The sequence below is a fragment of the Candidatus Binatia bacterium genome (assembly GCA_036563615.1).
In the GTDB taxonomy this organism is placed as follows: Bacteria; Desulfobacterota; Binatia; order UBA12015; family UBA12015; genus DATCMB01.
Map to the genome: position 1 here is coordinate 572,014 of DATCMB010000006.1, position 115,343 is coordinate 687,356.

Consider the following 115,343-nt stretch of genomic DNA (forward strand, 5'->3'; position numbering starts at 1 on the left):
CGAAGGGCACGTACCTGCGCTCGATCGCGGTGTCGACGACGATGGGGCCCGGGATCAAGGTCGACCCGCTGAGCACCAAGGTAGCCGCCTGAACACGAGGGCCACGAAGCCGTGATCTCGCAAAGCAAACCAGAAATCGTAAAGAGCCTGAAGGAGCGCCTCGAGCGCGCTTCGGTCGCGGTCCTCACCGAGCCGCGCGGTCTGACGGTCTCGCAGGTCACCAAGCTGCGGACCAAGATCCGCGAGCTCTCGGGCGAGTACAAGGTCGCGAAGAACACCCTCGCGATCCGCGCGGTGCAGGGCACCTCGTTCGAGGGGCTCGCGCCGCTGCTCGAAGGCCCGACCGCGCTCGTGTTCGGCTACGGCGACCCGATCGCCGTCATCAAGGAGATCGTCGAATACTCCGGGCAGAACGCGGAGAAGCTGTCGGTCAAGGGCGCCGTCCTCGACGGACAGCTCTTCGCGCGCGACGACGTGGCCGCGCTGGCGAAGCTCGCCGGCAAGGACCAGCTCCGGGCGCAGCTGCTCGGCGTCCTCCTGGCGCCGGCGAGCAAGCTCGTCCGGACGCTCAATGAGCCCGGTGCGGCGCTCGCCCGTTTGCTGGCGGCCCGCGCAGAGAAGGGAGCGCCCGCGGAGTGACCGCGTAGGCTTGGCGACACGACGGCGGGGCGGCGGACGCTCCCGCTCAGTTTCGAGGAGAAGGTATGGCCATCACGGCAGAAAAGATGAACGAGCTCATTGACACCCTCTCGGGGTTGACCATCCTGGAGGTATCCCAGCTGGTCAAGTCGCTCGAGGAGAAGTGGGGCGTGTCGGCGGCGGCCCCGGTCGCCGTCGCTGCGGTCGGCGGCGCTGCTGCCGCGCCGGGCGCTGCGGCCCCTGCCGCGGAGAAGGAGGAGTTCAACGTCATCCTCAAGTCCGCGGGTGACAAGAAGATCCAGGTCATCAAGGTCGTCCGCGAGCTCACGGGCCTGGGCCTGAAGGAGGCCAAGGACCTCGTCGACGGCGCGCCGAAGACCGTGAAGGAAGGCGTGGCGAAGGCCGAGGCCGAGGACATGAAGAAGAAGCTCGAGGAGGCGGGCGGCACTGTCGAGCTGCAGTAGCCTCCGCGCGCCGTCAGGTGCGCAACACAGATTTCGTTCAAATGAAGCCACGAGGCCCGACGGGCCTCGTGTGCCTTTTTGCCAACAGCGTGACCCCTCGATCAGCAGTGCATCGATCGACCTGGTCACGAAGTGACGAGTCAGGGAATGGCGAGGGACGCGGGCTCGACCCGCGGCCCGAGGTCCACCGGGGGAGCCGGGACGCGGCGGCGTAGCGGCCGCGGCGGGCGCCCGACGGGGACAAAAGGGGCATAAATGGCGCAGGTTGCGGACAATTTCCGTCCACGGCGCAACTTCGGAAAGATCAAGAAGGTCGTCGAGATCCCGAACCTCATCGAGATCCAGCGGCGTTCCTACGAGGAGTTTCTGCAGAAGGACGTTCCGCCCGATCAGCGGAAGGACGTCGGTCTGCAGGCCGTGTTCAAGTCCGTCTTCCCGATCAAGGATTTCAACGACACCGCCGAGCTCGACTTCGTCAGCTACTCGATCGGCGAGCCCAAGTTCGACATCGAGGAGTGCCATCAACGCGGCAACAACTACGCTGCGCCGCTGAAGGTCACCGTCCACCTGGTCATCTACGACGTCGATCCGACGACCGGGACGCGCTCGATCAAGAACGTCAAGGAGCAGGAGGTCTACTTCGGCGAGATCCCGCTCATGACGCCGAACGGTACCTTCATGATCAACGGTACCGAGCGCGTCATCGTCTCCCAGCTCCATCGCTCGCCGGGCGTCTTCTTCGACGACGACAAGGGCAAGACGCACGCCTCGGGCAAGCTGCTCTACAAGGCGCGCATCATCCCGTACCGCGGCTCGTGGATCGACTTCGAGTTCGACCCGCGTGACATCATCTACGTCCGCATCGACCGCCGCCGGAAGTTCCACGCGACGGTGCTGCTGCGCGCCCTCGGCATGACGACCGAGGACCTGCTCAACTACTTCTACAAGAAGGACACCATCGTCCTCGACGGCAAGAAGGCGTTCCGCGTCTTCCGTCCGGACCTGCACCTCGGCACCAAGGTCACGCGCGACGTCCGCCATCCCGAGACCAACGAGATCATCGTCAAGGAAGGCCGCAAGCTCACCAAGGGCTCGATCCGGCAGCTCGAGGCGGCCGGCGTCGAGATGCTGCCGATCAACTTCGAGGACATCGTCGGCAAGGTCTCGGCGTACGACATCGCCGATCCCGCGACCGGCGAGGTGCTCGTCGAGTGCAACCAGGAGATCTCGCCCGAGATCCTCGAGAAGCTGCGCGAGCGCGGCATCGAGCGCTTCGACGTCCTGTTCCTCGACCACACCGGCCCGTCGCTGCGCAACACGATGCTGCAGGACAAGATCTCCTCGCCCGACGAGGCGATCATGGAGATCTACAAGCGGCTTCGTCCGGGTGACCCGCCGACCCGCGAGACCGCGCGGACCTTCTTCGACAACCTGTTCTTCAACAAGGACCGCTACGACCTGTCGCGCGTCGGGCGCTTGAAGCTCAACCACAAGCTGCGCCTCAACGCGCCGCTCGAGCAGGGCACGCTGCGCGCCCAGGACATTCTCGAGGTCGTCCGCTACCTGATCGATCTCCGCAACGGCAACGGCACGGTCGACGACATCGACCACCTCGGCAACCGTCGCGTGCGCGCGGTCGGCGAGCTGGTCGAGAACCAGTACCGCATCGGCCTCGTCCGCATGGAGCGCGCCATCAAGGAGCGCATGAGCCTGCAGGACATCGAGACGCTGATGCCGCAGGAGCTCATCAACTACAAGCCGGTCGCCGCGGTCATCAAGGAGTTCTTCGGCTCGTCGCAGCTCTCGCAGTTCATGGATCAGACCAACCCGCTCAGCGAGGTGACGCACAAGCGTCGTCTCTCGGCGCTGGGCCCGGGCGGTCTGACGCGCGAGCGCGCGGGCTTCGAGGTGCGCGACGTCCACCCGACGCACTACGGCCGCGTGTGTCCGATCGAGACGCCGGAAGGTCCGAACATCGGTCTGATCGCGTCGCTGTCGACCTACGCGCGGGTGAACGAGTACGGCTTCGTCGAGACGCCCTACCGCAAGGTCGAGAACGGCCGCGCGACCGACGAGATCCACTATCTCTCGGCGCTCGAGGAAGAGGACCACGTCATCGCGCAGGCGAACGCGCCGCTCGACGCGCAGGGCCGGTTCACCGCGGACATCGTCTCCGCGCGCACCGGCGGCGAGTTCCAGCAGGTCTCGCCGGACCAGGTCGAGTTCATGGACGTGTCGCCGAACCAGCTGGTGTCGGTGGCGGCGTCGCTGATCCCGTTCCTCGAGAACGACGACGCGAACCGCGCGCTCATGGGCTCGAACATGCAGCGTCAGGCGGTGCCGCTGCTGCGCACCGACGCGCCGCTCGTCGGCACCGGGATGGAGAGCACCGTCGCGCGCGACTCGGGCGTCACGGTGCTCGCGAAGCGCGACGGCATCGTGGAGAGCGTCGACGCGACCCGCATCGTCGTGCGCGCGCTCAACCCGCGCAACGACGGCGTCGACACCGGCATCGACATCTTCCCGCTGATCAAGTACCAGCGCTCGAACCAGAGCACCTGCGTCAACCAAAAGCCGATCGTCAAGGTCGGAGATCGGGTCTCCGCGGGTGACGTGCTCGCCGACGGCCCGGCGACCGAGATGGGCGAGCTGGCGCTCGGCCGCAACGTCCTCGTCGCCTTCATGCCGTGGGGCGGCTACAACTTCGAGGACTCGATCCTGATCAGCGAGCGCGTGGTGAAGGAGGACCTCTTCACCTCGGTGCACATCGAGGAGTTCGAGTGCGTCGCGCGCGACACCAAGCTCGGCCCCGAGGACATCACGCGCGACATCCCGAACGTCGGCGAGGAGGCGCTCGCCAACCTCGACGAGTCGGGCATCATTCGCATCGGCGCCGAGGTTCGGCCGGGCGACATCCTGGTCGGCAAGATCACGCCGAAGGGCGAGACCCAGCTCTCGCCCGAGGAGAAGCTGCTCCGCGCGATCTTCGGCGAGAAGGCGGGTGAGGTGCGCGACACCTCGCTGCGCGTTCCGCCGGGCGTCGAGGGCACGGTGATCGAGGCGCGGGTCTTCTCGCGCAAGGGCGTCACCAAGGACGAGCGCTCGCGTCAGATCGAGGAGGCCGAGATCGCGCGGCTCCGCAAGGACGAGGAGGACCAGGTCCGCATCGTCCGCGAGAGCACGGCGCGCAAGGTCAAGAAGCTCGTCGTCGGCAAGACCACGACCAACCGGGTCGCGGACGACCAGCGCCGCCAGCTCCTGCCGAAGGGCCACGAGCTGACGGCCGAGGACATCGACCGCATCCCGCCGACCTACTGGGCCGACATCCGCATCGGCGACGAGAAGGCCGAGGGCGAGCTCGAGCGTGCGTGCCGCGCCATGCGCGACCAGATCGAGCGCCTGCAGCGCGTGACCCAGGAGAAGATCGCGCGCCTGCAGGCGGGCGACGAGCTGGCGCCGGGCGTCATCAAGATGGTGAAGATCTTCGTCGCCATCAAGCGCAAGCTTCAGGTCGGCGACAAGATGGCAGGCCGCCACGGCAACAAGGGCGTCCTGTCGCGCATCCTGCCGGAAGAGGACATGCCGTACCTGGCGGACGGAACGCCGGTCGACATCGTGCTCAACCCGCTCGGCGTGCCGTCGCGCATGAACGTCGGTCAGATCCTCGAGACCCACCTCGGCTGGGCGGCGCGCGAGCTCGGCGCGCAGCTCGCGCGCGAGGTGCGCGAGAACGGCAAGGACGGCGTCGAGAACGTCCGCAAGAAGCTCAAGGAGCTCTACGGCAAGGAGTACCACGAGCTGTTCGACAACTGCCGGGACGAGGACCTGATCAAGATCGCGGAGAAGGCCGCCAACGGCATTCACGTCGCGTCGCCGGTCTTCGACGGCGCCAGCGAGAGCGAGATCTTCCAGCTGCTCGCCAAGGCCGGGCTCCCCGAGACCGGCCAGACCACTCTCTACGACGGGCGCACCGGCGAGCCGTTCGACCAGCCGGTGACGGTGGGCATCATCTACATGATGAAGCTGCACCACCTGGTCGACGACAAGATCCACGCGCGCTCGACCGGCCCGTACTCGCTCGTCACCCAGCAGCCGCTCGGCGGCAAGGCGCAGTTCGGTGGTCAGCGCCTCGGTGAGATGGAGGTGTGGGCGCTCGAGTCCTACGGCGCCGCCTACTCGCTGCAGGAGATGCTGACCGTCAAGTCCGACGACGTCGTCGGTCGTACGCGCATGTACGAGGCGATCGTCAAGGGCGAGAGCGTGCTCGAGCCGGGTCTGCCGGAGTCCTTCAACGTCATGCTGAAGGAGCTGCAGAGCCTCGCGCTCGACGTCGAGCTGCTCGAAGAGGCGCCACCTGCTCTGCCGGCCGCAGTCGGCGAGGAGTGACGCGAACGCGGTCTAACGGCGACACATTGACGTCGACGGCGTGCGGTCACGCCGCACGCCGTCGGCGAGGATGAGAAGAAATGGAAGACCTTTTTAGCTTGTTCGAGAAGCCGAAGAACCCGGTGTCGTTCGGGGCGCTGCGGATCTCGATCGCTTCGCCGGAGAAGATCCGTTCGTGGTCGCACGGCGAGGTCAAGAAGCCGGAGACCATCAACTACCGGACGTTCAAGCCGGAGCGTGACGGTCTGTTCTGCGCGAAGATCTTCGGCCCGACCAAGGACTACGAGTGCAACTGCGGCAAGTACAAGCGCATGCGGCACCGTGGTGTGGTCTGCGAGAAGTGCGGCGTCGAGGTGATTCAGTCGAAGGTCCGCCGCGAGCGCATGGGCCACATCGACCTCGCGACGCCGGTCGCGCACATCTGGTTCCTGAAGAGCCTGCCCTCGCGCATCGGCACCGTGCTCGATCTCACGCTGAAGGAGATCGAGAAGATCCTCTACTTCGAGTCCTACGTCGTCATCGACCCGAAGGACTCGGGCCTGCAGAAGCACGAGCTCCTCACCGAGACCAAGTACCGCAAGGCGATCGAGGAGTACGGACCGGACGGCTTCCGCGCCGAGATGGGCGCCGAGGCCATCCGTGAGATGCTCAAGGAGATCGACGTCGAGCAGCTCGCCGAGGAGCTGCGCGCCGAGATGCGCGCCGCGACCAGCGAGGCGAAGCGCAAGAAGCTCGCGAAGCGCCTCAAGGTCGTCAACGCGCTGCGCAAGTCGGGCAACCGTCCCGAGTGGATGATCCTCGAGGTCATCCCGGTCATCCCGCCCGACCTCCGTCCGCTCGTGCCGCTCGACGGCGGCCGCTTCGCGACGTCGGACCTCAACGACCTCTACCGGCGCGTCATCAACCGCAACAACCGCCTGAAGCGCCTCATGGAGCTGCAGGCGCCGGACATCATCATCCGGAACGAGAAGCGCATGCTGCAGGAGGCCGTCGACGCGCTGTTCGACAACGGTCGCCGCGGGCGTGCGATCACCGGTCCGAACAAGCGGCCGCTGAAGTCGCTGTCCGACATGCTCAAGGGCAAGACGGGCCGCTTCCGCCAGAACCTGCTCGGTAAGCGCGTCGACTACTCGGGCCGCTCGGTCATCGTCGTCGGTCCGGAGCTGCGCCTGCACCAGTGCGGCCTGCCGAAGAAGATGGCGCTCGAGCTGTTCAAGCCGTTCATCTACAACAAGCTCGAGGAGCGCGGCCTCGTCACGACCATCAAGAGCGCGAAGAAGATGGTCGAGAAGGAGCGCCCCGAGGTGTGGGACATCCTCGACGAGGTGATCCGCGAGCACCCGGTGCTGCTCAACCGCGCGCCGACGCTGCACCGCCTCGGCATTCAGGCCTTCGAGCCGGTGCTGATCGAGGGCAAGGCGATCCAGCTCCACCCGCTGGTCTGCGCGGCGTACAACGCGGACTTCGACGGCGACCAGATGGCGGTGCACGTGCCGCTGTCGGTCGAGGCGCAGGTCGAGGCCCGCGCATTGATGATGTCGACGAACAACATCCTGTCGCCGGCGCACGGCAAGCCGATCATCGTGCCGACGCAGGACACGGTTCTCGGCCTCTACTGGATGACGCGCGAGCGCCCGGGCGTGAAGGGCACCGGCAAGGTCTTCGCGAGCCCAGAGGAAGTGCGCATCGCGTTCGACCAGGGCGAGGTCGCGTTGCAGGCGGCGATCGAGGTGCGGATCAACGGCGAGCGCGTCCGCACCACCGTCGGCCGCGTGCTGCTCTACGAGGTGGTGCCGCCCGAGATCCCGTTCGAGAAGGTGAATCGCGTGATGAAGAAGCGCGAGCTCGCCGAGCTGATCGACATCGCCTATCGGCGCTCGGGCAACAAGGCCACGGTGATCTTCGCCGACAAGCTGAAGGACACCGGCTACGCCTACGCGACCAAGGCCGGCATCTCGATCGGCATCAAGGACATGAAGATCCCGGCCGCGAAGCAGCGGCTGATCGAGGAGGCGACCAAGGAGGTCGCCGAGATCGCGGACCAGTACGCGAAGGGCCTCATCACCGACGGCGAGCGCTACAACAAGGTCGTCGACATCTGGGCCGAGAAGACCGACCAGATCGCCGACGAGATGCTCAAGGAGCTCCGCGAGGAGACCTACGTCGAGAACGGCAAGGAAACCAAGATCGACAGCTTCAACCCGATCTGGATGATGGCCGATTCCGGCGCGCGCGGCTCGGCGCAGCAGATCCGTCAGCTCGCCGGCATGCGCGGTCTGATGGCGAAGCCGTCGGGCGAGATCATCGAGACCCCGATCACCGCGAACTTCCGCGAGGGCCTCACCGTTCTCCAGTACTTCATCTCGACGCACGGCGCCCGCAAGGGTCTCGCCGACACGGCGCTCAAGACCGCGAACTCCGGTTACTTGACGCGCCGCCTGGTCGACGTCGCGCAGGACTCCATCATCACCGAAGAGGACTGCAACACGCTCGACGGCATCGAGATGACGCCGCTCGTCGAGGGTGGCGAGATCATCGAGTCGCTCGGTGACCGCGTCCTCGGCCGCGTCGCCCTCGAGGACATCCTCGACCCGTTCGATGGCACGGTGCTCGTGCACGCGAACGAGGAGATCGACGAGGCCAAGGTCGAGGCGATCGAGCGCGCGAGCGTCGACCGCGTCAAGATCCGCTCGGTGCTCACCTGCCAGTCGCGTCACGGCGTCTGCAGCCGCTGCTACGGCCGCGACCTGGCGCGCGGCAAGATGGTGAACCTGGGCGAGGCGATCGGCGTCATCGCGGCGCAGTCGATCGGCGAGCCCGGCACGCAGCTCACGATGCGCACCTTCCACATCGGTGGCACCGCGAGCCGGCACGTCGAGCAGACCGAGCTCGATGCCCGCAACGACGGCATCGTCCGCTTCCACAACCTGAACACCGTCGAGAACAAGGACGGCGACCTCGTGGTCATGTCCCGCAACGGGCAGATCACGCTGGTCGAGGAGTCGGGCGGCCGCGAGCGCGAGCGTGAGCGCTACCCGATCGTCTACGGCGCGAAGCTCAAGGTGCGCGACGGTCAGGCGGTCAAGGCGGGCACCCGCCTCGCCGAGTGGGATCCGTACACCACCCCGATCCTCACCGAGGCGTCGGGTACGGTGAAGTACGGCGACCTGATCGAGGGCGTCACCATCGAGGATCGTCTCGATGAGCGCACCGGCCTGTCGAACACCGTGGTCATCGACTACACGGCCACGGTCGGGCAGGCGGCGGACGCCACCAAGGCGAAGAAGCGCGGCGCCGCGGAGTCGCAGGGCAGCCAGCTCTCGCCGCGCATCTCGATCAAGGGCAAGGACGGCAAGACCGTCAAGCTGCCGAACGGCCAGGAGGCGCGCTACCCGCTCCCGGTCGGCATTCACCTGAGCGTCGTCGACGGCCAGGAGGTCATGGCCGGCGACGTGCTCGCGAAGATGCCGCGCGAGACCACCAAGACGAAGGACATCACCGGCGGTCTGCCGCGCGTCGCCGAGCTCTTCGAGGCCCGCAAGCCCAAGGAGTTCGCGGTCGTCAGCGAGATCGACGGCGTCGTTTCCTACGGCAAGGACACCAAGGGCAAGCGCAAGATCGAGGTCACGCCCGAGGTCGGCGAGCCGCGCGAGTACCTGATCCCGAAGGGCAAGCACATCCGCGTGCACCCGGGCGATCACGTCCGCGCGGGCGATCCGCTGATGGACGGCTCGACCAACCCGCACGACATCCTGACCATCAAGGGTCAGAAGGAGCTCGCCAAGTTCCTGGTCGACGAGATCCAGGAGATCTACCGGCTCCAGGGCGTGCGCATCAACGACAAGCACATCGAGGTCATCGTCCGGCAGATGCTGCGTCGGGTGCGCATCACCCACGCCGGCGACACCGAGTTCCTGGTGGGCGACCACGTCGAGCGCTGGCGCTTCGAGGAGGAGAACCGGCGGGTCGAGGAGGCCGGCGGCGAGCCGGCGAAGGCCGAGGACCTGCTCCTCGGCATCACCAAGGCGAGCCTGTCGACGGAGAGCTTCATCTCCGCGGCGTCCTTCCAGGAGACCACCAAGGTGCTCACCGAGGCCGCGCTCAACGGCAAGGTGGACCGCCTGGTCGGCCTCAAGGAGAACGTCATCATGGGTCGGCTGATTCCGGCCGGCACCGGGATGCAGCGCTACAACAAGATCGAGGTCGAGGTGCACGAGCCCGAGCCGGGGAGCCTGCCCGACGAGGAGTCGGGGCTCATGGGCGAGCCGCAGGTCGGCTCACCGGCAGAGGTAGCTTGACAGCTAATTTCTAATTCCCTACAGTCCTCCGCTTTAGCGAATTTTTTCGGCCCACGTCCGTGGGTCGCCGGTGAATTGTCGGCGGCCCACGGCGTCGGCGCCGAGATGTCGCAAGGCCGCAAGATCCGGCTCGCCGGGTGGTCTGGCGGGGCGGTACGCGGGCACCGGCAAGAGCAGGAAGATCCGCAGAGAGAACGGATGCCGACGATCAATCAATTGGTGAGCAAGGGGCGTGAGAAGGTGCGTCGCAAGGCGGCGACGCCGGCCCTCCAGAAGTCACCGCAGAAGCGCGGCGTTTGCACCCGCGTGTACACCTCGACCCCGAAGAAGCCGAACTCCGCGCTGCGCAAGGTGGCGCGCGTCCGGCTGACCAACGGCATCGAGGTCACCTCCTACATCCCCGGCATCGGTCACAATCTGCAGGAGCACTCCGTGGTGCTCATCCGCGGCGGCCGCGTGAAGGACCTGCCCGGCGTCCGCTACCACATCATCCGCGGCACGCTGGACGCCGTCGGCGTCCAGGACCGCAAGCGCGGCCGGTCGAAGTACGGCGCCAAGCGGCCCAAGTAACCGACGCGCGAGTCGGGCAAATCGGAGTCGATCGCTAGTTCGTTCGAGGGGGAAAGCACCACACAGCAGGGGGAAGCGCAAAGCCGAGGCACCCGGGCGACCCGGTCCGGGTTTCGCCGACTCCCGAAACCGGTTCGCCGCCGATCGAGCGGCGGGCGCATGAAGCTGAATACGTATGCCACGTAAAGGTGAAGTGGGCCGGCGAGACGTTTTGCCGGATCCGAAGTATCACGACCGGTTGGTCACCAAGTTCATGAACACCATGATGCTTGGTGGCAAGAAGAGCCTCACGGAGCGGATCTTCTACGGCGCGCTGGACACCATCGCCGAGAAGACCCAGGAGGACCCGCTCGCGATCTTCAAGCGCGCCCTCGAGAACGTCAAGCCTTCCGTCGAAGTCCGCTCCCGCCGGGTCGGCGGCGCCACCTACCAGGTGCCCGTCGAGGTCCGGCCGCCGCGCCGCGTCGCGCTCGGCATGCGCTGGCTCGTGCAGTCGAGCCGCGCTCGCCACGAGAAGTCGATGGCGGAGCGCCTCGCGAACGAGCTGCTCGACGCGGCGAACATGCGGGGCAACGCGGTGAAGAAGAAGGAAGACACTCATCGCATGGCGGAGGCGAACAACGCCTTCGCCCACTACCGGTGGTGATCGGCGAGAGCTGACCCCCGGGGATCAAGGTCGTTAACTTCCATGCCACGTCAAGCTCCGCTCGAGAGAACGCGCAACATCGGCATCATGGCGCACATCGATGCCGGTAAGACCACCACGACCGAGCGCATCCTCTTCTACACCGGCGTCAACTACAAGATCGGCGAGGTCCACGAAGGGACCGCGACGATGGACTGGATGACCCAGGAGCAAGAGCGGGGCATCACCATCACGTCGGCGGCCACCCAGTGCATGTGGCGGGACCACCGCATCAACATCATCGACACGCCGGGCCACGTCGACTTCACCATGGAGGTCGAGCGGTCGCTGCGCGTCCTCGATGGGGCGGTGGCGCTGTTCGATTCCGTCGCCGGCGTCGAGCCGCAGTCCGAGACGGTGTGGCGGCAGGCCGACAAGTACGGCGTTCCGCGCATCGCGTTCATCAACAAGATGGACCGCGTCGGCGCGAACTTCGACCGCTGCGTGGACATGATCCGCGATCGTCTGCGGTCGAACGCGGTGCCCCTGCACGTGCCGGTCGGCACCGAGGAGAACTTCCGCGGCGTCGTCGACGTCGTGACGATGCAGGCCGTCGTCTGGGACGACGACAGCCTGGGCGCGAAGTTCTCGACCGTCCCGATCCCCGCCGACCTGGTCGACGCCGCGAACGCCGCCCGCGAGAAGGTCGTCGAGGCCGCCGCGGAGGCCGACGAGGAGCTGCTCGAGAAGTACCTCGAGGGCAAGGAGCTCTCGGTGGCCGAGATCAAGGCGGCGCTGCGCAAGGCGACGCTCGAGTCGAAGATCGTTCCGGTGCTCTGCGGCAGCTCGTTCAAGAACAAGGGCGTGCAGCTCTTGCTCGACGCGATCGTCGACTACCTGCCGTCGCCGCTCGACAAGCCGCCCGTCGCCGGCGTCGATCCCGACGGCAAGGAGATGACGCGCAAGCCCGCCGACGACGCGCCGTTCAGCGCGCTCGCGTTCAAGATCATGACCGACCCGTTCGTCGGCGCGCTGACCTTCTTCCGCGTCTACTCCGGGACGATGCAGTCCGGCTCCTACGTCCTGAACTCGACGCGCGGCAAGAAGGAGCGCATCGGCCGTCTCCTCAAGATGCACGCGAACAAGCGTGAGGAGATCACCGAGGTCTACGCCGGCGACATCGCCGCGGCGGTCGGTCTGCGCGACACGCGCACCGGCGACACGCTGTGCGACGAGAAGAGCCCGATCATCCTCGAGTCGATCGACTTCCCCGATCCCGTCATCGACATCGCGATCGAGCCCAAGACCAAGGCGGACCAGGAGAAGCTCGCCACCTCGCTCGCCAAGCTCGCGACCGAGGATCCGTCGTTCCGCGTGCGGACCGACAAGGAGACCGGCCAGACGATCATCGCCGGCATGGGCGAGCTGCACCTCGAGATCATCGTCGACCGCCTCCTGCGCGAGTTCAAGGTCGACGCGAACGTCGGCAAGCCGCAGGTCGCGTACCGTGAGACCATCCGCAAGACGGTCGAGCAGGAGCACAAGTTCGTTCGCCAGACCGGTGGCCGCGGCCAGTACGGCCACGTCCTGATCCGCGTCGAGCCGCTGCCGCCGGGCACCGGCTTCGAGTTCAAGGACGAGGTCAAGGGCGGCACGGTCCCGCGCGAGTACATCCCGGCGGTCGAGAAGGGCGTCCGGGAGGCGTGCGAGTCCGGCGTGCTCGCCGGCTACCCGGTCGTCGACGTCCGCGTCGTGCTCTACGACGGCTCGTACCACGAGGTCGACTCGTCCGAGATGGCGTTCAAGATCGCCGGCTCGATCGCCTTCAAGGAGGCGTGTCAGAAGGCTTCGCCGGTCATCCTCGAGCCGATCATGGCCGTCGAGGTGGTCGTGCCCGAGGAGTTCATGGGCGACGTGATCGGCAACCTGAGCGGTCGGCGCGGCAAGATCCAGGGCATGGAGCCGCGCGGCGGCGCGCAGGCCATCCGCGCCGAGGTGCCGCTCAAGGAGATGTTCGGTTACGCGACCGAGCTACGTTCGATGACGCAGGGTCGCGCGACGTACACGATGCAATTCTCGCATTACGAGCCCGTGCCGCAGGCGATCTCGGAGGAGATCACCGCCAAGGCCGTCGGAGCCTAAGAGCCTAGAAAAGGAAGATCGCCGGAAGTCAGTTCGGCGCAATTGGGAGAGAGCAGCAATGGCGAAGGCAAAGTTCGAGCGCACCAAGCCGCACGTGAACGTGGGCACGATCGGACACATCGATCACGGGAAGACCACGCTCACCGCGGCGATCACCAAGGTCCAGGCCCAAAAGAAGCTCGGACAGTTCGTCGCGTTCGACCAGATCGACAAGGCGCCCGAGGAGCGCGCACGCGGTATCACGATCGCGACGGCGCACGTCGAGTACGAGACCGAGAAGCGCCACTACGCGCACGTCGATTGCCCGGGCCACGCCGACTACATCAAGAACATGATCACCGGCGCCGCCCAGATGGACGGCGCGATCCTCGTGGTCGCCGCGACCGACGGCCCGATGCCGCAGACCCGCGAGCACATCCTGCTCGCCCGGCAGGTCGGCGTGCCTCGTATCGTCGTCTTCATGAACAAGGTCGACGCCGTCGAGGATCCCGAGCTGCTCGACCTGGTCGAGCTCGAGGTCCGCGAGCTGCTCTCGAAGTACGAGTTCCCGGGCGACGAGATTCCGATCATCCGCGGCAGCGCGCTCAAGGCGCTCGAGGGTGACAAGAGCGAGCTCGGCGAGCCGGCGATCGACCGCCTGATGGAGGCGATCGACTCGTACATCCCCGACCCGCAGCGCGCCGTCGACGCGCCGTTCCTGATGCCGATCGAGGACGTGTTCTCGATCTCGGGCCGCGGCACCGTCGCCACGGGTCGTATCGAGAAGGGCAAGGTCAAGGTGGGCGACGAGGTCGAGATCGTCGGCATCCGTCCGACCCAGAAGACCACCGTCACCGGCGTCGAGATGTTCCGCAAGCTGCTCGACGAGGGTGTGGCGGGCGACAACATCGGCGCGCTGCTCCGCGGCATCAAGCGTGAGGAGGTCGAGCGCGGCCAGGTGCTCGCGAAGCCCGGCTCGATCACGCCGCACACGCACTACGAGGCGCAGATCTACGTCCTCACCAAGGAGGAGGGCGGCCGGCACACGCCGTTCTTCAACGGCTACCGTCCGCAGTTCTACTTCCGCACGACCGACGTGACCGGCGTCATGACGCTGCCCGAGGGCACCGAGATGGTCATGCCGGGCGACAACGTGAAGGTGACGGTCAAGCTGATCACCCCGATCGCCATGGACGAGGGTCTCCGCTTCGCGATCCGCGAGGGGGGCCGCACCGTCGGCGCGGGCGTGGTCGGCAAGATCCTGGAGTGATCCTGGCCGAGCGACGAGGCCCATCGGAGGAGCGGAGCCGGAGCGCTCTGCGCTTCGGCGAGCACCGCACGGGGGCGGAATTCAAGTGAACGACAAGATCAGAATCAGGCTGAAGGCGTACGACTATCGGCTCCTGGACCAGTCGGTGCGGGAGATCGTCGAGACCGTGCGCCGGACGGGAGGTCGGCTCGCCGGCCCGATCCCGCTGCCGACGCGCATCGAGCGGTTCACCGTGAACCGCTCGCCGCACGTCGACAAGAAGTCGCGCGAGCACTTCGAGATCCGCACGCACAAGCGGTTGCTCGACATCCTCGATCCGACCCAGCAGACCATCGACGCGCTCGGCAAGCTCGATCTGTCGGCCGGCGTCGATGTCGAGATCAAACTTCAGTAGGACCAGGACGTAACGATGTTCCGTTCAGCCACGAAGGGGCTCGCCGATGGCAACCGCTGAGGCAGCGGCCGTCCCGGCGCGCAAGAAGCTGGGCCTGCTCGGCCGGAAGATCGGCATGACGCAGCTGCTCCTGCCGACGGGCCGCTCCGTCCCGGTGACGGTGATCGAGGCGGGGCCGTGCGTCGTCGTGCAGCGCAAGACGCCGGAGCGCGACGGCTACACCGCCGTGCAGCTCGGCTTCGCGCCGTCGAAGCCGCACCGCGAGACCAAGGCGGCGATCGGCCACGCGGCGAAGGCGGGCAAGGGGACCTTCTCGCTGCTGCGCGAGTTCTGGGGCGGCGAGAACCTCGAGCTCGGCGCGACGCTCACCGTGGCCGACCTGTTCCGCGACGGTGAGAAGGTGCACGTCACCGGCACCACCAAGGGACGCGGCTACAGCGGCGTCATCAAGCGCCACGGCTTCGGCGGCTTCCCGGGCACGCACGGCACCCACGAGTACTTCCGGCACGGCGGCTCGATCGGTAACCGCTCGTTCCCCGGCCGCGTCTTCAAGGGCAAGCGCATGGCAGGCCGCTACGGCAACGAGCGGGTCACGACGCGCAACCTGACCGTGGTCCAGGTGCGCGGCGAGCAGAACCTGCTCCTGGTGCGCGGCTCGGTCGCGGGACCGCGTGGTGGCTACGTCATCGTGCGTCCGGCCGGAGGAGTTGAGAAGTGAGCACGCAGGGCTCTGAGCTGCGCGCTCCCGTGCGCGGCATCGACGGCGGGAACAAGGGCGAGGTCGCTCTGCCGTCGGCGTTCCAGGAGAAGCCGCGTGACCATCTCGTCTACGAGGTGGTGCACATGCAGATGGCGAGCCGGCGCGCGGGCACGCACGCGACCAAGACGCGCGGCTTCGTCTCCGGCGGCGGCGCCAAGCCGTGGCGTCAGAAGGGCACCGGACGCGCGCGCGCGGGCAGCAGCCGCTCGCCGCTGTGGGCCGGCGGTGCGACGGTCTTCGGACCGCAGCCGCGCGACTACGGCTACCGCGTGCCGGCGAAGGCGCGGCGCGTGGCGCTGCGCGCCGCGCTGTCGGACCGCCAGCGCAACGGCGCGCTCACCGTAGTGGACAAGATCGAGCTCCCGGAACCCAAGACCAAGCGCGTCGTCGAGATGCTCAACGCGCTCGGAATCGAGGGCAGCGTGCTGATCGTCAGCAAGGAGCAGAACGAGAGCCTCGAGCGCGCGGCGCGCAACCTCAAGAACGTCAAGGTGCTGCGCAGTGCGGGCGTGAACGTCTACGACGTCCTCAAGCACCGTCACCTGCTGCTCACGCAGGATGCGGTCGAGGCGCTTGCCGAAAGGCTCGAAACGAGGGCCGAGGCATGAGGCATTACTCGCAGATCATCCGCTCGCCGCTGATCACCGAGAAGGGCACGCTGGTCAACGAGCAGGCGAACCAGGTCCTGTTCAAGGTCGCGCGCGACGCCAACAAGGTCGAGATCCAGAAGGCGGTCGAGGAGTTCTTCAACGTGAAGGTGGTCAAGGTCCGCACGGTCAACGTGCTGGGCAAGACCCGCCGCGTCGGCCGCTCGATCGGTCGCCGCCCGGACTGGAAGAAGGCCTACGTGACGCTCGCCGAAGGCCAGCGCATCGACTTCTTCGAGGGTGCGTGATGCGCAGCACCGGATACTTCAAGCCGACGTCTCCCGGCCGTCGCTTCATGTCGGCCCGTGACCTTTCGGGGGTAGCGAAGACCAAGCCGCCGAAGTCGCTCACCGGCCCGCTGCACTCGACGGGCGGCCGCAACAACAACGGGCGCATCACCACGCGCTACCGTGGCGGCGGACACAAGCGTCGCCTGCGCATCGTCGACTTCCGCCGCGACAAGGTCGGCGTGCCGGCCAAGGTCGCGTCGATCGACTACGATCCGAACCGCTCGGCGCGCCTCGCGCTGCTCCACTACGCGGACGGCGAGAAGCGCTACATCCTGGCGCCGGTCGGGCTCGAGGTCGGCGACACGGTGATGGCGGGCGAGGGCGCGGACATCAAGCCGGGCAACTCGCTCGCGCTGCGCGACATCCCGCTCGGCACGACGATCCACAACATCGAGCTCACCGAGGGCCGTGGCGGACAGCTCGTCCGCAGCGCCGGCGCCTCGGCGCAGCTGATGGCGAAGGAAGGCGACTACGCGCTGATCAAGCTGCCGTCCGGCGAGCAGCGCCGCGTGCGTCTCGCGTGCCGCGCCACCATCGGGCAGGTCGGCAACATCGCGCACGAGAACGTCTCGATCGGCAAGGCGGGTCGCGCGCGCTGGCTCGGCCGTCGTCCGCACGTTCGCGGCACCGCGATGAACCCCGTCGACCATCCGCACGGCGGCGGCGAGGGGCGCTCGAAGGGCAACCACCCGCAGTCGCCCTGGGGCATGCCGACCAAGGGCTACAAGACGCGTCGCAACAAGCGCACCACGAAGTTCATCGTGCAGCGCCGGAAGAAGTGAGGAACGTCTAGACCATGCCGCGTTCGGTCAAAAAGGGACCTTTTGTCGACGACCACCTCCTCAAGAAGGTCGAGGCGATGAACGCCAGCGGGGAGAAGCGCGTGATCCGCACCTGGTCACGTCGCTCGACGATCGTTCCCGAGATGCTGGGGCACACGATCGCGGTGCACAACGGGCAGAAGTTCATCCCCATGTTCATCACCGAGAACATGGTGGGTCACAAGCTCGGAGAGTTTGCGCCGACGCGCACCTTCCACGGCCACTCCGGCGACCGGAAGAGCGACGTCAAGGGCGCGGCGGTCAAGCGCTGAGGCAGGACGCGAGTCGGGGAGAAACGGCGGGACACGGCGATGGAAGTCCGAGCGAGAACACGTTACATGCGCATCTCTCCGCGCAAGGCGCGGTTGGTCGTGGATCTGATTCGCGGCCGTGCCGTCGGCGAGGCGCTTTCCGTCCTCGACTTCACCCCGAAGAAGGCAGCGCGGCTGATCGCCAAGACGCTGCGCTCGGCGGTGGCCAACGCGGAGAACACCCAGAACGTCGACGTCGACCAGCTCTACGTGAAGCGGGCCTACGTCGACGAGGGACCGACGCACAAGCGCACGCTGCCGCGCGCGCAGGGTCGGGCGACGCGGATCTTCAAGCGTACCTCGCACGTCACGCTCGTCGTCGACGAGCGCGAGCGGGCGCGGGGCTGAGAGCGCCGAGCAGCGGGTAGGGAGAGATGGGACAGAAAACACACCCGAAGGGATTCCGGGTCGGCGTGATCGAGAACTGGGAGTCGCGCTGGTTCGCCACGCGCGACTACGCGACGCTGCTGCACGAGGACATGCGCGTCCGCAAGTTCTTGAAGAAGCGCCTGTACCACGCCGGAATCTCGAAGATCGAGATCGAGCGCGCTGCGAACAAAGCGAAGGTCAACATCCACACGGCCCGCCCGGGCATCGTGATCGGCAAGAAGGGCGCCGAGATCGAGAAGCTCAAGGCCGAGCTGAACAAGCTCATGGGCAAGGAGACCTACATCAACATCATCGAGGTCCGTCGCCCGGACATCGACGCTCAGCTGGTCGCGGAGAACGTCGCGCTGCAGCTCGAGCGGCGCGTCGCCTTCCGCCGCGCGATGAAGGAAGCGGTGGCGCGCGCGATGCGCATGGGTGCGCAGGGCGTTCGTATCCAGTGCTCGGGCCGGCTCGGCGGCACCGAGATCGCGCGCCGCGAGTGGTACCGCGAGGGACGCGTTCCCCTGCACACGCTGCGTGCGGACATCAGCTACGGCTTCGCCGAGGCGAAGACGACCTACGGCGTCATCGGAATCAAGGCGTGGATCATGCGCGGCGACGTGCTGTCCCGCGAGGAGGAGCAGCGGCAGGCGGTCGGCGCCTGACGCGAGGCTGAATCATGCTAGCGCCCAAGCGCGTCAAGTTTCGCAAGCATCAGAAGGGCCGCCGGGCCGGAACCGCGTACCGCGGTTCCACGCTCGCGTTCGGCGACTACGGTCTGAAGGCACTCGGTCGCGGCTGGCTCACCGCCCGCCAGCTCGAGGCCGCGCGTATCGCGCTCACCCGTCACATCAAGCGTGGCGGGCGCGTGTGGATCCGCGTGTTCCCCGACAAGCCGCTCACCAAGAAGCCGGCCGAGACCCGCATGGGTAAGGGCAAGGGCTCACCCGAGCTGTGGGTCTGCGTGATCAAGCCCGGCCGGATGATCTTCGAGATGGAGGGCGTCGATCGAGACGTTGCGAAGGAGGCCTTCCGCCTCGCGTCGCACAAGATCGCGATCCCGACCCAGTTCATCGAGAGAGCGCATCATGCGGCCTAAGGAAATCCGAGAGCTCGGTGACGCCGAGCTGGCGCAGAAGGAGCGCGAGATCCGCGAGGAGCTCTTCCGGCTCCGCCTGCGCGGCGCGACCGGGCAGATCGAGAACAAGATGAAGGCGCGTCTCGTGCGCCGCGACCTGGCTCGCGTGCTCACGGTGAAGCGCGAACGGAGCAAGGGGGCGGGGCGTCCGGCATGAGGACCACGGCACATCGCAAGCATCGTTCGGGCGTCGTGTGCTCGAACAAGATGGACAAGACGGTGGTGGTCCTGGTGGAGCGCCTCGTCAAGCATCCAAAGTACAAGAAGTACCTGCGCGTTCGAAAGAAGTTCAAGGCGCACGACGAGCGCAACTCGTGCAACGTCGGCGACCTGGTTGAGATCATCGAGACCCGGCCGCTGTCGCGCGACAAGCGGTGGGCCGTCAAGCAGATCCTGCGCAGGGCGGAGCAGTAGGACCACCGAGGCGCGAACATGATTCAGACGGAAACGCTGCTCGACGTCGCCGACAACTCCGGCGCGCGCAAGGTGCTGTGCATCAAGGTGCTCGGAGGCAGCCGCCGGCGCTACGCGTCGCTCGGCGACGTGATCGTCGGCTCGGTGAAGGAAGCGACGCCGAACTCCAAGGTGAAGAAGGGAGACGTCGTCAAGGCGGTCGTGGTGCGGACGGCCAAGGAGGTCGGACGCCCGGACGGCTCCTACATCCGCTTCGACAACAATTCGGCGGTGCTGATCGACAAGGACGGTGAGCCGGTCGGGACGCGCATCTTCGGCCCGATCGCGCGCGAGCTGCGCGCGAAGCGGTTCATGAAGATCGTCTCGCTCGCGCCCGAGGTCATCTGAGAATGAGCGCGGTAACGAGAAATCGAGCCGGCAGCGGCGAGCGTCCGGTACGCATCCCGACCCGGCTGAAGAAGGGCGACACCGTCCTGGTGATCGCGGGCAAGGAGCGCGGCAAGACCGGCAAGATCCTGCGCGTGATCCCGGAGAAGAACCGCGCGACCGTCGAGCGGCTGAACATGGTCAAGCGCCACCGCAAGGGGCGCAACCCGCAGATGAGCGGCGGCATCGTCGAGCGCGAGGCGCCGCTGCACCTGTCGAACCTGATGCTCATCTGCGACCGCTGCAACAAGCCGACCCGCATCGGCATGAAGCGGCTCGAGACCGGTGAGTACGTGCGGCGCTGCCACCGCTGCTCGGAGGTGATTGGCCGATGAGCGAAGCAGTGGAGCAGGCGACGCAGCCGACCCAGACGGACGGAAAGCGGCAGCAGATGGTTCCGAGGCTCAAGAAGGCGTTCGTCGAGCGAATCGCGCCCCAGCTCCAGACGGAGCTCGGGCTCAAGAACCCGCTGCAGGTGCCGCGTCTCGAGAAGATCGTCCTCAACATCGGCCTCGGCGAGGCGATCCAGAACGTCAAGGCGCTCGACTCGGCGGTGGCCGAGCTCGCGGCGATCACCGGTCAGAAGCCGGTCGTCACGCGCGCCAAGAAGGCGATCGCGAACTTCAAGCTGCGCGAGAACATGCCGATCGGCGTGATGGTCACGCTGCGCGGCAATCGGATGTACGAGTTCCTCGACCGCTTGCTGTCGGTCGCGCTGCCCCGCGTGCGAGACTTCAAGGGCGTCTCGGACCGGAGCTTCGACGGTCGCGGCAACTACTCGCTCGGCGTCACCGAGCAGATCATCTTCCCCGAGGTCGACATCGACAAGATCGACAAGGTGCGCGGCCTCACGGTCACCATCTGCACGACCGCGCGCACGGACAGCGAGGGCAAGGCGCTGCTCCGGGCGCTCGGGATGCCGTTCCGTAGCTGACGAGAGCGCAGAGCAAGCAAGGACGACGAATGGCCAAGACCTGTCTCAGAATCAAAGCGGCACGGCCCCCCAAGTTCGAGGTGCGGAGGTACAACCGCTGTCTCTCGTGCGGCCGTGCGCGCGGTTTCTACCGCAAGTTCAAGCTGTGCCGGATCTGCCTGCGCGAGCTCGCGCGCAAGGGCCAGATTCCGGGTGTGACGAAGGCGAGCTGGTAACGCCGATGATGACCGATCCGATTGCCGACCTGCTGACGCGCATCCGCAACGGCAGCCGCGCGCGCAAGGACCGCGTCGACGTGCCGTGGTCCAAGGTGAAGGAACGCCTCACCGCGGTCCTCGTCGAGGAGGGCTACCTCAAGGACTACACGGTGGTCGGCGAGGGACCGAAGAAGGAGATCCGCATCGGCCTGCGCTACGACGCGCAGCGCCGCCCGGTGATCACCGGCCTCAAGCGGGTGAGCAAGCCGAGCCTGCGGGTCTACGTCGGCGCCGACACCGCGCCGCGCATCCGCCGCGGTCTCGGCGTGAGCATCCTCTCGACTCCCCAGGGCATCCTGCCCGACCGCGTGGCGCGCGAGCGCAACGTCGGCGGCGAGGTGCTGTGCGCGGTGTGGTGAGGCGGGCCCGGCTCGAGGATTCGACGAGGAAGGTGAAGCGATGTCTCGCATAGGTCGACTTCCGGTGAAGCTGCCCCAGGGGGTGAGCGTCGCCGTGAAGCCGGATGTGGTGGAGATCAAGGGCCCGCGCGGCACGGCCGCCGTCCCGGTGCCACCGAAGGTCAGCGTACGGCAGGAGGGCGAGGAGCTGCACGTCGTCCGCGAAAGCGACGACCGCAAGGTGCGCGCCCTGCACGGTCTCACGCGCAAGAGCTTGTTCAACGGCGTGACCGGCGTCAGCACGGGCTTCACGCGGGTCCTCGAGATCAACGGCGTCGGCTACCGCGCCGACCTGCGCGGCAACACGATCCTGTTCTCGCTCGGCTACTCGCACCCGATCCTCTTCCAGCTGCCGGACGGCGTCACGGCGAAGATCGACAAGCAGACGGTGATCACGCTCGAGGGCTCCGACCGCCAGCTCCTCGGCGCGACCGCGGCGGCGATCCGCGAGCTGCGTCCGCCCGAGCCCTACAAGGGCAAGGGCATCAAGTACGCCGAGGAGACGATCCGGAGGAAGTCCGGCAAGGCGGCAGGGGCCTCCTGAGGAACCAGCGATGTTGACCAACGTCAGATCTCCGCGACGCGCGCTGCGCCAGGCGCGCGTCCGCAAGCGGGTGCGGGGCACCGACGCGCGGCCGCGTCTCTCCGTGTTCCGCAGCCTGAAGCACATCTACGCGCAAGTCATCTCCGACGAGTCGGGACGCACGCTGGCGTTCGCCTCGACGCTGTCGCCCGAGCTGCGTGAGAAGCTCGGCGGCAAGTCGGGCAACAAGGACGCCGCGCGCGAGGTCGGTCAGCTCATCGCGCGGCGCGCGAAGGAGGCCGGCATCTCCCAGGTCGTGTTCGATCGCAACGGCTTTCTCTACCACGGTCGCGTGCGCACCCTCGCGGAGGCCGCGCGCGAAGGGGGACTTCAGTTTTGATCCGGTACGGCTTCACAGGTGAAGGCGAGCGCGAAGGAGTCGAGCGGTGCAGGTAACGACGGGTGAGCGCGTGGATCCGCACGGGCTCGAGCTCAAGGAGAAGGTCGTCAGCATCAACCGCGTCGCCAAGGTGGTGAAGGGCGGCCGGCGCTTCCGCTTCGGCGCGCTCGTCGTGGTCGGCGACGGCGCGGGCCACGTCGGCTTCGGCCTCGGCAAGGCGAAGGAGGTGCCCGAGGCGATCCGCAAGGGCATCGACAAGGCCAAGAAGTCGCTGATGACCGTGCCGCTCACCGAGGGGACGATTCCGTTCGAGGTGGTGGGCCGCTTCGGCGCCGGCATCGTGATGATGCGTCCGGCGGGTCCCGGTACCGGCGTGATCGCCGGTGGCGGCGTGCGTGCGGTCGTCGAGGCCGCGGGCGTGCAGAACGTGCTCACCAAGTGCATCGGCTCGAACAACCCGCACAACATGGTGCGCGCGACCATCGCGGCGCTGTCGATGCTGCGCTCGCCGGAGCAGGTCGCGAAGTTGCGTAACAAGGAACCGGCAGAGCTCGGCGCTGCCTGAGTCTGGCGAACGAATCCGAGGAATCTGAGGCGATGAAGTCGCGGAAGGCTAGGAAGGCGGACGAGCGCGTCACCGCGCTGGTGAACCGCTTCGCGCCCGGCTCGCAGGGAACCAACAAGACGCTGCGCGTGACGCTCGTGCGCAGCGAGATCGGCGGCACCGAGCGCCAGCGCGCCACGCTGCGTTGCCTCGGGCTCGGCAAGCGCGGCTCGCAGTCGTTGATCGCCGACACGCCGCAGGCGCGCGGCCGGATCCGCGCGGTCGCCCACCTCATCGAGGTGGAGGAGGCGAGCTGATGGACCTCTCGAACCTCCATCCCGCACCGGGGGCGCGCAAGCCGCGCCGCCGCGTCGGTCGCGGACCGGGCTCGGGCCTCGGCAAGACCGCGGGCCGCGGCCACAAGGGTCACAAGTCGCGCTCGGGCGGCAACACCCCGCCGGGCTACGAGGGCGGCCAGATGCCGCTGCAGCGCCGGCTGCCGAAGCGTGGCTTCCGGAATCCGTTCCGCAAGGAGTACGACGTCGTCAACCTCTCCGACCTCGGCCGCTTCCAGGCGGGAACGGTCGTCGACCTCGAAGCCCTCGCGAAGGCCGGGCTCACCGGCAAGGTCGGACGGCGCCGCGTCAAGATCCTCGGTGACGGCACGCTCGAGCACGCCCTCACCGTGAAGGCGCATGCGTTCAGCGCGTCGGCCAAGGCCGCGATCGAGGCCAAGGGCGGCACCGCCGAGGTCCTCGCGTGACCACCGGCTTCTCCAACGCGCTGCGGGTCGAGGAGCTCAAGAAGCGCCTGCTCTTCACCGCCGGGATGCTCGCCGTCTACCGCGTCGGCGTCGCCATCCCGACGCCCGGGATCGACGGCAAGGCCATGCAGGCCTTCTTCGACGAGGCGAGGAACAACGTCTTCGGCCTCGTCAACCTGTTCTCGGGCGGCGCGCTCGAGCGCTTCTCGATCTTCGCGCTCGGCATCATGCCGTACATCAGCGCGTCGATCATCCTGCAGCTCCTGACCGTCGTCGTGCCGACCCTCGAGCGGCTTTCGAAGGAGGGCGAGGCGGGACGGCGCAAGATCACGCAGTACACGCGCTACGGGACGGTCGTCCTGGCGCTGATCCAGAGCCTGTTCATCAGCGTCGGGCTCGAGCAGATCCAGGCTCCGGGCGGCGGCGGGGTGGTCTACAACCCCGGCTGGAGCTTCCGCCTGATGAGCATGATCACGCTCACCTCGGGCACGGCGTTCATCATGTGGCTCGGTGAGCAGGTGACCGAGCGTGGCATCGGCAACGGCATCTCGCTGGTCATCTTCGCCGGCATCGTCGCGGCCCTGCCGTCGGCGGTGGTGACGACGTTCCAGTTCATGAACGAGGGCGAGCTGTCCCTGTTCGTGGTGCTCGGCATCCTCGTCTTCATGGTGGCGGTGATCGCCGGGATCATCTTCGTCGAGCGCGGCCAGCGGCGGATCCCGGTCCAGTACGCCAAGCGGGTGGTGGGACGCCGCATGTACGGCGGCCAGAGCTCGCACCTGCCGCTCAAGATCAACACGTCCGGCGTGATCCCCCCGATCTTCGCCTCCTCGATCCTGATCTTCCCGGGGACCATCGCGAGCTTCGTCCAGCACCCCTGGGCGGACCGGGCGGCCGAGCTGCTGACCCCCGGCAACGTCCTCTACAACGTCATCTACGTGGCGTTGATCATCTTCTTCTGTTACTTCTACACGGCTGTCACGTTCGACCCGGTGGACGTCGCCGAGAACATGAAGAAGTTCGGCGGCTACATTCCGGGGATCAGGCCTGGGAAGAAGACGGCCGATTACATCGACCGGATCCTGACGCGGATCACGCTCGGCGGGGCGATCTACATCTCCGCCGTTTGCGTCCTTCCGACCATCCTGATCCAGCAGTTCAATGTGCCGTTCTTCTTCGGAGGGACCGCTCTTCTCATCGTCGTTGGAGTTGCGCTGGACACCGTCGCACAGATGGAGACTCATCTCCTGACCCGCAACTACGAAGGCTTCATGAAACGCGGCCGGTTGCGTGGACGTCGTGGTTAGGGTGCCGGCGCGCCGTGACGACCGCCGCCTCTTCGCAATTGGTCCTGTTGGGGCCACCCGGAGCGGGAAAGGGCACGCAGGCGGAATTGCTTTCGGCGCGCCTTGGAACGCCGCATATCTCGACGGGCGACATGCTGCGTCTGGAGATCTCCCGTGGCTCGGAGCTTGGTCTGAAGGCCAAGACCTACATGGACAAGGGTGATCTCGTGCCGGACGACCTCATGCTCGGCATCGTCCGCGAGCGTCTGGCGGCGCCGGATTGCGTGAAGGGCTTCGTGCTCGACGGTTTCCCGCGCTCGGTGCCCCAGGCCGTGAGCCTCGACAAGATCTGCGGCAACTCCAAGCGCGGCCTGCGGGCGGTGAGCCTCGAGGTGCCGACCGACGAGCTCGTGCGCCGTCTCGCCGAGCGGCGTACCTGCCGGAAGTGCGGCGCCATGTACCACCTGAGCTTCGAGCCGCCGAAGCGTCCGGGGATCTGCGACAAGTGCGCCGGCGAGCTCTACCAGCGCGACGACGACCGGGAGGAGATCGTGACGGCGCGGCTCGAGGTCTACCGCAAGGCGACCGAGCCGCTGCTGCAGTTCTACCGCGAGCGCCAGGCGCTGCTGCCGGTCGACGGCACCGGTTCGACCGACCAGGTGAACCGCCGGATCATGGCGACCCTCGGGATCACCGCATGATCGTCCTGCGCAGCCGACAGGAGATCGAGCTGATCCGCGCCGCCTGCCAGATCGTCGCGGACGTGCTCCGGCGCCTCACCGAGGTGGTCGCGCCCGGGGTGTCGACCGCCGAGCTCGACCGGCTCGCCGAGCAGTGGACGCGCGAGAAGGGCGCCGTTCCGGCGTTCAAGGGCTACAACGTCGGCGGCCGGGTCTACCCGTCGTCGCTCTGCGTCTCGATCAACGAGGAGGTCGTGCACGGGATGCCGTCCCCCAAGCGCATCCTGCGCGAGGGCGACATCGTCGGGCTCGACTTCGGCGCCGTCTACAAGGGCTACTACGGCGACGCCGCCGTCACCGTCGCGGTCGGCCAGGTGAGCGAGAACGCCGAGCGCCTGATGCGGGTGACCCGGGAGTCGCTGTACCGCGGCATCGAGAACATGCGGGTCGGCAACCGTATCCGCGACATCTCGGCCGCGATCCAGCAGCACGCCGAGTCGCACGGCTACGGCGTCGTGCGGGACTTCGTCGGGCACGGCATCGGCCAGCGCCTGCACGAGGAGCCGCAGGTGCCGAACTACGTCACCGCGGGCCAGAACCCGCGGCTCAAGGAAGGGATGGTCCTCGCGATCGAGCCCATGATCTGCGAGGGCACGCACGAGGTCGAGGTCCTCGCGGACGGCTGGACGGCGGTCACGCGGGACCGCCGTCTCGCCGCACATTTCGAGCACTCGGTGGCCGTCACCGCCAACGGCCCCGAGATCCTCACGCTGCCGAGCTAAGCAGGGACGGAGAATGCCGAAAGGAGACGCGATCGAAGTCAGCGGGGTCGTGCAGGAGTCGCTCCCCAATGCGATGTTTCGAGTGGCGCTGGACAACGGCCACAAGATCATCGCGCACATCTCGGGGAAGATGCGCATGCACTACATCAAGATCCTTCCGGGCGACAAAGTCACGGTCGAGCTATCGCCCTACGACCTGAGCCGCGGCCGGATCACGTATCGCGTCAAGTAAATAGGAATGAGAACATGAAGGTCCGAGCCTCCGTCAAGAAGATTTGTCCGAAGTGCAAGATCATCCGGCGCGAAGGCGTGCTGCGGGTCCTCTGCGTGAACCCGCGCCACAAGCAGCGTCAGGGCTGAGGAGAGCCGAGAGTCATGGCACGCATCGCCGGCGTCGACTTGCCGAAGAACAAGCGCATCGAGATCGGCCTCACGTACATCTACGGGATCGGGCGCAGCCTGGCGCGCAAGATCTGCCAGGAAGCGCAGGTTTCGCTCGACACCAAGACGGACAACCTGACGGAGGACGAGCTCCAGAAGCTGCGCCGCACGATCGAGCAGAACTACAAGGTCGAGGGCGATCTGCGCCGTGAGGTGACGCTCAACATCAAGCGCTACGTCGACCTCGGCACCTACCGGGGTCTGCGCCACCGCAAGAACCTTCCGGTGCACGGCCAGCGCACGCACACCAACGCGCGTACCCGCAAGGGCCCGCGTCGCACGGTGGCCGGCAAGAAGCCGCCGCCGCCGAAGGGCTGATGTACGGGGCGCGAGAGCGTAGAGTGAATCGAGGTTTGGAGATCCGCGCGCACCGCGCGCGGCCGAGCGGAGCGAGCGCGAGCGTAGGGGCGCTCGGCTTCGCCGCATGGATGGAGGGGGCGCGGACCCCCTCGTCGAGGTAGAATCGAATGTCGAAGACCGAGGTGAATCCGGCGCCCGCCGCCGAGCAAGGCGCGGCGGAAACGCCGGCCGCTCAGCCGGCCGCCGCGGCGCCGGCCACGCCACGGCGCAAGAAGGGCAAGCGGATGGTCTCGGAAGGGATCGTCCACATCCATTCCACGTTCAACAACACCATCGTCACCATCACCGACATGATGGGTGGTGTCGTTGCGTGGGCCAGCGCCGGATCGGTCGGCTTCAAAGGATCGCGCAAGGGCACGCCGTTCGCGGCGCAGCTCGCCGCCGAGGCAGCGGCGAAGAAGGCGGCCGACTTCGGCATGCGCAGCGTGCAGGTGCTGGTGAAGGGCCCGGGCGGCGGACGCGAGCCCGCGCTGCGCTCGCTCCAGGCAGCAGGCTTCGCGATCACGCTGATCCGCGACGTCACTCCGATCCCGCACAACGGCTGCCGTCCGCCGAAGCGAAGGAGGGTCTGAGGTGGCCCGTAACACCGATCCCGTCTGCCGCATGTGCCGCCGCGAGGGCATGAAGCTGTTCCTCAAGGGCGAGCGCTGCTTCACCGACAAGTGCGCGATCGAGCGCCGCAACTATCCGCCGGGCCAGCACGGCCAGGGACGCCACAAGTTCTCGGAGTACAGCGTCCAGCTGCGCGAGAAGCAGAAGGTGAAGCGGATCTATGGCGTCTTCGAGCGCCAGTTCCGCCGCTACTTCGCGCTCGCCGAGCGGGCCAAGGGCGTGACCGGCGAGGCGCTGCTGACGACCCTCGAGCGTCGGCTCGACAACATCGTCTACCGGATGAGCTTCGCGAACTCGCGCGCCGAGGCGCGCCAGCTCGTGCGCCACGGTCACTTCACCGTCAATGGCCGCAAGGTGACGATCCCGTCCTACCTGGTGAGCGTCGGTGACAAGATCACGGTCCGCGAGCGCAGCCAGAAGATCGCACGCATCGTCGAGGCCCTGGAGCTGTCGCAGCGGCGTGGCGTGCCGGACTGGCTCGAGGTCAACCGGGAGAGCTTCACCGGCACCGTGAAGGCGCTGCCGCAGCGCTCGGACCTCACCATGCCCATCAACGAGCGGCTCATCGTCGAGCTCTACTCGAAGTGATGGGGCGAAGCGGCACGTCGAGTCGCGAATCGAGAATCGAGGGAGTCAAAGAGTGAACGGTTTTCAGCAGAATTGGCGCGATCTCACCAAGCCCAAGCGGCTCGAGATCGACGACAAGAGCCTGACGCCGACCTACGCAAAGCTCGAGTTCGAGCCGCTGGAGCGCGGGTTCGGAACCACCCTCGGCAACTCGCTACGTCGGGTTCTCCTCTCCTCGCTCCGCGGCGCGGCGATCACGTCGGTTCGCTTCGAGAACACGCTGCACGAGTTCTCGACCATCCCCGGCGTGACCGAGGACGTGACGGACATCATCCTCAACCTCAAGGAGGTCCGCTTCCGGCTGCACGACGGCGCCAACGAGGCGGTCGCGCGCATCGACGTCAAGGGCGAGCGTCGGGTGACGGCAGCCGACATCGAGGCCGGTCCCGAGCTCGAGGTGCTGAACCCCGACCACCTGATCGCGAACGTCGCCAAGGGCGCCGACTTCAAGGCTGAGCTGACCATCAAGGCCGGCCGTGGCTACGTGCCCGCCGACCGCAACAAGGAGGAGGGTCAGCCGATCGGCACGATCCCGATCGACTCGATCTTCAGCCCGGTCAAGAAGGTGAACTTCGTCGTCACCAACGCGCGCGTCGGCCAGCGCACGGACTACGACAAGCTGACGATGGAGATCTGGACGGACGGCAGCGTCCGGCCGGAGGACGCGCTCGCGCTCGCCGCGCGCATCCTGCAGGACCAGCTCAGCGTCTTCATCAACTTCGAGGAGCCCGCCGAGGTCGCCGTTCCCGCCGAGGAAACGGCGTCGGCCGAGCTCAACGAGAACCTCTTCCGCACGGTCGACGAGCTCGAGCTGTCGGTGCGCTCGGCGAACTGCCTGCAGAACGCCGACCTCCGCTACATCGGCGAGCTCGTGCAGAAGACCGAAGCGGAGATGCTCAAGACCAAGAACTTCGGGCGCAAGTCGCTCAACGAGATCAAGGAGCTGCTCGCCGAGATGGGCCTCTCGCTCGGCATGCGGCTCGAGAACTTCCCGTCGCGGGAGGAGCTCGAGCGTCGCCGCATGATGCGCGAGAAGCAGACGGCGTAATTCGGGTCACACCATGCGACATCTGAAGGCAGGACGGAAGCTCGGCCGGACGTCGGCGCATCGTGCGTCGCTCTACCGCAACCTGGTTGCGGAGCTGCTGACCCACGACCGCATCAAGACGACCGACGAGAAGGCGAAAGAGGTGCGCCGGTTCGCGGATCGCATGGTGACGCTCGCCAAGACGGGCACGCTCGCCGCTCGCCGGCGCGCGGTTGCGTTCGTCCGCGACAAGAAGGCGGTGCAGCGGCTGTTCTCCGACATCGCCGAGCGCTTCAAGGATCGTCCGGGTGGATACACCCGCATCGTCAAGCTCGGCGTGCGTCCGGGGGACGCGGCGTCGATGTCGATCATCGAGCTCACCGGCACGTCGGAGAGCGTCGAGCCGGCGAAGAAGCGCCGCGGCCCCCGTCGTCCGAAGGCGCAGCAGGCCTCCGAGCCCGCAGAGAAGCGCGCTCGCGCGGCCGCGGGCTGATCGCACACCCTACATGCGCGTGGAGACGCGTGCGTTTGACGCTTCGCGACGAACTCGCTAGCGACAGCACGTGTGGATGCGCGCGCGCTTGACCGCTTTCGCGCCATCGCCGTCGTAGGCGTGACGGCCGCGGTTCGAGCGACGCGGCGGCGCGCGAAACGGCGATGAAGAAGCGGATCGAAGCCCTGCTTGCCGGCGCCCTCGACCGCGCCGTACGCGCGGGCGATCTGCACGGCGGCACCCTCCCACCCGGCGCGCTCGAGGTGCCGAAGGATCGCCAGTTCGGCGACCTCGCGGCGACTCTTGCCCTGACGCTCGCGCGCGCGGAGCGCAAGGCGCCGCGCGCGATCGCCGAGACGCTGCTGCGTCATTTCGAGGATCCGCAGGGGCTCGTCGCGAGCACGGAGATCGCGGGTCCGGGCTTCATCAACTTCAAGCTCGCGCCGCGCTTCTGGCACGAGGAGCTCGCCGGCCTGCTCGCCGATCCCACGCTCGGCGTCGAGCCGTTCGGCGCCGGACGCCGCGCGCAGGTCGAGTTCGTGAGCGCGAACCCGACCGGCCCGCTGACCGTCGGCCACGGGCGCAACGCGGTGCTCGGCGACACGCTCGCACGGCTGCTCGAGGCGGTCTCCTACCAGGTCGAGCGCGAGTACTACTTCAACAACGCTGGACGCCAGATGAAGGTCCTCGCCGCGTCCGTGCGTGCGCGCTACCAGGAGCTGGTCGGCCGTCCGGCGGACTTCCCCGAGGACGGCTACCAAGGCGACTACATCCGCGACATCGCCCGTCAGCTCGTCGAGACCAAGGGCGCGACCATCGCCGACGACGACGAGGCGACCTTCCGCGCCGCCGCGGAGAGCGCGATCTTCGAGGACATCCGCGCGACGCAGGACCGCCTCGGCATCCGCTTCGACCACTACTTCAACGAGGACAGCCTGTACGCGTCGGGTGCGATCGACGACGTGCTCAAGCGCCTCGAGGAGCGCGGGCTCATCGACCGCCGCGAGGGCGCGGTGTGGCTACGCGGCGAGAAGGTCGGCCTCGACAAGGACCGCGTGCTGGTCAAGAGCAGCGGCGAGCCGGCGTACCGCCTGCCCGACATCGCGTACCACGAGAACAAGCTCGCGCGCGGCTTCGACCTGATCGTCGACGTGCTCGGCGCCGACCACATCGCCGAGCACCGCGAGGTGGCAGCGGCGCTCACCGGCCTCGGCCACGACACCTCGCGCATCCGACCGGTGATCTACCAGTTCGTCACGCTGACGCGGCACGGCGAGCAGGTGAAGATGTCGACGCGCCGCGCGGAGTACGTGACGCTCGACGAGCTGCTCGACGAGGTCGGCAGCGACGCGGCGCGGTTTTTCTTCTTGAGCCGCAAGTCGGACAGCCACCTCGAGTTCGACCTCGAGCTCGCGAAGAAGCGCTCGACCGACAACCCGGTCTACTACGTCCAGTACGCGCACGCGCGCATCATGAGCCTGTACGCGCAGGCGCGGACGCAGGGCGTCGCGCTGCCGAACGGCGCGGTCACGGCGGACGACCTGCGTGCGCTCGAGCTCGACGAGGAGTTCGACGTGATCCGGCTGCTCGCGAGCTACGGCGAGGTGGTCGACGCGGCGGCGCGCGATCTCGAGCCGCACCGCGTGGTGTTCTACCTCCAGGATCTGGCTGCAGCGCTGCACCGCTTCTACAACCACCATCGCGTGCTCGGCGACGAGGCTCCGGGACGCGTCGCGGCGCGCCTCGCGATGCTCGAGGGCGTGCGCCGGGTGCTGGTGGCGGGTCTGTCGCTGCTGGGAGTCACCGCGCCGGAGAGGATGTGATGGCGCGAGGGCGGGAGAGCGGACGCTTCGAGTTCGGCTGGCTGGGCATCCTCGGGATGTTCACCATCTTCACGGCCGGCTCGGTGGTGATCTTCTTCCTCGGCATCTACGTCGGCAAAGGACTGCAGGAGAGCCGCCTCGCGCGCGAGGAGCGCGTCGTCCGCCTGCCGGTCAATCCCGGCGAGACCGGCAACGAGTACGCCGACGTCCGGTCGCACGACACCTCCGACGAGCCGCGACCGGCGCAGACCACGAGCGTCAACCTCGCGGTGCGCGTGCAGCCGGTCGCGACGCCGAGCCCCGAGCCGGTGCCCGTGCCGACGGCCGAGCTCGCAGCGGTCGAGCCGGAGCCGACGGCGGCGATCGCTGCCCTGCCGGTGGCGACGCCGGCCAGCGCACCACGCACGCAAGCCGAGCCGCCCGCCCAAGCCGTGCGGCCGGCGCCGAGCCCGGCCGTCGCGCTCGCCCGTCCGACGCCCGCCGTCGAGACCGTCGCCAAGGCGGAGCCCGCCGCGCGCCCGACGACCGGCAAGTACTGGAGCGTGCAGGTCAACGCGACCAAGGACCAGGAGACCGCCGACCGCCTCGTCCAGCGCCTGAACGAGCTCGGCTACCAGGCATTCATCGTGCGCGTGCGCCTCGCCGACGAGACCTGGTACCGCGTCCGCGTCGGCAAGTTCCCGACGATGGAGGCGGCGACCGCCGTCGTCATGCGGCTCAAGAACGAGGAGCGCTACTCGCGCGCGTTCCTCGTCAACGAGTGACGTCGTGCGGATCCTGCCGAGCCGGGCGCAGTTCGCGCGTCTCGCGGCGGACGCGACGCACGTGCCGGTGTGGGGCGAGCTGCTGTCCGACCGCGACACGCCGGTCAGCGCCTTCCGCAAGCTCCACCGCGGCGAGTACGGCGGCCTGCTCGAGAGCGCGGTCGGCGGCGAGCGCTGGGCGCGCTACAGCTTCATCGTCACCGATCCGGTCGCGCGCGTCGTGGCGCGCGGCCGCGACGTCCAGCTGATCCGCAGCGACGGCTCGGTCACCGAGCGCAAGGGCGTCGACCCGCTGCTCTTCCTGCGCGAGGTGCTGGCGAGCTACCGAGTCGCCGCCGTGCCTGGGCTACCGCGCTTCACCGGCGGGCTCGTCGGCTACGTCGCCTACGACGCCGTGCGCTGGATCGAGCGGCTCGAGTCGCCGCCGAAGGACGACCTGGGCTTCCCGGATCTGCACCTGCTGCTCGTCGACACGCTGGTCATCTTCGACAGCCGCGACCAGAAGCTCTTGCTGCTCACGCACGCGGACCTGAGCCTCGGCGAGGAGCGCGCCTACGCGGAAGCCGTCCGTCGCGTCGAGGAGCTCGCGCAGCGGCTCGACGCGCCGGCGCAGCCGTTGCGCGCGCGCTTCGGCGAGCCGCAGACGCGGCCCGTCGAGTCGTCCATGACGCCCGAGCAGTTCCGCGCCGCGGTGGTGCGCGCGAAGGACTACATCTACGCGGGCGACATCATCCAGGTCGTCCTCGCGCAGCGCTTCTCGCGTCCGACCGACGCCGAGCCGTTCGACGTCTACCGGTGCCTGCGCTCGATCAACCCGTCGCCCTACCTGTACTTCATGGAGCTCGGCGAGCTCGCGGTGGTCGGCGCGTCGCCGGAGGTGCTGGTGCGGCTCGAGGACGGCCGCATGACCGTCCGCCCGATCGCCGGCACGCACCCGCGCGCCGCGACGCCCGAGGAGGACGAGAAGCTCGCGGCCAAGATGCTCGCCGACCCGAAGGAGCGCGCCGAGCACGTCATGCTGCTCGACCTCGGGCGCAACGACATCGGGCGGGTCGCCGTGCCGGGCTCGGTGGAGGTGACCGAGGCCTTCGTGGTCGAGCGCTACTCGCACGTGATGCACATCGTCTCGAACGTCGAGGGCCGCGTCGCCCCCGGCTTCGACGCGATCGACGCGCTGCGCGCCGCGTTTCCTGCGGGTACGCTGTCCGGTGCGCCCAAGGTCCGTGCGATGCAGATCATCGACGAGCTCGAGCCCACGCGCCGCGGCATCTACGGCGGCGCCTTCGGCTACTTCGGCTTCTCGGGGTCGATGGACACCGCGATCACGATCCGCACCGCGGTGCTCGCCGACGGCAAGGTCCACGTGCAGGCGGGCGCCGGCGTGGTCGCGGACTCGGACCCGCAGTACGAGCACGAGGAGTGCGTCCGCAAGGCTCGCGCGGTCTTCGCTGCGATCGAGATGGCGGAGAGTCTCCGATGATTTTTATGCTCGACAACTACGACTCGTTCACCTACAACCTCGTGCAGTACCTGAGCGAGCTGGGTGCCGAGGTCGTGGTGCGGCGCAACGACGCGGTCACCGTGGACGAGGTCGAGGCGATGCGTCCGGGCGCCATCGTCATCTCCCCCGGGCCGTGTACGCCGCGTGAAGCGGGCATCTCGGTCGAGCTGATCCAGCGCTGCGCGAGCCGCATCCCGACGCTCGGCGTCTGCCTCGGGCACCAGGCGATCGGCGCCGCGCTCGGCGGCGACATCATCCGCGCGCCGCGCATCATGCACGGCAAGACCTCGCCGATTCACCACACGGGGCAGGGCGTGTTCGCCGGTCTGCCCGATCCGTTCGAGGCGACCCGCTACCACTCGCTGGTGATCGACCCGCGCACGCTGCCGAAGGAGCTCGAGGTCACGGCGTGGACCGACGACGAGGGGGAGCGCACGATCATGGGCGTGCGCCACGCGACCTGGCCGCTCGAGGGCGTGCAGTTCCATCCGGAGTCGATCCTCACGACCTCCGGCAAGCAGCTGCTGGCGAACTTCCTCGCCCGGGTCGGGAAGGCGTGAGCGCGCCGGCGCTGCGAGCTGCGCTCGCGACGCTGTGCGACGGCGGCGAGCTCACCCGCGACGACGCCGCGCTGGCGTTCGACGAGATCATGGCGGGGCAGGCGACGCCGGCGCAGATCGGCGCGTTTCTCGCCGCGCTCCGCGCGCGCGGCGAGACGGTCGACGTCGTGGTCGCGGCAGCGCGCGCGATGCGCAACCACGCCGAGCGCGTGACCACGAAACGCTCGCCGCTGATCGACACCTGCGGCACCGGCGGCGACGGCGCGAGCACGATCAGCATCTCGACCGCCGCGGCGCTGATCGCAGCGGGCGCTGGCGTCGCGGTCGCGAAGCACGGCAACCGCGGCGCGTCCGGACGCTTCGGCGGCGCCGACGTGCTCGAGGCGCTCGGCGTGCGGATCGATCTCTCGCCCGAGGACGCCGGGCGCTGCCTCGACGAGGTCGGCATCGCGTTCCTGTTCGCGCCGCGCATGCACCCGGCGATGCGCCACGCGGGGCCGGTGCGCCGCGAGCTCGGCATCCGGACCGTATTCAACCTGCTCGGACCGCTCACCAACCCGGCCGGCGTCACGCGCCAGGTGATCGGCGTGCCGTCGGCCGAGGCGCTGCGTCTGGTCGCGGGCGCGCTGCGCGAGCTCGGCGGCGAGCACGCGCTCGTCGTCCACAGCCGCGACGGCCTCGACGAGATCTCGCTCGGCGCGCCGACCGACGTGATCGAGCTGCGCGACGGCGTGCTCACCGAGCGCGTGCTGACCCCGGCGGACTTCGGCCTGCGCGAGGTCGACGCCGCGGAGCTGCGGGTCGAGACCGCCGCGCACTCGGCGGAAGCGCTGCGCGCGCTGCTCGAAGGACGTCCGGGGCCGATGACCGACGTCGTGCTCGCCAACGCCGCGGCGGCGCTGTACGTCGCCGGGCGCGCTGCGACGCTCGCGGACGGCGTCGAGCAGGCGCGAGCGGCGATCCGCTCGGGCGCGGCGCGCGACGCGCTCGACCGCCTGGTCGCCTTCACCACGAGCGTCGAGGGAGCGCCCGCATAGCGGATGACGCCGCGCCGCCGCGTGCTAGTGTTCCGACACCGGCGGTTCCCACGCGATGACGACCGCGCAGACGCAAACACCCGACATCCTCGCCGAGATCGTCGCGCACCAGCGCGAGGTGGTGGCCGAGGCGCGCGCGCGCCGTCCCGTCGAGGAGCTGCAGCGCTCGCCCAGGTGGGATACGCCGCGCCGCAGCTTGAGCGAAGCGCTGCGCAGCCGCCGGCCCGCGGTGATCGCCGAGTGCAAGCGCCGCTCGCCGTCGAAGGGTGTCCTGCGCGATCCCTACGATCCGGTGGCGATCGCGCGCGGCTACGCCGCCGCCGGCGCGGCCGCCATCTCGGTGCTGACCAACGAGCGCTACTTCGGCGGCGCGCTCGACCACCTGACCGCGGTGCGCGAGACGGTCCCCGTGCCGGTGCTGCGCAAGGACTTCGTGGTCGACGCCTACCAGCTCGCGGAGGCGCGCGCGGCCGGCGCCGACGCGGTGCTGCTGATCGTCGCGGCGCTCACGCCGACGGAGCTCGCGGAGCTGCACCGCGGCGCGCTCGACCTCGGCCTCGAGGTGCTCACCGAGGTGCACGACGAGCGCGAGCTCAAGCAGGCGATCGCGATCGGCGCACGCATCATCGGCATCAACAACCGCAACCTGCGCACCTTCGTCACCGACCTCGCGACCAGCGAGCGGCTCGCGCGCCTCGTGCCGGCGGACGCCATCGTGGTCGCCGAGAGCGGACTTCGCGACGGCGGCGATCTCGCGCGCCTCGCGCGCTCGGGGATCGGCGCGTTCCTGGTCGGCGAGGCGTTCATGAAGGCGCCGGAGCCCGGCGCGGCGCTCGCTGCGATGCTGCGCGAGTCGGCGGAGCGCGCAGAGGTACCATGACGTCGGCGGGTCGAGCGGGCGAGCACGCGCCCGTGCGCGTCAAGATCTGCGGCGTGACGAGCTCCGCCGACGCGCGTGCGGCGGTCGAAGCCGGCGCCGACATGGTCGGTCTCAACTTCTACCCGCGCAGCAAGCGGTACGTGACGCGCGAGCGCGCGCGTGAGATCGTCGCCGAGCTGCCGCCCGAGGTGTGGCGCGTCGGCGTGTTCGTCAACGCCGCGCGCGACGAGATCGAGCGGCTGCGCGACGAGCTCGAGCTCGACGCGATCCAGCTGCACGGCGACGAGGAGCCGGAGGTGGCGCAGGGCCTCGGCTGCACGGTGATCCGCGCCCTGCGTCTACGCGGACCGGACGACGCCGCGCGCGCGCTCGACCGCTGGCCGGTCGACTACCTGTTGTGCGAGGGCGACGCCGGCGCGTCGTACGGCGGCGCCGGCGCGTCGTTCGATTGGGCGTGGGCGCGCGCGGTGCCGCCCGCGCGTCTCTTCGTCGCAGGCGGTCTCACGCCCGAGAACGTCGCCGACGCGGTGCGCGCGCTCCGACCGTTCGCGGTCGACGTCGCGAGCGGCGTCGAGAGCGCGCCGGGCGTCAAGGACCACTCGCGGATGGCCGCGTTGGTGAAGCATGCAAAAGCTGCCTGATCGTCGTGGACACTTCGGGCCGTTCGGCGGCCGCTACGTCAGCGAGACGCTGATGCCGGCGCTGCTCGAGCTCGAGGAAGCGTGGCTCAAGTTCCGCAAGGACAAGACCTTCAAGGCGGAGCTCGACGCGCTGCTCGCGGAGTACGTCGGCCGCCCGACGCCGCTCACGCACGCGCGTCGCCTCTCGGAGGAGCTCGGCGGCGCGCAGATCTGGCTCAAGCGCGAGGACCTCTGTCACACCGGCGCGCACAAGATCAACAACACCATGGGCCAGGTGCTGCTTGCCGTGCGCATGGGCAAGCGTCGCATCATCGCCGAGACCGGAGCCGGGCAGCACGGGGTCGCGTCGGCGACGGCAGCCGCGCGCTTCGGCCTCGAGTGCGAGGTCTTCATGGGCGCCGAGGACGTCCGGCGTCAAGCACTGAACGTCTTCCGGATGAAGCTGCTCGGCGCCAAGGTCCGCGTCGTCGAGAGCGGCAGCCGGACGCTCAAGGACGCGATGAACGAGGCGCTGCGCGACTGGATCAGCACCGTCGAGGACACCTACTACATGATCGGCTCCGCCGCGGGGCCGCATCCCTACCCGATGCTGGTGCGCGACCTGCAGAGCGTGATCGGACGCGAGGCGCGCCGGCAGATCCTCCGCGCGACCGGCAAGCTGCCCGACGTGCTGATCGCCTGCGTCGGCGGCGGCTCGAACGCGATCGGGCTCTTCCATCCGTTCCTCGGCGACGCGGGCGTGCGTCTCGTCGGCGTCGAGGCGGCGGGGCACGGCATCGAGACCGGCAAGCACGCGGCGACGCTCAACGCCGGACAGAGCGGCATCTTGCACGGCGCGAAGTCGTACCTCTTGCAGGATGAGCTCGGACAGGTGCGCGAGGCGCACTCGATCTCGGCCGGCCTCGACTACCCGGGCGTCGGACCCGAGCACAGCTATCTCAAGGAGCACGGGCTCGCGACCTACGTCACCGCGACCGACGACGAGGCGCTCGATGCGCTCGAGCGCCTGGCGCGCACCGAGGGCATCATCCCGGCGCTCGAGACCGCGCACGCGGTGGCGCACGCGATCCGCCTCGCGCCGACGATGGGACGCGAGCAGACGATCGTCGTCTCGCTGTCGGGGCGCGGCGACAAGGACATGGAAACCGTTGCCGCGGCGCGCGGCGACGCGATCCGCGCGGCCGGCGGAGCAGGGCAGTGACGGTCTCGGTTTCGCAGCCACAGGCGAGCGGCACGCGCGCGGCGCGCGTCGACTCGGGGAGCAGCCGTCTCGCGCGGCGCTTCGCCGAGCTGCGCGAGCGCAACGAGGCCGCGTTCATTCCCTTTCTCATGGCCGGCGACCGCGGCCTCGACACGACCGCGCAGCTGATGGACGCGCTCGTCCGCGCCGGCGCCGACGTGATCGAGCTCGGCGTGCCGTTCTCCGATCCGATGGCGGACGGGCCGATCCACCAGCGCGCCGCCGAGCGCGCGCTGCGCGCCGGCACGACGCTGCGCGGCGTGCTCGACCTGGTCGCCGACTTCCGCCGTCGCTCGGACGTGCCGGTGGTCGTCTTCGGCTACGCGAATCCGTTCGTGCGCTTCGGCCCGGACGCGCTCGCGCACGCCGTCGCTTCGGCGGGCGCGGACGCGGTGCTGTGCGTCGACATGCCGCCCGAGGAGGCGGACGAGCTGCGCGTGCCGCTGCGCGCCGCGGGGCTCGACATGATCTTCCTGCTCGCGCCGACGAGCACGCGCGAGCGCATTCGCCGCGTGCTGCGCACGGCGTCGGGCTTCGTCTACTTCGTCTCGGTCACCGGCGTGACCGGCGTGAAGGCCGCCGACCCCGAGCGCATCGCGGACCTCGTGAAGAGCATCCGCGCGGAGACGACGCTGCCGGTCGGCGTCGGCTTCGGCATCTCGACGCCCGAGCAGGCGGCGCGCGTGAGCGCGATCTCGGACGCCGTCATCGTCGGGAGCGCGCTCTCGAAGCTCGTCGAGGACGCCGCGGACGGCGCCGACGCGGTGGCGTCCGTCGAGGCGCTGGCTCGCGAGCTCAAGCGCGCGACCCGTCGGAAGGAAGCGCGCGCGTGAAGCGCAACGGGCCGTCCGGCTCTCCGACCGCGCCGGCGTCGCGCAGCCGGGGCGCCGCGCGTCCCGCCCGCGCCGACGCGCAGGAGAAGGCGCTCTTCGTCCGCTGTCCGTCGTGTCGCGAGACGGCGTACCGCAAGGACGTCGAGCGACGGCTCAACGTCTGCGGCAACTGCGGCCATCATTTTCGCTTGACGGTGGAGGAGCGTCTCCTGATCACCGTCGACCGCGGCTCGTTCGTCGAGACCAACGCCGAGCTGATCGCGAGCGACCCGCTCGGCTGGGTCGATCAGCAGCCGTACCCCGAGCGGCTCGCCGCCGCCCGCGAGACGACCGGCCACGGCGACGCCGTCGTCACCGGACGCGCGGCGATCGACGGCATCCCGGTCGCGCTCGCGGTCTTCGACTTCCACTTCATGGGCGGCAGCATGGGGACCGTCGTCGGCGAGAAGCTCGCGCGGCTCGTCGAGGACGCGATCGAGCGGCGGCTGCCGCTGCTGATCTTCGCGGCGTCTGGCGGCGCGCGCATGCAGGAAGGGACGCTGTCGCTCTTCCAGATGGCGAAGGTCTCCTCGATGCTCGCGCGGCTGCGCGAGGCGGGGCTGCCGTACATCTGCGTGCTGACCGATCCGACGACCGGCGGCGTCGCCGCGTCGCTCGCGATGCAGGGCGACGTGCAGATCGCCGAGCCCGGCGCGCTGATCGGCTTCGCCGGACCGCGCGTCATCGAGCAGACCATCCACCAGACGCTGCCGAAGGGCTTCCAGAGCGCCGAGATGGTGCTCGAGCACGGCATGCTCGACATAGTGGTGCCGCGCCGCGAGATGCGCGACACGCTCGCGCGCCTGCTGCGCGTGCTGACGCGCGGACGCGCCGCGCGCGGCGCCTGACGGCACGCGCCGCCCGTCCGCGCCGTGACCTACGACCAAACGATCGCCTGGCTGGTCGGGCTCGAGGCGACGCGCGGGTGGGACCTGAAGCTCGAGCGCGTGCGCGCAGCGCTCGCCCGGCTCGGCTCGCCGGAGCGCCGCTATCCGTCGGTGCTGATCGCGGGCACGAACGGGAAGGGCTCGACCGCCGCGATCGTGCACGCGGCGCTCGGCGCCGCGGGGCGGCAGATCGGTCTCTACACCTCGCCGCACCTCGTGCACTTCACCGAGCGGATCCGCATCGGGGACGCCGAGATCGCGCGTGACGACGTCGTGCGGCTCGTGCGCGAGCTGCGCGCCGCGGTCGACGTCGAGGGGACGGGCCTGACCTTCTTCGAGGTGGGGACGCTGCTCGCGCTGGTCGCGTTCGCCGAGGCGGGCGTCGACCTCGCCGTGCTCGAGGTCGGGCTGGGCGGCCGCTTGGATGCCACCAACGTCGTCGAGCCGATCGCGTCCGCCGTCACCGCGATCGACTACGACCACGAGGAGTGGCTCGGCGAGACGCTGGCCGACATCGCGCGCGAGAAGGCCGGCGTGATGCGGCCCGGCAAACCTTTCGTCCTCGGGCCCGGCATCGCTGCGCCCGCGCGAGACGCGCTGCTCGCCGAGGCGGCGCGGATCGGCGCGCGCGTCGTCGAGGTGAAGGAGGGCACCGTCGCAGACGTCCATGCGCTTGCGCTGAGCGGTGAGCACATGCGACGCAACGCTGCGGTGGCGGGCAGCCTGCTGGAGGTGATCGGTGCGGCCGAGCCGCGCCTCGCGGTCGACGACGCGACGTTCGAGCGCGCTCTCCGCAGCGTACGCTGGCCGGGTCGGCTCGCGATCGTGCACGAGTCGCCGCGCGTCGTCGTCGACGGTGCGCACAACGTGCAGGGCGTTCTCGCGCTGCGCGCAGCCCTGCCGGCGATCACGGGCAACGTCCCCGTGCGTCTGATCTTCTCGGCGATGCGCGACAAGCACTGGCGCGAGATGGCGCAGCTCCTCGCGCCGCTCGCACGCGAGGTCGTGGTCACGGAGATCGGCGGCAAGCGCGGCCTCTCGGGTGCCGAGCTGGCGACCGCGTTCCCGGCGTCGCTCGAGCCGCGGATCATCGCGTCGCCGGCGCAAGCGCTCACGACGCTGATCGCGGAGGACGCCGGCGCGCCGATCCTGGTCACGGGCTCGCTGTTCCTGGTCGGAATGGTCTACGCCGAGCTCATGGCGAGGACGGGGGTGCGCAGCGTGTACGACTTCGTCGCCGCGGGGGCCGCGTGAGACGCGCGCGCCGCACGACGCTGCCCCGCGCGTGGCTCAGGGCGGCGACGCGCGCGGTGCTCGCTCTCCTGCTACCGCTCTACCTCGGGGGCGTTGGGCTCGTCCGGCAGGGACACGCGCAGGCGGTGCCGGGTCTGCTCGGGGTGGACGGCCGCGGCGATCAGCCGCTCACCGTCGACGCCGACGACCTGTCCTACGACCGCGAGGCGGACACCGTCCGTGCGCGCGGCGACGTCATGGTGACGATCGGCGGCAGCGTGCTCGCGGCGGACGAGATCGAGATCGACCGCAAGCGAGGGGAGGCGAGGGCGAGCGGCTCCGTCGTGCTCGAGGATCCGCGGGGCCGCATCCGCGCGGACCGCGCGGAGTTCCGGCTCGAGGACGAGACCGGCTACCTCGAGGAAGGCTACCTCTACCTGCCGCAGACGCGCTTCCAGATCACCGGCGCGCGGCTCGAGAAGGGCATCGGCCAGAGCTACCGCATCTGGGACGGGACGCTCACGACCTGCCAGTGCGAGGACGGCGCGCCGGACTGGAGCATCTCGGGCGAGGAGATCGACGTCGAGCTCGGCGGCTGGGGGACGCTGCGCGACGGCGTCTTCAAGATCAAAGATCGCGCGATCCTGTACCTGCCCTACGGCGTCTTCCCGCTGCTGCGCGACCGCCAGACCGGCTTCCTGTTCCCGCGCTCCGGCTACGAGACGAGCCGCGGCTTCCAGTACGTCCAGCCCTTCTACTGGGCGATCGACAAGAGCAGCGACGCGACCATCTCGCTCGACGTCGAGACGGCGGCCCGTCTCGGCCTCCTCGCCGAGTACCGCTACCTGTGGTCGGCCACCGCCGGCGGCAACCTCGGGCTCACCTACTTCAACGAGCGCATCCGCGGCACGACGGCCGACGAGGTGGTGAACCCGCAGACGCTCGCCAACCCGGACATCCCCGAGAACCGCGGCAGCATCATCGGCTACCACCAGCAGGTCGGCCCCGGCGGCAGCCGCATCTACGTGCAGCCCTTCCTGGTCAGCGACAACCTGTTCCTGCGCGACATGAACGTGCTGACCGATCTGCCGTACGAGAACATCAACCTGACGACGCTGCGCTACACGACGTCGCGCGCCGGCATCGCCAAGGTGTGGGACTGGGGCCTCGCGAAGGGCGAGGTCACCTGGAAGCAGGATCTGATCGGCAAGCAGTCGCGCGTGCCGCAGGCGCTGCCGCGGCTCACCTTCCAGGCGCGCGACAGCCTGTTCGACTCGCGTCTCCTGCTGCGGCTCAACGCGGAGGCCGTCGAGTACTACCGCGCGCCGCTCGCCTCGGGTCCGCGCTTCGACCTCGCGCCGGAAGCGCAGATCCCGTTCCGCCTCGGTCCGTACGCGTACGGCAACCTGCGGCTGATCCTGCGCGAGACCGTCTACTATCTCTTCGACAACGAGATCCCGTTTGGCCCGGCCATGGTGGACCCGGAGACCGGCGAGCAGACCTTCGCCACGCGCCTCGTGCCGCACTACCAGCACCGCGAGATCCTGCAGGTGATCAACAACGTGCAGAGCGAGGTGTCGCGGGTCTTCGACGTCGACGGGCACCTGGGCTCGATCCGCAAGCTCAAGCACACGATCGAGCCCTTCCTCGCCTACAACTACACGCCGGTCGTCTCGCAGGACGATCTGCCGCTCTACGACGCGATCGACCGCATCCGCGCGCGCAACGCGATCACGTACGGCTTCACGACGCGGCTTCTCGCCAAGGTGCGGACGGGCCGCACGTCGCTCCTGACGGAGCCCGTGCCGAGCGGCGAGACGCTCGCCAACCCGCTGGTCGGCGACCAGCCGTACGGTCCGCCAGCCGAGCCGAGCATCTCGGGCGACTCGCCGCAGGCGGTCGAGGACGAGCGCATCCGCGAGCTCGCGCGCGCGACGATCCGCCAGAGCTACGAGATCTCGCAGCCGGTGATTCCGGGCCAGCACTTCTCCGGCGTCGAGATCGGCGCGCGCATCACGCCGGTCACCTTCTTCGGCATGCAGGGGCGGCTCGTGTACTCGGTCGAGAACCCGCGCCTGCAGTACGCGGCGGTCGGCGCCAACCTGTGGGATCCGCGGCCGATCGCGGGTCCGGACGATCTCTTCCTGCCGCAGCTTCGACCGGTGAACTCGCTGTCGCTGTTCTACCAGTTCACCGGCGGCGGCGCGGTCGAGAACCTCAACGTCGCGACGACCTACCGCGTGACGAACAACTTCGCGCTGTCCTACCTCGGCCGCTTCGACGCGCTCGACAACACGTTCCTCGAGAACTGGGCGGGCTTCCGCCTGATCTCGTCGTGCGACTGCTGGGTCGTCGACGTCGCCTTCATCGACCGCGTCAACCCGGACACGACCGGGGTGCGCGTGCAGGTCTCGCTGATCGGCCTCGGTTCCTTCGGGCAGCAGCCGTTCCAGCACACCTTTGCCGGCGCGGCGCTGCCGCGTCAGATCGACCCGACCGGCGTCGGGAGATCGTATTGACCGCGACGGCGCCGGCGCTCTCCGTCGTCATCCCCGCGTACCGGGCCGAGCGCACGATCGGCGCGTGCCTCGCGTCGCTCGCCGCGCAGGAGAACGCGCCGCCCTTCGAGGTGATCGTCGTCGACAGCTCGCCCGACGACGCGACCGCGGACGAGGTGCGTCGAGCGCACGCCGCTGCGCCCTTGCTGCGCCTCGAGGTGCTGCGTCTGCCGACGCGGGCGCATCCCGGCGTGGCGCGCAACGAGGGCGCGCGTACCGCGCGCGCGCCGCGACTCTTGTTCCTCGACAGCGACTGCGTCGCGGCGCCGGATCTGGTCGCGTCCGCGGTGCGCGCGCTCGACGCCGGCGCGAGCGCCGTGTCGGGCGCGATCGCGCTCGCGGCGCCGGCGCGTCCGTCGGCGCGGCTGCGTCACCTGCTCGAGTTCAAGGAGTCGCTGCCGAGCTGTCCGCCGCGACGCACGTGGATGCTGCCGTCGGCGTGCCTCGCGATGCGGCGCGACGTCTGGGAGAGGCACGGCGGCTTTCCGGACGCGCGCGCGTCGGAGGACTGGCTGCTCGGCTGGCGCATGTGGCAGGCCGGCGAGGATCTGCGCTTCGATCCGGCGCTGCGCGTCACGCACCGCACGCCCGCCGGCTGGCGGGCGCTCTGGCGCTACTCGGCCCTCCTCGGATTCCACTCGGGCGTCGCGCGCCGACGCGGTGGGCTGCCGGGGCAGGCCTTCGTGCGGCGTCCGGCGCTTGCCGTGCTGCTGCCGTTCGGACGGACCGCGCGCGCGTTCGCCTGGTGCGCGCGCCACGCGCGCGGCGAGCTGCCGTTCCTGCTGCTCTACTGGCCGGCGTACCTGGCCTACGCCGGGGTGTGGGCGAAGGGTTTCCGCGACGGGGTGCTCGCGGAGGACGAGCCTCGCGGCTGAGCCGCTGCGAACGACCAGGCTTGCCAGCGAGCGCGCCACGCCGTAGGGATGGCGGCGAATGCCACGTCGCGTGCCCAAACCCTGGGGCCACGAGCTGATCTGGGCCGAAACCGATCGCTACGTGGGGAAGATCCTGCACATCAAGGCCGGCGAGGCGCTCTCGCTGCAGTACCACGAGCGCAAGGACGAGACGATCTACGTCCTCTCCGGTCAGCTCATCTTCGAGCACGGGCCGCTCGACGGCTCGCCGCTGCGCCGCATCACGCTCGGTCCCGGTGAGACGTTCCACATCACGCCGCACCTGCGTCACCGGATGATCGGCGGTACCGATTGTGACGTCCTCGAGGCGTCGACGCCCGACCTCGACGACGTCGTCCGGCTCGAGGACCGCTACGGGCGCGCCGACTCGCGCTCCTGAGGTTTTCAACGTGGCTCGTCGGACGGCACTCATCACCGGGGTCACCGGGCAGGACGGCTCGTATCTCGCGGAGCTGCTCCTCGAGAAGGGCTATCGCGTCGTCGGCATGGTGCGGCGCTCGAGCGCGGAGAACTTCTACCGCATCGAGCACATCCGCGACCGCATCGAGCTCGAGCAGGCCGACCTGCTCGACCAGTACTCGCTGATCGACGTGCTCAAGCGCGTCCGTCCGGACGAGGTCTACAACCTCGCCGCGATGTCGTTCGTGCCGACCTCGTGGTCGCAGCCGGTGCTGACCACCGAGTTCGACGCGGTCGGTGTGACGCGGATCCTCGAGGCGATCCGTCTCACCAACCCCGAGGCGCGCTTCTACCAGGCGAGCTCGAGCGAGATGTTCGGCAAGGTGCGCGAGTCGCCGCAGCGCGAGACGACGCCGTTCCACCCGCGCAGCCCGTACGGGGTCGCGAAGGTGTACGGGCACTACATCACCGTCAACTATCGCGAGAGCTACGGCCTGTTCGCCTGCTCCGGGATCCTGTTCAACCACGAGTCGCCGCGGCGCGGGAAGGAGTTCGTGACCCGCAAGGTGAGCGACGGTGTGGCGCGCATCAAGCTCGGGCTCGCCAACGAGCTGCGGCTCGGCAACCTGGCGGCGCGTCGCGACTGGGGCTTCGCCGGCGACTACGTGCGCGCGATGTGGCTCATGCTCCAGCAGCCGAAGCCGGACGACTACGTGATCGCGACCGGCGAGGCGCACACGGTGCAGGAGCTCGTCGAGCTCGCCTTCGACCACGTGGGTCTCGATTGGCGGAAGTACGTCATCGAGGACCCCGCGCTCTACCGTCCGGCCGAGGTCGACACGCTGCTCGGCGATTGGTCCTACGCGCGCGAGCGTCTCGGCTGGAAGCCCGAGGTGAGCTTCCCGGAGCTCGTGCGGATGATGGTCGACGCCGACCTCGCGCTGCTTCAGGGCAAGCCCTCGCCCGCGCGGTAGGACGGCGGTGCGCGTCCTGGTGTTCGGGGTGACCGGCTTCGCCGGTCGCTACCTGGCGCGCGAGCTGCGCGAGCTCGGCCACGAGGTCTGGGGCGCCGCGCGACGTCCGTCGAGCGACGCGGCCGCGCGGCATCCGATTGCGCTCGACGGCGTCCGACTGCTGCGCTGCGACGTCGGCGAGGCCGAGGAGGTGCGCGACGTGCTCGCCGCAGCGCAGCCGGACGCGATCGTGCTGCTCTCCGGCGTGTCGTCGCCGCCCGAGGCGAACCGTCGTCCGCAGGACGCGTACCGCGTGCACGTCGGCGGCACGCTGAACGTGCTCTCTGCGGTCGCGAGTACGCAGCCGTCGCGGCGCGTGCTGCTCGTGACCTCGAGCGAGGTCTATGGCGCCAGCGGGCGCGACGCCTCGCCGCTGACGGAGGACGTGCCGCTGCAGCCGACGACGGTCTACGCCGCGAGCAAGGCGGCCGCGGATCTCGCGGCGAAGGCGTTCGCCGCGTCGCACGGCTGCGACGTGGTCTGCGTGCGGCCGTTCAACCACACCGGCCCCGGCCAGCGCGAGGACTTCGTCTGTCCGGACTTCGCCGCCCAGGTCGCCGGGATCGCGCTCGGACGGCGTGCGCCGGTGATCGAGGTCGGCAACCTCGACGTCCGCCGCGACTTCACGGACGTGCGCGACGTCGTGCGCGGCTACGTCGCGGCGCTCCTGCGCGGGCGACGGGGCGAGACGTACAATTTGTGCTCGGGGCACGGGACCTCGATCCGGGAAATCCTGACCACGCTGTGCGAGCTCGCCGGCGTCGAGCCGGAGGTCCGTCCGGCCGCGGCGCGCCAGCGCCCCGCCGAGGTGCCCGCCTACTGGGGCAGCGCGCGCAAGGCGGAGGTCGAGCTCGGCTGGCGTCCGGAGATCCCGCTGCGCACGACGCTCGCCGATCTGCTCGAGTTCAGCCGAAACGCGTGAAGCCCGCGGCGCTTCGGGCGTCGAACACGGCGTGGCCGTCGTAAATGGCAATGGTGTCCCTCGCGTGGTACTGCCGGGCGGGAAGGACCACGCGGTGGATCTGCAGATTAAGTCGCTCGAGGACCTCCTCGTAGAGCGGGGGCGGGTCAGCCCCGAGGACCTGCGGAAGATCCGCAAGCTGCAGCAGGAGCGTGGCGAGCGCATCGAGCGCCTGCTGCTCGACCTCGGCTTCATCTCCGAGGACGACCTGCTGCCGGTCTTCAGCGAGTACCTCGGGGTACCGCTGGTGTCGCGCAAGGATCTTCCGTCGTCGGCGATCTCGATCCCGGGGCTCAACGTCAAGTTCCTGCGCCACGCCCGCGTGCTGCCGGTCGCGATGAGCGACGGCGTGATCACCATGGCGATGGCCGACCCCGGCGACCGCGACGCGCTACAGGGTCTCGAGGTCGCGACCGGCTGCCGCGTCAAGCCGGTGCTCGCCAAGGAGAAGGACATCCTCGAGGCGCTCGAGGAGTGCTACGGCGACCACGGCGAAGGGCAGGGCGACGGCGCCAATGGTGACGGTCTCGTCGAGTACCTCTCCGAGGACGAGGAGGACGTCGACCACCTGCGCGACCTCGCGAGCGAGGCGCCGGTCATCCGCTTCGTCAACGTGCTGATCAACCGTGCCGTCGAGAGCCGCGCCTCCGACATCCACATCGAGCCGTTCGAGAACGAGCTCAAGGTCCGCTACCGCATCGACGGCGTGCTGCACGACGTCGACGCTCCGCAGCGCCGGCTGCAGGCGGCGATCGTCTCGCGCATCAAGATCATGGCGAAGCTCAACATCGCCGAGCGTCGCCTGCCGCAGGACGGCCGCATCAAGCTGCGCATGATGGGCAAGGAGATCGACCTCCGCGTGTCGACCCTGCCGACGCTCTACGGCGAGAGCGTCGTGCTCCGTATCCTCGACCGCGGCTCGATCGTCCTCGACCTCGAGAAGCTCGGCTTCCCGCCGGACTCGCTCGCGCAGTGGGAGAGCCTGATCGTCAAGCCGTACGGGATGATCCTGGTCACCGGTCCGACCGGCTCCGGCAAGACCACGACGCTCTACGGCTCGCTGCACAAGATCAACTCGCCGGACAAGAAGATCATCACCATCGAGGATCCGGTCGAGTACCAGCTCAACGGCGTCAATCAGATCCACGTCAAGCCGCAGATCGGCCTGACGTTCGCGAACGGGCTGCGCTCGATCGTCCGTCAGGACCCCGACGTCATCATGGTCGGTGAGATCCGTGACGCCGAGACCGCGGAGATCGCGATCCAGGCGGCGCTCACCGGTCACCTGGTGTTCTCGACGCTGCACACCAACGACGCGGCCGGCGCCGTGAGCCGTCTGCTCGAGATGGGCGTCGAGGACTACCTGCTCGCGTCGTCGCTGCTCGGCGTGCTCGCGCAGCGCCTCGTGCGACGCATCTGCCCGGACTGCAAGCGGCCCGTCGAGGGCATGCTCGGCGACCACGCCGACTTCCGCTCGATCGTCGGCGACGGCAACGGCAACGGCGGCATCTCGCACGACGTCGCGAACATCCAGCTCTACGAAGGCGCGGGCTGCGAGTCGTGCTCGTACACCGGCTACCGCGGACGAGCGGGCATCTACGAGCTGCTGATCGTCGGCGACGTGGTCCGCAAGTCGATCCTCGAGCACGCGTCGGCGGACATCATCCGCAACCGCGCGATCGAACTCGGCATGCGGACGCTGCGTGAGGACGGCCTGCGCACGATGCGCGAGGGCACGACGACGCTGTCGGAGATCATCCGGGTGACCCGCGACTGAGGTCGCGGGGGCCGTCCGCGGAGACGAGCATGGGCGAGGCTCAGCCCAAGCAGCAAGCGCGACCGATTCCGCTTCCCGGCACGATCTCCGACGACACCGACGTCGCGGCCTCGACCGACATCTCGCTCGTCATCCCGCTGCACAACGAGCGTCCGAGCCTCAAGCTGCTCGTCGACGAGTGCCGCGCGGTGCTGCAGGACCCGACGCGCGACTGGTCCGCGCTCGGCATCGAGCCCGGCACCGAAGCGCCGCGCTGGGAGATCATCCTGGTCGACGACGGCTCGACCGACGGCTCGTTCTCGGTGCTGCGCGAGCTCGCGGAGCAGGATCCGCAGATTCGCGCGATCCGTCTGCGACGCAACCTCGGCAAGGCGGCCGCGCTGCAGATCGGCTTCGCGCACGCGAACGGCGACGTCGTGGTGTCGCTCGACGCCGACCTGCAGGACGATCCGAACGAGATCCCGCGTCTGCTCGCCGAGCTCGCCAAGGGCTACGACCTGGTCAGCGGCTGGAAGCGCAAGCGTCACGATTCGCTCGCGCGCGTGATTGCGTCGCGGCTGTTCAACGCCGCCGTGCGCCGCGTGTCGGGCGTCGAGCTGCACGACCTGAACAGCGGCTTCAAGGCGTACCGCCGCTGGGTGACGCAGGACATCCAGATCTACGGCGAGCTGCACCGCTTCATCCCGGTGATCGCGGCCTGGAAGGGCTACGCAGTCAGCGAGGTCGAGGTCGCGCACCGTCCACGTCGCTTCGGACGCTCGCGCTACGGCTGGGGACGCGCTTTCCGCGGCATGATGGACCTGGTGACGGTCATGTTCTTGACGCGCTTCGATGCGCGTCCGGCGCACTTCTTCAGCCTGCCCGGCGCGTTCCTGATGAGCGTCGGCCTCGCGGTGCTGACCTACATCGCGTACCTGCGCTTCACCTACGGCGAGATCCTCGGACGGCATCCGCTGCTCGCCTTCGGCGTGCTCGCGGTGCTCGCCGGATTGCAGCTCTTCACCAGCGGTCTGCTCGGCGAGATGCTCGCGGCGCACGTCGAGCGTGACGACGATGCGCGCATCCGCGAGCGCGTGAACTGAGGCGTCGGCGGCGCGCGGACGCCCGCGCCTCTGCCCTCGCTCGACGCGTCCGAGCGCTCACCCGGCGAGCGCGAGCAGCTCGTCGACCCGCACGGCCCAGGTGTGGCGCGCGAGGAACGCCTCGACCGCCGCGACGTCGACCGGCTCCGCGGCGGCGCGCCGCACCGCGCTGACGAAGCTCGCGGCGTCGTCGGCGAGCGTGACCCCGGGCACGTCCGCGAGCTCCGGCAGACGCGTCGAGACGACCGGCTTGTGCATGGCGAGGTACTCGAAGCTCTTGAGCGGGCTCACCGCGTCGGTCAGCCGGCCCGGGCGAAAGGGAACGATGGCGACGTCCGCCGCCTGCAGGTACGCGGGCACGTCGCGCTGCGCTTTGAGCCCGAGCGCGAAGACGTTGGGCGCCTGCGGCAGCGCGCGGGTGCCCGCCGGGCCGACCAGGTGGATCGTCGCTTCGGGAAGCTCGGACGCGAGCCGCGCCACCAGCTCGAGGTCGACCCACTCGCCCCAGAGCGCGCCGACGAAGACGACGGTCGGCGTGCCACGACGCACGTCGGGCGGCGTCGGGCGTGCGACGGCGGGGTCGAACGTGCCGCGGTCGACGGCGTTCGGCAGCAGGTGCACGGAGCGGCCCGCGCGCGCCGCCAGGTCGTCGGCGAGCGTGCGCGCGCTCGCGATCAGGTGCCGCGCCCGCTCGAGCGTCCAGCGCTCCGCCGACGCGTCGTACCAGCCACGGCCGAGCTCGCCGTCCCAGACGTCGATCGCGTCGTAGACGAGAAGCGAGGGATCGACGCGGCTCGCCTCGCGGCAGAGCGCCGGGTGTGGCGCCTCGAGCAGGACGAGGCGCAGGTCGCGCGGTTCCCGCGCTGCCGCGCCGCCGCGCTCGCCGAGCCAGCGCACCGAGACGCCGTCGATCCTCGGCCGCGTGCGGCGCGGCCAGGGAAAGATCGGCAGCGCGTAGCGCCAGTCGATCGCGAAGCCGCGCCGTCGGAGCTCCGCCGCGAGCTGCGCGGGCCGGCTGCCGCCGCCGCCGTCTTCGGGCGGCACCAGCGTCAAGATCATCATCGTGCCGCGGGTCGCCGGCGAGTCGGCGGCGGCCGCGAGCGCCGAGTGGCGCGACGCGCGCTCCGGCATCAGACGCAGCGAGGCGCGCTGCAGGAGCGCGCTTCGCGTCGCGCTGCCGTCGAAGAACCCGGCGTGGCGATCGATCCAGGCGTCGAGCCGCTCGCTGCGAAAGAGCGACGCCTTGAGCCGGTGGGACAGCCGCTTGCGCAGCGGGATCGACTCGGCCGCGCCGCGGGGCGCGAGCGAAGCGCTCACGAGCCGGCGCTTGCGCGGCGATTCGTGCCGCCGTCGCGCTCGAAGAGCCACAGCTCGCCGGCGCCGGGGACGCGCCGCCAGTCGCGCTCGAGGTGGGCGACGAACGGCGAGTCGCCGTCCAGCAGCTCGGGGAAGGGCACGTAGAGGTAGCGCGCCGAGCTCAGAGCTCGGGCGAGCTCGTCGGTGCTCGCGCGTGCCTCCTCGCCGGCGAGCGCCGGATTGACGGCGCTGCCGAGCGTGAGCGCCGTGCCGCGTCGATCACAATAATAGAGAACCGTCCCGCCGCGGTCGGAGAGCACGAAGATGTCCTCGTGCGGCGCGGTCAGGGCGCGGATGCGCTCGCAGCGCTCGACCAGCGAGGCGTACTCGGGCGGCGCGGCGATCGCGCGTCGCGTGATGACGAACGAGCCCGCGGCGAGGGCGACGAGCAGCACGGCGACGACGCTCGCGCGCAGCGCCGCCGAAGCGGAGGCGAGCCGCTGGACGACCGCGCCGAAGCCGCGCGCGATCAGCCACGCTGCGACCGGGACGAGCGCGAGCTGATAGTACTCCGTGCCGCGCGCGCGCTCGTCGAACATGCGCGTCGCGAACACCAGGCACTGCACGAGGACGCCCGCGCCCCAGGCGAGCAGCGCGCGCTCGATCAGCGTCCAGGGGCGGCGCACGAGCAGCACGCCCGCCAGCGCGACCGCCGCGCCGAGCGGCGTCAGCACCATCTCGACCGTCTGCCGCGCGATCTCGGCGTAGAGCCGAGACTCGAGCAGCAGGCGTGGATCGATCCAGCCTTCGGCGACCATCGCGCCCGCGGCGGGATACGTCCGGTGCACGGCGGCCGCGTGCACGTACCACGCGAACGCCGGCGCGATTCCGACCAAGAGGCAGAGGAGCAGCGTGTTCCGGGCCCGCGACGAGGGCCGCTCCGGCGTCGAGCCGGTCGCGACGAGCACGAGGCCCGCGGGCCCGAGCCAGAAGACCGCGTGCGGCTTGAGCGCCAGCGCGAGCCCGGCGCACGCAGCGACGCCGGCTGCGCGCCCGAGGCCCGGTTCTGCCCGCCAGCGCGCGAGCGCCCACAGGGTCGCGAGCGACGCGGTGATCAGCGCGGCGTCGCTCATGAAGGCGCGCGAGTAGACGATCGCGAGCGGGGCTGCGAGGTACCAGGCGCTCGCGACGAGCCGCTCGCCGTCGCTGAGCGCTCCGCGCAGCAGCGCCGCGAAGAGCGGCGCGCCGAGCAGCCAGGCCGCGATCGAGAGCAGCCGGCCGACGCGCTCGTCGACGCCGCCGCGCAGGTCGTAGATCAGCGCCACGACGGCCGGAAACAGCGGCACCTCCTTCAGGAAGTAGCCCGGTCTTCCGATGTCATCCACCGTCGGGCGCAGCCAGACGGCGCGATCGCGGTGGAAGTTGCGCGCGACCATGGCGGTGTGGGTCTGTTTCGCGGCGGCCCCTTCGAGCAGCGGTGCATCGAGGTGGGCGAGGCGAACCGCGAGGCCGGCGAGCAGGATGGCGAGCAGGGCGACGAGATAGAGCGAGGAGGAACGCGGCGGTGGGTGCGATACGGCCAACATCGTCGATGGCGACGGCGAGCGCGGCTACGAGGGCGCGCACACGTTAGCGCTTGCGTCAGCGGAAGGCGACCGCGCGGGCCTTGGCGCGTCCGATCGGCGGTCCGGCTGAAAGATTTCTTTGCGCCGCGCGTCTTTAGTGCACCTGCGTGGTGTCCGTCGAGCGGATCTATTGATGACCCCTGCCTTGAATTCTACCCGCGGCGTCCGCAGGACGAGGTTTGCGCTTCCCGGTTGCAATGGTTTTGCCTTGCGGGTATATCGGGACGTCCATTCGGTCACCTGGGGGTGGTGTGGCGATCGCCGATGCGAGCGTGAGGACTGGGGGCTTGGCAGCGGGGTCCAGGAGGCGAGTGAGGGCAGCGGCCGGTGGCGTCGTTGTGCTGCTCTTGATCGTCGCCGCGACCGCCATCGCATGGCAGAACGGCATCTGGCCGCTCAACCAGCGCTCCGAAGCCGCCCTCGCGAGGCGCGCGCAACGGTTCTGGGATCTGAAGATCTCGGGGGATACGCTCGGCGCGTACAACTACATGGCGGAAGCCTACCGTCGCCGCGTCAAGCCCGACGGCTTCGCACGCATCGGTGGCGGTCTGGTGATCCACACCGGCGCGAAGGTCAAGTCCGTGCAGCTCGACGACAAGGGCGGGATTGTCGAGTTGGAGCTGCGCTACGTCGTCAATCGCAAGCACTTCGCCGACATGGAGAACACCGCGCAAGTGAAGGAGCGCTGGGTGTTCGAGAATGGGGCCTGGCACCGCTGGCCGCCCGACATGGGTTGACGGGGGAGTTGAATCGAAGGGTTGTTTCGGTGTAACGGCTGGGGGACGCAGGGGCCTGCACATGTGCGGGCGATGCGAGCCGACTTCAGCCTCGCGCCCCTGACGCAATCGGCGGGTGGTGCGGTAGTCGAGAGTTAGGTCAAGGCAGGCTTTCCCGAGAGGAGAAAGGTATGAAAGAGGAGGTAGGAATGAAGCGTAGGGGACCGTCGAGGGCGCTTGTGGCGTTGGCCGTGGCCGGGCTCGTGGCCTGCTTCGGGTCGACCGCACAGGCCCAGGAGAACATCTACGAGAACGAGACCGGCCTGATGGGCGGCTCGTTCGTCCCGGCGGGTGGCGGCGCCCTGGTGCAGAGCGGATTCGTCATCGCCGGCCCCCGGCTGAATCCGAACGGCATCGGTCAGTACCTGGTCGGCCCGTACTACGACGTCCGGCCGATCGGCACCGACGCGCAGCACGTCAACATCCAGATCATCAACACCAACACGAACAACACCGCGCTGCCGGTCTGCACCGAGGCGGATTACGCCGCGGGCGTTGACGGTGCGGCCTGCTACAACCCGACGGGCGGCATCCTCTTCAAGATCCGCTTCCGCGAGTCGAAGCTCAGCAAGGAGGTGCTCGACTTCGTGGTGCCGCTGTCGTGCGGTGAGGTTTGGGCGGGCGTCGTCGAGCTCGGCCCGAACAACCTGCCGCGCATCCGGTCGAAGTACCCGATCGCGACCGGCGCTTCGAACGCGACGCAGATCGTGTCGGACGACATCCTGAACACGCCGAACGGCCAGACCTTCCTGCCGCCGAACGGTGTGCTTCCGGCGGGTGTGACGCAGGAGGACGTGCAGCGCGGCTACATCGAGGTCATCGCCATGGAGGCTCTGAACTGCGAGCCGGATGACGGTGAGCTCAACATCGACGAGGTCGAGACCTGGACGCGTATCGCTCCGCCGCTCGACAACACCCCGTCGAACGCGCTCGGCGCGGAGGCGTTCCTGGTCCGCGTCGGCTCGGGTGTGTCGCACGCGTACAACTTCGTGGCGATCAGCGCCTTCGTTGGCGCGGGCCTCGGCAGCATCGCGCCGACCAACCTGTTCGGCGACAGCGTGCCTGACTGGGATGACTGCCGTGCGCTCGACGGCGTCCTGAACCCGTACGCCGATCCGTTCGACTGCGTCCGTCAGGTCAACCTGGCCCTGTCGAAGAGCCGTCTCGTCTCGCAGTACGACGTGAACACGCTCACCTCGGGCAGCACCGACGTCATCGTCACGCTGCCGACCAAGTACGCGAACTGCCAGCTCAATCCGCAGGGCACGAACTACGCGAGCAAGCGTTACCCGGGCACGTCGTTCCAGTGCGCGCCGGCGGGTGAGACGATCTCCTGCACGGTCTACAACCGCGAGGAGGAGTTCGACAGCCCGGAGACCCCGCCGTTCTCGCCGGGTGAGCCGGAGCAGGAGTGCCTGCTGCCGCGTGAGCTGACGATCTTCCACATCTCCGAGGCGGGTGGCCTTGGCCCGCTGGGTGACGTCGGCTTCGCGACGGGCAACCTCGATCCGTCGGACAGCGGCTGGCTCGACCTCGACCTCGTGCGCGATGCGGACGGCAACATCGTCCACCAGGAGATCTTCGCGAACAGCATCACGCACGACATCCTGGGCGCGTACCTCGCTGGCTACCGTGGTCTGCCGGCGACGGGCCTCGTGGCTCAGGAGTTCTTCAACGGCAACGTGGGCGGCACCTACGGCGCGACCGTGCCGTCGCTCGCGGAGCAGGTCGTCCTGAAGCCCGGCCAGAGCTGATCGTTTCCCAGCTCAGGTCCGGTAACGGAGAGGGAGGGTCGCCATTTGGCGGCCCTCCCTTTTTCGTGGAACGAGTGAGCGAGCAAGACGCCATCGTCGCGCGCGGGCTCACCAAGAGCTACGCCGCCCCGGACCGACGTTGGCTGCGCCGCGAGCGCATCCGCGGCGTGACCGACGTGTCGTTCACCCTGCGACGTGGCGGCTCGCTCGCGATCATCGGACGCAACGGTGCCGGCAAGAGCACGTTGCTGCGCATGCTCGCCGGGCTCTCGCGGCCGACCTCCGGTGAGCTACGGCTCGAGGGGCGGGTCGGCAGCCTGCTCGACCTCGGCGCGGGCTTCGTCGAGGAGTGGAGCGGCGAGCACAACGCACGCGTCGCGCTGGCGCTGCTCGGAATGTCGCCGAGCCGCGTGCGCGAGGCCGCGAGCTTCGTCGCCGCGTTCTCCGAGCTCGGCGACTTCCTCGCGCAGCCGGTGCGGATCTACTCGGCGGGCATGCGGTTGCGGCTCGCCTACAGCGTCGCGATCGCGCCCAGGCCGGAGATCCTGATCGCCGACGAGGTGCTGAGCGTCGGCGACGAGTCGTTCCAGCGCAAGTGCTCGCAGCACATCGTCGAGCACCTCGCGCGCGGCGGGACCATGGTGCTCGCGACGCACAACCTCTACCAGGCAGAGCGGCTCTGCGACGCCGCGATCTGGCTCGAGGACGGTCGCGTGCGGGCGCAGGGCCCCTGTCACGACGTGACCAAGCGCTACCGGACGGCCATCGAGCAGGCGGAGAGCGTCGCGCACGCGAACGCCGTGGCGCGCGCGCTCGCGCGTCCGGGGGCCATGCTGCGGATCGATGGAGCGGAGATCGGTGACGACGGTGCCGTCGTGCCGTTCGGGACGGCGCTCCGCATCGTGATCGATGGCGCCATCGCTGGCTCCGAGCGTGGCCGGCTCGAGATCCGTCGGGTCGACGGGACGCTGGTCGCCTCGCTGCCCGTCCGTGGTTCGGGCACCTTCGAGATCGCCCGCCCCGCGCTCCTGCCCGGCCGCTATGTGGTCCGCCTCATCGGCAGGGCGGGCGTGGGCGCCGCCACCCTCGACGAGGTCGCGACGCTCGACGAGCTGACGGTCGACTGCGTCGGCGAGCGTCGCGAGCTCGGCACCGTACACCTCGACCACCAGTGGATGTGAGCGAGCTCGAGCGCCCCGAGGACGGCGGCGGCCTGGCGCTCTTCGCGCGGCTCGCCCGCGAGCGCGCGCTGATCTGGGCGCTGATCCGCCGCGACATCGGCGCCCGCTTCGCCGGGTCGCGGCTCGGCTTCTTCTGGTCGCTCGCGAACCCCGCGATCCAGCTGGTCTCGTACAGCGTGATCTTCGGCTTGATCTACGGCGCCGGCGCTGCGACGCCGCGCCCCGGCGATCCCGGCCTGGTGCCGGCGTTGTTCTGCGGTCTGTGGCCGTGGTGGGCGTTCAGCGACGGGACGATGCGCGGCTACGGGTCGCTGGTCGACCAGAGCGCGCTGCTCAAGCGCTTCGCCATGCCTGCGGAGGCCTGCATCGTCGCCGCGACGACGGCGGCGTTCCTCCTGCAGATGGTCGGCTTTCTCCTCTTCCTCGGGGCGTTCGCGCTGCTCGGCGTGCTCACTCCGAGCGCGGGCTGGCTGCTCCTGCCGCTCGTGATCGTCGTCGAGCTCGTGCTGGTGAACGTGCTCGCGCTGGTGCTCGCGCCGCTCTACCTCGTCGTGCGCGACACCGGCTACGTCGTCAGCGCCGCGTTGACGGTGGGCTTCTTCGCGTCGCCGGTGCTGTTCACCCTCGATGCGCTGCCGGGCTGGCTGCAGACGGTCGCGAAGCTCAACCCGATGGCCGCGGTGATCGGCTTCTACCGCCTTGCGGTGCTCGGCGAGGGCTGGCCGCCGACGACCGCCGTGGTGGCGCTGGTGCTCGCGATCGGCGGGCTCGCGCTTGCGGGCGTCGTGCTGCTCGAACGCCTCGGCGACGTGCTCGACGAGTACTGGTGAAAAAAAAGAGGGGCCGCCGCAGCGGCCCCTCTCGTTCCTGCGAGATCGTTTTCCTACGATCTCAATACGCGTTCCAAGTGATGCGGTAGCGGCTGCAGCTCGTCGCACCACCCGTCAGCGTCACCACGTAGATGCCCGGCTTGGTCTGGTCGGGCGTGAGGATTCGCGAGCCGACCTTGCCGTAGTAGTAGTAGTTGCCGCTCGCCGAGAAGCCCGTGCCGCCGCGCGGACGCGAGAAGCCGTCCGTCGCGTCGACGTGCACGTTCAGCGCGCCGCAATCCTGATCGGTCACGTCGTACCACTGGAACGTGATCTGAGTGTAGAAATCCTGACCCGCGGGGAGAGGAACGAGCTGCGGCGTGACCGGGGCGCAGAAGCGACGCGTCACACCCTGGGGCACGTCGACCGTGAGGCCGTACCACGCGCCGGTCTTGGACATGGGCTCGCTCAGGAACCCGTCGGGGCACAGATTCGGATCACCCGGGATCACGCTACCGCCCGGCGTCGAGGTCGGCTTCGGCGTAGGAGTCGGGTTCGGACCCGGGCCCGGCTTGCCGTTCACGAGGTCCTCGAGTGCTTGACACCCCTCGAGGTGCCACATGAACGAGCGGCCGGCCGACGACTTGTGAATCGAGATGTACGCCTCACCGCACGGCGTATCACCGATCATCAGCGTGCCGGGAAACTTGAGCTTCACGTTCGGCGTCGGCGTGGCCTGGCCCATGGCCATGGCTGGAACCAGGGAAAGCGTCAGCGTAGCGACGGCCCGCGCCAGCCACTTGTTGCCTCGCATCATCATCATCCTCCTCGCCTGGGGCGGCGTCGTAGTTCTCCCCGGCCGGCCGCCAGCCAGAGGGGTTACCTGTGGTTTGGGCCCGCTGTCAACTAATTTGACAAGGGATCCGGCTTCGGTTCTTCGACCCTGACGGTCCAATCTCCGAGCGGCCTGCGGGGCGGTAGAGCAAGCGCGCTGCCAACACTCGACGACAGAAAACGCTCGGTGCTTCGCCACGCCACATTCTTCGTCGCAACGTCAACGTGACGCTTCGGCGAAACGGTGACGCTCGCCGTCACCGGGTGTCGCCTGGAAACCGCGATGGCGAACCGGTAAGCGAACCGCACCGATGCGGCGGAGGAGCACTCGATGCGGATAGGCAAGCAGCTGGTCGTGGGGCTCGTATCGACGGCGGCAGCGTGGCAGCTGCTGGGCGTCGCAGCCCGGGCCCAGGATGCAGCGGCGACGCCGCCCACGCCGGTCGTCGAGATCGGCGACTTCAAGGTCACCGCGCCCGAGCTCACCGCGGAATTCTCCTATCTCCCCCCGCCCACGCTCCAGAGGCTCAAGACCGACGACAACGCGGCGCGCATCTTCGCGGTCGACTGGTACGCGCGCGCGATGCTCGCGCGCGCCGCGAAGGAGGACGGCTTCCTCGACAAGAACCCCGGGCTCGCGGCCCACGCCGCCGCCGAGCAGCGCGAGGTGATCGCCAAGGAGTACCTGCGCGCGACCGTCGAGAAGGACCTCATCCCGACCCCGGAGGAAGTGGAGCAGTTCAAGACGCTCAACCCCGAGCTCTGCAAGGCTCCGGCGCGCTACCGCATCGCGCGCCTCGGCGTCGTGGTGGGGAAGAACGCTACGCCCGAGGAAATTCGCCTCGCCGACGAGCGCTTCGCGGAGATCGAGAAGCGCCTCGCCGCGGGTGAGGATTTCGCCAAGCTCGCCGACGAGAAGTCCGACTACACGTCCAAGGGCAGCGGCGGCGACATGGGCTGGGTCGAGGAGAGCAAGGTTCGCGAGTCGCCGCACGGCGAGGCGATCCTCAAGCTCGCGGTCGGCGAGAAGACCGCCGCCCTCGACACCGGTCAGGGCAAGGTGATCTACAAGCTCACCGAGAAGAGCGACGCGCACGAGCTGCCCTTCGAGGAGTGCAAGGCGAAGGTCGAGAAGGTGCTCAGCCAGAGGTTCCGCAAGGAGCTGTTCCTGCGGAAGGTCGACGAGCTCGCCGAGCGCTTCGGCGCCAAGATGAACCTCGACGCATTCATCGCGGCGGTGCGAGCGGTCGATCTACCCGAGGGATGGGAGCGTACCTGGGAGCCGGACAGCCCCATGTGACGGACGGCGCGGCGGTCGAGCGGGGACCCGCGCTGATCGCGCGTGGCCTCGGCAAGTACTACGCGCTGTCCCGCTCGCGGGTGCGGCCGCTCCTGCGGCGGCTGCGTGACCCGAAGGCGCCACCCGCCCCCGGAGGATTGTGGGCGGTGCGTGACGTCTCGTTCTCGCTCGAGCAGGGCGAGTCGCTCGGCGTGATCGGCTGCAACGGGGCAGGGAAGTCGACCTTGCTCCGCCTCCTCGCCGGAACCGCGCGCCCGACCGAGGGCACCGTCGAGCGCGGCGCGCGGGTCGCGTCGCTTCTCGACCTCGGCATCGCCTTTCACCCCCTCGAGACCGGACGCCAGAACGCCGAGGCGGCGCTGGTCCTGCAGGCCGGGATGACCCGGCGCGAGGCGCGCGCCCGCACCGCCGAGGTCGCGGCGTTCGCCGACATCGGCGACTTCTTCGACCGGCCGATCCGCACCTACTCGGACGGCATGCGGCTGCGGCTCGGCTTCGCCGTGATCACGCTGCTCGAGGTCGACGTCCTGGTGACCGACGAGATCCTGTCGGTCGGCGACCAGGCGTTTCAACGTCGCTGCGACCGCTGGATGGACCGCTTCCTCGGCCGCGGCGGCACGCTCGTGCTGTGCTCGCACGACCTGTCCGAGGTCCAGCGGCTGTGCGCTCGCACGCTGTGGATGGAGGGCGGACGCCCGCGCGCGCTCGGCGAGTCGCGCGCCGTGATCCGCGCCTACCGCGAGTCGCTCGGCGAGGACGGCGACGGCACGCGACGCGAGCGCAGCGAGGGCCACGCGCACGCGCCGGGCGAGCGCACGAGCCTCCCCTACGAGGTCGTCGACCTGCGGCTGCAGGACGAGAGCGGCCGCGACGTCACGGTCGTCCCCCAGGGCGGCACCGCGCTGGTCACCGTCGACGTCTGCGCGGCGGTCGGTGTCCCGCAGCTCTTCGTCGGCATCACGCGCCACGACCTGACGCCGATCTACGGCGTGGCGAGCGACATGGACGGCGCCGTCCCGGAGCGCGTCGCGCCCGATCGCTACCGGTACCGGCTCCGCTTCCCCGACCTTCCACTCACCCCCGAGCGCTACCGCCTGCGCGCCCACGCGCTCGACGAGACCGGCACGCGGCTCTACGACACGGTCGAGCTCTACTTCACCGTGCTCGGCGAGCCGGCCGACGACGGGCTCGTGCGGGTCGAGGCGCGCTGGCTGCCGGCGGCGTGACGCCGCGGCGCCGAGGACACCGATCATGAAGCTACTCGTCGTCGCAGGCACCCGTCCGGAAGCGATCAAGCTCGCGCCGGTGATCGACGTCGGTCGCCGCCGGGGGTGCGAGGTCGTGGTGTGCGCGACCGCGCAGCACCGCGAGATGCTCGATCAGGTTCTGCGCCTGTTCGACATCGTGCCCGACCACGACCTCGACCTGATGCGTCCGAACCAGACGCTGCCCGATCTCACGGCGCGAGCGCTGAGCGCGATCTCGCCGGTGATCGACGAGGTGCGACCGGACTGGGTCGTGGTGCAGGGCGACACGACGACGGCGATGGTTGCAGGTCTCGCCGCCTTCTATGCGCGCGTGCCGGTGGCGCACGTCGAGGCCGGGCTGCGCACCGGCGACCTCGCGCGTCCGTTTCCCGAGGAGCTGAACCGCCGTGTCGTCGACGTGCTGAGCGCGGCGCACTTCGTCCCGACGCCGACCTCGCGCGACAACCTGCGCGCCGAGGGTTTCTCCGACGCGACGCTGTACGTGGTCGGCAACACCGTGGTCGACGCGCTGCTCGCCGCGCGCGCGATGGAGTGTCCGCCGATCCCGGCGGTGCCCGAGCTCGCTCCGGGCGAGCGCCTGGTGCTGGTCACCGCGCACCGACGCGAGAGCTTCGGCGAGGGGATGCGGCAGATCGCGCGTGCGCTGCGCCGCATCGTGCGCACGCACGAGGACGTGCGGCTCGTTTACCCGGTGCACCCGAACCCGAACGTCGGCGCGCCGATGCGCGAGACGCTCGGCGACGAGCCGCGCGTGCATTTGATCCCGCCGCTGGACTATCTGCCGTTCGTGCACCTGATGGCGCGCGCGTACTTGGTGATCAGCGATTCGGGCGGCGTGCAGGAAGAGGCGCCGTCGCTCGGCGTGCCGGCGCTGGTCATGCGCGAGACCACGGAGCGTCCCGAGGCGATCGCCGCGGGCTGCGTGCGGCTCTGCGGCGTGACGGAAGAGGGCATCTTCGCCGCCGCGCACGAGCTGCTCACCGATACGGCGGCGCACGCGCGCATGGCGCGGGCGATCAACCCGTACGGCGACGGCCACGCAGCCGAGCGCATCGTCTCGATCCTGCGCGGCGAGCCGTGGACTCCCTTCGTGGCGGGCAGCACGCCGCCGGTCGGCGTGGCGTCCGGCCGTCCCGGTCGATGAGCCCGGACGAGATCTCACAGCTCGCATCACTCGGCATCGTTCTGCTCTCTGCGCTCGTGGCGTGGTTCCACCCGGCGTGGGTCTTTGCGCTCGTCCTGATCGCCGTGCCGCTGCGCGTGCCGATCTTTCCCTCGGTCGAGATCGCGACGCTGCTGTTCCTCGGTGCGCTGCTCGGCCGCGCGCGCGAGATCGTCTTTGCGATGCGCGCCGAGCCGACGCTGCTCGCGCTCACCGCAGCGCTGCCGGCGTGGTTCCTGGTGTCGGCGCTGTGGGCGCTGCAGCCGTCGTTCGTCTTCTACGCGACCGGCAAGTGGCTCATGGTGTGGCTCGCGATGTGGCTCGTCGTCGCCGACGACACGCTGCGGCCGCGGCGCGTGGTGCTGAGCGGCTTCATCGCCATGGCGCCGTCGGCGCTCTGGGGCGCAGCCGAGCGTTTGCGTCTGATCGCGCCGCTCGGCGACCCGGAGATTTTGCGCAACCGCGCGATCGACCTCGGCTACATGATCCGCGGCCGCGCGCTCTTCTGGCATCCGAACCGTCTCGCCGAGTTCGTCGAGCAGATCGGGCTGCTGCTGATCGGCTGCGGCATGAGCCGTCTCATGCCCGTGCTGTGCGCGGTGGGCGTCGCGATCGCGTGCTTCGGCGTCTGGGGAACGGACTCGAAGGCCGGCATCGCGACCATGGTCGGCGGCGGGCTCGTCACCGCGGCGTTGCTCTGGATCGTCGCCGTCGCGCGCCGCACGATGTCGGCGACCGCGCGGCGTCGTGCCTCGTGGATCGCTGCCGGCGGCGTGGTGCTCGCGCTCGTCGTCGCCGCTTGGGCGTACGTCGCGCACGGCGGCATCGGCTCGCGCGTGCTCATCTACCGCTACGCCTGGCAGCTCGTCGAAAAGCAGCCGATCCTCGGCGTCGGCGGCGGCAACTGGGCGCTCGCGGTCGGGATGGCGCCGCTCTCGGTGAGCCGTTTCTGGTTCCGCTCGCACGCGCACTCGCTGCCGTTGCAGCTCCTGGTCGAGGTCGGCGCGATCGGCGTGCTGCTGGGCGTGCTGTTCTTCGCCACGCCGCTGTGGGTCGCGTGGCGGCGTCTGGGTGACGCCGCGCGCGAGTGGCGCGGCGTCGTGCACGGCGCGATGGCCGGCGTCATCGGCCTCCTCGCGCACAACCTCGTGCATTATTTTTTGCGCGACCCGGTGGACGGGATCACGACCGGGCTGCTGCTCGGCCTCGCCGTGCGCGGCGTACGATCGAGCGGCGAGAACGGCGATGTTCCGTGACCGCGACCTCGCGCTGCGAGCTACGGCCGCGCTGCTGCCGGCGGCGGCCGGCGACGCGCTGACCGAGCGCGCGACGCCCGCGCTGCTCGGCGAGCGCTTCGCGCACGTCGCCGCCGCGGCGCGCGCGGCGATGCAGCAGGTGCTCGGCGATGCCGATCTGGCGGACGCGGCGAGCCGCCGCTTCGTCACCGGGCTCGCGCTCGACGACCTCGATGCCCTGCGGGCATGGCTCGGCCGCGACGGCGACCGCGCGCGGACCGTGCGGATCGAAGGCGCGCCGCTGCCATCCGTCGGCGCCGCGGTGTTCGTCGGCTTCCACCTCTCGGGCGGTCTGCCGGCGTTCGACGCGCTCCGACGCGCGGGCTTCTCGCCGACCTTCCTCTGCGCGCCGCCGCGTCCCGGCTGGACGCGCTACCAGCGCGCGATCGCGGCGGCGCGCCTCGGCTACCTGCGGCGAACGCTCGCCCGGCCGTGGATCCACACGGGCCCAGGGGCGCGGGGCGCTCTCGAGGAGCATCTCGCGGGCGGCGGCGCGGTGGTCGCGCTGCTCGACGTCCCGCGCGCGGCGCTCGAGCTGCGCGACCGCGTCCCCGCGACGCTGTTCGGCCGCACGGTCGACGTGCCGGTCGGCGTCTTGCGCCTCGCGCGAGCGCACGGCGCTCCGATCGTGCCGTTCGACGCGCGCATCGAGCGCGGCGTGCGCGTCGCGCGCTTTCACGCCCCGATCCGGGAGGCGAGCGTCGAGCAGACGGCGCGCGAGGTGGTGCGGGTGCTCGAGGGCGTCGTGCGCGCGCGGCCCGCGGACTGGCACGCGTGGCTCGAGATCGACCAGCTGCTCGCGCCAGCGGAGGCGTCTGTCGCCCCGATCGGCGAAGTGCCGTAGAGACCGGCCGAGCCGGCCTGCGCCTCACGGCTGGTAGGCGACGACCTCGCTGCGTCCGTCGCCGGTGACGTCGGCGAGCAAGCAGCTCTCGCCGGCCTGACACACGGTCGTCCCGGAAGCGCCGCCGTTGGTGAAGCCGCTGCCGGTCGAGCGTGCGATGCGGGCGCTGCCCTGCGCGCGCGCGAACGCGACCACGTCGCTGCGTCCGTCACCGTCGACGTCGCCGGTCGCGAAGGCGTCGCCGCCGGCCATCTGCGCACTGGCGATCCGCTTTGCATTGACGAAGGCGCCGCCGTTCGAGCGCGCCACGTGGATCTCACCGAGCTTCGCGTCGATCTTCAGCAGGTCGCTACGGCCGTCGCCGTCGACGTCGGCGAGCTGGCACGTCGCAGGAGCCTCGCAAAGCGATGCGTGCCAGAGCTGCGGCCCCGCGAACCCGCTCCCCGTCGAGCGCGCGACCCAGACGCCGCTCGCTCGCTTGCGCTTCGGGGTGGCGATCAGATCCGCGCGGCCGTCGCCGTCGACGTCCGCGACGTGGCACGTCTGGTCGTTCGTGCACATGCGCTCGTGCCAGCGCTTGGGCGGCGCGAAGCGGTTGCCGCTCGACAGGGCGACCCACACGTCGCCGATGATCGGCTTCTCGACGCAGCTCGGCTTGTTCGGCTTGCAGCCACGGCCACCGCGCATCGCGATCGCGTCGGCGCGTCCATCGCCGTTCACGTCGCCGAGCAGGAACGCCTTCGCGCGCCGCGCCACGCGATCGCTCCAGGCGACCGCGCCCGGATTCGGCGAGAAGCGCGTTCCGTCGGACAGCGCGACCCAGGCCCGGTGCGGCTTGCTGCGATCGATCGACACCAGGTCGGCGCGACCGTCGCCGTTCACGTCGGCGGCGAGGCAGGCCTGTCCGGTGAGGCAGAAGACGTCGTGCGCTCGCGCGCGCCCCGCTTCGTCGAGCAACGTGCGAAAGCCCGACGAGCCGTCGGTGGTGAGCGGCGCGAGCCAGACGGGATCTTCGTAAAGCAGGTGCACCGACGCGACGTCGCCGGCCGAGAGCTGGTTGGTGCGCAGCCACGTCGTGCCGTCCGGGCGCGTCAGCGTCGGACGCTCGGTGTCGATCACGAACAGCGGATCCCGGATGAACGACGGGTAGATCATGATCGAATCGAAATCGAAGGCCCCGAGGTCGACGCCGTCCGCGCCGATCTCGACGTAGGTCGCGAAGTTCGGCTCGGCGCCCGGACGCACGTTGTCCCAGTGCACGACGAGGTGCCTGTCGCGATCGGCGCGGCTCTGCTCGTGCCAGAGCCCGACGGCGTGACCGATCTCGTGCACCACTTGCGACGTCGCGCACGCGAGGCTCAGGCGAATGAGCTGCCTGCCGCCCTGACGACCGACCGGCGAGTCGCAGCCGGGACCGGTGGTGAACTCGACGAAGTCGCCGGCCGCCGCGGCGCGCTGCGCCGGCGTCAGCTGGCGGAAGCGGAACCGCGTGTGCGTTTCCCACTGGCGGATCGCGTCGTGCACGCGCTCGGGCCAGGGCAGGGCCGGATCGATCGAGTAGGGGATCGTCATGAGCGGCCAGCGCGCGTCGCGCACCGCGCGCCCGACGCCCTGTGCGGTCGCAAGCCCGTCGTCGCTCGACATGGCGGAATCGGAACTCGTCGGGAGGACGATGTCGCCCTCGACGATGCGCTCGCCGTCGGCTGCCGTGCTGGGCACGGGCTCGAAGCCCGCGGGTTCGCAGCCGTCACGCGAGCGCAAGCTCGCGGTCGCCTCGTCGTGCGCGCGCTGGCAGTCGCGCTCGCACGCCGGACGCAGCTGCTCTCCGTCCTCGGTGCGCTCGGCGTCTTGCGCGCAGCGCGTCAGGCACTCGGCGAGACGTCGCTCCTCGCGCGCGAACCGGACGGCGCAGCTCGCATCGTCGCTCGCACCATGCGCGTCCGTCACCGGGAACAGGATGACAAGACAAAGTTGGATGGTCGCGAGCATCGCCGTCGCGCGATGCGGAGGCGGGACCTGGATGGAGGTTGCGTTCATGTCGTCGGGGGCAGTGGTGCCCGAGGAGCGGAGCAATGGCTGTGCCGAGAGCCTGTACGTCGACGTTTTGCGCGACGACGCGGAGAAATTGCGCAACTGCAGGATCGCGCGCAACCGGGGTGGAAGCTGTAGCTCTTTCATGAAGTCTGGCATGAGTTGCGCGTTGGCGGTCGCGAGGCGGTCGGCGCGTTCTCTCGACACGACGCCGGTTTTCGCGCTGCCCGATCCGGGGACGCGCCGGGTACGCGGCGGCATCGGCGTCGTGTAAGAACCGCCTCGTGGGGTTCTCCAGCAGGGCAGGCGAGGACGCGCCCGGATGCGCGCGTCCACCCGCACGTCGAGACCGGCTCGCGCGTCGTCCCGGGGGCGCGCGACGATGATGCGGCTCGGCATCGTCGGACCCTTTCACCCGCTGCGCGGCGGGATCGCGCTGCACACGGCGGAGATGGCGTCTGCCGCGCGGCGTCGTGGGCACCAGGTGCGCGTGCTCTCGTACTCCCGGCTCTACCCCGACCTGTTCTTCCCCGGCCGCACGCAGCTCGACCCGGACTCGACGCCGCTCGTCGGCAGCGACGTGCCGCGCGCCGCGCTGATCGCCTCGAGCGCGCCGTGGACGTGGCCGCGCGCCGCCGCCTGGCTCGTCGGCGGCTCACCCGAGGTGGTCGTGCTGCAGCGCTGGCACCCGTTCTTCGCGCCGGCGCTCGCGACCATCGCCGCGCGCGCGCGTGCCGCCGGGGCGCGCATCGTCTGGATGGTGCACAACGCGAGGCCGCACGAGGGCCGCGCGGCGCCATGGCGACCGCTGCTGACGCTCGGCATGCGCCGCGGCGACGTATGCTTGACGCACGCGTCGAGCGAGCTCGAGGCGCTGCGGAAGCTCGGCGTCGCGGCCGAGCTGCGCGTCGTGACGCACCCCGCGCCGTCGATCGTGCCGAAGAACGTCGACGGCGCCGAGGCGCGCCGCGCGCTCCGGATCCCCGACGACGCGGTCGTCTTCCTCTTCTTCGGCTACGTGCGGCGCTACAAGGGCGTCGACGTGCTGCTCGAGGCGCTGTCCCGCCTCTCCGACGACGGGCCGCCGTGGCACGCTCTGATCGCGGGCGAGTGGTACATCGACCGCACCGCGGCGGATCGCGCGGTCGCGCGCCCGCCGCTCGCGGGACGGGTCACGATCCTCGACGGCTATCTGTCGACGTCGGACGCCGCCCGCTGCTTCGCCGCCTCGACGGTCGTCGTGCTGCCGTACCGCTCGGGGACGCAGTCGGGCGTCGTGCCGCTCGCCTACGCACACGGACGCGGCGTCGTCACGACGCGCGTCGGCGGGCTCGCCGAAGCGGTGCGCGACGGCGAGACCGGGCTGCTCGTGCCGCCCGAGGATCCCGCGGCGCTCGCCGCCGCGCTCGACGAGATCCGTCGCGGACGGCGCTTCGACCCGCAGGAGATCGCTGCCGCCTACGCGCGCAGCGGCTGGGAGCGCTTCGTCGAGGTGCTCGAGGAGATCGCGGCGCCGCCGAACGTCAAGAGCCGCGCCGCGAGCTGAGCGCCGCCAGATCGGCCTGCGCGGTCGCGTTGTCCGGATCGAGCGTCAAGACCATGCGCAGCAGGCTCTCGCCGCTCGTCTCGTCGCCGCGCCAGATCGCGGCGCGTGCTTGACGGTGCAGCAGGACGGCGTGGTTGTGCTGCGTGCGCTCGGCATTGCGCCGCGCGCGCTCCGCGTCGTCGGCGCGGCCGAGCGCGTCATACGCTTGCGCGAGCAGCAGCCAGCCCTCGACCCAGTTGGCGTTCTCGGCGAGCAGGTAGCGCTCGAGCGCGGCGCGCGCCTCGTCGGGACGCCCGGTGTAGAGCGCGAGGCGTCCGTCGTGCTGCAGCAGCTCGGGATCGAACGCGACGAGCGACGAAGCGAGCAGCGGCGTCAGCGCCGCGCGCGCCTCCTCGTAGCGGCCGAGGCCGACCAGCGCGTGCACGCGCATGCCCTGCGCGCGGGTCGCGCCGGGATCGCGCGCCAGCGCCTCCTCGGCGTCGCGCAGCGCGTCCGCCCAGCGCTCGTCCGAGAGCGCCAGCTCGGCGCGCAGCTGCAGGATCTCCGGCGCGCCGGGCGCGATCGTGAGCGCCTCGTCGAGCGACGCGATCTGGTCGTCGAGCGCGAGGCGGCCGTCCTTGTCGAGCGCGCGCGCGATCACGACCGCGGCCGCGATCGCGTGTCCCGCGCGCCCCTCGCGGGTCGCGTCGCGCAGCAGCTTCGTCGCGACCTCGGTCGCCGCGCGGCGCTGCGCGTAGGACAGCGCGAGCGCGCCGAGGGTCTCCGCGTCGAGCGGCTCGCCGACCGCGCGCAGCAGCGGCAGCACGCCCTGCGGCGCGACCTCGGAGAACGCGCTCCAGTTCGGCCGCACGGTCTCCTCGTGCAGCATCCACGGCGTGCCGAGCTCGATGTGCAGGTTGTCGTCGGTGTTGACGACCTTCGCTCTCGCGGCGAGCTTCGCGGTGTCGGCAGGAAGCAAGCGCACGAGGCTCCACAGGTCCATGGTGGAGAACGTGCCGACGCGCTCGAGGTCGGCGCGCACGCTCTCCGGCAGGTTCTCCCAGCGCGGCAGGTCGTCGCGCGTCAGCGGACGGTCGGTCGCGAGCAGCAGCAGGTCGGGATTCAGATCGGAGTGCGCGAAGGCGTAGACGTACGCGAACTGCTCGTGCAGCGCCGCGAGGATCGAGTACAGCGCGTCCGGCTCGAGCGAGTAGAGCTGCACCCACTGCAGGAGGCGTCCGCCCGGCGCCAGCGCACGCTTCGCGATCGCGAAGAACTCGCACGTGAACAGGTTCGCGACCCCGCTCATCCAGGGGTTCGACGGCTCGGACACGATGACGTCGTACTTCTCGGGCGTCGAGGCGAGGTGCGTGCGCGCGTCGTCCAGGATGAGACGCACGCGCGGATCGTCGAGCGGCCGCCCGCTCTGCGCGTCGAAGAAGCGCGAGGCTTCGATGATCGCCGGCTCGATCTCGACGGCGTCGATGCGCTCGACGCCCGGATGGCGCGCGACCGAGCCGACCGTCACGCCCGACGCGTAGCCGATCACCAGCACCTTCTTCGCCGGCGGGCCGAACAGCATCGGCACCTCGCCGAGCAGCACCTGCGTCGGCATGTCGCCGAGGCTCGAGGCGTCGATCTTGCCATTGACGCGCAGCATGACGATGCCGCCCTCGCGCTCGACCGAGACCGTCGTGTTCAGGCCGTCGCGGTAGAAGAGCAGCTCGTTGCCCGGCACGCCGTCGAGGGGTTGCGACTCGAGTCCGAAGTCGAGCGCGCTGTCGGGCGTGCGGAACACGCCGCGCGTCAGCGCGACGTGGTCGAACGGGATCGGCACGACGAGCAGCAGCGCCGCGGCGCCGAGCGCGGCCCACGCGAGGCCGCGCTGCGTTGGCTGCGTGCGTCGCGAAGCGAGCAGCAGCGCGCCCGCCGCGGCGAGGTTCAGCGCGCCGCCGAGCGCAAGCGTGTCGCGCAGCCCGAGCAGCGGGATCAGCACGAAGCCGGTCGCGAACGCGCCGCTCGCGGAGCCGAGGGTGTTCGCGAAGTACACCTTGCCGACCGCGTCGCCGGCGTCGCCCGTGCCGCTCGCGACGAGACGCGTGACGAGCGGGAACAGGCCGCCCAGCACGAGCGTCGGCGGCAGCATCGCGAGCACCGACAGCACGACCTGCGCCTCGGTGAGGTGCGTGCTGCCGAGGCCGCTCCACTCGATCCAGGCGAGCAGCAGCGTCGGCAGGTGCGGCAGCGCGAGCGTCGTCGCGAGCCCGAGGAGCGCGAGCGCGACCATGCCGCCTTCGAGGAGCGCGAGCGGTGCCGCGGTGCGCTCGATCCAGCGCCGGAAGAGCAGGCTGCCGAGCGCGATGCCGGCGAGGAACGCGCCGAGCATCGACGCGAACGCGTAGATCGAGGAGCCGAGCACGACGGCCAGCGCGCGCGTCCACGCGACCTCGTAGAGCAGCGCGGTGAAGCCGACCGTCGCGTAGGTCACGAGCAGGACCCAGGTCGGCAGCGCGCGCTCCCCGCCGTGCGCGGCACGCACGGGAGCGACGCCAACAGACGCCGCAGAAGGTGTTGCGCCGGAGCGGTCGACGAGCGGCGCCACCACGAGCAGCGCGACCGCCCCGACGCCGAGGTCGAGCAGCGCGCCGAACCAGTTGGTGCGCGTGAGCCCGAGCGTCGGGAAGAGGACGAAGGTCGCGAGGAAGACGCCGGCCACGGCGCCCAGCGTGTTGAGCCCGTAGAGCAGCCCGGTGCTCGCGGCGATCCGTGCGTCGCGCCGCACCAGCGCCTCGACGACGATCGGCAGGGTCGCGCCCATCAGCACCGTCGGCACGAGGAGAAGCAGCAGCACGACCACGAAGCGGCACAGCGCCGCCGGCCAGAACCCCATGCCGTAGAGCACCTCGCGGTCGAGCGTCGGCAGCCAAGTGAGCAGCCACGGCACGGCGAGCGCGTAGGCGCCGATCGCCATCTCGATCCAGCCGTAGGCGCGCACGCCGTCGCGCAGCCGGCCGGCGACGCGGCCGCCGGCGAGGCCGCCCAGGCCGAGCCCGAGCATGTAAGCGACGAGGATCGTGCTCGCCGCGAGGGTCGTCGACCCGAAGACGAGGCGGAGCTCGCGCGTCCACACCACCTCGAGCGCGAGGCTCCCCATCCCCGAGGCGAGGAAGCACGCGCCGACCATCGCGCGACCGCGGAACCCGAGCGACGTCTGCGCTGCTGGCGAGTTCACGCGCAGACGCGCTAGCACAGCCGCGCAGCGCCGGGCGAGCCGGGATCGTCGTCGCGGCGACGCGGTGGCCGCCCTCGAGTGGGTACGCTAGACCGTGCGCCGTGCGGATCGCGGTGGTGGTGCACGGATACCCGCCGCTCGAAGCCGCCGGCGTCGAGCTGGTCGCGAAGGAGCAGGCGGACGCGCTCGCGGCGCGCGGCCACGAGGTGTCGGTGTTCGCCCGCACGCTGGATCCCGCACGCGAGGACGGCGCCTGGTCCGACGACGTGGTCGACGGCGTGCCGGTGCGCCGCGTGGTGAGCAACTACGCGCCGCGCACGCCGTTTCGCGAGTACTACGACAATCACCGCTTCGACGACGCGTTTCGCACCTTTCTGCGCGAGCGTCGTCCCGACGTGGTGCACGCGCAGCACCTCATCCTGTTCTCGCCGAACCTGCTCGCGATCGCGCGCGAGGAGGGCTGCGCCGTCGTGCTGTCGCTGCACGACGCGTTCTACCTCTGTCACCGCATCTTCCTGCTCGATCACGAGGAGCGGCGCTGCCCCGGGCCGGACGCCGGCGCGCGCTGCGTCGCGTGCCTCGCGGACGTCGGCGGCAGCGAGGATGCGCGCCATCGCTTCGACTACATGGCGCGCATGCTCGCCGTGCCCGACGCGCTGGTGGCGCCGTCGCAGGCGCTCGCGCGGCGCTACGCGAGCGAGCTGCCGTTTCTCGAGGGGCGGATCGTGGTCGTCGATCCGGGGCTCGCGCGCGTGCCGGCGCGGGTCGAGCGCGCGCGCGGTGCGCGTGATCGCGTGCGCTTCCTCTTCATCGGCACCTGGCTGCCGCACAAGGGGCTCGACCTGCTGCTCGATGCGCTGCGTGCGCTCGACTTAGAGCGCTGGGAGCTCGCGGTGTACGGCGCGCCCGTGTACGGGCACGAGGAGTGGCTCGAGCGGCTGCGCGCGGCGACGCGCGAGCTGCCGGTTAACTGGCGCGGCGCGTTCGCGCCGAACGAGCTCGACGCCGTGCTCGGCGCTTCCGACGTCCTCGTGCTGCCGTCGCGCTGCGACGAGTCGTACTCGCGGGTCGTCCGCGAAGCGCGGGCAGCCGGCCTCGCGGTGGTCGCGCCCGCGACCGGAGGACCGGCGGACGCGCTGCGCGACGGCGTCGACGCGCTGCTCGTGCCGCCGTGCGACGTCGCTGCGCTCACCAAGGTGCTCGCGCGTCTGACCGACGACGCCGCGCTGCGCGAGCGCCTCGCGTCCGCGCCCGCGCGCTGGCCGACGGTCGCGGAAGCCGCCGAGCGTCTCGAGCACGTCTATCAGGACGCGCTCGCGCGTCGCGCGTCACGCGTGCGCGACGGTCGCCCCGCGCCCACGAAGGTCACGGTCGCCTACGTCACGAAGAACGGCGCCGAGTGGCTGGACGAATCGCTGCGCATGGTGCGCGCGCAGGAGGGGCCGTTCGAGCTCGTCGAGATCCTCGCCGTCGACTCGGGCTCGACCGACGGCACGCTCGAGCTGCTCGCGCGCCACGACGTGCACACGATCCGCATCCCGCCCGAGGAGTTCGGCCACGGCCGGACGCGCAACCTCGCGGCGCGCGAGGCGACCGGTGACGTCGTCGTATTCTTGACGCAGGACGCGTCGCCCGCGAACTCCGGCTGGCTCGCGCCGCTCGTGCGCGCGCTCGAGGACGATCCGCTGCTCGCCGGGGTGTGGAGCCGTCACGAGCCGCGTCCGGGGTGCCATCCGATGGAGTGGCGCAACCTCGTCGAGTTCCCGCTGTTCCGCGACACCCCGACCGGGCTGCGCGTGTCCTCGGCGCGCGGCAACCCCGACTACGCCGCGCACCCCGAGATCTACTACTGGTTCTCGAACAACAGCTCGGCGTTCCGCCGCGACGTGCTGCTGCGCTGGCCGTTTCCCGATGTCGAGTTCGCCGAGGATCAGGCGTGGGCGCGGCTCGTGCTCGAAGCGGGCTTTCGCACGGCGCTGGTCGGAGATTCCCTGATCCTGCACTCGCACGCGTACTCGCCGTGGACCAACTTGCAGCGCAACTTCGATCACGCGCGCGCCATGGCGGAGGACCTCGGACAGTCGGACGACTTGACGCTGTCCGAAGCGGTGCGCGCGGCGCTGCGCGAGACGCGACGCGACGTCGCCTTCTGGGCGCGCTTCCGCAACCGGACGCGGCTGCGGGTCGCCGTGCGCTGGGGCGCGATCGCGCTCGCGTACCACCTCGGCGCGTTCGTCGGACGCTGGCTCGGTCCGCGCGCCGTGCACCTGCCCGAAGCGTTGATGGGTCGCTTGTCGCTGCACGAGCGCTTGCGCGCCGGCTGAGGCATGACGCCGCGCGCGACGATCCTCATCCCGAGCTTCAACCACGCACCGTACGTCGTCGAGGCGGTCCGGAGCGCGCTCGCGCAGACCGAGCCCGACGTCGAGGTGCTGGTCATCGACGACGGCTCGACCGACGACAGCCTCGCGCGGCTCGCCGAGCTCCGCGACCCGCGCTTGCAGGTGTTCGCGCAGGCGAACATGGGTCTGTCGCGCACGCTGAACCGCGGGCTCGAGCTGGCGCGCGCACGCTGGGTCAAGTTCCTGCCGTCGGACGACGCGCTCGAGCCAGAGTGCATCGCGCGCGAGCTCGCGGCGGCGGAGGCGGACCCGCGCATCGGCGTCGTGTTCGCGCTGCCGCTGGTGGTCGACGCGGCGGGCGCGCCGCTCGCGGACCCTGCGCCGCAGGCGTGGTTCGACGTGACGGTCGGCGGGCGCGACGACATGCTGCGCGGCCTCCTCGAGCGCAACTTCCTGTGCGCGCCGTCGGCGCTGTTCGCGCGCGAGCGCGCGCGCGCCGTGGGCGGCTTCGATCCGAGCCTGGTGGTCGCGCAGGACTACGACCTGTGGCTCAAGATCCTCGCCGACGCGGAGGCGGTGCTGCTGCAGGAGCGCCTCGTGCGCGTGCGCTGGCACGGCGCGAACCAGAGCGCGCACGTCACGCCCGCGACCGAGGCCGAGCGCGCGCGCGTCGTGGTCGGTGCGCTCGAGCGTCTCGGGCTCGAGCGCTGGATCGAGCTGTTCCGCGATCGGGACGCGGCCGCGGGCGAAGACGCGGAGCGCCGCGCACGCCACGCGCTCGCCGCGGCGCTCGAGCGCGCGTCTCTGCACGAGCTCGCGCCGTACGTGCAGCGGCTGCGCGACGACGCGGTGAGCCCGCCGGATGCTGCGGGTGTGTCCGCGCCCGGTGTCGCTTCGGCCGCCGCTGCGGTGACGCCGGCCGCGCCTCGGCCGCACGCTCTTCCGCCGCACGCGTCTCGCACGACGGCGCCGGTCGTCGCACGCGAGCGGCCCTCGCTGGTCGCGCGCCTCGGGCGGCTGGTCGCGCGGCTCGTCCGCGGCGACCGCAGCCGAGCTCGTGACCACGGCGACGGCGCCGAGCCTCCGGCGCCGACGATCCCGCCGGGACCGCGCGTCGAGCGCTGGATCGTCGCGGGCCACGCAGCGAAGGAGGGCGCGCCGTCGCGCGGCGAGCGTCTCGCGCGCGCGCTCGCCGCCGCGGGCGTGGAGGTCACCTGGGTGCCGCACGCCGAAGCAGCCCGCAACGACGTCCAGCCCGCGCGTGCCGGCGCGCTACGCGTCGAGCCCTGGAATCTCGCGCGGCTGCGCGCGCTCCTGCAGGACCACGACGCGCGCGTGCGCCTCGTGCTGCAGACGGTCGACGCCGAGGCGGTCGCGCTCGCGCGCGAGGCGCGGCTACGCGGCGTGCGCGTCCTTTATGACAAGACCGAGGCGGCGGCCGCGCTCACCTCGTGGGCCGACGTCGAGACCGAGCGCGCGCTGGTCGAGGCGGCGGACGATCTCGTCGGCGCGTCGCGGCCGCTCGTCAAGCAGCTCGCGGTGCACCGTCGGCCGGTGCACCTGCTGCCCGATCCGGCGGACGACGCGGGCTGGAGCGCGCTCGCGGCGTCGCTGCGCTCGGTGACGGCGCGGCCGACGGTGGCGGTGGTCGTGATCTTCGGCGCCGACACCACCGTCGCGGACGTGGCGGAATGCCTCGGCGCCGTCGTGACCCCGGCGGACGGTCCGCTGCGGGTCGTCGCGATCGACGACGGAGTGAGCGACGCCGTGCTCGAGGATCTCGACGCCCGGGAGGAGCGCCGCGAGCTGCAGCTGCTGCGCAATCCGCGCCGCGGACCGGCGTCGGCGCGGAACCTCGCGCTGCGCGCGAGCGGCAGCGAGATGGTCGTGCTGCTCGACGCGCGCCACCGCGCGCCGGGCCCCGGCTGGCTCGCGTCGGCGACCGCGCGCCTGCTCGGCGAGCGTCGCCTCGGGGCGCTCGTCGTGCGCGGCGCGCCGGGCGCCTCGTGGGCCTGGCTCGCGCCGCGCGCGGTGCTCGCCCGCGCGGGGGGCTTCGACGAGGCCTACGACCCCGGCACGTTCGAGGATCACGACCTCGAGCGCCGGCTGCGTTCACTCGGCTACGAGGTCGCCGACTGGCCCGCCCCCGCGCCGCGGCCGGCTCCCGCACGCACGATCCCCGAGGCGGAGCTCCGTCGCGCCGCGCGACACTACGAACGGCGTTGGCGCGTGCCGCCACCGTCGACGTCCGACCCGGCGCGCGTCCGTTGAAAGTTTGATTTCCGCCGAATTTCTTCGCAAAGATAGCGTCCATGGAGCCAGGCCGGCGCGTCGCCGGCGCCTTACCCGGTTGATTTCGGCTGCTCGGGGAGCGAGAGCGCAAAGAGACTCCAGAGCCGCGTCGTGAGGGTGGTGCGCCGCGCGACCACCTCGGCCGGCAAGGCACAGCATGGCGCAGTTCCAGTACCGGGCGACCGACGCGGAAGGGAAAATCCTCGAGGGCGTGATCGAGGCCGCCGAGCGCAGCATTGCGGTCGCGCGGCTGCAGGATCGCGGCCTGATCCCGCTTCGCGTCGCCGAGCCGGCGGCCGAGCGCAGCGGCATCGCGAGCATCTCGCTGCCGACGCTGAGCTTCAAGCGCGGCATCCGCGGTCGCGACCTGCTCATCTTCACCCACGAGATGAGCACGCTGCTCGGGGCCGGCATGCCGCTCGACCGCAGCCTGTCGATCCTCGCCGACCTCTCCGAGCGTCCCGAGATGAAGCGCGTCGTCTCGGACGTGCTGCAGTCGGTGCAGCGCGGCAAGTCGCTCGCCGAGGCGCTCGCGCAGCACCCGAAGGTCTTCCCGCCGCTCTACGTCAACATGGTGAAGGCGGGCGAGGTCGGCGGCGTGCTCGACCACGTCCTGCAACGCCTCACCGACTACCTCGAGCGCGCCAACGAGCTGCGCGACGAGGTCCGCTCGGCGATGGTCTACCCGATCATCCTGCTGGTGACGGCGTTCATCTCGGTGACGATCCTTCTCACCTACGTGCTGCCGAAGTTCGCGTCGATCTTCGCGCAGGCGGGGCAGTCGCTGCCGTTCACCGCGCGCATGCTGCTCGCGACCTCGGACGCGATGCGCTCGTACTGGTGGGCCGGCTTGATCGTGATCGCCGCCGCGACGATCGGCTTCATGCACTGGAGTCGGACGCCGAGTGGGCGGCTGCGCTGGGACGCGTTCAAGCTGCGCGTCGTGGTGCTCGGTGAGCTGGCGCGCAAGGTCGCGGTGGCGCGCTTCGCGCGCACCCTCGGCACGCTGCTGCGCAGCGGCGTTCCGATGCTGCAGGCGCTCGACATCGTCCGCGAGGTGTCGGGCAACCTGGTGCTCGCCGCGGCGATCGACGAGGTCAAGGTGGGCGTTCGCGGCGGGTCGGGAGTGGCCGCGCCGCTCAACCACAGCGGCGTGTTCCCGCCGCTCGCGCTACAGATGATCAGCGTCGGCGAGGAGACCGGCAAGCTCGACGAGATGCTCGTCCAGGTCGCCGAATACTTCGACAAGGACGTCCGTCAGGAAGTGAAGCGGCTCACGTCGCTGCTCGAGCCGGCGCTGCTGCTGGTCGGTGGCATCGTGGTCGCGTTCGTCGTGCTGTCGATGTTCTCGGCGATCTTCAGCATCAACAACATGCCGCTCTGAGGCCGTTGGAAGGAGGCACGAGCTCGTGATTGGACAGGTCAACTTGCGTGCGCTGGCCCGCGCCGGGCAGCACGTCGTCGTGCGGCGCAACGAACGCCGCGAGGCTGGCTTCACCCTGATCGAGCTGCTGGTCGTGCTCGTCATCATCGGTCTGCTCGCGACACTCGTGGCGCCGAACTTCATCGGTCAGAGCGAGAAGGCGAAGCCCAAGGCGGCGCGCGTCCAGCTCGAGAACCTGCGCAACGCGCTCGACATGTTCCAGCTCGACGTCGGGCGCTACCCGACCACGGAGGAGGGCCTCGAGGCGCTGCGCGTGCGGCCGAACTCGGCGCCGCGCTGGGCGGGTCCGTACCTGCGCGACGAGATCCCGCTCGATCCGTGGGGTCACCCGTACGTGTACCGGAGCCCGGGTGAGGGCGGCGCCAACTACGACATCGGCAGCTACGGCGCCGACGGCCGCGCGGGCGGCGACGGCAACAACGCCGACATCGTCATCTCCGGGTAGCCTTGCGCGCGTCGTTTCCATGCGTGACCCGGGTGGCGCGACGCCCGGGGAGCGAGGACGGCTTCACGTTCCTCGAGATTCTGCTCGTCGTCGGCATCATCGCGGTCGCGGCGACGCTGGTCGCGCCCGCGATCGATGCCGGCATGCGCGCGCGCGAGGTGCGTAGCGCGGTGCGCGCGATCGCCGCGACGCTGCGCACGGTGCAGAGCGACGCGGTGGTCTCCGGCCGCGTGCAGCATCTGATCATCGATCCGCACGACAACAAGATCGGCGCGGTCGAGCGTGACGCGGTGCTCGAGCTCGGCGACGTCGCGCAGCTCACGGACATCCGCGGCGGGGAGATCGACCCGTCCGGTCTCGTCCGCGTCAACTTCTATCCCAACGGCAGCACGAGCGGGCTCGACCTCGTCGTCGACGACCGCGAATCGCCCGGCGACATCGGCTTCCTCGTGAGCCTGGATCCCTTGGTCGGCCTGGTCACGATCCAGGACGAGCCGCACCGGTGAATCTCCGCCCGCCGGCCTCGGCGTCCGAGCGCGGCTTCACGCTGATCGAGATCGCCATCGGCATGGCGATCCTCGGCCTCGGCGTCGTGCTCGCGCTGCAGGTCTTCGGCGGCTCGATGCGTCTCGCGCGCAACGCCGCGCGCCTGACCGAGGCGGTCGTGCACGCCAAGGCGCTCATGGACTCCGTGCTGTGGGCGCCGGAGCTCGCCGAGGGCGTGACGCACGGCGAGATCGGCAACGGCTTCCGCTGGCAGCGGACGATCCGCGCCGCGGGGCTCGAGGACGGCGCCGAGGAGGATCAGACCGACGTCAAGCTCGCCGTCATCTCCGTGACCGTCGAATGGGACGAGCCGAACGGCGTCAAGGCATACACGATCGGCACGATGCGGATCGTTCCGAACTATGGCGAGGAATAGCGGCATGCGGAGCGAGAGCGGGTTCACCCTGCTCGAGCTCATGATCTCGCTCACCCTGCTCGCGGTGATGCTGGTGATGGCCTACAGCGTGTTCGCGACCGCGCTTTCCTCCGTGCCCCGTGGCGAGGACGCCGCCGCCCGCTCGGCGCGAATGCGCGCCGCGACCTCGCTGCTCGCGCGGCAGGTCCGCTCGATCGTCGCCTACCCGGTCGAGGGCGAGGAGGAGTCGACCCCCTGCTACTTCTGGGGCGACCCGTACTCGTTCGGCTTCATCACCGCCGCCCCGCAGCACAACGGCGGCGAGGGGCTCGGCTGGGTGACGTACTGGAGCGACGGCTCGAGCTTCTGGATGGCCGAGCGCATCATCTTCTCCGCCTCGGCGATGTCGGGTGACACGCCGGAGCCGACGAGCGAGATCAAGCTGCTCGACGGACTCTCGGGGGCGCGCTTCCAGTACCTGCGGCTCGACGGCACCGACAGCGAGTGGCGCGACTCCTGGGATCCGTTCGAGGAGCAGACGCTGCCGGGCGCGATCCGCATCACGCTCAACGGCCTCGGGGTCGGCGACTCGTACTGGATCCAGGAGATCCCGGTGATGCTCGTCGCCTACGGGCTCGGCTCGTACGATTGCGAAGGTGGCTTCGCCGACCGCGAGCTCTTCGACGGGGACGACGGCGACGACGAAGACCCCGGCCTGGACGAATAGCGATGCGCTTCCCGCCGCAGACATCCGCACCGTCGCCCGGCCGCTCACGGATGGCCGACGAGTCTGGATTCGCGCTCGTCATCGTGATGTGGCTCTTCACCGTGCTCTTCGTCCTCGGGGCAGAGTTCGCGGGCGCGATGCGCCAGGACGCAACGGCCACGAAGAACTTTGCGGACGAGACGCAGAGCTATTATCTAGCGACGGCGGCTGCGAACCTGACGTTTTACCGAGCGTTCCTCGACCGCGATCGCGGAACGCGGCTCGAGCTCGTGGGGAACGATCAGGAGGGGCAGCCCGGGCTGGACGTGGAGGAGGAAGGGCCGCTCGTGCACCGCGACGGCGAGTGGCACGAGGTGCAGCTGTGGGGCGCACCGGTGATGGTGCGCGTCACGGACGAGGGGGGCAAGATTCCGATCAACTTCCCCGCGAGCGCGTACGACACGAAGCTCTACCCGCTTCTCGTCCACGTGCTGACCAACATGGGCGTCGAGCTCGAGCGGGCGTCCGCGATCGCCGACGCCGTCGTCGACTGGCAGGACGACGACGACGAGCACCGCGTGAACGGCGCCGAGAGCGACTACTACCTCTCGCTGCCGAAGCCCTACATCGCGAAGAACGCGCGCCTCGACTCGCTCGAGGAGCTGCTGCTGATCAAGGGCGTCACGCCGGAGCTGTACTACGGGGGCAACGAGCAGTACCCGATCGGGCTGCGCGACGTGTTCTCGGTGTTCAACAACACCGGTCAGGTGAACCTGCGCTACTCGACCCCGGAGGTGAAGCAGGTGCTGTTCGGGCTCGACGAGGAAGAGCTCGCGCAGATCGAGCAGCAGATCGCCGAGCAGCAGGGCGTCGTGCTGCCGGTGCTCGAGGCCCGCCTGCCGATCCAGCTCCAGGGCGGCAGCCTGGTCTCCGAGACCGAGGGCGGCGGGATCCTCACCGTCGAGGCGCAGGCGCAGCTGCCCTCGGCGCGCGTCAAGGCGCACGTCGGCGCGGTGATCAACATCGAAGATTCGAACGAAGGCATCGTCGTCTTCCGCTGGATGGACCAGATGGCGGTCACGGAAACCTCATGAGCACGTCGTCGACCGCGCGTCTCTTTCAGCGCACCGCCCGACTCGACTTCCTCGACGGTCTCGGGATCGCGATCCAGCAGCACAGCGTCGCGCTGGTTCACCTCGTGAAGCGGCTCGCGACGGTGTCGCTGCAGCACCACAAGATCGTCCCGCTGCCGGGCGCCGAGCAGGCGGACGCGCGTCGCACCGCGCTCGCCGCCGCGATCTCGGGCTTCGTCGCCGAGCACTCGCTCGACGCCGACCGCACCTACGTCAGCTTGCCGCGCGCCAACGCGGTGCTGTCGCGTCTCTCGCTGCCGGCCGCGGCGAAGGGCGACCTGCATCAGGTCATCGAGTTCGAGATCGAGCGTCTGATCCCGCTCTCGCGCGAGGAGATCTACTACGACGCCTTCGTGCGCGAGGTCGCCGGCAAGCTCGACGTGCTGGTGATGAGCGTCCCGCGGCGCATCGTCGCCGAGGTGATGGCGGCGCTCGAGCTCGCCGAGGTGCGCGCGCGCAGCGTCGTCATCTCGCCGGTCGCGATCTACGACTACCTGCGCTTCTGCTCACGCGACGACGAGGAGCACGTCGTCACGTTGATCGAGGAGGGCGACGCGGTCGAGTTCGACTACGTCGCCCGCGGCACGCTGGTCGCGAGCCATCTGGTGCGCGTCGACGAGGTCGCGTCCGGCGGAGCGATCTCGCGCCTGGTGAGCCAGGAGGCGGTCACCGTCGGTGGCGCGCCGTCCGCCGTCAAGGTGTACGCGTGGCGCGCGACGGCCGGCGTCTCCGGCGCGGACGAGGCGAAGGCCGGCGGCTTGCCGCCGGACATGCTCGCGTCGGGCGCGGAGCTGCTGCGCTGCGCGGAGGGCGCGCTGTCCGCACCGGACGACTTCTTCACCTCCGCCTCGCCGGCGCTGGTGCCGGCGATCGGCGCCGCGCTCGGCGCGGTCCGCGAGGGCTCGGCGGGTCTCAACCTGCTGCCGCCCGAGGAGCGTCGCAGCGTCGAGGAGGGCGCGCCGGTCGTGACCTTCCTGTGCGCGGCGGTGCTCGTGCTGGTGACCGCGGTCTGGCTGATCAGCGCGCTGGTCAAGGATCACCGCATCGCGAGCCAGCTCGAGCGCGAGCTCGCCGAGCTCGCGCCGACCATGCGCGAGGTCAATCGCAACGAGGACGAGGCGAAGGCGCTGCGCGAGAAGCTCCAGCTTCTGACCCAGGGCGACCGCCGTCGCATCTCGGTGCTGCTCAAGGAGCTCACCGACGCCGTGCCGCGCGACGCGTACCTGACGACGTTCCGCTTCCGCAGCGGCAAGATCGAGCTCGAGGGCTTCGCGAAGTCCGCTTCGGACCTGGTGCCGCTGCTCGAGCGCTCGCCGTACTTCAAGAACGCGCAGTTCACGTCGCCGGTGACCAAGGTGCAGGACAACCAGGAGCGCTTCTCGCTCGCGTTGGAGATCGAGGAGTAGGAGCAGAAGCGTGCGCGACATCCTCGCAAACCTGATCGCCCGGCTCCGCGCGACGAACCGCCAGCAGCGCCTCTACCTGGCGCTCGCCGTCGTCTTGCTCCTCGTGGTCGCGCGCTTCAGCATCGCCTGGTTCCTCGAGATGCGGGCGAACGTCAAGGAGGAAATTCGACTGTCCGCCCAGCGTCTCGCGGCGGCACGACGCCTCGTGCAGCGCGCGCCGGAGACGCAGAAGGAGTACGAGACGCTACAGGCGCGCTACCAGGAGACGGTCGCCGAGCTGGTGCCGGGCGACACGCCGACGCTCGCGGCGGCGGCGCTGCAGGATCGCGTGTCGGCGCTCGCGAGCGAGAAGAAGGTGAGCCTGCAGACGACGCAGGTCCTGAAGGACGAGGCGCTCGGCCCCTTCCGGCAGGTGTCGCTGCGCATCACGGCGTCGGGCGAGCTGCACGACCTCGCGGATTTTCTGGCGAACCTCGAGTTCGGGCCGCTGCGGGTCAGCATCCCGTTCATCGAGCTCAGCCGCCGCGGCGCGGTCGTGCGCCGACAGCAGCCCGCGGCCGGACGCACGGTGTCGGCGACGATCCAGATCTCGGGCGTCGTGCAGGGCACGGCGCAGCTCGCCGCCGCGCCGCAGGGCGCGAGCCGCGCGGCGGGCAACGGCGCGGAGGGCGCGAACGGAGACGCGGACGCCGCGCCGACGACGCTCAGCGAGGCGGCTCCCGCCGGTCCACCGCCGCCGCCACCGCCCGCGCAGCTCGGACAGCGCCCGGCGGCGCCCCGCGACGACGAGGAGCGTCCGCCCGTCCCCGATGACCCGCTCGGAACGAGCAACTTGGTGACGCCGCCGTGAAGCGATTCCGCGTCCTCAACGTCATTTTGATCGCTTTGATCGCGCTCGCCGCCTGGCGGACGGTCGACGTCTGGCGTCGCACGCCGCCGCAGATCCCCGATCGTCCCGAGCCGCCGCGTCCCGCTGCGGATCCGCTTGCTGCACCGCCTCGCCGTCCAGCGCTGCCGCAGCTCGTCGCGGCGATCACCGAGAAGGATCTGTTCGATGCGTCGCGCTCGGCGCCGAGCGCCGCCGATTCGGCGCCGACGCCGGAGCAGACCCCGGCGCCGCCGCCGACGCTCAAGCTCGCCGGCGTGATCTTCATCGGGCCGCAGCGCGAAGCGGTGTTCATCGACGTCAACCAGAACAACAAGCAGATCCGGATGCGCGAGGGCGAGGAGATCAGCGGCTACAAGGTCGCGAAGATCGACGAAGCCCAGGTGTCGCTGGTGAGCGGGACGGGCGACGAGGTCAAGCTCGACCTGCTGATCGACACCGCGCGAGCCGGTGGGCGCGCGGCGGGACCAGGAGGGTTGGTCACGCCAGCGGCGCGAGCACGTCAGCAGGCCGGGCAGGCCGCGGGGGCGAACGCGCCAGGTGGCTTCGGTCCGCCCGGCAGCGCGGCCGCGATGCAGCGCAACGACGCGCGCGAGCGTGCGCAGCGGGCGCGCGAGCGTCTGAAGCGGCTGCGTGAAGAAGCCGCGGCCAACGCGGCCCGGTGAAGCCGATGCAGCTGGGCCTTAAAAATCTACCGAAACTCGGCTACACGGCGGGGCAGGGAGGGGGCATGGGTCGTCAGGGACCGGGTGTGAGGGGTGTGCGCGGAACCTCCGGCCGCTCCAGCCGACATGGGCGGGCGCTGCTTGCGGCCGTCGTGCTGTCGTGGACGCTCCTTCCCACCGCGATCGACGCGCAGCAGGAAGTTGCGCCCGACATGGTGCCGCCACCGCCGCCGGCTGCGGAGAGCGGCGACGACGCGATCGTCCTGAACTTCGAGAAGGCGGACATCCGCGAGGTCGTGCACAGCCTCGCGGGCGCGCTCGGCATCAACTACCTGCTCGACCCGCGCGTCGAGGGGCAGGTGACGATTCGCACGACGGGCAGGATCCCGCGCAGCGAGCTCTTCCCGATCTTCAACCAGATCCTGCGCAGCATCGGCATCGCCGCGGTCAAGGTCGGCGAGGTGTACAACATCATGCCGATCGCGGAGGCGAAGACGCGCGCGCCGGTGAAGGACACCGCCGCCATGCGCGCCGACGACCTGTTCGTGGTCGAGCTCGTGACGGTGAAGAACGTGGCCGCGCAGGAGATGGTCAACCTGCTCGAGCCCTTCATCACCCCGGGCGGCGACGTCTTCGCCTATCCGCGCGCCAACGTCCTGATCATCACGGACATCGCGACCAACGTCGAGCGTCTGCGCGAGATGGTGCAGCTCCTCGATCGCGACAGCTTCAAGGAGCTGAAGGCGAAGGTCTTCAAGATCGAGCACGCGAACATCGAAGACCTCGGCCAGGAGCTGCTCGCGGTGCTCGACACCTACGGGATCACCGGTGAGGCGGCCGCGGAGCGCGGCGTCTACGTGATCCCGCTGCTGCGTCTGAACTCGATCGCCGTGCTCGCGTTCAACGACGACATGTTCGAGGCGGTCGACTACTGGATGAAGCTGCTCGACGTGCCGCCCGACGACGAGCTGACGCGGACGGTGCGCGTCTACAACGTGCAGAACGCGAAGGCCGCGGACCTCGCGGTCGTGCTGAACGAGCTCTACGGCGGCGGCGAGGGCACGAGCCGCAACGGCGGCGGGCCGGGCGCGCCGCAGCGCGGCCAGCCCGGCTTCGGCGGCGCGGGCGGACTGCGCGGCTTCGGGGGCGGTGGCGGCGGCGGCTTTGGCGGCGCGGCCAGCAGCACCGGCGGCCGGACGCTCGGCGGCGGCCGTTCCGCCGGCGCGGGGCTCGGCCGCACCCAGCAGCTCGGCTCGAGCGGCGGCCTCGGCTCGAGCGGCTCGCGCGGGCTCGGCAGCAGCGGTCGCAGTGGTCTCGGTCGGCGCTCCGGCGCGCAGCCCGCGGGCGTGCTCGGCGGGACGCCGGGCGGCAGCATCAGCGGGGGCGGCGCGTCGGGCTTCGTCATCACGGGCGGCGAGGGGCCGCTCTCGATGTTCCAGAACGAGGTGCGGATCGTCGCCGACGAGATCGCGAACTCGATCGTGATCCTCGCGACCAAGCGCGACTACGAGCAGATCCTCAAGGTGCTGCGCGAGCTCGACGTGGTGCCGCGTCAGGTCGTCATCGAGGTGCTGATCGCCGAGGTCAGCCTGAACAAGGACATGAAGCTCGGCCTGCAGTCGGTGATCACCAACCCGGGTTCGGTGAACGCCGTGCCGACGCCGCAGCCGACGAGCACTGCGGGCCCGACGCCGACGAACGGCGACATGAACGGCACCGCGAGCCTGCTGAACTCCGTCCTGCAGGACACCGCGAGCGGCGACCTCAAGCGCTTCATCGAGATCATCCCGAACGCGAGCAACAACGTGCTCACGGCGGTGATCAGCGACAACTCGAGCTTCAAGCTGACGCTCACCGCGCTCGCCGCCGCGAACCGCCTGAAGGTGCTGGCGAGCCCGCACATCCTGACCGCCGACAACCGCGAGGCGTCGATCCACATCGGTACCGAGATCCCGATCCTCACCTCGCAGGCGAACATCGCCGGCATCCAGACGGCGGGCGGCCAGACGGCGCTGGTCAACAGCGTCCAGTACCGCTCGACCGGTGTGATCCTGACGGTGCTGCCGCAGGTCAACGCGGACGGCCTCGTCAACCTGCAGGTGCGTCAGGAGGTCTCCGAGGTCGGCGCCGACAACTTCGGCGGCACCGGCTCGCCGTCGTTCACGACCCGCGAGGCCGAGACCACGGCGGTCGTGCAGAACGGCGACTCGCTGCTGATCGGCGGCATCATCCAGGAGACCAGCTCGCGCTCGCGCTCGGGCGTGCCGTACCTGATGGACATCCCCGTGATCGGGCGGATGTTCCGCTTCGACGACGACAGCGTGCGACGCGTCGAGCTGATCGTGCTGCTGACGCCGCACGTGATCCGCAACCGGAGCGAGTCGCTGCTCGTCACCGAGGAGTACAAGGACCGGCTGTGGGACGTGGTGGACGAGATCGAGCGCACGAGCGGTCTCAAGCCGCCGTCGAAGGCGGAGAGGGCCTACATCAACCGGCTCCGCAGCCGCAGCACCACCGCGCAGCGCCCGACCGAGGGTATGCTGCCGAACCGGGAGTCGAGCTACTGACGGCGCGCGTTCTGCGGCACGTCGCGGCGGCGATCGCGCTCATCGCTCTGATCGCCGTCACGTACGGTGCCGCGCTCGAGCACGAGTTCGTGTTCGACGACCAGGCGCTGGTCGTCGACAACCCGGTGGTGCGGCTGCCGCTGTCGCAGGCTCACGAGCTGCTGCTCGGCACCGAGTCGGGGATCGTGTACCGGCCGCTGCGCATGCTGTCGTACATGGTCGACCACCACCTGGCGGGCGGCCTCGACGCGCGCGCGTTCCACCTGAGCAGCCTCGTCTACCACGCGCTCGTGACGCTGACGCTGTACGCGCTCGGCTGCCTCACGATCGGCTCGCCGCTCGGCGCGTTCTTCGCGGCGGCGCTCTTCGCCGTGCACCCGCTCGGCAGCGAGGCGGTGGTCTACGTCGCCGGTCGGCGCGACGAGCTGGTCGCGCTCTTCGTCCTCCTCGCGCTGGTCTGCTGGTGCGTGCTGCTCCGTCAGCCGCCGCCGCCACGCTTCGCGCCGCCCGAGCGCCGCGGACGGCTCGGCGTCCGTGGCGTCGTCGCCATCGTCGGCATGGTGCTGTTCTCGGCGCTCGCGGTGATGGCGAAGGAGAGCGCGATCGTCGTGCCGGTGCTCGCCGTGTTGCTCTGGGTCGCGCGGGACGAGGGCGCCGCACGACGCGTCGGTGGTGCGTCCTGGGCGATCGGGTTGACCGCGCTCGCGATCGTCGCGGTCGGTCTGTGGGTCTACACCGCGCCGCTCGCGCATCAGCTCGGCGCGGTGATCGGCAGCTCGCTCGCGCCGCAGCCGGCGCTGACGCTGCGCGTCCTCGGACAATATCTTTGGCTTGCGCTCTGGCCGAGCCGGCTGTCGGCCGACTACCAGCCGTACGCCTTCGCGCTGCCCGAGTCGTCGCTCGATCTGCCGTCGGCGCTCGCGGGGCTCGCGCTGCTGGTCGTCGTGGTCGCGGGCGTGCTCCTGCTCGTGCGGCGCAACGTCGCGGGCGCGGGGCTGCTGTGGTTCGTCGTCGCGCTGCTGCCGGTCGCGCAGATCGTGCCGTACCGCGAGGTGCTCGCCGAGCACAACGCGTACCTCGCGCTGGCCGGCCTCGCGCTGGCCGCGGGGCAGGGGCTCGGCGCGCTGGCGCGCCGGCATCCGCGCGTCATCGCGGTCGTCGTCGCGGCGATGGTGCTGTCGCTCGGCCTGCGTAGCCACGCGCGCACGGCCGACTGGCGGGACGATGTGACCCTCTGGCGGGCGACGGTGGAGGTCGCGCCGGACTCCGTGCGCGGTCAGTACAACCTCGGGATCGCGCTGGTCGCGGACGGCAAGCTGCTCGAAGCGCGCGACGCGCTCGATCGCGCGGTGACGCTCGCGCCCAAGGACGTCGACGCGCTGATGGCGCTCGCGACGCTCTCGGGTCGTCTCGGCGAGTACGAGCGCGCGCACGAGCTCGCGGTGCGGGCCGTCAACGAGCGCCGCGACGCGCAGACGCTGACGGTGCTCGGCTGGGCGCAGCTCAGCCGTGGCGATGCGCACCTGGCGATCGAGAGCTTCGAGGAGGCGATCGCGCTCGGCGCCGACAGCAACGACGTCCGCATCGGGCTGCGGCGGGCGCGCGGCGAGGGCGGCCGCTTCTGATGGGGCGCTGACGCGGCATGCTCGACCCGATCGTCGAGCTGTGGCGCCAGCGCCGGCTCATCGTCGCGCTGGTGTCGCGGGATCTGCGCACACGCTACGCCGGCTCGACGGTCGGGCTGGTGTGGGCGGTCGCGAGCCCCCTGCTGCAGATCGTGATCCTGACCCTGGTGTTCTCCTACGTCCTGGAGATCCGGCTGGGCGGGATGCGCGACATCCCGTTTCCCGTCGTGCTGGCCTGGGGCATCTTCCCCTGGATCGCCTTCCAGGAGGGGACGGCCCGGGCCACGACCTCGCTGGTCGAGAGCGGGGTGCTGATCAAGCGGATGGCGTTCCGGCCGGGGATCGTCGCCGCGCAGCCGGTGCTCGCCGCCGCCGTTCAGCTCGGGGTGGCGCTCACCGTCCTGGTCCTGCTGATGCCGCTGCTCGGGGTCCGGGTGGCCCCGACCTTGCCGCTTTGCCTGGTCCCCCTCGCCCTGCAAATTTTCTTTGCCATCGGCATTGGTTGGATTCTGGGGGTGCTGCACGTCTATTTCCGCGATACGGCCCAGGTGGTGGTCGTTGCGCTCCAGGCATGGTTCTATCTGACGCCCATCGTCTACACGCTCGAGACGGCGCCGCAGCCCCTGCAACGCTTGCTCGCGTTGAATCCTCTGTGCGGGATTGTGGAGAGTTATCGGGCGTTTGCGCTGGGTGGGCCGATGTCCTGGGGAGCGCTCGGGTGGAGCGCCGTTGCGGCCGCCGGGGCGCTTTCGGGCGGCGCCGTGGTGCTGTCGCGCGCCCGCGACGAGGTCGCCGATCTCGTATGAGCACGGTCTCGGCGGCCGGCCTCGGCAAGGCCTACCGGCGCTATGCGCGCCCGCTCGACCGGGCGCTGGAGTGGCTCGGGGGCAAGCCCCGCCACCAGCTGTTCTGGGCGCTGCGCAACGTCTCGTTCGACCTCGACGCCGGCGGCTCGCTCGGGCTCGTCGGCGACAACGGGGCCGGCAAGACCACGCTGCTCGCCATGCTCGCCGGCGCGACGTCGCCGACCGAGGGCGAGCTCACCGTCCGCGGTCGCCGGGGCGTGATCCTCGAGCTCGGGGCGGGCTTCCACCCGGAGTTCACCGGGCGTGAGAACATCTTCCTCGTGGGGGTGGCGCAGGGTATGAGCCGCGCCGAGATCGCCGGGCGCGTCGACGAGATCGTCGACTTCGCTGGGCTCGGCGAGTTCATCGACCAGCCGGTTCGTACCTACTCTTCTGGGATGTTCCTCCGCCTGGCGTTCTCGATCGCCACCGCGTCGGACCCCGACGTGCTCATCGTCGACGAGGCCCTCGCGGTGGGCGATCAGCGCTTCCAGCTCAAGTGCCTCGACCGGATCTCGCGCTTCGTCGAGCGCGGCGGGACCTTGGTCTTCTGCTCGCACAACCTCTATCAGGTGAAGAAGCTCTGCCGGCAGGCGCTGTGGATCGACCACGGCGTCGTGCAGGCGCAGGGCCCGGCCGCCGAGGTGTGCGACGCCTACTGGGACCGCGCCCGGACCCGCATCCTCAAGGGCGAGACCGGCGCCAGCGACGGCCAGGCGATGCTGCGCGTCGCGCGCGTCGAGGCCGTCGACGAGACCGGGCGTCCCTTGACGCAGATCGAGACCGGCGAGCCGGTGACGGTCCGCGTGTGGCTGCGGCGGCTACCGGGCAGCGACGTGGTGCCCGGTTGCGCCATCGGACTCGTGCGCAGCGACGGTCTCGTTTGCTATGTCGCCTCGACCGAGCTCGATGGCGTCGCACTGCGCGAGATCGGTCCGGACGAGTTCTACGTTGCGCTGCATTTTCCCGAGCTTCCGTTGTTCGGCGGATCGTATTCCTGGAACGTGGCGACGATCGACAGCCGTAGGCCGTTGATCATGCTCGATGTGAGGGAGGGGGAGGCGCCGTTTTCGATCGTCAACTCGAAGACGGATTGGGGGGTCTGCCGGCTGCCGCACGTGTGGCGCGTCGACGTCACGGCGGACGGGCTGGCCAGTCTTCCAACGATGGAGGACGGTCGTGCGTAGAGGAGCGTACGCCGTCCCGTTCTTGGCCGCCGGGTCGGCTGCGGGCGCGTGGATCGCGCTGGCCGCCCTGCTCGGCATGGCCATCACCGCAGCAGGCTGCCAGGCGAAGCCCGAGCAAGAAGCCCCCGAGAACCTCGAGGCGCGCGCCCGGCAGTATCTCGAGCTGAAGCAGAAGCGCGATTGGGACGCCATCTATGACGGCCTGCTCGACCCCGAGCTGCGCAAGACGCTGAAGCGCGAGACGTTCCTGCGTAGGCGGAGCGCGGCGTTCGACATCCTTGGCTTCAAGGTCGTGTCGACCGAGGAGCAGGGCGAGACCGGCAAGGTGGTCGCGAAGCTCGATGCGATGATCCCGGTCCTCAACCCCCGCGGCGGCACGACCATGTTGCGCAAGGAGGTCGAGGAACCGCAAAAATGGGTGTCCCGCGATGGTCGCTGGTACATCCAGCTGGCGGGCTGATGGGCCTTCGGATGCGCAGCTCGCACGGCAAAGTACAGTTTGGTTTTTGTGTTGGTTCGGTTGACTCGACGGGCCCTGGTACGCTATCGGGGCTTCCTTCCCTGTGTCGGGGTCGGGGGACGAGAGCATCGAAGTTGGGAATCCGCGGCGGAATTGACCGACACCGCGGGCTAGAGAGACGGAGCAGTCGGGAAGCGAAGCGGTTGGCGGCAGCGAAGCGATTGGCGGTCTCGCAGGCAGCCAACACGCGTCCCATCGGCAGCCAGGCTGCGAGTGGAGTCTGTTGATAGCTCAGCTACTGAGCGGTCCAGCGAAAGGAGAGAGGGGATTATGAGAGGTATTCGAAAGCTAGGGGTGGCCGCGGTTGCGTTGGCCGTTTCTGTGCTCGGCGCGAGCAAGAGCCACGCGCTGGTGGACGATCCGTTCACGAGCTTCACGCAGCCCGCGAACGCTCTGGTCATGCCGTTCGACGTGACGGACGACCAGGTGACCTTCCTGCTCGCGAGCAACATCGGCGGCCTGTCGCCGGTGGGTGATGCGTTCATCGCGGGCGTCACCACGCACTGGACGTTCTGGAGCGAGACCTGCGATCACCTCGCCGACGTCTTCATCTGCTTGACGCTGAACGACACGGTGGTCGTCGATCCCCGTGAGCTGTCGGCGATCGACGCCGGCAACAACCCGATCGGCCCGCAGATCGACCTCAGCGGCAACCGTGGTCTGGTCGTCGTGACGGCGTACGCGACGGACGAGATCTGCAGCGACGCGTCGGTCCGCGGCTACGAGCTGGTCGACAACGCGATCGTCGGCACCTACACCTTCGCCGACACCACCACGCAGGCGTCGTTCGGTAACGACGCGATCGGCCTCGGCACCTTCTTCGGTGATCGCACCGAGCTGCCCGAGATCGATGCGACGGACTTCAGCCTCCAGACCTTCAACCCCGAGACGCTCGACGACTCGGTGGTGGTCCTCCTGTCGCTGCGTGAGCGTGGCGGCAGCGGCGCGTCGGCGCAGTACGAGGTTGGCCCGAACTCGTCGAACATCCGTGCGGACCTCGTGTTCTACGACAACCTCGAGATCCCGACCTCGCTGCCCGAGGCGGACATTCGTTGCGCAAAGTTCACCTCGCTCATCCCGGGCCAGAACTCTTGCGCGGGTGGCCCGAACGCGGGTGCGCCGTGCAATTCGAATCTTGATTGCCCGAATGGTACCTGCAGCTTCGCGCTGATTCCGCCGACCGTGTCGCTGCTCTCGTCGGGTATCCTCCGCCTGAGCAACTTCACGCCGGCCATCGGTGGCGAGACCGATCGCTTCATCTACGGCATCCACGGCCAGGCGGTCGGCAACTTCGGCGGCAGCTCGAACATGAAGTACAAGCTGACCGGCCTGTTCTGATCTAGCTTCGGCTGGTAGATGGAGCCGGCGCGAGCCGGCTCCGAGCACGGGGTCAGAGCGCAAGCTCTGGCCCCGTGCCGTATCTGGGCCACGAGTCGAGCGCTGGTCGCAGCACCAGCCGCTCACGGCGCAAGGAGGCGGAGGAGTTGAGTCGGATCAAAGCCAGCCGTGGGCACGTCGCCGCGGCGTTTCTTTGTGTCGCAGCCCTCCTCGGGGCGCCCGCGTGCAGCCGCGACGGTGCGCCCGAAGGCTTCGCCCTCGGACCCGTCAAGCGCATGAACGAGGTCGAGGGCCTCGCCGGGACCTTCTCGTGGCCGTACTACACGGCGATCACCGCCCGCGGCAGCAAGGTGGTCGCCGCCTGGCTGAACCGCAACGGACCGCGCGACCGCGACGTCGTCGTGCGCGCGTCCGCCGACGCCGGCGACACCTGGTCCGCCGAGCAGGTGATGAACGAGGGCGAGTTCGCCAGGACCGTGTCCGTCGTTCCGAAGTTCGCGCCACTCCCGCAGGGCGACGAGCTGCTGATCGTGTGGCACGCGCGGCGCAACGTCGCCGGACAGAAGTACGTGCTCGCGCGGCGCTCGGAGAACTTCGGCGCGACCTGGACGCCGGTGCAGGCGCTGAACTCCGTCACGCAGTCCTTCCTGCCCTCGGTCGACGTCGCGAGCGACGGCAACGTCGTCGTCGCGTTCAGCGACGAGCGCAACGTCAAGCGCGACATCCTCGCGAATCGCTCGCTCGACTCCGGCAAGACCTGGCTGCCCGAGGACCAGCGGGTCGATCGTCAGGCCGAAGCGGACTCCGACGCGCCGGTCGTCGTCGTCGGTGACGACGGCTGGGCCTACGTCGCCTGGGAGGAGCGTCCGCCGCGCGGCGCACCGACCGGCACGCGCGCGCACATCGCGGTCGCGGCGAGCTCCGACAAGGGTCAGACCTGGGGCGAGCCGCATCGCGTCAGCCCGCCGGGCCAGCCGGCGTCGCCGATGTGGCCCGCGCTGGTCGAGTCGAACGGTCGGCTGATCGCCGCATGGACCGGCGGCGTCACCGGCGACACCGCGAAGAGCTGGCTCTGGCTCTCGACCTCGAGCGATCGTGGCGAGACCTGGAGCAAGCCCGAGGTGGTCTTCGACGGCAGCGTGCAGACCTTCTTCCACCTGCTGTCCGACGGTCCGCACGTCTACCTCGTCTGGCACGCGGGCGACGCCGGCAAGCCGTCCGGGATCTACTTCAACGCCTCCGACGACGGCGGCGCGACGTGGCGCCATCCGTGGTCGGCGCCGCTGCGCATCGACGATGCCGCGAGCCAGGAGGACGGCGCGCAGCATCCGCGCATGGCGGTGTACGACGGGAAGCACGTCGCGGTCACCTGGCAGGAAGACGTGAAGAAGATCCTGCTCAAGACCTCCGACGACGGCGGCCGCACCTGGACGAGCAAGGCGACGGAGATCGCGGTCGCCGACCAGAAGAAGACGCTGCGCTACCCGCAGGTCGCGCTGAGCAGCGCCGGCGCGTTCGTCCTCTGGGAGTCGTGGACCGACATGACGGGCGTGCGCAAGAGCCTCGCCGACCTCGACAAGCCGACGCCGCGCGACGTCTTCGTACGCGGGGTGAAGCGGCGCTGAGACGCGGCCCGGAGGCGCTGCTCGTCGCGGCGGTGCTGCTGCTCGCGGCGCTGCTGCGTCTCTACCACCTCGACGCCGGCTGGTTCGGCGCCGACCAGGCGCGCGACCTCGCGTGGGCGGAGCGCATCGCGAGCGGCGGACCGTACCCCACGGTCGGGCCGCTGATGCGCAACCGCTTCCACCTGGGCGCGCTCTACTACTGGTTCTGGGCGGTTCCGTCGTTCGTCAGCGCGGAGCCGCTCGCGGCCTACGCGTGGGCTGCGCTGCTCGGCACGGCGGCGGTCTTCGCGACGTGGTGGCTCACGCGACGCCTCGCCGGACCGGTCGCGGCGCTGGTCGCCGCCGCGTGGCTCGCGGCGGGCCCGATCGCCGTGCTCGACGCGCGCATCGCCTGGGCGCCGGCCGCGCTGCCGCCGTGGACGGCGCTGCTGCTCGTCCTGGCGACGTCGTTCCTCGCCACACCGTCGACCGCGCGCGCCGCGGCGCTGCTCTTCGTCGCGGCGCTCGGCACGCAGCTCCACCTCGGCGCCGCGCCGGCGACGCTGCTCGCGGGCGTGGCGGTGCTGTGGCGCGGACGCGCGCTCGGCGTGCGCGGCCTCGCGCTCGCGGGCGCGGCGGGCGCGCTGCCGCTGCTGCCGATGCTGCTCGCGCTGCGCGAGCCGCTGCCCGCCGCTGCCGCCGCCGCGGCAGCGAGTGATCCGTGGTCGCATCGCATCGTCGACCTGCTGCTCCTCGGGCAGCGCGTGCTCGTCGGTCTCACGCCGGCGGACCGTCCGCGCGCGCTCGACGCGTGGCTCACGATCGAGGGCGCGAGCATGGCGCTGACGATCGCGGCCGCGTGCTTCGCGCTCGTCCGTCCGCCGCGCGCCGAGCGCTCCGCACAGGTGCGCTTCGTCGCGTTTCTTTTCTTTGCTTGTCTCGGCGCGGTGGCGCTGCTGCCGGCCGAAGCCTGGTGCTACTACCTCGACACCACGCTCGTGCCCGGCGCGATCGCGATCGGCATCGCGTGGCAGGCGGCGTGGCGTTTCGGCGCCGCGCGCTGGCTGCTCGGCGCGGTCGTGGTCGCGCGCGGCGTGCTGCTGCTGTGGTGGATCCAGTCCGCGGCGACGAGCGGCTTCGTCGCGGCGAACCTCGACTACCTGCGCCTCGGCGGTCCGCGTCCCGTCGCGCCCGACGCGCGCGCGCGCCTTGCGAACGTCGCCACCAAGCGCGAGATCGCGCGCATCCTGACCCAGGAGCTCGCGATCCCGCTCGAGCGGCTGTGGCACGACGTGCACGGCAGCGGCTTTGCGGACGTCGACACCGACAACGGCTTCTTCCTGCGCCGCGCGGCGGCCGACGCGATCTCGTCGCGACGCGCCGAGGACCGTGGCCTGAGCGCGCTCGTCACCTACCGCGGCGACTTCCCGCCCGAGTGGCTCGCGCGCATGGGCGAGCCGCACGTCGTCGGCCCGCTCGAGGTGCGCGGCTACCGTCCGGCGATCGCCGCGCGCGAGGCGCAGATGACGAATTGTGGTGACGCGCCGGCGCCGCTGCCCGCGACTCTGCCGCCCGATCCCCTCGCGTACGGCTCGGGCGAGCCGGCGTGGCCTGCGTGGCCGTGCGCCGCGCCGGCCGTCGCGGCGCCGGTCGCACCGCGCGCGGACGCGACCGTGCGGATCTTCGCGCGCACCGAGGGGGCGGCGCGCGTCGTCGACGTGCGCTCCGAGCCGCCGGGGACGCCGCAGGTGAGCGCCGCGCCCGGCGCGGGCGTCGGCATCGAGCTGCCGTCCGACGCGGCGCGGCTCACCGTCCGGCTCGAGGTCGACGGGCCCGCGCGCCTCGACCTGGTCGAGCTGCACGGGGTGCGGTAAGGAGTCGGTGTTGCGCTCGCGTTTTGCCGGGGTGGGGGGCGCGCTGCCCGCGCGCGTGGTGCCGAACGCCGAGCTCGAGGCGCGCCTCGGCGTCGACCCGGGCTGGATCGAAGGCCGCACCGGCGTGTGCGAGCGCCGCGTGCTGACCCCCGAGGAGCCGCTCGTCGAGCTCGCCGAGCGCGCGGCGCGCGACGCGCTGCACGACGCGGGGATCGCGCCCGCGGAGCTCGACGCGATCGTCGTCGCCACGACGTCGGCGCCGTACCTCTTTCCGTCGCTCGCCTGCCTGCTGCACGCGCGCCTCGGGCTCGGGACGCAGCCGGCGTTCGACCTCGCGGCCGCGTGCGCGGGCTTCCCGTACGCGCTCACGGTCGCGGACCAGGCGATCCGCGCCGGCGACCATCGCCGCGTGCTCGTGGTCGGCGCCGACGGGCTCTCGGCGTACTGCGAGCCGACGGATCGCTCGACGGTCGCGCTGTTCGGCGACGGCGCCGGTGCGGCCGTGCTGGTCGCCGAGCCGGCGGACGACGCGAAGCCGCGCGGCATCCTCGCGTCACGCCTGCGCGCGCTCGGCGCGCAGTGGGAGATCCTCTACGTCCCGGCCGGCGCGCGTCGCGTCGAGGACCTGGAGCGCGAAGGCGCGGACTTTTGGATGCGCATGCGCGGCCAGGAGGTGTTCCGCCTCGCGGTCGAGCAACTCGTCGCGCTGACCCGTGAGGCGCTCGCCACCGCCCAGCTCGGGCCCGACGACGTCGCGCTGCTCGTGCCGCACCAGGCGAACGTGCGGATCATCCGCATGATGATCGCGCAGCTCGGCATCCCCGAGGAGCGGGTCGGCATCAACCTCGACCGCTGCGGCAACACCTCGGCGGCGTCGATTCCGCTCGCGCTGCGCGACGCGCTCGACCAGGGACGTCTGCGCGCGGGCGACGTCCTCGTGCTCAACGCCGTCGGCGGCGGCATGACGGCGGGCGCGATCGTCGCGCGGTGGTAGGACGCGGCGCGCCGCGCCACCGCGGCGTCGCTGCCGCGCTGCTGCTCGTCGTCCTGGTCGCAGCGGCGTTCGCCGACGTGCTGCTCGGCGGACGCACGCTGTCGCCGGCGCCGTTCGTGCCCGGGGTGACGCCGTCGGGTCCGTACGATGCGCCGCCACCGTCGCCGACCGCGCTGCGCGACCTCGAGGGCGGCGCCTGGGTCGACGAGCCGGCGCCGTACCTCGTGCACCGCGCGCTCGCCGACGGTCGCCTGCCGCTGTGGAACGACGGCGTCGGGCTCGGCGCGCCGCTCGCGGCGAACCCGAACATGGCGGCCTGGTCGCCGCTGCAGCTGCTGCCGAACCTCCATCCGACGCCGCTCGTGCAGGACGTCGCCTGGGTGCTGCGCGTCTGGGTGCTGGCGCTCGCGACCTGGCTGCTCGCGACGGCGCTCGGCTGCGGCTTCTGGGCGTCGGTCGTCGCCGCGGCGGCGCTCGCGCTCTCCGGGCAGACGCTCGACTGGGTCGTGCACCACCCGCTCAACACCGACGCGTTCGTCCCCGCGGCGCTCGCGGCGGCGCTGGGGCTGCTGCGCGGCGAGCGCCGCGCGCTGCCGGCGCTCGCGCTGCTGGTCGCGGCGGCCCTGCTCGGCGTCAAGCCGCAGAGCGCGCTGACCTCGGCGCTGTTCGCGGTGCCGCTGCTCGTCGCGGCAATGCTCGACGAGCCCTCATCCACGGGGCGTCGCGTGACCCGGGGCGCGGGGCTGGTCGTCGCCGGCGTGCTGCTGGGTGCAGCGCTCGCGGCGTGCGCGCTCGTTCCGGCGCTCGAGAGCTACCTCGGGGCGAGCGGTCTCGTGCGCGCCGGGCGCACGACGCAGTCGGAGTGGACGCTCGCCCCATCGACGCTGCCGGAACTCGTCGGTCGCTGGGCGCTGCGTCTCGTTGCCGGCGACGTGCCGCCCGCCGCGGGACCGCCGCACGCCGGACTCGTCGTCCTCGTGCTTGCGGTCGTGGGCGCCGTTCGCGCGCGCCAGCGCGCGGTCACCTGGGTGCTGGTCGCGACCGTCGTGCTCTACCTCGCGCGCATCTTCGGCGCGCTGCCGATCCCGCTCGCCGGCGTGCCGCTGCTGGGCTCGATCAACTACGTCAAGTATTGCTTTCCGCTCTACCTGTCGCTGGCCCTGCTCGCCGCGCTCGCGCTCACGCCGGCGGAGGAGGGGAGGCGGTTCGCGGTCCGCTCGCGCGGCGGCTGGCGCGTGCTGCTCGGCGCGCTCGCCGTCGTCGAGCTGCTCGTCCTCGCGCAGCGACCGCGTCCGCAGCGCGTGGATCCGTACCGTCCCGCGCCGTACGTCGAGGCGCTGCGCGCGCTCGTCGCGCTGCACGGCGGACGCATCACCGGACCGGTCACGCTCGCGCCACCACTCGTCTCGAGCGTGCTCGGCTTTCGCGACCTGCGCGCGATCGACGTGCTGACGCCGCGCGACGCCTGGGAGACGATCGGCCAGCTCGTCGCGCCGAGCGAGGGCGTGGTGTGGATCCTCGCCGACCCCGACCCACTCGTCGCCGCGACGTCGCCGGGCGCGAGCGTCGTCGACCTGCGCTGGATCCTCGCGCGCGCAGAGCTCACGGAAGAGCGCCTGCTCGATGTCGTGCGCTCGCAGACCTCCACGCGACGTCTGCTGCGGCTGTTCTCGACGCTCGACGTCTACCGCATCGACACCGCGTCGCTCGGCGGCGGGCTGCACGAGGCGCACGGCGACCGGCGCTTCCACTGGACGTGCGCGACGCCGTGCCGCTTCGCGCTCGAGCTCGAGGAGGCGCCGCGCGCGTTCGCGGCCGGCTTCGCGGCCCGCGAGCCGCTCGAGGCGACGGTCGAGCTGCGTCTGCGCACGCGCGACGGCGAGCGCAGCGAGCGCGCGACGCTCGTCCTCGGCGAGGACGCGGCGTGGCAGGACGTCTGGCTCGACGGCGTCGGGCAGGGTTCGCGCGGCAGCCCGGCGACCGCCGCCGCCGCGCAACCGTTCGGTCCCGCCACGGTCGAGATCGAGGTGCGCTCGACGCGGCCGGGCACCGTGTTCGTCGGCGGCATCGGTCCGACGCCGGGCAAGGCGGCGGAGGAGGCGGAGGCGCAGGCCGAGCTCGCGTTCCGGCGCCGCGCCCTCGAGCGTCTCGCGCTGCGCTACCGCGACGACCTGGCGCTGATCTACGAGAACCGCGCCGCGCTCGGCGAGGCGTGGCTCGCGAGCGCCGTCGGGCGTGCACGCGATCTCGACGAGGTGCGCGCCTGCTTGCTCGCGCATCCGGACCGCGCCGTCGCCTGCGTCGCCGAGCCGGAGCGGGTGCCGAGCGCGCCGTTCGCCGGTGCGGCGCCGGGCGAGGTCCGCGTGCGCGCGTCGCGCGACGATGCGCTGACCATCGAGGCAAGCGTCCCGCGCGACGCTCTGCTGGTCGTCGCGCGCCTGCACGCTCCCGGCTGGTCCGCCGCGGTCGACGGGAAAGAGGTCGAGATCCTGCGCGTCAATGGCGCCATGATGGGCGTCGTCGTGCCGGCGGGCGAGCACCGCGTCGAGCTGCGCTACCGGCCGCGCTCGCTCGTCGTCGGCGCTTCGGTGTCGGCGCTCGCGGCGCTCGTCGTGCTCACGCTCGCGGTCCGTCGCAAGGCCGCAATTTGAAGGGTCATTCGAGCGTGGCTAGACTTCGCGCGATGCTCGACTCCGCGCCGGGCGGGCCGCTACCGTCCGCGTTGCTGCAGCAGCGCTACGGCCGCGGCTACTTCCACGGCGAGAACAGCGGCTTCGCGAGCGAGGGCTACGACCAGGTGCACGGCACCTGGCGGCACTGGATGCCGTTTCTCGCCGCCGAGGTCGGCCACGGCGCGCGGCTCGTCGACCTCGGCTGCGCGTACGGCTTTCTCGTCGTCGAGGCGCTCGAGGGCGGGTTCCGCGCGCTCGGCGTCGACGCGAGCCGCTTCGCGGTCGCGCAGGCGGCTCGCCACGCTCCGCCCGCGGCGGGACGTCTGGTCGCGGCGCACGCCGAGCGCCTGCCGTTCGCCGACGCGAGCTGCGACGTCGTCACCGCGTTCGACGTCCTCGAGCACGTGCCGCGTCCCGAGCTGCTGATCGCGGAGGCGGCGCGCGTCCTGCGTCCCGGCGGGCTGCTCGTGGCGGCGACCCCCGACCCGCTGCTCTTCGACCGCGACGAGCCGACGCACGTCGCCGAGCGGCCGCCGTCGTGGTGGGTGCGGACGCTCGAGGAGGCCGGTTTCTCGGTCGCGCTGCGCTTCTTCCAGGCGCCGTGGAACTGCGAGCTGATCGCGCGCCGCGGCGGCCCGACGCCGATCGTCGCTTGGGACGCGCTCGGCGTGCACGATCCCGTGCTCGAGGCGGACGGCGCACCGGCGGTGCGGCTCGCGCTGCGCAGCGGCTTCGGCGAGGTGTCGGAGGAGGGCACCCGCGTGGTCGGCGACGGCGCGCTGGTCTACCTGCTGAATCCCACCGACGAGCCGCTCGAGATCGAGATCGCGGTCACGCTGGATGCGCCGGCGACGTTCAAGGTCACGCTCGACGGCCGCGTCGTGGCGCGCAGCGCGCCGCCGGGCGGCGAGCCGTCGCGCGAGCTGCGCGGACGAGTGCTGCTCGCGTCGGGCGGGCACAATCTGCGCTTCGCGATCGAGCAGGGCTGGGCGCGACTGCGTCGGCTGCGGGTGACGTCGCGTCCGGCGCAGCGTCAGGACCTATGCTTGACGCTGCCCTTCGATCTGTACGACCGCTACACGCTCGCCGCGCGCGCGGCCGCAATCGTCGCGCCTGACGCGAAGCGGCTCCTCGACGTCGGCGGCACGATGGGCATGGGCGGCGCCCACCTCGCGTGGACCGGCGACTTCTTCCCCGGGATGACCGTCGAGGTGGTCGACGCGCGGCCGGTCGACCATCCCGCGCACCGCGCGCTCGATCCGCAGGCGCCGCTGCCGTACCCGGACGCGGCGTTCCCGATCGTCACCGCGCTCGACGTGCTCGAGCACGTGCCGCCCGCGCAGCGCGACGCCTGGCTCGGCGAGCTCTGGCGGGTCACCGAGCGCGTGCTGCTGCTCGCGAACCCGTTCGCCACGACCGGCGTGCGCGAGGCCGACGAGTACCTCTTCGAGCTGATCCGCACGCGCTACGGCTACGAGCACCAGTTCCTCGCCGAGCACCTGCGCCACGGCCATCCCGACCTCGAGGCGACGCGGCGCTTCTTCGTCGAGCGCGGCGCGAGCGTCGCGGTGCTGCCGTCGGGTTACCTGCCTGCCTGGACGCTCCTGCAGACGCTCAACGCCTGGCTCTCGCACCCCGAGCAGGACCAGACCTATGCGTTCGCCAACCGCCTCGCGAACCGCGCGCTCGGGCTCGCGAGCACGGCGGCGCCGGCCTACCGGCACCTGCTGGTGATCGACCGCAGCGGCGCCGATCACTCGGCCGCCCTCGAGGAGCTGGTGGCTCGCCGCACGCCGGACCTCGAGTCGGTCGCGGCCGCGTTGACGGCGCTGACGCTCACCGTCGGCGACGCGGCGCGATGAGCGCGCACGCCGCGGCGCCCGAGGTGTCGATCGTGATCGTCACCTGCAACGGGCGCGCGCTCCTCGAAGGCTGCCTCGCCTCGCTCGCGGAGCAGGACTACCCGCGCGACCGCGTCGAGATCCTGGTCTACGACAACGCCTCGACCGACGGCACGCGCGAGTGGCTCGCGTCGGCCCGTCCGGACGTGCGCGTCCTCGCAGGGCAGGAGAACCTCGGCTTCGCCGCCCCCTGCAACCGCGCGGTGGCGCAGGCGGCGGCGCCGCTCGTGTGTCTCGTGAACAACGACATGCGGTTCGCTACGAGCTTCCTGCGCGAGCTGGTGGCGGGTCGGACGGCGAGCGGGGCGGCGTGCGTCGGCGCGCGCATCCTGACGCACGACGGCAGCCGCGTCGAGTTCGACGGTGGAACGATGAGCTTCTACGGGCACGGGGCACCGTGGCGGTACGGCACGCCGACGTCCGAGCTGTCCGGCGATGCGGACGACGTCGCGGTGCGCGACACGCTGTTCGCGAGCGGCGGCGCGATGTTGGTCGAGCGCGACGCGTTCCTGCGCGTCGGCGGCTTCGACGAGGACTACTTCGCCTACTTCGAGGACGTCGATCTCGGCTGGCGTCTGTGGGCGCTCGGCGAGCGCTGCGTGCACGCGCCCCGAGCGGTCGCGTACCACCGCGAGCACGCGAGCGAGCACCTGCTCGGACCCGACCGGCGAATGACGCTCCTCGAGCGCAACGCGCTGCTCGGCGTCTACAAGAACTACGAGCCCGAGCGCGGCGAGCGCACGTTCCGCTGCGCGCTCGCGCTGCTCGCCGAGCGCGCGCGGCTCGATGCGGCGCGCGCGCCGGCCTGCTGGCAGGGCCTGCACGAGGCGCTCGAGCTGCTGCCGCGCGCCGAGGAGCGCCGTCGCGACCTCGCGGCGCGACGCTTGCGCAGGGACGAGGAGATCGTGCCGCTGTTCCGCGAGCCGTGGCGGCCGGCGATCGGTGGAGAAGAGTACGCGGCGCGCCAGCGCGAGCTCGCGGCGCTGTTCGGCGCCGACGACCTGCTGCCCGCGCCAGACGACGCGTCGCGCGGCCCGGGCGGCGGCGCGGGAAACGGACGGTCGACTTGCGCTTGACGCGACGAACGCTGCTGCGCTGCGCCGCGTGCGCGGGGCTCGTGCTCGCTGCTCGTGTGACGCCGGGCGGCGCGCGCCTGGCTGCGGCCGCGACGCCGACCTCCGGCTCCGGTCCGTCGAGCGCGGAGACCATCGAGCTGCTGCGCGAGCTGATCCTACAGCGTGCGCTCGCGAGCACGGACCCGTGGGTGCAGGCGCACGTCGTGCTCGCGCTCGGTGCCGACGTCAAGCACGACGGCAAGTTCGTCCTCGACGCGATGGTCGAGCAGAGCCTGCGCACCGAGGCGATCGGGATCAAGCAGTACCCGTACTTCCCCGTCGACATCGAGCGTCACCCGTTCCACTTCCTGCAGATCATGCAGGCGACCGACGTGCCCTACGATCGCGCGTTCGCGACGCCGGTCGGGCGCTTCACGCGACGCGAGATCATCTCGGGCAGCGAGGCGCTGTTCGACCCCGAGGCGCTGGTCGACGAGCTGTCGTGGGTGGTGAGCGTGCTCACCCACGAGCACCCGCAGAACCGCGACACGTTCGAGACCGCACGCGGCGTCGAGGTGAAGGTGACGAAGCTCGTCGAGCGTCACCTGTCGGAGACCGAGAAGGCGTGGGCCGACACCTTCGCGGCGATGGCCGGCGCGAAGGGCTACACCAAGGGGGTTGTCCACCGCACCGCGTGCAACGGCACGCACATGATCTACGGGCTGATCGACGCGCTCCGCAACGGCTACACCGTCGCCGACCTGCGCGCGCGCACGCTCCGTCTGGTCGGCGCGCTGCTGTTCCGCATGCGCGCCGAGCCGGCGCTGATCGACGCGTCGCTGCGCGCCGGGCATCCGCTGATCCGGCTCAACGCCGACGCCGCGAAGCTCACCTTCCTCGGCCATGCGGTCGAGGACCTCGGCTACGGCGCGCAGCACGGCGTGCTCCAGCTCACCCCGCCGCAGCTCGAGGTGGTGAACGAGGCGCGCGCGCAGCTCGCGACCATCGTCGCGCGTCTCGGCACCGAGCACGACCTCGACGCGCTGCAGGAGCAGGTGCCGCAGGCGTACAAGATCCTGCTCGGCGACCTCTGCCACGCCTACCGGGGGCTGCGGTTCTGGTCGTGAGCGCGACGCACGAGGAGAACCCGCCGACGCTCAGCGTGGTGGTCGTGAACTGGAACGGCGCCGCGTACCTCGGCGACTGCCTCGAGAGCGTCAGCCGTCCGGGTCGCGAGGTGCTGGTGGTCGACAACGGCTCGACCGACGACAGCGCCTCGCTCGTGCAGCGCCGCTTTCCCGAGGTGCGCTGGCTCGCGAACCGCGACAACCTGGGCTACGCGCGCGCCGCGAACCGCGGCCTGCGCGAGGCGCGCGGCGAGCACGTGCTCTTCCTGAACCCCGACGCGCGCGCCAACGACGAGGCGATCGCTGCAGCGCTCGCCGTGCTCGCCGAGCGTCCGGACGTCGGGCTGGTCGGGGTCGCCGTGCGCGACGCCGAGGGACGCCTGACGCCGACCGTCGAGCCGTTCTTCTCGCTCGCGGCGCTGCGCCGACCGTGGGTGCGGCGCGTGCGGGCGCCGCGGGGACCCGGGCCGGTCGCGATCGACTGGTGCCACGGCGCCTTCCTGCTTGGACGGCGCGCGGAGCTCCTCGCGCTCGGCGGCTACGACGAGGCGTACTTCCTCTACGCCGAGGACATGGACCTCTGCTTCCGCATGCATGCCTCCGGCCGCGGCGTCGTCTATCTGCCTGACGTGTCGATCGTGCACGAGGGCAACGCGGCCGGACGGGAGCTCTACGGCGAGCGCCGGGCGGCGGCGATCTTCGCGAGCTGCCTGATCTTCCACCGCCGCCACCGCGGCGCCGCGGCGACCCTCGTGCTGCGTGCGGCGGCGACGCTCGCCTTCGCGGCGCGCACGGCGTTCTACCGCGTGACCGGCTCGCCGCTCGCCGAGCGCTACGCGGCGCTCACCGCGGTCGCGCTGCGCGGCCGGCTCGATCCCGAGCGTCCGGCGGCGGCGCCGCCGAGGCCGGCGGTCGCCGCGGCGGGGGAGAGATGAGCAGCGAGGTCCCCGCCGCGCTCACGGTCGGCGTGCTGTGCCGCGCCGACGAGCCTGCGCTCGAGCGGACGCTGCGCTCGCTCGCGGTCGCCGCCGCGAAGCTCGCCGACGCGGGTCGCGAGGTGCGCTTCGTCGTCTGCGTCAACGGACCGAGCCGCGGTCCCGCGCTCGATGCGGCGCGCGCGTTCGCGGCGCAGGAGCCGCGCTGGCAGACGAGCGTGGTCGTCGACGGCCGCGCCGACAAGGCGCGCGCCTGGAACCTCGTCCGTCAGAGCTGCACGACGCCGCTCATCGCGTTCAGCGACGCCGACGTCGAGGTCGCGCCGGACGCGCTCGTGCGGCTCGTCGCTGCGCTCGAGGCCGAGCCCGAGGTGCAGATCGCGAGCGCGCGCCAGGTCGCGCGTCTCGACGGGCCGGGTGTCGGCGCGGTCGCGCGCGCCGCGGCGCTGCCCTACCGCTTCGACTTCCAGGTGGTCGGCGGGCGGCTCTACGTGATGCGCACGGCCGCCATCGAGCGCATGCCGGAGGGCTTGCTGCTCGAGGACGGCTGGCTCTCCGCGACCCTCGGCAACGAGAAGCTGCGCACCGTCGCCGACGCCGAGGTCTACTTCCATCCGGCCGGAACGCTGCCCGACTACTTCCGCGAGCGTCTGCGCACCGAGGCCGGCAAGATCCAAATTCGCGAGCAGCGCCGCAACGCCGGAATCCCGCAGCGGCCGATCGCGCGCTATCCCTGGCGCCGGCTCGCCGACGGCTTGCGCGTCACGGACGCGCCGCTCGTGGTGCTGAACCTCGCGGTCCGCCTGAGCGCTCGCGCCGTCGCGGAGCTGGCCGCGCGCCGCGGCCGGCGCATCGCCTGGGCGCCGATCGCGTCGAGCAAGGCGCCGCGCCCCGAGGTGCCCACGTCATGATCGAGCGTCCCGACTACACGGTCATCATCCTCACCTGGAACTCGCGCCAGCACGTGCGCGCGTGCCTCGAGTCGCTGCGCGAAGCGGCGCCGGGCTACCGCGGCGCGCTGACCGTGATCGACAACGGCTCGGTCGACGGCACGCCGGATCTGGTGCGCGAGCTCGCGCCCGAGGCGCGCCTGGTGCGCAACAAGATGAACCGCGGCGTCGCGGCGGCGCGCAATCAAGGGCTCGCGCTCGCACGCTCGCCGGTGTCGATCATCCTCGACGTCGACACGGTGGTGATGCCGGGCGCGTTCGCGCGTCTTCTCGCGTTCCTCGACTCCGCGCCGACGGTCGGCGTGTGCGGGCCGCGCCTCGTCCTGCCCGACGGCTCGACGCAGCCGAGCTGCCAGCTCTTCCCGACCGTATTCGACAAGATCGCGCGACAGCTGCCGCACTCGCTCGGCGCGCGCTGGCTGCGCAACGTCGAGCTCGCCGACTGGGACCACACCGGCGTGCGCGACGTCGACTACGTCGTCGGCGCCTGCCAGGCGATCCGGATGTCGGCGCTGCACAGCGTCGGCTGGCTCGACGAGCGGATCTTCTACGGACCGGAGGACGTCGACCTCTGCCTGCGCATGCGGCTGCGCGGCTGGCGCGTGACCTACGTCGGCGACGCCGTCGTGCGCCACGAGTGCCAGCGCGTCACGCGGCGTCGTCTGAACGCGCTGACGCTGCGCCACGTGCTCGGCCTCGCGCACCTCTACAAGACGCACGGCTACCTGTTCTCGCGCGCCGCGCTCTATCGCAGAATCGAGCAAGCGGCGGCTCCGCCGACGACGGCGGCGCTGCCCGGAGCCGGGAGATGCGAGCCGGTGAGCTGACCTCACACGGTCCGGCGCCAGACCTCGAGTCCGGCGCCGAAGCCGTCGCGTCCGCGCGACCGCGGGCGCCGCGCGGGCGTCTGCGCGGCGCGTGGCCGCAGCGGACGCTCGTGCCGGTGCTGGTCGCCTTCGACCTGGTGGCGGTGCTCGCGGCCTACGCGCTCGCGTTCGCGCTGCGGATCACGCTGCCGTTTCCGCTCACCACCGGTCTGATCGAGCCCGAGGCGGCGTGGCAGCTGCACGCAGCCCTGCTGCTGCTCGTCGTGACGCAGGCGCCGCTGCTCTATGTCTTCGGCCTCTACGACGTGCGGCTGCTGCGCGACCGCGTGAGCCCGTGGCTGGCGCCCGCCGCGGCGGTGACGCTGCAGCTGCTGCTGGTCAGCGCCTGGTACTTCTTCCGCGGCGAGATCGCCTTCCCGCGCTCGGTGCTGCTGCTGGTCGGCGCGATCAACCTCGTGCTGCTGAGCAGCTCGCGCGTCGTCGCCCGGCGGGTCCTCGTGCACTTCTGCGATCCGATGCGCGTCGCGCTGGTCGGGCCGCCGCGCGAGGTCGCGGAGCTGCACCAGCAGATCGAGCCCGACGCGGCGAGCCACGGCGTCGAGCTCGTCGGCGCCGTGCGCGCGGGGCCGGTCGCGCCGGCGACGTCGGGCGACGGCGTGCCGCGTTGGCTCGGCGCGACGTCGGACCTCGGACGGATCGTGCGCGAGCACGCGATCGAGCAGCTGATCGTCGTTCCGGGCAGCACGGGGCGCGACGAGCTGCTCGAGGCGGTGCTGCGTGCGACGAGCGGCGACGATCCGCCGCGCGTCGCGCTCGTGCCGACGGTGTACGAGCTGCGCGTCGGACGGCTCGCTTCGCTGCGCATCGACGACGTGCCGCTGATCGAGGTGGTGCGCGATCCGAGCCGCGAGCCTGCGTTCCGCGTGAAGGCGCTGCTCGACTACGTGCTCGCGACCATCCTGCTCACGCTGTCGCTGCCGGTGTGGCTGATCGCGGCGATCGCGATCCGCCTGAGCTCGCCGGGGCCGGTGCTCTACCGCCAGCGGCGCGTCGGCCGCGGCGGGCGCGAGTTCATCGTCTACAAGCTGCGCACGATGCGCGACGACGCCGAGCTGACGAGCGGTCCGGTGCTGGCGAGCGACGGCGACGAGCGCGTCACGTGGCCGGGACGCTTCCTGCGCGCGACGCGCATCGACGAGATCCCGCAGCTGCTGAACGTGCTGAACGGCACGATGAGCCTGATCGGCCCGCGTCCCGAGCGTCCGGAGTTCGCCGAGCGTCTCGCCGAGGAGATCCCCGGCTACCGCGAGCGCTGGCTCGTCAAGCCGGGGCTTTCGGGGCTCGCGCAGGTGCACGGCGAGTACCACACGTCGCCCGAGTACAAGCTCAAGTACGACCTGGCGTACATCCACAACTACACGCTGCTCCTCGACCTGCGGATCATGGCCGAGACGGTGAAGACGCTGTTCACGCGTCGCGGGGTGTGAGCTGGCGGCGCCCGCGTTTCCGCAACGCGGCGCGCTCGGTGCGCTCGCCGCGGAGATCGTCGCCTGCGAGCGCTGCCCGCGCCTGATCGCGCACTGCCGGGAGGTCGCGCGGGTGCGCGTGCGGCGCTTCCGCGACCAGACCTACTGGGGTCGTCCGGTGCCCGCGTTCGGCGACCCGCAGGCGACGGTGCTCGTCGTCGGCCTCGCGCCGGCGGCGCACGGCGCGAACCGCACCGGACGCATGTTCACCGGCGACGACAGCGGCGCGTGGCTCTACCGCGCGCTCCACGAGGCGGGCTTCGCGACGCAGCCGACCTCGACGCACGTGGGCGACGGGCTCGCGCTGCGCGGCGCGTACATCACGGCGTCGGCGCGCTGCGCGCCGCCGGACAACAAGCCGACCCCCGCGGAGCTCGCCGCATGCAGGAGCTACCTCGTGCGCGAGCTCGCGCTGCTCCGTCGCGTGAAGGTGATCCTCGCGCTCGGCGCGATCGCCTGGGACTCGGTGCTCGCCGCGCTCGCGGAAACCGGGCTGGTGCTGCGTCCGAAGCCGCGCTTCGGGCACGGCGCCGAGGTGCGCCTCGATGCGCGTCGCGTGCTCGTCGGCTCGTACCACCCGAGCCGGCAGAACACGCAGACCGGCAAGCTCACGCGCGAGATGCTGGCGAGCGTGATGGCGCGCGTTCGCGAGCTCGCCTGAAGGTCTTGCGGTGCGACGTCGGTGCGCGGCGACGGCTGGTGCGTCGCGCCGACGCTCGTGCTGCTGTGTCGCGCGTGTCCGTCGACGTCGCGCGTGACGCTGCGCGACGGGCGCGCGCAGCCGTCGACCTCAGCCCTGTGCTGCGCTCCCGCCGCCGCTCGCACGCTTCGCGGCCGCGGCCTCCTCGAGCAGACGCAACGTCTTCGGCGTGAAGATGCCGTCGGGCTTCAGATCGTTGCGCCGCTGGAACGCCTCGAACGCGTTGATCGTCACCTGGTCGAGCTTGCCGTTCACCGGACCCATGTACTCGTTGAGCACGGTGAGCTGCTCCTGAACCTTCTTCACGACCTCGGGATCGACCTTCTGCTCGAGCGCGTGCGCGTCGATCGCGACCAGCGACTCCTTGGCCCTCGCTTCGGCCGCCTTGGCGCGCTCCTCCTCGGTCGGGATGTCGCACGCGGCGACGACGAGCAAGGTCGCCGCTGCGCAGCAGGCGAGAAGGTACGAGCGACGCTCCATACGGCGGTCGTATCGGCGGTCGCGCGGGTGGTCAAGCTCGGACGGCGTGGGTATACGTGGCCGCGGTGCGCTTCCCCGATCGGAACGCCGTCGTCCCAAAGAGGCGCGCGCTGTGCGCGGCGTCGCTGCTCGCGATCCTCGGCGCGCTCCAGCTCCTGCTCGCCTGCACCGCGGTCGAGGTGCGCCGCGGCGAGACCACGCTCGCCGACGTGCAGGTGCCGACGCAGCCGACGACGAGCGTCAACATCCTCGGCATCGGCCGCGCCGACGCCGAGGGACGGATCGTGCTGCGTCCGACGGGGATCAGCGTCTCGCGCGGCGAGACGGCGATCATCGGGCTCTCCGGACCCGGCATGATCCCCGGCACCGGCTTCGTCGTGCTGGGCTTCGGCTTTCAGGCGAACGTCGTGCGCTACGCCGAGACGCAGGGCGGCTCGGGCACGCCGCAGCCGGCGGTGGTGCTGTCGCTCACGGTGCCGGCGGACACGCCACCCGGCCTGTACTCGATCATGGCGCTGCGCGGCTACGAGTTCGCGATGATGACGGCCGCGATCGAGGTCACATGAAGCACGCACGCTCGCATACGGTTGCGCGTCCGACGTCGACGCTCGTCGGCGTCGCAGCGCTGGTCCTCGCGCTCGCCGCGGCAGGAAGCGCGCGCGCGCTGACGCTCGCCGCGATGCCGCTCGAGGAGATGACGCGCGCTGCGAGCGTCGTCGTGCGCGCGCGCTGCATCGACCGTCAGGTGACGCGCAGCGCGTCGGGACGCATCGAGTCGATCGCGCGCTTCGAGGTCCTCGAGGAGGCGAAAGGCGAGGGCGACCGCGTCGTCACCGTGCGCCAGCTCGGCGGCCGTCTCGACGCGGACGGCACGGAGCTCGTCGTCCCCGGCGCGCCGCTCTCGGAGCCCGGCGACGAGGCGCTGCTCTTTCTCGAGCCGCACGACGGCGAGGTGATGACCGTGGTCGGGCTCGCGCTGGGCTACATGCCGGTCGCGGTGCTGCCCGGCAGCGGACCCGTGGTGCGCGTGTCGCGCGTGCTCGGTGCGGAGTACGCGTCGGGCGGCGTGCGTCCGGTCGGCGAGATCCTGCGGCGCGTGCGCGACCTCGACCGTCTGGGGAGACGATGACGTCGCGCGGCGGACGACGAACGGTGCTCGCGTGCCTCGCGCTCGTGCTCGCGATCGTCGCGAGCGTCGCGACGGTGCGCGACGCGGCGGGCTACGCGTTCATCTACGTCAGCGCCTCGAACGGCGTGCCGCGGCGCTGGAACCTCGACGCGCTGCCCGACGGACGCGTCCCGTGGCACATCTCGAGCGCGGTCAACTCCAACGTGCGCGGCAGCCGCACGCCGGTCGAGGTGATCCGCGAGGCGTTCGCGGCCTGGGAAGCGCTCGACACCTGCGCGATCCGCTTCGCGTTCCAGGGCGCGCGCAACAACCGCGAGCGCAACGCGTTCGACCGCGTGAACCTGGTGACGCTCGGCGCGTCGGAGTCGCTCGGCACCGGCGTGCTCGCGGCCGCGTTTCTCAGCAGCGACGAGTCGGGCGTGCTGACCGACGTCGACATCGTGTTCTCGCGCAGCGTGCCGTACACGACTTCGCCGACGCCCGAGCCCGACGCGTACGATCTGCAGTCGGTCGCGGCGCACGAGATCGGACACCTGCTCGGCCTCGAGCACACCGGGCTCGCGCGCGCGACCATGGCGCCGTTCAGCGAGCGCGGCGAGGCGTACCAGCGCACGCCGCACGACGACGACCGCATCGGCGGCTCGCTGCTCTATCCCGATGCCGGCTTTCCGTCGATCGCGGGCTCGCTCGCCGGACGCATCACGCTCGCGGGCGCGCCCGTCTTCCTCGCCCACGTCGTGGCGGCGGATCTGCGCGGGCCGATCGTCGCGAGCGCGCTCAGCCGTCCCGACGGTAGCTACCGGATCGACGGCCTTCCGCCCGGCGTCTACGTCGTGTACGCGGAGCCGCTCGATGGCCCGGTGCTGCCCTCGAACGTCGGCGGCTTTCGCTCCGCCTTCGACGCGACGCCGACGGTCGGTTATGGCACGTTCTTCCACTGAGCGGCGCCGCGCGGCCCGTGCTCGCGCCGGGCGTCGCCGCGGCTCTGCCGGCGGCGTGGCCGGCGCGCGTCGCGGCGCACGCGCTCGGCGCTCGACGCGGGATCCGACGCCGCCCGCGATCGCGCCCGCCGAGGCGGGCCAGGACGTCGGTGAGGTGGTCGATCTGGAAGCGAGCGTGACCGAGGCGAGAGCGCGAGGAGGACGCGTCGCGCTGGAGACGGCGTCGGCGGGCACTCCGCTGCGCCTCGTCGTCGTGCCGCCGGCGGTCGGCGCGAAGCCGGCCGCGCCGGTCGGGGAGCGCTGGCGCTGGACGTGTACGGAGGAGCGACCGTGACGCTGCCCGTCGACCTCCTGCAGCGCCGTCCGAGCTCCGACCGCTTCGACGTCGTCGTGGTCGGCGCCGGCATCGCGGGTCTCGTCTGCGCAGCCGTGCTCGCGCGCAACGGCAGGCGAACGCTGCTCGTCGAGGCCGGCAAGCGGGCGGGCGGTCAGATGCAGACGATGTCGCACCAGGGGTACGCGGTCGACGTCGGACCGCTGGTGTGGGACGCGGCCGGGCTGCCCGAGGTGTTCGCCGCCGTCGGTCTCGGCGACGTCGAGATCGGGACGCTGCACGCGCGCGACGCCGTTCGCGTCGTGATCGCGCGCGAGGGCGGCAGCACGGTCGAGCCGCATCGCGTTCCGGTGCCCGGTGGGCCGACGTCGCCGTCGACGCTCGATGCGGTGCGCGCGCTCTACGGCGTTCCGCCGCGCGTGTTCGCGAACCTCGGCGAGCTCTACCAGGAGCTGCTGCAGGCGAGCCCCGAGCAGCTCGAGAGCTGGCGCGCGACCGCGCTCGCCGACTGGCTCGCAGAGCGCGCGCCAGAGCCGGTGGTCGCGGCCGCGATGCGGCGCAGCGCGCTGCTGCTCGGCGCGCTCGCGCCGGAGCGCGCGTCGCCCGCGATCCTCGCGCAGCACGCGCGCTGGCTCGCGACGCCGAGCGCGCCCGGCTTCATGACCGCAGGCGACGGTCCGGTCGCCGGAACGCGCGGCTTCGTGCAGGCGCTGGTCGACGCGTGTCTCGACGCCGGCGTCGAGCTGCGACTCGGCACGCGCGCGACCGGGCTCGGCATCGTGCGCAATCGCTTCGCGAAGCTGCAGCTGCGTCGCGAGGAGCATGCGTTCGCGGACGAGGTGGTCGCCGAGCACTGCGTGCTCGCGCTGCCGCGCAACGCGCTCGGCGCCGTGCTGCCGCCCGAGCCCCGCCGCGCGCTCGACGCGTCCTTCCCGCAGACGCCCGGCTTCGGCGCGGTCGGTGTGGCGTGGGCGCTGCGCGGCGTTCCCGAGATGCGCGGCGCGGGCTCGCCCGAGGAGGCGCCGATCGTCCGCCTCGTGTCGCCCGCCGAGGCGAGCGCCGGGACGTTCGACGCGCCGGTCATGCTGTACTGGCCGAGCCTGCGCGCGCCGCGCGTCACCCCGCCGGGGCACGCGCTGCTGATCGCGCAGACCGCGCTCCCCGAAGGCGCGACCTCCGATGCCTTCGAGGTCGGCCGCGTGGTGACGCTGCTGCGGACCTACGTGCGCGAGATCTTCCCTGCGCTGCCCGAGCTGCTCGACTGGGAGCGCCACTGGGTGCACGCGTACGGCGCGCCCGATCCCTTCGTGTTGCCGACGCTGCCTTCGGCGGCGCCGGGCGTCAAGAATCTCTGGTTCGCGGGTGCCGAGGTCGCGACACCGGGCGTGCTGACGACGGGCATCGCGGCCGCCGCGCTGTCGGGCAAGGCCGCCGCGGAGCGGCTGCTGTAGCGAGCAGCGTGAGCGCGCGCGCGAGCGCTGCGCTCTCGTGCGCAGCGCCGACGCGATCGTGCAGATTCGCGCGTGCGTCGCGTGCGAGCGCGGCGTGTTCCTGCGCGGCGACGCGCGATCGTGCGCGTGCGCATCTCGCTGCGGCGCAGTCGCTGTGCAGACGTGCACGACGTGCGTTCGCTGCGCGGCACACGTTTTCCTCGCGCGTGTCGCTCGACGAGCGTCGCGATCGCGTCGCGCGGACGACCTCGCGACGTGCGACGACGCGCAACGACGTCTCTCGCGGCGAACGAACGGCGTCAAGCATACCGCCACGAAAACCTCGTGTGCACGCGTCGTTCGACGAATCGGTTGCAAGCCGACGAAGATTGGATTACTTCGGCGTCCCACTTTGGGGGGCGAGCCCGTGGGGACGGGTGGCGGTGGTGCGGAGCGGCATCGCGGGAGGTGTGGACGATGCGCGTTCGCGAGGACGTCGCCGGGGCGGGGGATCTCGGCGGCTCTGATCAAGCGTCATCCGTCGGCTGCACGCTGCGACCGGAGTACACTTTCGCGTGTTTCGTCGTCGGCGAGAGCAACCGCGATGCGCACGACGTTGCGCGCCGCGTGGCTTCGGGAGAGAGCAGCAGCGACGCGCTCTACCTGTACGGCGGCGTCGGCGTCGGCAAGACGCATCTCGCCACCGCGATCGGTCACGCGGTGCGCGAGCGTCACGGCGACGGCGCGGTGCTGTCGCTCACCGCGGAGCGTCTCGCGGCGTGGTGGCGCGGTGAGAGCGACGAGCGACGCACGCTCGAGCTTCTTCTGCGCAGCGCGCGTCTGCTGATCGTCGACGACGTTCAGCTTCTCACCGGCGACGCGCGCAGCCGCGACGACCTGCTGCGCGAGGTCGAGAGCTCGCGTGCGGGCGGTCGTCAGGTCGTGATGACGTGCGACGTTCCTCCGCAGGAGACGCGCGAGCTCACGCTGCCGCTCGGCGATGGCGCAGGGACGGTGCACGCCGCCGAGATCGCGCCGCCCGACCCGGCGCTGCGGCGCGACATCCTGATCGACAAGGCGGCGCGGCTCGGCAGCGAGCTCGCGGCGGACGTGGCGACGTTCATCGCCGAGGTCGCGCCGGCGAGCGTGCGCGCGCTCGAAGGGGCGCTGCACCGCGTGCTCGGCTTCGCGGCCGCGCTGCGCGTGCCGCTCTCGGTGCAGGTCGCGGCGCGCGCGCTCGATCCGTGGCGTCGCAAGCCGGAGCCGCCGACGCTCGACGCGGTCGCGACCGCGGTCGCCGACGCGTTCGGCATCCCGCGCCGTCGGCTGCGCCGCGCGTCGTGCCGCGACCGTGAGACGGTGCTCGCCCGCCAGGTGGCGATCTACGTCGCGCGGCGTCTCTCGAACCGGCCGCTCCAGGAGGTGGCGGTGGACTTCGGCTGCCGCGACCACAGCGTCGCGGCGCACGCCTGCGCCCGCGTCAAGAGTCGGCTCGCGACCGACGCGCGCCTCGCCGCCTGCGTGCGCGAGATCGAGCGTTCGCTCGGCGCATTCGCGGCGGCCGCCAGCGCCCGTCCGGCGAGGTCGCGGGCGCGCGCCTGACGCCGTGCGCTGACGCTCTGCGCCGACGCCGCGCGCCGGTGCACAAGGCTCGAGGATCGCAGCGCAGAAAATCGAGCGTCTGCGCAAGACGGCGCGCGGAGTCGCCTGGATGCAACGTGGCCTGGCGTGTGCGCGCGCCGAATCCCTAACGAAATCAATGGCTGCGGTGGCATTGAACTTGCCGCGGGCCCGCGTCGTCCATCGACTTCTCTTTGTTTCTTCTTTTCTTCCGGAGGCCACCAGTGATCATCGACCGGCACACCTTCATCGACCTCGCCACCCACTTGGAGGGTGCCTCCGAGGGCGTACTCGACATCACCCGACGCTGCGTCGCGCTCTGCGAGGAGGGCGGCGACGGTCGCCTCGAGGGGCCGACCTGGATGGGGCTCGTCGAGTCGCTGATCACGGTGAACGCGGAGCTCACCGCGCTCGAGCAGACGCTGCGCGCGCTGCTCGAGGCGAACCGTGAGGAAGAGGAGGACTCCGCCAAGCGCTCGCTGCGTCGCGCGCGCGCCGCGGCCGCCTGACGATCCGACGACCGACTCGCGCGGGCGAGCAGCAGCGCTACATGCGCTGCTGCAGGATCTGTCCGACCGAGGTCGCGAGCGCGGCGAGTCCGATCGCCGCCATCGTCAGCACGAAGACGAGCTGACCGAGACGCGAGCTGGTCTCGGCGGGCCGCTTGCGCGGCAACACCGGCGTCGGTGGTCTGCGCGGCACCGCGAGCATCGGCGCACGGCCGCGGATCAGACGCAGCTCGGGTCGCGACTTCGGCCGGAGACCGCGGATCGGGTGCGCGTTGTTCACCACCAGGCGCAGCGCGCGGCTGCGACGTCGCGGCGGACGCGCCGGCGGCGAACCAGGCAGCGGCCGGACGAGCGTCTGGTAGCGGCGCGCGAGCGGCCGTGGCGTCATGGCGCGCAGCGGACGACGCCGCGCGTCCGGGTTCGACCGCCCGCGTGGGCGGCGGCTCTGGGTGAGGCGGCGGATCCTCTGCGTCGTCCTGGTCATCATCGTATCCCGTATTTTTCGAGCTTGCGGTACAGCGTGCGGCGCGACAGACCGAGCAGCCGTGCGGCGGCGACGCGCTTGCCGCCCGCGGAGTCGAGCGCGCGCTTGATCTGATCGCGCTCGGCGGCCTCGAGGCTCAGGTCGAGCGGCGGAATCGTCGGCGTCTCCTCGACGACGTCGCTCGCGCGGCGCAGGTCGGCCGGCAGGTGCTCCGGCTGGATCTCGCCGCCGTTCGCCATGATCGACGCGCGCTCGAGGACGTTGCACAGCTCGCGCACGTTGCCGGGCCAGCGGTACGCGCGCATCACGGCCATCGCCGCGGGCGACACCGTCGCCTTGTCGAGCGCGAAGCGGCGTGCGAATTGGGAGAGGAAGTGCTCGCAGAGCAGCTCGAGGTCCTCGAGCCGCTCGCGCAGCGGCGGCAGCTCGATCACCCCGACGTTCAGGCGATAGAAGAGGTCTTCACGGAACTCCCCGTTGCGCACCATGCGCGCGAGGTCGCGATTGGTCGCGGCGACGACACGGATGTCGACCGGCATCGAGGTCGGCGAGCCGACGCGGCGGATCTCGCGGTTCTCGAGCACGCGCAGCAGCTTGACCTGCGCGCCGAGCGGCAGCTCGCCGATCTCGTCGAGGAAGATCGTGCCGCCGTTCGCGGTCTCGAAGAGTCCCTTGTGGTCGCGGTCGGCGCCGGTGAACGCGCCGCGCACGTGACCGAAGAGCTCGCTCTCGATCAGACCCGGCGCGAGCACGCTGCAGTTGCAGACGACGAACGGCCGATCGCGCAGCGGCGAGCGGCTGTGCA

110 protein-coding genes and 1 pseudogene (2 of these 111 only partly in view) are annotated in these 115,343 nt (G+C 70.7%); 103 read left to right on the top strand and 8 right to left on the bottom strand.

Features of this window, described 5'->3' with window-relative positions; translation table 11 throughout:
• From rplA to VIS07_05725, 58 genes and pseudogenes are all read left to right on the top strand, one after another.
• Positions 1-92 carry the 3' end of a 50S ribosomal protein L1 gene (rplA, locus tag VIS07_05440; GenBank protein ID HEY8514933.1) on the top strand. Its footprint begins 616 nt before the window's first position, so the window shows 92 of its 708 coding nt (coding positions 617-708); its start codon lies beyond the left edge, outside the window; its stop codon occupies positions 90-92.
• A gap of 19 nt (positions 93-111) precedes the next feature.
• Complete coding sequence (gene rplJ, locus VIS07_05445) at positions 112-639, top strand: 50S ribosomal protein L10 (GenBank protein ID HEY8514934.1); 528 nt, start codon at positions 112-114, stop codon at positions 637-639.
• Positions 640-725: 86 nt separating this feature from the next.
• A complete protein-coding gene (gene rplL, locus VIS07_05450; GenBank protein HEY8514935.1) occupies positions 726-1,103 on the top strand; it encodes a 50S ribosomal protein L7/L12 in 378 nt (125 codons plus the stop codon).
• 255 nt (positions 1,104-1,358) lie between these two features.
• Positions 1,359-5,447: pseudogene (rpoB, locus tag VIS07_05455) on the top strand (DNA-directed RNA polymerase subunit beta).
• 122 nt (positions 5,448-5,569) lie between these two features.
• Positions 5,570-9,787 carry a DNA-directed RNA polymerase subunit beta' gene (gene rpoC / locus VIS07_05460; GenBank protein ID HEY8514936.1) on the top strand — a complete coding sequence of 1,406 codons (4,218 nt, stop codon included), beginning with the start codon at positions 5,570-5,572 and terminating at the stop codon, positions 9,785-9,787.
• Between the two features lie 198 nt (positions 9,788-9,985).
• Positions 9,986-10,357, top strand: coding sequence for a 30S ribosomal protein S12 (gene rpsL / locus VIS07_05465; protein ID HEY8514937.1), 372 nt, complete (start codon positions 9,986-9,988; stop codon positions 10,355-10,357).
• 175 nt (positions 10,358-10,532) lie between these two features.
• Positions 10,533-11,003, top strand: a complete 471-nt coding sequence (gene rpsG, locus VIS07_05470) for a 30S ribosomal protein S7 (GenBank protein HEY8514938.1) — start codon at positions 10,533-10,535, stop codon at positions 11,001-11,003.
• 42 nt (positions 11,004-11,045) lie between these two features.
• Positions 11,046-13,124 carry an elongation factor G gene (fusA, locus tag VIS07_05475; protein HEY8514939.1) on the top strand — a complete coding sequence of 693 codons (2,079 nt, stop codon included), beginning with the start codon at positions 11,046-11,048 and terminating at the stop codon, positions 13,122-13,124.
• 58 nt (positions 13,125-13,182) lie between these two features.
• The gene (gene tuf, locus VIS07_05480; GenBank protein HEY8514940.1) at positions 13,183-14,373 is read left to right on the top strand and encodes an elongation factor Tu; all 1,191 of its coding nucleotides are present in this window, start codon (positions 13,183-13,185) and stop codon (positions 14,371-14,373) included.
• 85 nt (positions 14,374-14,458) lie between these two features.
• A complete protein-coding gene (gene rpsJ, locus VIS07_05485; protein HEY8514941.1) occupies positions 14,459-14,767 on the top strand; it encodes a 30S ribosomal protein S10 in 309 nt (102 codons plus the stop codon).
• A 46-nt stretch (positions 14,768-14,813) separates the two neighbouring features.
• Entirely contained in the window at positions 14,814-15,485 is a 672-nt protein-coding gene (gene rplC / locus VIS07_05490) for a 50S ribosomal protein L3 (protein HEY8514942.1), read from the top strand.
• Positions 15,482-16,135, top strand: a complete 654-nt coding sequence (gene rplD / locus VIS07_05495) for a 50S ribosomal protein L4 (protein HEY8514943.1) — start codon at positions 15,482-15,484, stop codon at positions 16,133-16,135. The genes rplC and rplD overlap by 4 nt, the downstream gene beginning before the upstream one ends.
• Positions 16,132-16,422 carry a 50S ribosomal protein L23 gene (locus tag VIS07_05500; protein ID HEY8514944.1) on the top strand — a complete coding sequence of 97 codons (291 nt, stop codon included), beginning with the start codon at positions 16,132-16,134 and terminating at the stop codon, positions 16,420-16,422. Before rplD ends, VIS07_05500 begins: the two co-directional genes overlap by 4 nt.
• On the top strand, positions 16,422-17,246 hold the full coding sequence (gene rplB, locus VIS07_05505; protein HEY8514945.1) for a 50S ribosomal protein L2: 825 nt from the start codon (positions 16,422-16,424) through the stop codon (positions 17,244-17,246). The genes VIS07_05500 and rplB overlap by 1 nt, the downstream gene beginning before the upstream one ends.
• Before the next feature lie 14 nt (positions 17,247-17,260).
• Complete coding sequence (gene rpsS, locus VIS07_05510; GenBank protein ID HEY8514946.1) at positions 17,261-17,557, top strand: 30S ribosomal protein S19; 297 nt, start codon at positions 17,261-17,263, stop codon at positions 17,555-17,557.
• 39 nt (positions 17,558-17,596) lie between these two features.
• Positions 17,597-17,944 carry a 50S ribosomal protein L22 gene (gene rplV / locus VIS07_05515; GenBank protein ID HEY8514947.1) on the top strand — a complete coding sequence of 116 codons (348 nt, stop codon included), beginning with the start codon at positions 17,597-17,599 and terminating at the stop codon, positions 17,942-17,944.
• 26 nt (positions 17,945-17,970) lie between these two features.
• A complete protein-coding gene (rpsC, locus tag VIS07_05520) occupies positions 17,971-18,630 on the top strand; it encodes a 30S ribosomal protein S3 (GenBank protein ID HEY8514948.1) in 660 nt (219 codons plus the stop codon).
• 14 nt (positions 18,631-18,644) lie between these two features.
• A complete protein-coding gene (rplP, locus tag VIS07_05525; GenBank protein HEY8514949.1) occupies positions 18,645-19,064 on the top strand; it encodes a 50S ribosomal protein L16 in 420 nt (139 codons plus the stop codon).
• A complete protein-coding gene (rpmC, locus tag VIS07_05530) occupies positions 19,054-19,260 on the top strand; it encodes a 50S ribosomal protein L29 (GenBank protein ID HEY8514950.1) in 207 nt (68 codons plus the stop codon). Before rplP ends, rpmC begins: the two co-directional genes overlap by 11 nt.
• On the top strand, positions 19,257-19,517 hold the full coding sequence (gene rpsQ / locus VIS07_05535) for a 30S ribosomal protein S17 (GenBank protein HEY8514951.1): 261 nt from the start codon (positions 19,257-19,259) through the stop codon (positions 19,515-19,517). The genes rpmC and rpsQ overlap by 4 nt, the downstream gene beginning before the upstream one ends.
• Positions 19,518-19,535: 18 nt before the next feature.
• Positions 19,536-19,904, top strand: coding sequence for a 50S ribosomal protein L14 (gene rplN, locus VIS07_05540; GenBank protein HEY8514952.1), 369 nt, complete (start codon positions 19,536-19,538; stop codon positions 19,902-19,904).
• 2 nt (positions 19,905-19,906) lie between these two features.
• On the top strand, positions 19,907-20,278 hold the full coding sequence (gene rplX, locus VIS07_05545; GenBank protein HEY8514953.1) for a 50S ribosomal protein L24: 372 nt from the start codon (positions 19,907-19,909) through the stop codon (positions 20,276-20,278).
• Positions 20,279-20,334: 56 nt separating this feature from the next.
• On the top strand, positions 20,335-20,877 hold the full coding sequence (gene rplE, locus VIS07_05550; GenBank protein ID HEY8514954.1) for a 50S ribosomal protein L5: 543 nt from the start codon (positions 20,335-20,337) through the stop codon (positions 20,875-20,877).
• Positions 20,878-20,906: 29 nt separating this feature from the next.
• The gene (locus tag VIS07_05555) at positions 20,907-21,092 is read left to right on the top strand and encodes a type Z 30S ribosomal protein S14 (GenBank protein HEY8514955.1); all 186 of its coding nucleotides are present in this window, start codon (positions 20,907-20,909) and stop codon (positions 21,090-21,092) included.
• Between the two features lie 5 nt (positions 21,093-21,097).
• A complete protein-coding gene (rpsH, locus tag VIS07_05560; GenBank protein ID HEY8514956.1) occupies positions 21,098-21,493 on the top strand; it encodes a 30S ribosomal protein S8 in 396 nt (131 codons plus the stop codon).
• Between the two features lie 40 nt (positions 21,494-21,533).
• Positions 21,534-22,076, top strand: a complete 543-nt coding sequence (gene rplF, locus VIS07_05565) for a 50S ribosomal protein L6 (GenBank protein HEY8514957.1) — start codon at positions 21,534-21,536, stop codon at positions 22,074-22,076.
• 10 nt (positions 22,077-22,086) lie between these two features.
• Positions 22,087-22,455 carry a 50S ribosomal protein L18 gene (gene rplR / locus VIS07_05570; GenBank protein HEY8514958.1) on the top strand — a complete coding sequence of 123 codons (369 nt, stop codon included), beginning with the start codon at positions 22,087-22,089 and terminating at the stop codon, positions 22,453-22,455.
• 46 nt (positions 22,456-22,501) lie between these two features.
• The gene (gene rpsE / locus VIS07_05575; protein ID HEY8514959.1) at positions 22,502-23,020 is read left to right on the top strand and encodes a 30S ribosomal protein S5; all 519 of its coding nucleotides are present in this window, start codon (positions 22,502-22,504) and stop codon (positions 23,018-23,020) included.
• Positions 23,021-23,052: 32 nt separating this feature from the next.
• Complete coding sequence (gene rpmD / locus VIS07_05580) at positions 23,053-23,316, top strand: 50S ribosomal protein L30 (protein ID HEY8514960.1); 264 nt, start codon at positions 23,053-23,055, stop codon at positions 23,314-23,316.
• Positions 23,316-23,762 carry a 50S ribosomal protein L15 gene (gene rplO / locus VIS07_05585; GenBank protein HEY8514961.1) on the top strand — a complete coding sequence of 149 codons (447 nt, stop codon included), beginning with the start codon at positions 23,316-23,318 and terminating at the stop codon, positions 23,760-23,762. The genes rpmD and rplO overlap by 1 nt, the downstream gene beginning before the upstream one ends.
• A complete protein-coding gene (secY, locus tag VIS07_05590; GenBank protein ID HEY8514962.1) occupies positions 23,759-25,069 on the top strand; it encodes a preprotein translocase subunit SecY in 1,311 nt (436 codons plus the stop codon). Before rplO ends, secY begins: the two co-directional genes overlap by 4 nt.
• A 14-nt stretch (positions 25,070-25,083) precedes the next feature.
• Complete coding sequence (locus VIS07_05595) at positions 25,084-25,749, top strand: adenylate kinase (protein HEY8514963.1); 666 nt, start codon at positions 25,084-25,086, stop codon at positions 25,747-25,749.
• Complete coding sequence (map, locus tag VIS07_05600; GenBank protein ID HEY8514964.1) at positions 25,746-26,510, top strand: type I methionyl aminopeptidase; 765 nt, start codon at positions 25,746-25,748, stop codon at positions 26,508-26,510. The genes VIS07_05595 and map overlap by 4 nt, the downstream gene beginning before the upstream one ends.
• Before the next feature lie 13 nt (positions 26,511-26,523).
• On the top strand, positions 26,524-26,742 hold the full coding sequence (gene infA / locus VIS07_05605) for a translation initiation factor IF-1 (protein HEY8514965.1): 219 nt from the start codon (positions 26,524-26,526) through the stop codon (positions 26,740-26,742).
• Positions 26,743-26,756: 14 nt separating this feature from the next.
• A complete protein-coding gene (gene rpmJ / locus VIS07_05610) occupies positions 26,757-26,870 on the top strand; it encodes a 50S ribosomal protein L36 (GenBank protein HEY8514966.1) in 114 nt (37 codons plus the stop codon).
• A 15-nt stretch (positions 26,871-26,885) separates the two neighbouring features.
• On the top strand, positions 26,886-27,269 hold the full coding sequence (gene rpsM / locus VIS07_05615) for a 30S ribosomal protein S13 (GenBank protein ID HEY8514967.1): 384 nt from the start codon (positions 26,886-26,888) through the stop codon (positions 27,267-27,269).
• Between the two features lie 149 nt (positions 27,270-27,418).
• Entirely contained in the window at positions 27,419-27,883 is a 465-nt protein-coding gene (gene rpsK / locus VIS07_05620) for a 30S ribosomal protein S11 (protein ID HEY8514968.1), read from the top strand.
• Between the two features lies 1 nt (position 27,884).
• The gene (gene rpsD / locus VIS07_05625; GenBank protein ID HEY8514969.1) at positions 27,885-28,511 is read left to right on the top strand and encodes a 30S ribosomal protein S4; all 627 of its coding nucleotides are present in this window, start codon (positions 27,885-27,887) and stop codon (positions 28,509-28,511) included.
• Between the two features lie 52 nt (positions 28,512-28,563).
• Positions 28,564-29,598 (top strand): DNA-directed RNA polymerase subunit alpha, encoded by a 1,035-nt coding sequence (locus VIS07_05630; GenBank protein HEY8514970.1) that lies wholly within the window; start codon positions 28,564-28,566, stop codon positions 29,596-29,598.
• A 13-nt stretch (positions 29,599-29,611) separates the two neighbouring features.
• The gene (gene rplQ, locus VIS07_05635; protein HEY8514971.1) at positions 29,612-30,070 is read left to right on the top strand and encodes a 50S ribosomal protein L17; all 459 of its coding nucleotides are present in this window, start codon (positions 29,612-29,614) and stop codon (positions 30,068-30,070) included.
• Positions 30,071-30,234: 164 nt separating this feature from the next.
• A complete protein-coding gene (argS, locus tag VIS07_05640; GenBank protein HEY8514972.1) occupies positions 30,235-31,893 on the top strand; it encodes an arginine--tRNA ligase in 1,659 nt (552 codons plus the stop codon).
• The gene (locus VIS07_05645; protein HEY8514973.1) at positions 31,893-32,657 is read left to right on the top strand and encodes an SPOR domain-containing protein; all 765 of its coding nucleotides are present in this window, start codon (positions 31,893-31,895) and stop codon (positions 32,655-32,657) included. Before argS ends, VIS07_05645 begins: the two co-directional genes overlap by 1 nt.
• Before the next feature lie 4 nt (positions 32,658-32,661).
• Positions 32,662-34,137 (top strand): anthranilate synthase component I, encoded by a 1,476-nt coding sequence (gene trpE / locus VIS07_05650; GenBank protein ID HEY8514974.1) that lies wholly within the window; start codon positions 32,662-32,664, stop codon positions 34,135-34,137.
• Positions 34,134-34,718, top strand: coding sequence for an aminodeoxychorismate/anthranilate synthase component II (locus VIS07_05655; GenBank protein HEY8514975.1), 585 nt, complete (start codon positions 34,134-34,136; stop codon positions 34,716-34,718). The genes trpE and VIS07_05655 overlap by 4 nt, the downstream gene beginning before the upstream one ends.
• Positions 34,715-35,755 (top strand): anthranilate phosphoribosyltransferase, encoded by a 1,041-nt coding sequence (gene trpD, locus VIS07_05660; protein HEY8514976.1) that lies wholly within the window; start codon positions 34,715-34,717, stop codon positions 35,753-35,755. The genes VIS07_05655 and trpD overlap by 4 nt, the downstream gene beginning before the upstream one ends.
• Positions 35,756-35,810: 55 nt before the next feature.
• Positions 35,811-36,635, top strand: coding sequence for an indole-3-glycerol phosphate synthase TrpC (gene trpC, locus VIS07_05665; protein ID HEY8514977.1), 825 nt, complete (start codon positions 35,811-35,813; stop codon positions 36,633-36,635).
• A gap of 32 nt (positions 36,636-36,667) precedes the next feature.
• Positions 36,668-37,276: a phosphoribosylanthranilate isomerase gene (locus VIS07_05670; GenBank protein ID HEY8514978.1), complete on the top strand. Its 609-nt coding sequence runs from the start codon at positions 36,668-36,670 to the stop codon at positions 37,274-37,276.
• Positions 37,260-38,477: a tryptophan synthase subunit beta gene (gene trpB / locus VIS07_05675; GenBank protein ID HEY8514979.1), complete on the top strand. Its 1,218-nt coding sequence runs from the start codon at positions 37,260-37,262 to the stop codon at positions 38,475-38,477. The genes VIS07_05670 and trpB overlap by 17 nt, the downstream gene beginning before the upstream one ends.
• Entirely contained in the window at positions 38,474-39,349 is an 876-nt protein-coding gene (gene trpA / locus VIS07_05680) for a tryptophan synthase subunit alpha (GenBank protein HEY8514980.1), read from the top strand. The genes trpB and trpA overlap by 4 nt, the downstream gene beginning before the upstream one ends.
• Positions 39,346-40,236, top strand: coding sequence for an acetyl-CoA carboxylase, carboxyltransferase subunit beta (gene accD / locus VIS07_05685; GenBank protein ID HEY8514981.1), 891 nt, complete (start codon positions 39,346-39,348; stop codon positions 40,234-40,236). The genes trpA and accD overlap by 4 nt, the downstream gene beginning before the upstream one ends.
• A gap of 24 nt (positions 40,237-40,260) precedes the next feature.
• The gene (locus VIS07_05690; protein ID HEY8514982.1) at positions 40,261-41,529 is read left to right on the top strand and encodes a folylpolyglutamate synthase/dihydrofolate synthase family protein; all 1,269 of its coding nucleotides are present in this window, start codon (positions 40,261-40,263) and stop codon (positions 41,527-41,529) included.
• A complete protein-coding gene (gene lptD / locus VIS07_05695; protein ID HEY8514983.1) occupies positions 41,526-44,027 on the top strand; it encodes an LPS assembly protein LptD in 2,502 nt (833 codons plus the stop codon). The genes VIS07_05690 and lptD overlap by 4 nt, the downstream gene beginning before the upstream one ends.
• Entirely contained in the window at positions 44,024-44,941 is a 918-nt protein-coding gene (locus VIS07_05700) for a glycosyltransferase (GenBank protein ID HEY8514984.1), read from the top strand. The genes lptD and VIS07_05700 overlap by 4 nt, the downstream gene beginning before the upstream one ends.
• Before the next feature lie 58 nt (positions 44,942-44,999).
• Positions 45,000-45,359: a cupin domain-containing protein gene (locus tag VIS07_05705; protein ID HEY8514985.1), complete on the top strand. Its 360-nt coding sequence runs from the start codon at positions 45,000-45,002 to the stop codon at positions 45,357-45,359.
• A gap of 10 nt (positions 45,360-45,369) precedes the next feature.
• On the top strand, positions 45,370-46,353 hold the full coding sequence (gmd, locus tag VIS07_05710) for a GDP-mannose 4,6-dehydratase (GenBank protein ID HEY8514986.1): 984 nt from the start codon (positions 45,370-45,372) through the stop codon (positions 46,351-46,353).
• A gap of 7 nt (positions 46,354-46,360) precedes the next feature.
• Positions 46,361-47,314: a GDP-mannose 4,6-dehydratase gene (locus VIS07_05715; GenBank protein HEY8514987.1), complete on the top strand. Its 954-nt coding sequence runs from the start codon at positions 46,361-46,363 to the stop codon at positions 47,312-47,314.
• Between the two features lie 94 nt (positions 47,315-47,408).
• A complete protein-coding gene (gene gspE / locus VIS07_05720; GenBank protein ID HEY8514988.1) occupies positions 47,409-49,130 on the top strand; it encodes a type II secretion system ATPase GspE in 1,722 nt (573 codons plus the stop codon).
• A 29-nt stretch (positions 49,131-49,159) separates the two neighbouring features.
• Positions 49,160-50,212 (top strand): glycosyltransferase family 2 protein, encoded by a 1,053-nt coding sequence (locus VIS07_05725; protein HEY8514989.1) that lies wholly within the window; start codon positions 49,160-49,162, stop codon positions 50,210-50,212.
• Between the two features lie 57 nt (positions 50,213-50,269).
• On the opposite strand, the gene VIS07_05730 is transcribed toward VIS07_05725, so the two are convergent.
• Positions 50,270-51,529, bottom strand: a complete 1,260-nt coding sequence (locus VIS07_05730) for a glycosyltransferase (GenBank protein HEY8514990.1) — start codon at positions 51,527-51,529, stop codon at positions 50,270-50,272.
• Entirely contained in the window at positions 51,526-53,094 is a 1,569-nt protein-coding gene (locus VIS07_05735; protein HEY8514991.1) for a glycosyltransferase family 39 protein, read from the bottom strand. The genes VIS07_05730 and VIS07_05735 overlap by 4 nt, the downstream gene beginning before the upstream one ends.
• A 350-nt stretch (positions 53,095-53,444) precedes the next feature.
• Between VIS07_05735 and VIS07_05740 the strand changes: the two genes are divergently transcribed.
• The 4 genes from VIS07_05740 to VIS07_05755 all read left to right on the top strand — a co-directional run bounded on the left by VIS07_05740 (position 53,445) and on the right by VIS07_05755 (position 57,674).
• Positions 53,445-53,870 (top strand): hypothetical protein, encoded by a 426-nt coding sequence (locus tag VIS07_05740; protein ID HEY8514992.1) that lies wholly within the window; start codon positions 53,445-53,447, stop codon positions 53,868-53,870.
• A gap of 230 nt (positions 53,871-54,100) precedes the next feature.
• Positions 54,101-55,663, top strand: a complete 1,563-nt coding sequence (locus VIS07_05745; protein ID HEY8514993.1) for a hypothetical protein — start codon at positions 54,101-54,103, stop codon at positions 55,661-55,663.
• A gap of 74 nt (positions 55,664-55,737) precedes the next feature.
• The gene (locus VIS07_05750) at positions 55,738-56,844 is read left to right on the top strand and encodes an ABC transporter ATP-binding protein (GenBank protein ID HEY8514994.1); all 1,107 of its coding nucleotides are present in this window, start codon (positions 55,738-55,740) and stop codon (positions 56,842-56,844) included.
• Positions 56,841-57,674 (top strand): ABC transporter permease, encoded by an 834-nt coding sequence (locus tag VIS07_05755; GenBank protein HEY8514995.1) that lies wholly within the window; start codon positions 56,841-56,843, stop codon positions 57,672-57,674. The genes VIS07_05750 and VIS07_05755 overlap by 4 nt, the downstream gene beginning before the upstream one ends.
• 61 nt (positions 57,675-57,735) lie before the next feature.
• On the opposite strand, the gene VIS07_05760 is transcribed toward VIS07_05755, so the two are convergent.
• Positions 57,736-58,404: a hypothetical protein gene (locus VIS07_05760; GenBank protein HEY8514996.1), complete on the bottom strand. Its 669-nt coding sequence runs from the start codon at positions 58,402-58,404 to the stop codon at positions 57,736-57,738.
• A 414-nt stretch (positions 58,405-58,818) separates the two neighbouring features.
• Here VIS07_05760 and VIS07_05765 point away from each other — a divergent pair, with 414 nt between their 5' ends.
• Genes VIS07_05765 through VIS07_05785 form a run of 5 tightly spaced genes read left to right on the top strand, consistent with a single transcriptional unit; the run spans position 58,819 to position 64,356 of the window.
• A complete protein-coding gene (locus VIS07_05765; protein HEY8514997.1) occupies positions 58,819-59,787 on the top strand; it encodes a peptidylprolyl isomerase in 969 nt (322 codons plus the stop codon).
• On the top strand, positions 59,784-61,013 hold the full coding sequence (locus VIS07_05770) for an ATP-binding cassette domain-containing protein (protein ID HEY8514998.1): 1,230 nt from the start codon (positions 59,784-59,786) through the stop codon (positions 61,011-61,013). Before VIS07_05765 ends, VIS07_05770 begins: the two co-directional genes overlap by 4 nt.
• A 25-nt stretch (positions 61,014-61,038) precedes the next feature.
• Positions 61,039-62,199: a UDP-N-acetylglucosamine 2-epimerase (non-hydrolyzing) gene (wecB, locus tag VIS07_05775; GenBank protein ID HEY8514999.1), complete on the top strand. Its 1,161-nt coding sequence runs from the start codon at positions 61,039-61,041 to the stop codon at positions 62,197-62,199.
• On the top strand, positions 62,196-63,473 hold the full coding sequence (locus tag VIS07_05780) for an O-antigen ligase family protein (GenBank protein ID HEY8515000.1): 1,278 nt from the start codon (positions 62,196-62,198) through the stop codon (positions 63,471-63,473). The genes wecB and VIS07_05780 overlap by 4 nt, the downstream gene beginning before the upstream one ends.
• The gene (locus tag VIS07_05785; GenBank protein ID HEY8515001.1) at positions 63,463-64,356 is read left to right on the top strand and encodes a hypothetical protein; all 894 of its coding nucleotides are present in this window, start codon (positions 63,463-63,465) and stop codon (positions 64,354-64,356) included. Before VIS07_05780 ends, VIS07_05785 begins: the two co-directional genes overlap by 11 nt.
• A 24-nt stretch (positions 64,357-64,380) precedes the next feature.
• On the opposite strand, the gene VIS07_05790 is transcribed toward VIS07_05785, so the two are convergent.
• Complete coding sequence (locus tag VIS07_05790) at positions 64,381-66,345, bottom strand: M12 family metallopeptidase (GenBank protein ID HEY8515002.1); 1,965 nt, start codon at positions 66,343-66,345, stop codon at positions 64,381-64,383.
• Positions 66,346-66,769: 424 nt separating this feature from the next.
• Between VIS07_05790 and VIS07_05795 the strand changes: the two genes are divergently transcribed.
• Positions 66,770-67,933 carry a glycosyltransferase gene (locus VIS07_05795; protein ID HEY8515003.1) on the top strand — a complete coding sequence of 388 codons (1,164 nt, stop codon included), beginning with the start codon at positions 66,770-66,772 and terminating at the stop codon, positions 67,931-67,933.
• On the opposite strand, the gene VIS07_05800 is transcribed toward VIS07_05795, so the two are convergent.
• On the bottom strand, positions 67,911-71,144 hold the full coding sequence (locus VIS07_05800; GenBank protein ID HEY8515004.1) for a fused MFS/spermidine synthase: 3,234 nt from the start codon (positions 71,142-71,144) through the stop codon (positions 67,911-67,913). The two genes, VIS07_05795 and VIS07_05800, sit on opposite strands and share 23 nt — an antisense overlap.
• A gap of 101 nt (positions 71,145-71,245) precedes the next feature.
• Here VIS07_05800 and VIS07_05805 point away from each other — a divergent pair, with 101 nt between their 5' ends.
• The 29 genes from VIS07_05805 (at position 71,246) to VIS07_05945 (ending at position 107,572) form a co-directional block, all read left to right on the top strand.
• Positions 71,246-73,468: a glycosyltransferase gene (locus VIS07_05805; GenBank protein ID HEY8515005.1), complete on the top strand. Its 2,223-nt coding sequence runs from the start codon at positions 71,246-71,248 to the stop codon at positions 73,466-73,468.
• Positions 73,469-73,471: 3 nt separating this feature from the next.
• Complete coding sequence (locus tag VIS07_05810) at positions 73,472-75,757, top strand: glycosyltransferase (GenBank protein ID HEY8515006.1); 2,286 nt, start codon at positions 73,472-73,474, stop codon at positions 75,755-75,757.
• Between the two features lie 178 nt (positions 75,758-75,935).
• The gene (gene gspF, locus VIS07_05815) at positions 75,936-77,162 is read left to right on the top strand and encodes a type II secretion system inner membrane protein GspF (protein ID HEY8515007.1); all 1,227 of its coding nucleotides are present in this window, start codon (positions 75,936-75,938) and stop codon (positions 77,160-77,162) included.
• Between the two features lie 79 nt (positions 77,163-77,241).
• Positions 77,242-77,667: a type II secretion system major pseudopilin GspG gene (gene gspG, locus VIS07_05820; GenBank protein ID HEY8515008.1), complete on the top strand. Its 426-nt coding sequence runs from the start codon at positions 77,242-77,244 to the stop codon at positions 77,665-77,667.
• Between the two features lie 32 nt (positions 77,668-77,699).
• Positions 77,700-78,173, top strand: a complete 474-nt coding sequence (locus VIS07_05825) for a prepilin-type N-terminal cleavage/methylation domain-containing protein (GenBank protein ID HEY8515009.1) — start codon at positions 77,700-77,702, stop codon at positions 78,171-78,173.
• Positions 78,170-78,589: a type II secretion system protein gene (locus tag VIS07_05830; protein ID HEY8515010.1), complete on the top strand. Its 420-nt coding sequence runs from the start codon at positions 78,170-78,172 to the stop codon at positions 78,587-78,589. The genes VIS07_05825 and VIS07_05830 overlap by 4 nt, the downstream gene beginning before the upstream one ends.
• Before the next feature lie 4 nt (positions 78,590-78,593).
• Positions 78,594-79,295: a prepilin-type N-terminal cleavage/methylation domain-containing protein gene (locus tag VIS07_05835; protein ID HEY8515011.1), complete on the top strand. Its 702-nt coding sequence runs from the start codon at positions 78,594-78,596 to the stop codon at positions 79,293-79,295.
• A 50-nt stretch (positions 79,296-79,345) separates the two neighbouring features.
• Positions 79,346-80,368, top strand: a complete 1,023-nt coding sequence (locus VIS07_05840) for a hypothetical protein (protein HEY8515012.1) — start codon at positions 79,346-79,348, stop codon at positions 80,366-80,368.
• Positions 80,365-81,813, top strand: coding sequence for a PilN domain-containing protein (locus tag VIS07_05845; protein ID HEY8515013.1), 1,449 nt, complete (start codon positions 80,365-80,367; stop codon positions 81,811-81,813). The genes VIS07_05840 and VIS07_05845 overlap by 4 nt, the downstream gene beginning before the upstream one ends.
• A gap of 10 nt (positions 81,814-81,823) precedes the next feature.
• Positions 81,824-82,663: a type II secretion system protein GspM gene (gene gspM, locus VIS07_05850; GenBank protein ID HEY8515014.1), complete on the top strand. Its 840-nt coding sequence runs from the start codon at positions 81,824-81,826 to the stop codon at positions 82,661-82,663.
• Positions 82,660-83,364: a hypothetical protein gene (locus VIS07_05855; GenBank protein HEY8515015.1), complete on the top strand. Its 705-nt coding sequence runs from the start codon at positions 82,660-82,662 to the stop codon at positions 83,362-83,364. Before gspM ends, VIS07_05855 begins: the two co-directional genes overlap by 4 nt.
• A 152-nt stretch (positions 83,365-83,516) precedes the next feature.
• Positions 83,517-85,931: a type II secretion system secretin GspD gene (gspD, locus tag VIS07_05860; protein ID HEY8515016.1), complete on the top strand. Its 2,415-nt coding sequence runs from the start codon at positions 83,517-83,519 to the stop codon at positions 85,929-85,931.
• Between the two features lie 89 nt (positions 85,932-86,020).
• Entirely contained in the window at positions 86,021-87,556 is a 1,536-nt protein-coding gene (locus VIS07_05865; GenBank protein HEY8515017.1) for a hypothetical protein, read from the top strand.
• Between the two features lie 17 nt (positions 87,557-87,573).
• Positions 87,574-88,362 carry an ABC transporter permease gene (locus VIS07_05870; GenBank protein HEY8515018.1) on the top strand — a complete coding sequence of 263 codons (789 nt, stop codon included), beginning with the start codon at positions 87,574-87,576 and terminating at the stop codon, positions 88,360-88,362.
• Complete coding sequence (locus tag VIS07_05875; protein HEY8515019.1) at positions 88,359-89,588, top strand: ABC transporter ATP-binding protein; 1,230 nt, start codon at positions 88,359-88,361, stop codon at positions 89,586-89,588. Before VIS07_05870 ends, VIS07_05875 begins: the two co-directional genes overlap by 4 nt.
• The gene (locus tag VIS07_05880; GenBank protein ID HEY8515020.1) at positions 89,581-90,048 is read left to right on the top strand and encodes a hypothetical protein; all 468 of its coding nucleotides are present in this window, start codon (positions 89,581-89,583) and stop codon (positions 90,046-90,048) included. The genes VIS07_05875 and VIS07_05880 overlap by 8 nt, the downstream gene beginning before the upstream one ends.
• A 369-nt stretch (positions 90,049-90,417) precedes the next feature.
• On the top strand, positions 90,418-91,446 hold the full coding sequence (locus VIS07_05885) for a hypothetical protein (protein ID HEY8515021.1): 1,029 nt from the start codon (positions 90,418-90,420) through the stop codon (positions 91,444-91,446).
• A 74-nt stretch (positions 91,447-91,520) separates the two neighbouring features.
• Positions 91,521-93,071: a sialidase family protein gene (locus tag VIS07_05890; GenBank protein ID HEY8515022.1), complete on the top strand. Its 1,551-nt coding sequence runs from the start codon at positions 91,521-91,523 to the stop codon at positions 93,069-93,071.
• A 32-nt stretch (positions 93,072-93,103) separates the two neighbouring features.
• Complete coding sequence (locus VIS07_05895) at positions 93,104-94,924, top strand: hypothetical protein (GenBank protein HEY8515023.1); 1,821 nt, start codon at positions 93,104-93,106, stop codon at positions 94,922-94,924.
• Positions 94,925-94,931: 7 nt separating this feature from the next.
• Positions 94,932-95,918, top strand: a complete 987-nt coding sequence (locus VIS07_05900) for a beta-ketoacyl-ACP synthase III (GenBank protein HEY8515024.1) — start codon at positions 94,932-94,934, stop codon at positions 95,916-95,918.
• Positions 95,912-98,569, top strand: a complete 2,658-nt coding sequence (locus VIS07_05905; protein ID HEY8515025.1) for a YfhO family protein — start codon at positions 95,912-95,914, stop codon at positions 98,567-98,569. Before VIS07_05900 ends, VIS07_05905 begins: the two co-directional genes overlap by 7 nt.
• 14 nt (positions 98,570-98,583) lie before the next feature.
• Positions 98,584-100,452: a methyltransferase domain-containing protein gene (locus VIS07_05910; GenBank protein ID HEY8515026.1), complete on the top strand. Its 1,869-nt coding sequence runs from the start codon at positions 98,584-98,586 to the stop codon at positions 100,450-100,452.
• Positions 100,449-101,567 carry a glycosyltransferase family 2 protein gene (locus VIS07_05915; GenBank protein HEY8515027.1) on the top strand — a complete coding sequence of 373 codons (1,119 nt, stop codon included), beginning with the start codon at positions 100,449-100,451 and terminating at the stop codon, positions 101,565-101,567. The genes VIS07_05910 and VIS07_05915 overlap by 4 nt, the downstream gene beginning before the upstream one ends.
• Positions 101,564-102,673 carry a hypothetical protein gene (locus tag VIS07_05920; protein ID HEY8515028.1) on the top strand — a complete coding sequence of 370 codons (1,110 nt, stop codon included), beginning with the start codon at positions 101,564-101,566 and terminating at the stop codon, positions 102,671-102,673. The genes VIS07_05915 and VIS07_05920 overlap by 4 nt, the downstream gene beginning before the upstream one ends.
• Positions 102,670-103,608, top strand: a complete 939-nt coding sequence (locus tag VIS07_05925) for a glycosyltransferase family 2 protein (protein HEY8515029.1) — start codon at positions 102,670-102,672, stop codon at positions 103,606-103,608. The genes VIS07_05920 and VIS07_05925 overlap by 4 nt, the downstream gene beginning before the upstream one ends.
• Positions 103,605-104,519 carry a glycosyltransferase family 2 protein gene (locus VIS07_05930; protein ID HEY8515030.1) on the top strand — a complete coding sequence of 305 codons (915 nt, stop codon included), beginning with the start codon at positions 103,605-103,607 and terminating at the stop codon, positions 104,517-104,519. Before VIS07_05925 ends, VIS07_05930 begins: the two co-directional genes overlap by 4 nt.
• Positions 104,516-105,385 carry a glycosyltransferase family 2 protein gene (locus VIS07_05935; protein HEY8515031.1) on the top strand — a complete coding sequence of 290 codons (870 nt, stop codon included), beginning with the start codon at positions 104,516-104,518 and terminating at the stop codon, positions 105,383-105,385. The genes VIS07_05930 and VIS07_05935 overlap by 4 nt, the downstream gene beginning before the upstream one ends.
• A complete protein-coding gene (locus tag VIS07_05940) occupies positions 105,367-106,872 on the top strand; it encodes a sugar transferase (protein HEY8515032.1) in 1,506 nt (501 codons plus the stop codon). The genes VIS07_05935 and VIS07_05940 overlap by 19 nt, the downstream gene beginning before the upstream one ends.
• 55 nt (positions 106,873-106,927) lie before the next feature.
• Complete coding sequence (locus tag VIS07_05945; protein ID HEY8515033.1) at positions 106,928-107,572, top strand: uracil-DNA glycosylase; 645 nt, start codon at positions 106,928-106,930, stop codon at positions 107,570-107,572.
• A gap of 129 nt (positions 107,573-107,701) precedes the next feature.
• On the opposite strand, the gene VIS07_05950 is transcribed toward VIS07_05945, so the two are convergent.
• Positions 107,702-108,091, bottom strand: coding sequence for a peptidoglycan-binding domain-containing protein (locus tag VIS07_05950; GenBank protein HEY8515034.1), 390 nt, complete (start codon positions 108,089-108,091; stop codon positions 107,702-107,704).
• 65 nt (positions 108,092-108,156) lie between these two features.
• Between VIS07_05950 and VIS07_05955 the strand changes: the two genes are divergently transcribed.
• The 6 genes from VIS07_05955 (at position 108,157) to VIS07_05980 (ending at position 114,054) form a co-directional block, all read left to right on the top strand.
• Complete coding sequence (locus VIS07_05955; protein ID HEY8515035.1) at positions 108,157-108,657, top strand: hypothetical protein; 501 nt, start codon at positions 108,157-108,159, stop codon at positions 108,655-108,657.
• A complete protein-coding gene (locus tag VIS07_05960; protein HEY8515036.1) occupies positions 108,654-109,220 on the top strand; it encodes a hypothetical protein in 567 nt (188 codons plus the stop codon). Before VIS07_05955 ends, VIS07_05960 begins: the two co-directional genes overlap by 4 nt.
• Positions 109,217-110,161, top strand: coding sequence for a matrixin family metalloprotease (locus tag VIS07_05965; protein ID HEY8515037.1), 945 nt, complete (start codon positions 109,217-109,219; stop codon positions 110,159-110,161). The genes VIS07_05960 and VIS07_05965 overlap by 4 nt, the downstream gene beginning before the upstream one ends.
• A 330-nt stretch (positions 110,162-110,491) precedes the next feature.
• Complete coding sequence (locus VIS07_05970) at positions 110,492-111,946, top strand: FAD-dependent oxidoreductase (GenBank protein ID HEY8515038.1); 1,455 nt, start codon at positions 110,492-110,494, stop codon at positions 111,944-111,946.
• 456 nt (positions 111,947-112,402) lie between these two features.
• On the top strand, positions 112,403-113,527 hold the full coding sequence (locus VIS07_05975; GenBank protein ID HEY8515039.1) for a DnaA/Hda family protein: 1,125 nt from the start codon (positions 112,403-112,405) through the stop codon (positions 113,525-113,527).
• A 242-nt stretch (positions 113,528-113,769) separates the two neighbouring features.
• Entirely contained in the window at positions 113,770-114,054 is a 285-nt protein-coding gene (locus VIS07_05980) for a hypothetical protein (GenBank protein HEY8515040.1), read from the top strand.
• Between the two features lie 37 nt (positions 114,055-114,091).
• On the opposite strand, the gene VIS07_05985 is transcribed toward VIS07_05980, so the two are convergent.
• Both VIS07_05985 and VIS07_05990 read right to left on the bottom strand, forming a co-directional pair.
• Positions 114,092-114,538, bottom strand: a complete 447-nt coding sequence (locus VIS07_05985) for a hypothetical protein (protein HEY8515041.1) — start codon at positions 114,536-114,538, stop codon at positions 114,092-114,094.
• Positions 114,538-115,343, bottom strand: partial view of a sigma-54 dependent transcriptional regulator gene (locus VIS07_05990; protein HEY8515042.1) — the 3' portion only. Its footprint extends 565 nt past the window's final position; only the last 806 of its 1,371 coding nucleotides appear in the window; its start codon lies beyond the right edge, outside the window; the stop codon is at positions 114,538-114,540. The genes VIS07_05985 and VIS07_05990 overlap by 1 nt, the downstream gene beginning before the upstream one ends.

Coding starts and splice junctions, on each gene's coding strand:
- rpsH (HEY8514956.1), top strand. CDS start 21,098: ATGATGACCGATCCGATTGCCGACCTGCTGACGCGCATCCGCAACGGC.
- rplR (HEY8514958.1), top strand. CDS start 22,087: ATGTTGACCAACGTCAGATCTCCGCGACGCGCGCTGCGCCAGGCGCGC.
- VIS07_05645 (HEY8514973.1), top strand. CDS start 31,893: ATGGCGCGAGGGCGGGAGAGCGGACGCTTCGAGTTCGGCTGGCTGGGC.
- VIS07_05960 (HEY8515036.1), top strand. CDS start 108,654: ATGAAGCACGCACGCTCGCATACGGTTGCGCGTCCGACGTCGACGCTC.
- rpsK (HEY8514968.1), top strand. CDS start 27,419: ATGTCGAAGACCGAGGTGAATCCGGCGCCCGCCGCCGAGCAAGGCGCG.
- VIS07_05935 (HEY8515031.1), top strand. CDS start 104,516: ATGATCGAGCGTCCCGACTACACGGTCATCATCCTCACCTGGAACTCG.
- rpmJ (HEY8514966.1), top strand. CDS start 26,757: ATGAAGGTCCGAGCCTCCGTCAAGAAGATTTGTCCGAAGTGCAAGATC.
- VIS07_05840 (HEY8515012.1), top strand. CDS start 79,346: ATGGCCGACGAGTCTGGATTCGCGCTCGTCATCGTGATGTGGCTCTTC.
- rplN (HEY8514952.1), top strand. CDS start 19,536: ATGATTCAGACGGAAACGCTGCTCGACGTCGCCGACAACTCCGGCGCG.
- rplF (HEY8514957.1), top strand. CDS start 21,534: ATGTCTCGCATAGGTCGACTTCCGGTGAAGCTGCCCCAGGGGGTGAGC.
- VIS07_05725 (HEY8514989.1), top strand. CDS start 49,160: ATGGGCGAGGCTCAGCCCAAGCAGCAAGCGCGACCGATTCCGCTTCCC.
- VIS07_05760 (HEY8514996.1), bottom strand. CDS start 58,404: ATGGCCATGGGCCAGGCCACGCCGACGCCGAACGTGAAGCTCAAGTTT.
- VIS07_05975 (HEY8515039.1), top strand. CDS start 112,403: ATGCGCGTTCGCGAGGACGTCGCCGGGGCGGGGGATCTCGGCGGCTCT.
- VIS07_05875 (HEY8515019.1), top strand. CDS start 88,359: ATGAGCACGGTCTCGGCGGCCGGCCTCGGCAAGGCCTACCGGCGCTAT.
- VIS07_05940 (HEY8515032.1), top strand. CDS start 105,367: ATGCGAGCCGGTGAGCTGACCTCACACGGTCCGGCGCCAGACCTCGAG.
- rplE (HEY8514954.1), top strand. CDS start 20,335: ATGGTTCCGAGGCTCAAGAAGGCGTTCGTCGAGCGAATCGCGCCCCAG.
- VIS07_05845 (HEY8515013.1), top strand. CDS start 80,365: ATGAGCACGTCGTCGACCGCGCGTCTCTTTCAGCGCACCGCCCGACTC.
- infA (HEY8514965.1), top strand. CDS start 26,524: ATGCCGAAAGGAGACGCGATCGAAGTCAGCGGGGTCGTGCAGGAGTCG.
- rpmD (HEY8514960.1), top strand. CDS start 23,053: ATGAAGTCGCGGAAGGCTAGGAAGGCGGACGAGCGCGTCACCGCGCTG.
- VIS07_05655 (HEY8514975.1), top strand. CDS start 34,134: ATGATTTTTATGCTCGACAACTACGACTCGTTCACCTACAACCTCGTG.
- rpsQ (HEY8514951.1), top strand. CDS start 19,257: ATGAGGACCACGGCACATCGCAAGCATCGTTCGGGCGTCGTGTGCTCG.
- rpsC (HEY8514948.1), top strand. CDS start 17,971: ATGGGACAGAAAACACACCCGAAGGGATTCCGGGTCGGCGTGATCGAG.
- VIS07_05780 (HEY8515000.1), top strand. CDS start 62,196: ATGAGCCCGGACGAGATCTCACAGCTCGCATCACTCGGCATCGTTCTG.
- VIS07_05500 (HEY8514944.1), top strand. CDS start 16,132: ATGAGGCATTACTCGCAGATCATCCGCTCGCCGCTGATCACCGAGAAG.
- rplL (HEY8514935.1), top strand. CDS start 726: ATGAACGAGCTCATTGACACCCTCTCGGGGTTGACCATCCTGGAGGTA.
- rpoC (HEY8514936.1), top strand. CDS start 5,570: ATGGAAGACCTTTTTAGCTTGTTCGAGAAGCCGAAGAACCCGGTGTCG.
- VIS07_05930 (HEY8515030.1), top strand. CDS start 103,605: ATGAGCAGCGAGGTCCCCGCCGCGCTCACGGTCGGCGTGCTGTGCCGC.
- VIS07_05735 (HEY8514991.1), bottom strand. CDS start 53,094: ATGTTGGCCGTATCGCACCCACCGCCGCGTTCCTCCTCGCTCTATCTC.
- rpsM (HEY8514967.1), top strand. CDS start 26,886: ATGGCACGCATCGCCGGCGTCGACTTGCCGAAGAACAAGCGCATCGAG.
- argS (HEY8514972.1), top strand. CDS start 30,235: ATGAAGAAGCGGATCGAAGCCCTGCTTGCCGGCGCCCTCGACCGCGCC.
- VIS07_05915 (HEY8515027.1), top strand. CDS start 100,449: ATGAGCGCGCACGCCGCGGCGCCCGAGGTGTCGATCGTGATCGTCACC.
- rplC (HEY8514942.1), top strand. CDS start 14,814: ATGGCAACCGCTGAGGCAGCGGCCGTCCCGGCGCGCAAGAAGCTGGGC.
- rplO (HEY8514961.1), top strand. CDS start 23,316: ATGGACCTCTCGAACCTCCATCCCGCACCGGGGGCGCGCAAGCCGCGC.
- VIS07_05965 (HEY8515037.1), top strand. CDS start 109,217: ATGACGTCGCGCGGCGGACGACGAACGGTGCTCGCGTGCCTCGCGCTC.
- rplV (HEY8514947.1), top strand. CDS start 17,597: ATGGAAGTCCGAGCGAGAACACGTTACATGCGCATCTCTCCGCGCAAG.
- trpB (HEY8514979.1), top strand. CDS start 37,260: ATGCAAAAGCTGCCTGATCGTCGTGGACACTTCGGGCCGTTCGGCGGC.
- VIS07_05835 (HEY8515011.1), top strand. CDS start 78,594: ATGCGGAGCGAGAGCGGGTTCACCCTGCTCGAGCTCATGATCTCGCTC.
- tuf (HEY8514940.1), top strand. CDS start 13,183: ATGGCGAAGGCAAAGTTCGAGCGCACCAAGCCGCACGTGAACGTGGGC.
- rplB (HEY8514945.1), top strand. CDS start 16,422: ATGCGCAGCACCGGATACTTCAAGCCGACGTCTCCCGGCCGTCGCTTC.
- VIS07_05555 (HEY8514955.1), top strand. CDS start 20,907: ATGGCCAAGACCTGTCTCAGAATCAAAGCGGCACGGCCCCCCAAGTTC.
- rpmC (HEY8514950.1), top strand. CDS start 19,054: ATGCGGCCTAAGGAAATCCGAGAGCTCGGTGACGCCGAGCTGGCGCAG.
- rplX (HEY8514953.1), top strand. CDS start 19,907: ATGAGCGCGGTAACGAGAAATCGAGCCGGCAGCGGCGAGCGTCCGGTA.
- VIS07_05950 (HEY8515034.1), bottom strand. CDS start 108,091: ATGGAGCGTCGCTCGTACCTTCTCGCCTGCTGCGCAGCGGCGACCTTG.
- rplQ (HEY8514971.1), top strand. CDS start 29,612: ATGCGACATCTGAAGGCAGGACGGAAGCTCGGCCGGACGTCGGCGCAT.
- trpC (HEY8514977.1), top strand. CDS start 35,811: ATGACGACCGCGCAGACGCAAACACCCGACATCCTCGCCGAGATCGTC.
- VIS07_05795 (HEY8515003.1), top strand. CDS start 66,770: ATGATGCGGCTCGGCATCGTCGGACCCTTTCACCCGCTGCGCGGCGGG.
- rpsL (HEY8514937.1), top strand. CDS start 9,986: ATGCCGACGATCAATCAATTGGTGAGCAAGGGGCGTGAGAAGGTGCGT.
- VIS07_05790 (HEY8515002.1), bottom strand. CDS start 66,345: ATGCTCGCGACCATCCAACTTTGTCTTGTCATCCTGTTCCCGGTGACG.
- VIS07_05810 (HEY8515006.1), top strand. CDS start 73,472: ATGACGCCGCGCGCGACGATCCTCATCCCGAGCTTCAACCACGCACCG.
- rplP (HEY8514949.1), top strand. CDS start 18,645: ATGCTAGCGCCCAAGCGCGTCAAGTTTCGCAAGCATCAGAAGGGCCGC.
- rpsG (HEY8514938.1), top strand. CDS start 10,533: ATGCCACGTAAAGGTGAAGTGGGCCGGCGAGACGTTTTGCCGGATCCG.
- rpsS (HEY8514946.1), top strand. CDS start 17,261: ATGCCGCGTTCGGTCAAAAAGGGACCTTTTGTCGACGACCACCTCCTC.
- VIS07_05870 (HEY8515018.1), top strand. CDS start 87,574: ATGCTCGACCCGATCGTCGAGCTGTGGCGCCAGCGCCGGCTCATCGTC.
- gspF (HEY8515007.1), top strand. CDS start 75,936: ATGGCGCAGTTCCAGTACCGGGCGACCGACGCGGAAGGGAAAATCCTC.
- map (HEY8514964.1), top strand. CDS start 25,746: ATGATCGTCCTGCGCAGCCGACAGGAGATCGAGCTGATCCGCGCCGCC.
- VIS07_05705 (HEY8514985.1), top strand. CDS start 45,000: ATGCCACGTCGCGTGCCCAAACCCTGGGGCCACGAGCTGATCTGGGCC.
- VIS07_05985 (HEY8515041.1), bottom strand. CDS start 114,538: ATGACCAGGACGACGCAGAGGATCCGCCGCCTCACCCAGAGCCGCCGC.
- VIS07_05785 (HEY8515001.1), top strand. CDS start 63,463: ATGTTCCGTGACCGCGACCTCGCGCTGCGAGCTACGGCCGCGCTGCTG.
- fusA (HEY8514939.1), top strand. CDS start 11,046: ATGCCACGTCAAGCTCCGCTCGAGAGAACGCGCAACATCGGCATCATG.
- VIS07_05765 (HEY8514997.1), top strand. CDS start 58,819: ATGCGGATAGGCAAGCAGCTGGTCGTGGGGCTCGTATCGACGGCGGCA.
- wecB (HEY8514999.1), top strand. CDS start 61,039: ATGAAGCTACTCGTCGTCGCAGGCACCCGTCCGGAAGCGATCAAGCTC.